Raw genomic sequence first — 111,724 nt, forward strand, 5'->3', positions numbered from 1 at the left:
CAAGCGCCGCAAGCCCGATATCAGCAAGGCGAGCGAGCTTCTCGGCTGGCGCCCTGAAGTGAGCCTCCGCGAGGGCCTGCTCAAGACCATCGAATATTTCGACGGCGAACTCAGACGGCAACCCGCCGCCGCCATCAGCGCTGCTGAATAACCTTCCGATCACATCATAGGTGAAACATGAAAGTCGTAATTGTTGGCTCCGGCTACGTGGGCCTGGTTTCCGGTGCGTGCTTTTCCGCCCTCGGTCATTCCGTCGTCTGCGTCGATAGCAACGCGCAGAAGATCAACCTCCTGAACTCCGGCGGCGTGCCGATCTTCGAGCCCGGTCTCGACGCCCTGATCAAGACCAATATCGATGAGAGCAGGCTGACCTTCTCGACCGATCTCAAGTCGTCGCTCAAGGGCGCCGATTTCGCCTTCATCGCCGTCGGCACGCCGACCCGCCAGGGCGGCAGCGAAGCGGATCTGACGAGCGTCTATGCCGTCGCCTCCGAAATCGCGCTCAGCGCCGAGGACGGTCTCGTCGTCGTCACCAAGTCCACTGTGCCGGTCGGAACCGGTGATGCCGTCGAGGCGATCATCCGCACGTCCCGTCCCGATCTCGTGTTCGCCGCCGTCTCCAACCCTGAGTTCCTCAAGGAAGGTAGCGCCATCGATGACTTCATGAACCCGGACCGCGTGGTCGTCGGCTGCGATGTCCCTTGGGCGACCGAGAAGATGAAGATGCTCTACGAGCCGCTGCGCGCCACGGGTGCTCCGATCCTCTATACCGGCCGCAATGCCGCTGAAGTCATCAAGTATGCAGCAAACGCCTTCCTCGCCATCAAGATCTCCTTCATCAACGAGATTGCCGACTTCTGCGAGGCGGTCTCCGCCGACGTCTCGGAAGTCGCAAACGGGATCGGCCAGGACACCCGTATCGGCCGCGCCTTCCTGAACCCCGGCCCCGGCTATGGCGGCTCCTGCTTCCCGAAGGACTCTCTGGCGCTTCTCGCCACGGCGCAGAGCCATTCCGTCAGCCTGCGCGTCGTCGAGAGCTCGATTGCCGCCAACGATGCCAGAAAGCGTGGCATCGGTCGGCGAGTCATCACGGCGCTCGGCAATCAGGTGCGCGGCAAGACGATCGCCATCCTTGGCCTGACCTTCAAGGCCAATACCGACGACATGCGCGAGGCGCCGTCGCTCAACATCATCGCCGCCCTGCAGAAGATGGGTGCCCGTGTCCGCGCCTACGATCCGGAGGGCATGGAGCAGGCGCGTCACTATCTGCAGAACGTCGATTATGCCGAGAACGCCTATGACTGCGTCGCCGGCGCCGATGGCATCGTTGTCGCGACCGAGTGGAAGGAATTCCAGGGACTCGATTTCGCCCGCCTCAGTTCGCTGGTCAGCCACCCTGTCATCGTCGACCTGCGCAACATCCTCGATAGCCGCAAGGTCGAGGCTGCCGGTTTCGAGCTTCACCGGATCGGCTCGCCGCGCCGCGCCGAGACCGCTTCGATCCAGGTCACCCCGCGCCTCTTGAAGCCCAAGAATACAGGCCGCGTCGAGCGGGAGCATCCGGCGGCCAATGGTTCGGTGCGCCCGGCGCCACAGCCTGCTGCAGTGTAATATCTATATCCAATCAAAGGTTTAGCGTACGATGGATATGATCTTGATTTCAGGCCAGTATGCCCTGCTCACGCTCTTCTTCGTGGTGCAGATCGCCTACAGCCTCAGCCTCGGGCTGAACTTCTTCTTCGCCAGCCTGCCGACGAACATGGTGACGCAGGCAGACATCGATGCGGTGACGGAGGAGGAATGCCCCTTCATCGTTCTCTTCTATCCGGTTCTGCGCGAGCTGGAAGGAACGATGCGCACGACCTTCACCTCGCTCTCGCAGCTTCGCTACCCGAAGCATCGCTACAAGGTCGTGGCGATCCCCAACGAGAACGACTACGAGACGGTGGCTTCGCTCCGCCGTCTCAAGCAGGAATTCTCCTTCCTCGAAATCGTCGAGGTGCCGCCGACCACGCATCCGAGCTGGCAGGCGGTCTGGGACGGCTGGGATTCCACGCGGAAAGCCTATTGGTGGCATGAGGGGCATCGCGCCTACAATCGCGACCTGCCGCCGAAGAAGACCCGCCAGCTGGTCTATGCCTTCTATAACGTCGCCAAAAAATTCGAGGGCCGCGAGGACTTCCTGGTCAACTATATCGATGCCGACAGCTGCCCGCCCGCCGATCACTTCCTGGCCGGTGCCGCCGGCATGAAGAAATACGATGTTCTGCAGGCGCAGAACATCGCCGGCAATCTCAACGAGAGCATGGCGGCGACCTGGCACGCAGCCGATCACATGTCGTGGGACGGGCTCACCTACCCGCACCTGACCGCGAACGGCCGTCAGCCCTATTGGGTGCTGGGCAAGGGTCTGTTCTTCCGCGCCTCGGACCTGATCGAACTCGGCGGCTTCCACCCGTGGATCACCATCGAGGATCCCGAGGTCGGCATGCGGTTCTGGACCAACGGCCGCAAGCTCGGCGTCATCGAAAATCCGCTGATCGAAGAAGTGCCCTCGACGCTGATGCACGGCATCACGCAGCGCAAGCGCTGGGTCTGCGGCTTCTTCCAGAGCCTGACGTCGCCGCTGACGTCGATGGGCATGACCCGCTGGCAGAAATTCCGCGCCTGGCTGAATTTCCTGCCGTGCCTGTCAATGTCGATCAACACGATTGGCATCCCGATCGGGATATGGGCGATGTGGCAGTATTTCAGCGGACAGGGCAATCTGCCGGCCGCGGCCGCCATCTTCCCAATCCTCAATCTCAGCATGTTCTCGCTGCTGCTGCTGCGTCTCTACATCAGCGTCTGGACGCGCAGCAAACTGGTCGCCGAGAGCGTCTGGACGAGGGTCTGGTACCTCGTGCGCATCAATCCGGTATCGCTGATGGTCTGGTGGCTGATCTGGCTCATCCCGCTCTACATCGGGCTGCGCATGTACATCAAGGATCAGGGCCTCGTCTGGGAGCGCACGGTCAAGACCAACGCAAACGAAGACCTCATCATGACGCAAATCGCGGCGGAATGACCCGCAATCAACCTCAATGTAAGGAGTAGGGAAAATGACGAAAGGGCATGTACTGGTAACAGGTGGCGCCGGCTTCATCGGATCGCACCTTGTCGATTATCTCCTCGGGCGCGGCTTCGAAGTCACCGTTCTCGATTGCCTGCTGGATCAGGTCCACGGCGATGCCGAAAAGGACGCACAGGGCTGGCCGGTTTACCTCAACAAGAAGGCCAAGCGCATCAAGGGCAACATCCTCGATGACGGCGTCTTCGAGGCGAGCCTGACGGGCATCACCCACCTCGCCCACCTTGCGGCCTCGGTCGGCGTCGGTCAGAGCATGACCAACATCGTCGAATATACCCGCAACAACACGATGGCAGCAGCCGTCATCCTCGAAGTTCTCTCGAGAATGCCGCTTGATGCCTCCGGCAACCATCCGATCAAGCGCATGGTCGTCGCCTCCTCGATGTCGATCTATGGCGAAGGCGAATACGAGATCGAAGGCACCGGTGACAGCACAGCGCCCGAGCTGCGCAGCCATGAGCAGCTGGCCGAACGCAGCTGGGAGCTCTTTACCGGCGATGGCGCCAAGCTCATCCCGATCCCCACGACTGAGAAGAAGCTGCTTCAGCCGGCCTCCATCTATGCCGTCAACAAGCGCGACCACGAGGAGATGTTCCTCTCCGTCGGTCGCGCGCTGAACATCCCTACCTCGGCGCTGCGTCTGTTCAACGCCTATGGCTCGCGCCAGGCGCTGAGCAACCCCTATACCGGCGTCGCCGCCATCTTCATCTCCCGCCTTCTCAACGACCAGCCTCCGCTGGTTTTCGAAGACGGCGAGCAGAAGCGCGACTTCGTCCATGTCATGGATGTTGCAAATGCATTCGCGACGATCCTCGAGAGCGACAAGCGCGTCTGGGACGTGTTCAACGTCGGCAGCGGCAAGTCGATCACCGTCAATGACATTGCCCGGACGCTCGCCCGCCTGCTGCAGAAGAATATCGCTCCCGATATCCTCCAGAAGTACCGCGTCGGCGACATCCGCCACTGCTTCGCAGACATCAGCAAAATCCGCGATGTCTTCGGTGTAACGCCGCAGCGCGACTTCGAGGAAGGGATGGCCGAATTGATCGAATGGGTCAAGACAGCCAAGAAGCCGGTAGACAAGACGGCGGTCAGCATGGCCGAACTCAGCAGCAGCAAGCTGATGGTCTGACGCCTGCGGGAGCCGGTCCGCCGGCTCCCCTTTCAGCCGATGCGCGCCGCGGAAAACGCGGTGTTCATCGCGTAATAGAGCTCCTTTGGCCGCATGTCGTTGTCGAAGGGCAGACCGCGATTGCTCGACGTCGCGGCACCCTTGACGTCACGGCGCTTGTATTCGTCCGAGTTGAGCCAGGAGAGACCGTCCGACAGCCCCCAGGAGGTAATGCCTTTGACCGCGGGGACTTCGAGCACGATGTCCAGATAGCGGCGAACCTCGTCCGACACCTTCCGGTCACGCACCGCCTTGGGCACGCTGAGATCAGCTTCCTGAACATCCAGCTCCGACACGAAGATCTCCAGCCCCAGATCGGCCGCCGCCTCCAGGAACGGCTTGATCGTGCTGCGCTTCACCCTGCCCTTGGTGAGATCGAGATGCGCCTGAACGCCGAGGCCATCGAAAGGCAACCCTGCCCGCTTCAGCCGCTCGAGAAGCCGCAGCACCGCGACGCGGCGCGCGGCATCGACGGGGTTGTCGTATTCGAGGCTGTATTCATTGATCAGGAATTTGGCCTGCGGCGCATGTTGCCGGGCCTCGGCCAGCACTCGCTCGACATAGTCGGGGCCGAAAGTCTTGTAGAAGATGTTGCGGCGAAGACTGTCGCTTTCGGCAGTGTCGACGACCTCGTTCAGCAGATCCCAACGGCCGATCCTGCCGCCGAAATGCGAGAGCACTGCCTGCATGTAAGTCGAGATGACGGACCAGTCGCCCGGGTTGGCGGCCATATGTTCCATCGCCCAGGGCGGTACGCTTTGGCCCCAGAGCAGCGTGTGGCCATGCACCGCGATGCCGCTTTCGCTTGCCATGCCGATCAGCTCGTCGACCGGCTGGAAATTATAGGCGCCGCGGTTCCATTCTAGCGCTGCCCATTTCAGATCGATCTCCGGCGTCACGGCGCCGCAATTCTGCAGCACCGCGTTGCGCAAAGCCGAACGCTCGCGCAGCTGGTCGATCCTGACGGCCGTGCCGAAATACCTGCCCTGCGGCGCGAGATGGGCGTTCAAACCGGACATAGCAGGGCTCCATGCCGTGGCTGCCGCACGCGGAAAGGCAGCGGCTGCGGCTACCGCCGCCAGCCCCGTCAGCATCGATCGCCTGCCAAACTGCCGTGTCATCGCAAGATGCTCCACCTGATCGCGGAGCATCTTCGGTTTCTTCCGTTATTTATTCGCTAATTTAGGCATGCCTTTATTCGCGGTATTCGGCGAAATACTTGCTATCAATACTGCCGAATCTTGCTGGCGACGCTCTGCAGTGTCTTGAACCCTTCATAGCGAGCCGTATGCGTGGCTGCATGGGCGCCACCGGCGGGAGCAAAAGTCGTATCGACGGCCGTCAGTCCGGTCATTGCCTCGCGGACATCGCTAAACAGCCCTGCCGCGACCGAACCCAGGATCGCCGCCCCCAGCAGCACCGGCTCGTCCGCCTTGGTGGCGATGACGGGCTTACCGCTGGCATCGGCGAGCAGCTGGCGCACGAAGTCATGTTGGCCCGCTCCGCCGCTGATGACGATGTTTTCGACGCTGACGCCTGCGGCGGCCTGCGTATCGACAATCTGCCTGAGGCCATAGCCGATGCCGCAGAGGCCGGCGATGTAGAGCGAGACGAGATTGTCGAGATCCCGTTCCATGCCGAGACCGGTGATGACGGCCCGCGCATGCGGATCGGCGAAGGGCGCGCGGTTGCCGAGGAATTCCGGCACGACGTGCAGCCCCTTGGCGAGCGCTACGGCGTCCGATGCGGAAGAAACCTTCCTCGCCGCCTGATCCGCCAGGAAGACGGGGAGCGGCACACCGGCGCTCTTGGCCCGCTCCTTCGCTTCGCCTGCAGCCGGGTGGAAGGAGAGAAGCTGGTCGATCGCAGCACCGGCAGCACTCTGGCCGCCTTCGTTGAGCCAGAGCCCCGGGACCATGGCGGAATAATACGGTCCCCAAACGCCTGGCACGAAAGCCGGCTCCGAGGTCGATGTCATGGTACAGGAGGAGGTGCCGAAGACATAGGCGAGATTGGCCTGCGGGCCGCTGCCGATCCCGACCGTGCCGATGCCGCCTGCGTGAGCGTCGATCAGGCCGGCGGCGACCGCCGTACCGACAGGCAATCCAAGCTCTTCCGCCGCTGCGGCCGTTAGTCCATCGCCAAGCGGCGAACCGGGCTCGACGATCGTCTGGCCGATGCGGAGGAAGTTCTCGTCCGCCAGAGCGCCGAGGCCGATCTCTTCGAAATAGCCAGCATCCCAGCGCTTCTCATGGGCCAGATAGGTCCATTTGCAGGTGACGGTGCAGGTCGAGCGCGACAGGTCGCCGGTCGCTCGCCACGTCAGGAAATCGGCGAGATCGAAGAACTGCCAGGCTTTGTCAAAAATCTCGGGACGGTTTTCCTTCAGCCAGAGCAGCTTCGGCGTTTCCATCTCAGGCGAAATCTTGCCGCCGACATAGCGCAGCACATCATGACCAAGCGCATTGATGCGCTCCGCCTGCGGAACGGCGCGGTGGTCCATCCAGACGATGATGTCCCGCTCGGGGTTTTCCGAGGGGCCGACGGGAAGCGGCTTGCCGCCCTCGCCGAGCACGACGAGCGAACAAGTGGCATCGAAGCCGAGGCCGACGACCGAGGCCGGATCGACACCGGCCAGCGACACCGCTTCGCGCACGGAGGCACAGACCGCCGTCCAGATCTCCGTGCTCGACTGCTCGACCATCGAGCCCGGCTCATGGAACAGCGTGATATCCCGCTTGGCGGAAGCCAGCATCCGGCCGGTGAGGTCGAACAGTCCGGCGCGGGCACTGCCGGTGCCGACATCGACGCCGATGACGTGTTTGGCACCCGCTTGCGGCGTGTGAGATGTTTCGCTCATGGTCTCTCGTTTCGGTCAGGCGGAACAGGGTCGATCGCGGCCCTTGAGCGGGCCTTGCGATGTTCAGAGATCGACGCTGTTCGGCAAAATCACCAGATCGCGGATCGTCACGTTGCGCGGACGCGACAGCATGAAGAGCACGGCGTCGGCCACTTCCTTCGGCTGCATCAGGCTGCCATTGGCAAGCGCCTCGTCGAGCTTGGCCTTCGGCCAGTCGTCGAGCAGAGCCGTCACCACCGGACCCGGCAGAACCGCGCCGACGCGCACGCCATGCGGCGCCACCTGGCGGCGGGTGGAGTGGACGAAGGCCTGTACCGCGAATTTCGAGGCCGTGTAGATCGGCTCCCATACGACGGGCACCATGCCGGCGATCGAGCTCGTAAACAGGATGTCGCCCGACTTCTGCTCGATCATGTGCGGCAGGACCGCATGAACCGAACGGAAGGCGGCGTTGATGTTGAGGTTCAGCATCCGGTCCCAGGCATCGGGATCACCCTCGGCCACCTGTCCGCCGATATAGGCGCCGGCGTTAGCATGGAAGATGTCGAGCCGCCCGGCAATCTCCAGGATGCGCGGCAGCATGCCGGAAACTTGCTTGCCGTCGAGCAGATCGACGACCAGCGGCAAAGCGCCCTCGCCGATCTCCTTGCAGAGCGCCTCGAGCTTGTCCTTGGCGCGGTCGACGAGCACAACGGTTGCGCCTTCCGCATGCAGGGTGCGGGCGCATTCCAGCCCGATACCCGATGCGGCACCCGTGATGGCGGCAACCTTGCCCTTCATCAATCCAGTCATGGCAAATACTCCTTCATAAAATGCGGATCAGGCGCGGCCGTGGCTCACACGTGAGCGGCGGGCAAGCGAGTCGACGATGACGGCGATTGCAAGAACGGCGCCGGTGATCATGTAGCGCAGCGACGAGCTGAGATTGAGAAGCGTCAGGCCGTTGGAAATGGCCTGGATGACGATGATGCCGAGCAGTGCGGAATAGGCGCTGCCGCGTCCGCCGAAGAGGCTGGTACCGCCGATGACGGCAGCCGCGATGGCGTTCAGGTTGACGTCGCCGGTGCCCGCCTGCTGGCTGGACGAGGCAAGACGCGAGGCGGACAGGATGCCGCCGATCGTTGCCAGCGTCGAGCAGAGCACGAAGGCGCTTAGATAGATCCGGCGGACGTTGATGCCGGCACGGCGCGCCGCCTCACGATTGCCGCCGACGGCAAACATCGAGCGGCCCCATTGCGTGCGCGTCAGCGCGTAGTTGAGGATGACGGCGATCGCGACGAACAGGCCGAACATCCACGGCACGCCGCGGCCGAGATTGAGATAATAGGCGGCGAATTCCAGCGCTGCGGTCAGGACCACAGCCTTGACGACCAGCGCGCCGAGCGGCGCCTGCGAAAGGTTGACGGACTGGCGCTGCTGGCGCTTGCGCAAGCCGTTGACGATCAAGATCAGACCGGGCAGCAGCGCGAGCAGATGCGAAAGCCATGCCGGCATGACGAGGATCTGGCCGAAGCGGACGAGCGACGAGGCGAAGGGCAGATTGATGCTGCCTGTCGGGCCGAGGATATAGAGCTGCATGCCGAGCAGTGCCAGCAGACCGGCCAGCGTCGCGACGAAGCTCGGCATTCCCAGCCTGTTATAAAGCACGGCGTAGAGCGAGCCGACGACGATGCCGGCGACGATGGCGACGGCGATCGCCAGCGGCAGCGGCCAGCCGGTATTGACCCAGAGGACGCCGAGAATTGCCGAGGAAAGACCGCTCATCGACCCGACCGAGAGGTCGATTTCGCCGAGCATCAGCACGCAGACGATGCCAAGCGAGATGACGCCGACCGTTGCACAGTCGAACAGCAGGTTGACGAGGTTGTTCGGGGCGAGGAAGACGGGATTGAGGATCGAGAATACCGTCGAGATGACGATCAGGCCGACGACAACCGGCAGCATGCCGAGATCGCCCGAACGGACACGATCGAAAAAGGCCTTGATCATGGCGCCGATGCTGTCGTCGTGACGGACGCGCTCGTCGCTGCGGTCGAGTGCGGCAGCCGGTGCTGCCGTGGATGGTTTCTGGCTCATGCCGGGCTCCCGCTGTTTTCCTGGGCCGTGCTGCTCTTGCGCTCGAGGCGCCGGGATACGGAGTTTTCCGTCGCGCCGGTGATGGAGGCGACGAGTTCCTGGTTGGATGCATCGGGCGTGAAGACGCCGTTGTTGCGGCCGAGACGGAGAACGACGATGCGGTCCGCGACCGCGCGCACGTCTTCCATGTTGTGGCTGATGATGATGACGCCGAGACCGCGTTCGCGCACCCGCTCGATCAGGTTCAGCACTTCGGCCGTCTGCGCCACGCCGAGTGCGGCAGTCGGCTCGTCGAGCATGATGATCTTCGGGTCGAGCAGCAGCGAGCGGGCGATCGCGACCGTCTGGCGCTGACCGCCGGAGAGCGAGGCGATCGGCTCACGTACCGAGGGGATGCGGGCGGCGAGTTCGCGGAGCAGCGTCCAGGCGCGCACTTCCATCGCCACCTCGTCGAGGCTCCACGGCGACAGTTCGTGGCCGAGGAACAGATTGGCGACGACATCGAGATTTTCGCAGAGCGCCAGATCCTGGAAAACCGTGGCGATACCGAGCTCGAGCGCTTTGCCGGGACTGTCGAGCGTGACGTTCTGGCCGCAGAATTCGATACTGCCCGACGACGGCTGATGCACGCCGGCGAGAACCTTGACGAGCGTCGATTTGCCGGCGCCGTTGTCGCCGACCAGCGCCACGACCTCGCCTGCCTTGACCTCAAGGTCGATATCGGTCAGCGCCGAAACCGCGCCGAAATTCTTGGAAACATTGCTGAGCCGGAGGATCGTCTGTCCCTTCTCCGGCATACCCTTAACGGTAACCATTGGCTGAAGCCCTTCTTGCCCGGGAAACGTCCGGCCGCGGCGATCGCGGCCGGACACTATAGGCAGATTTAGTTGGTGATGCCGAGCTTCTTGCAGCCGTCGGCATATTCGCCGGTGCAGATCTGATCAGCTGTCTGGATCTTCTTGTCGAAGATTTCAGCCTTGATGTTTTCCTGCGTCACGACGGCAGGAATGAACAGTTCGGACGGCGTCTTGTAGAGCGTCGTCTTCGCTTCCGGCGTCTCACCCTTCAGCATCTGCACGGCCACCTTGGCAGCCGCTGCCGCAACGATTTCGGAAGGCTTCGAGATCGTGTTGTACTGATCGCCTGAAATGATCAGCTGCAGCGCAGCGATCGTTGCGTCATTGCCGGTGATCGGCGGAACCGGCTTGACGCCAGCAGCCTTGAATGCGGCAATTGCGCCACCGCCGGTGCCGTCATTGGCGGCCACGACGCCCTTGATGTCGGCGCCGAAGCGGGTGATCTGGCCGGCAGCCCATTCCTGAGCCTTCGGCGGCGCCCATTCCGGCGTGTCATATTCGGCGAGCGTCTTGTAGGCGGATTCCTTCAGGCCGCGATGAATGCCGTCGCGGATGAGGCCGGCAGCCGCATCGGTCGGCGAGCCGTTGATCTGCAGAACGCCTGCGCCATCGGCAACGCCTTCCTTCTTCAGGTGCTCGACGAGCGACTTGGCGATCGCGTAGCCGATACCTTCGTTATCGAAGGAAACGTAGAAGTCGGCCGGCTTGTCGGGGATCGGGCGGTCGTAGGCGATGACCTTGACGCCCTGCGACTGGGCGATCTCGACGAGACCGGCAGCTGCGGCGGAATCGACCGGGTCAAGCACGATCACCTTGGCGCCCTGGGCGATCACGGAATTGAACTGCTGCTGCTGAAGCGAGGCATCGGCATTGGCGTTCTGATAGACGACGGTGCACTTGGCGCAGAGCTTTTCCATTTCGGCCTTGAAGCCCGGGAAGTCATGCTGCTCGTAGCGCGTCGATGCCTGGTCGGGCATCAGGAAGGCAACGGTGGACGCCTCCTGTGCGGAAGCCGCACCGGCAAAGCCCATGACGACGGTCGCCGAGGCCAAAAGCAAATTGCGATAGTTCATTTTCTCCTCCTTGGTGTGTTCGAAAACAGGCCCAGGCATTGCTGCCAGTCGCCACGGTTACCGCGCATTCGCCACCGTCCCCGCCGCCCCGTGAAAAGGCAAAGCGAAACACCCCTGCGAAAGGACCCGGAGTCCGCAGCTTCTTAGAAATACCTCCCTGCGCCGGCAACGAGGCCAGCTTGTAACATCGATTGCGCAAGCTTGCTCAATCGATGAAGCAAGAATTGCCACTTCTCTCGATTGGTGTCAAGTTACGTCGAAATGGAGAAGCAAATTTTGAATCACGTAAAGCAGGCCAAGAGGACGACGATCTACGATCTGGCGGAGCTCGCAGGGACCTCCGCCAGCGCCGTCAGCGCCGTTCTCAATGGCAATTGGAAGAAGCGCCGGATCAGCACTCAGCTTGCCGAAAAGATCATGAAAATCGCCGAGGAACAGGGCTATGCGCTGAACATGCAGGCAAGCCTTCTAAGGCGCGAAAAGTCCCACATCATCGGCATGCTCGTGCCGAAATACGATAACCGCTACTTCGGCTCGATCGTCGAACTGTTCGAAGACATGGCGCGCGCCCGCGGCCTTTTTCCGATCATCACCTGCACCCGCCGCGATCCCGAACTGGAGATCGAAGCAGCGCGTACGATGCTGTCCTACCAGGTCGAATGCCTGATCGCGACGGGCGCAACCGACCCCGATAAAATCACGGAGATGTGCGCGGCTGCCGGCGTTCGCAGCCTCAATCTCGACCTTCCCGGCGCCCTTGCTCCATCTGTCATCTCCGACAATTTCGCCGGCGCGCGCGAACTGACGCGCCGCATCCTGATGAATTGCGAGGAACGGCTCGGCAAGAAGGAGCCGCTGCTCTTCATCGGCGGCCGCGGCAGCGATCACAATACCGCTGAGCGTATCCGCGGCTTCCGCCAGGCGCATGCCGATCTTGGCGTCGCGGTCGAGGAGGATCACATCCTCGCCTGCGGCTATGCCCCTGAGAAAGCTGAGAAAGCGTTGGATGATCTCGCCATGAAGGGCAATGCGCTGGCCCGCGGCATGTTCGTCAATTCGACCATCTCGCTTGAAGGCGTCATCCGCTGGATCCGCCGCTCCGGCCATCTCGACGACCGCAATCTCGTGCTCGGCTGCTTCGACTGGGATCCCTTCGTCACCCTGCTCGGCAACGGCATCGAGATGGTACGCCAGGATGTGCCGGGTATGCTGACCAAGGTCTTCGAGCTCATCGAATCAGGCTCGAACAAGCCGGGAATCATCCAGGTTCCGCCGCTGATCCCCGAGCGGGCCTAGCGTCCCGCTACACCACCGTCTCGCCGCCATCGACGACGAGGATCTGGCCGGTCATGTAGGATGACCGGTCGGAGACGAGGAAGAGGATCGGCTCGGCGATCTCCGAGACATCGGCCCAGCGGCCGAGCGGCACCTTGTCGGCAATGTAGCTCTCGATGGCGCCGCGTCCACCCATCTGCGCGATGAAGGGCTCGTTGAACGGCGTATCGACCCAACCCGGGCAGAGCGCATTCACGCGGATGCCGAATTTGGCGTAGTCGCCGGCCATCTGCCGGGTCATGGCGATGACCGCGTGTTTCGTCGTCGTATAGGCGATCATCTCGCGGTCGTAGAGCACGCCCGAGGAGGATGAGGTGTTGAGGATGACGCCCTTGCCGGCCTTCTTCATGATCGGCATCACCAGCCGCGAAGCCATGAAATGCGCCCGCACATTCAGTCCCCAGGACCGGTCGAACCCGTCGATGGTCACCTGCTCCAGATCGCCTGCCACCTGCGCGCCGGCATGATTGTGGAGAATGTCGATGCGGCCGTGGCGCAGCACGACGGCGGCAATGCCGCTTTCCAGCGCCTTGTCATCCGTGACGTCGACCACCAGGCTTTCGGCGCTGCCGCCGGCCTCGGCGATCTGGCTGACCGTCTCCTCCGCATTCATGAAATCGATATCGGCGGCGATCACATGGGCGCCCTCGCGGGCCATGATCAGCGCCCCTGCCCGGCCGATGCCGGAGCCCGCCCCGGTGACGATTGCAACGCGATCCCTAAGTATCATGGCATTTCCCCGGTCAGTTTGTCGTTGTCTTTTCGCGCATCAGGAAGCGCGCGATGAGAATGAGGGCGAGCGAGGCGATCAGCACCATCGTCGCGATCGCATTGATCTCCGGCGTGACGCCGCGGCGGATCGAGGCGAAGACATAGATCGGCAATGTCGTGTTCGACCCGGCGACGAAGAAGGCGATGATGAAATCGTCGAAGGAGAAGGTGAAGGCGAGCAGGAAGCCGGCAAGGATCGACGGCATGATCTGCGGCAGCACGATTTGCCGGAACGTTGTGAGCGGCGTCGCATAAAGATCGCTCGACGCCTCGACGATATCCCGGCCAAGGCTGGCGATCCGGGCTTTGACGATCATCGTCACCAGCGCCATCGTGAAGAGGCCATGCGCGGCGATGATCGAGCCGTAGCCGAGCGCCAGCTTCGGCGGCTGGTCACCCGGCCAGATGGCGGCGATGACGGGATTGACGAAACCGAAGACCTCGACGAGTGCCACCAGCGTCGCGATGCCGATGACGACGCCGGGCACGACGATCGCCGCGGCAAACAGCCCGTCGAAAACCGCGCGCATCCGGGTGCCCAGCCGCTCCATGCCGATCGCCGCCATGGTTCCGAAGATTGCCGCAAGCCCGGCGCTGGTGAAGGCGATGATCAGGCTGTTCTGCAGCGCTTCCATCAGGAAGGTGTTCGAGAGCGCCCGCCCATACCACTCCGTCGAGAAGCCGACGAACTCGCTGGCATTGCGCCCGGAGTTGAACGAGAACAGCACGACCAGCGCGATCGGCGTGTAGAGGAACAGATAGACGAAGGTGACCAGCGCGCGCATCAGACGAGATCCACCTGACGGGTGCCGGCGACACGCCAGGCAATACGCATCGCAACCAGCAGAATGACGACGACGACGGCCACCAGTGTCACCGCAATCGCAGAACCGAACGGCCAGTTGCGCGACTGCAGGAAGAGATCGACGAGCGCATTGCCGATGAAGAACACCTTGCCGCCGCCGAGAAGCTGCGGAATGAGATATTCGCCAAGCAGCAGGATGGTCACCAGCGCCACGCCGGTCATCACGCCGGGTAGCGACAGGGGCAAGGTTATCCCGAAGAAGGTCGAGACGGGCTTAGCGCCGAGGTCGGCAGAAGCCTCCAGCAGGCGCCGGTCGAGCTTTTCGAGCGAAACATAGATCGGCATGATCATCAGCGGCAGGTAGCCGTAGACAATGCCGAGCAGCACGGCGCCCGGCGTATTGATCAGCCGGACGTTCTCGATGCCGACGAATTCAAGGAGGTGCGGAATGCCGCGGGCGCCGAGCAGGTACATCCACGCATAGGTGCGGACGAGAAGGCTGGTCCAGAACGGCACGACGACCAGCGATACCAGCAACAGGCGCCGCTTCGGGCTTGCTTTGACGGCAAGATAATAGGCGACGGGATAGGCAACGAGCAGGCACGCAGCAGCCCCGATCGGCGCCAGGATCAGCGTGTTGACGAAGGCCGCAGAGCGCGAGCCGAGATTGGCGAACTGCGCGAAGGTGAACGCCGCCTGATACCCGCCCTCCGGCGCCCGCTCGCCGAAAGCGAAGACGATGATGGCGATGAAGGGCAGGACGAGAAAGACGAACAGCCAGATGCTGGCCGGTCCGACAAGGGCAGCAGTAACAAGGCGCCGTTTCGTGGCAAGGGTCAGGGGCATACGTCTGTTTCCGCAGCGTCGGGCTCCGGTCCCCGCGAAGGGACCGGAGCTCTCAACGAAGATTAGGCCGACTTGAAGCGCGCCATCAGCTCGGCGCGGCCCGGATCGGTGAGCGTTACGGCGGCGCCGAATTCCAGCGGCGTCAGGGCCGCCTCGTCCGGATAGACGATCTTGTTCGAGGTGATGTCCTTCGGCAGCAGCGCGATGACGCGGCTGTCCGTCGTCGGCGCGCCGTTGGCGATATGCTCCTTCACCGCGTTCTGAGGATCCATGAGATAGTTGAGGAGCGCATAGCCGGCCGCCTTGTTCGGCGCGTCCTTGGGGATCGCGTAATAGTCAGTCCAGATTTCGCCGCCGTCGGTGCCGAGCACATAGGCGAGCTCCGGCATGTCGCGGTTCAGCTGCGCGCCGTCATTGGTCCAGCACATGGTCAGCCACGCATCGGTGGAGCGCATCGACGGCTGGTAGTCGGAATTGATGGCGAAGAGATGCGGCTTGACCTTGATCAGCAGCTCCTCGGCCTTGGCAAGCTCGTCAGCCTTGATCGAATTGAAGTCGTAACCAAGCGAAACCAGCGCACTGCCGATCGTCGTCAGCTGGTAGTCATGCACCATCGTGCGGCCGTCGCCTTCGGTCTGGGCGATCTCGAAGAAGTCCTTCCAGCTCGAAAGCTTGGTCTTGATCTTCGAGGTATTGACCGAGAAGCCAGTCGTGCCCCAGTTCTTCGGCACGGCATAGGTCTTGCCGTCGATCTGGCCTTCCTTGGTGAAGCGCGGGCTTTCGGTCGCCTGGCTGAAATTCGGGATCTTGGAGAGATCCAGCTCGTCGATCAGGCCGAGCTTGTGATGGGTCGAGATCGTGTAGTTGGTCGGCACAAACAGCGACCAGCCGGAGGCGCCCGCCTGCAGCTTCGCCAGCATTTCCTCGTTCGAGCCGAAGACGTTGACCTCGACGGCAACGCCGGTTGCGGCCTTGAAATTCTCGAAGGTTGCCGGGTCGTGGTAGTTCGGCCATGTGGCGATCGACATCTGCGTGCCGAGCTCGCCGGCGGCATAAGCGGGCGTCGACAGTGCGCCCGGGAAGCGCGACATGACGGCGGTCGCGAGACCGAGGCCGGTGACGCCGAGGAAGTGGCGGCGGCTGACGGAGCCACGCTTCAGGCGCATGAATTCGTCTATGAAGCCTTCGGCGGAGATCGGGAGATTGTCCTTATAATCCTTGCTCATGATGCTGTTCCCTTGTTTTGGTTTATGCATTCGATGCTGGAAAGACATGGATGGTGGATGGGTCGAAGCCGAGGAATACCTCCTCGCCCGGCTCCACGAGATCGCTCTCGTTCATGCTGCGGCGGTCGGCGGTGATCAGGAAATCGCCGAGGCCCGGAACGCTGACGGCATATTCCGCCGACGAGCCCAGAAAGATCCGGTGCGTGACCGTGCCCTTGAACGCGGCGCCGCCGATAGCCTGCCCGCGCGTCAGGCGGATCGCCTCGGGACGAAGGGCGGCAATCGCCTGGCCGGGCGCCAGCTGCTTGCCGGATGCGATCGCCGAGCCGTCAGCGAGCCGCAGCGTCGTGCCATCGGCCTCCATCGTCGCGGCGATCCGGTTGGTCTTGCCGACGAAATCGGCGACGAAGAGATCGGCCGGACGGTCGTAGACCTCCTGCGGCGAGCCGAGCTGGCGGATCTGCCCGGCGCTCATGACGCAGACGATATCGGCCATCGATAACGCTTCTTCCTGATCGTGGGTGACGAGCACGAAGGTGATGCCGAGTTCGCGCTGCAGCGTCTGCAGTTCGATCTGCATCGCCGAGCGCAGCTTCTTGTCGAGGGCCGCAAGCGGCTCGTCGAGCAGCAGAACGGACGGGCGGTTGACGATGGCGCGCGCCAGCGCCACGCGCTGCTGCTGGCCGCCGGACATTTCATGGATGCGGCGCTTCGCAAAGCCGCCGAGGCGCACCATTTCCAGCGCTTCCGCCACCCGGCGGTCGATCTCGCGCGCCTCGATCTTCGGGCGCATCTGCTTCAGCCCGTAGGCGACATTCTGCTCGACATTGAAATGCGGAAACAGCGCGTAGTGCTGGAACACCATATTCACGGGGCGGCGGTAGGCCGGGACGCCGTTCATCTCCCGCCCGTCGATCAGCACTGTGCCCTCGCTCGGCTGCTCGAAGCCGCCGATCATGCGCAGGCACGTCGTCTTGCCGCAGCCGGAAGGGCCAAGCAGAGCCAGGAAGGCACCCTTGGGCACATTAAAATTGATGTCCGTTACGGCGGTCACGGCGCCATAGTTCTTGGTGACCGAACGGAATTCGATATCGTTCGTCGAAGCGGATGCCACGTCTGTTCCCTGCGGTTGGTTTGGAATTGGCAGTCTTTGCTGCCTTATTGCCACCGTCGTTAAGGAAAGAGTAAGCCTGAGCTTCCGGCGCGGTATATACCCCGAGAGAGGTATTTAAGCGGATAAAGCTTCGTGGAAGGTGTATATGGGGATGCGCAGAATTTCGCGCCGGCGGCAGAGGGAGACCGTCACATGAGCACCGATCTGGAAGCCTTGTTCGGCGCCTTCAACGCTACGGTCGGCAGGCCTGCCATGGCTGATGCCGAGTTCGGCGAGACCTTCCGGCAGATGATGGCGGCGCTGGTGCGCTTCGATTACGTCGTGGTCTTCGCCTATCGCGGCAAGGAACGGCCGATCGACCTCTACTCCACCTTCGATGCCGAAGAGCATGTGGTCTTCGTCACGCTCTACCAGGCCGGTCCCTACCTGCTCGACCCCTTCTACCATACGGCCAGGGAGCGGCGCGAAGGCGTGCTCAGGATGCGCGAACTTGCGCCGGACCGCTTCTTCTCCAGTGAATATTACCGCACCTATTACGTTCAGACGGGGCTCGCCGAAGAGATCGGTTTTTTCATCAATGCCGACAAGGACATAACCATCGTCCTGTCGCTGATGCGGCGCGAGAAGACCGGCGCCTTTCCGCCGGCCGATTTCGCGACGCTGAAGAAAGCAGAACCGCTGATCGCCAATATGGTGCGGCACTACTGGGCGGGCCTTGCCCCGCGCTTCGACGCGCAACTTGCAGCCGGCGGAAAGAAACACCGCAAGACCGGCGGCAACCCGAACCTTGCCCCGGCCGATACCGTGTGGCGGGACCTCAATCTGACGAGCCGCGAGACCGCGATCGTCGATCTTGTGCTGCAGGGCCATTCATCCGAGTCTATCGGGTTGAAGCTCAATATCTCGACAGGCACGGTGAAGGTCCACCGCCGCAACGTCTACCGCAAGCTCGGGATTTCCTCGCAGACGCAGCTTCTGTCGATCTATTTCAAGAACCTGCTGCCTTCCGGCTGAGCCGCAATCGTCTGTGCGACGGCGACAAGTCCCGCAACCGGCGAAGGCTCGTCGGAGGCCGCGTCGTAGATGCAGGATGCGGCGAGAACATTGGCTGTCAGGATGCCGATGATGATGAATTTCATGGGATGCTCCAGGGACGAGGCAAAGGCCTCGTCCCGTTTGTTCGTACTGGCGATCAGACGATATTCAGTTCGACATTGATGTTGCCGCGCGTCGCCTTCGAATAGGGGCAGGTCTGGTGCGCTTCCTGAACAAGCTCGCGCGCCAGCTCGGCGTCGATACCGGGAAGACTGACATTCAGGCGAGCCTGGAGGAAATAGGCACCGTCGGTCTGGCCGAGATCGACTTCGGCGTCGACGGCAGTTTCCGCCGGAAGACGGATCTTACGCTTTCCGGCGGCAAGGCCGATCGCGCCGATGAAGCAGGCCGACCAGCCGGCAGCGAAGAGCTGCTCCGGATTGGTGCCCGGACGGCCGCTGCCGGGAGGCGAGAGCTTGACATCCAGTGCGCGGTCGCTGCTCTGCGCAGCACCCTCGCGGCCACCGGTGGTGTGGGTCTTGCCGGTATAGAGAACCTTTTCGATCGTGGTCATGTGACACTCCTTGGTTTCTGCCGCGCGACGCGGCTTCAGTTGACGGGGAGTGTTTTGACCCGGCGACGTATCCGGCATGTTTCCCGGATGTACGGGATTTGTAACGAAGCTTAGCAGGCGCCAGAAGTGATACGAGCCGCTACAACAAGCGGCTCGCTTTTCAGTGGATCACCAGCTCGGCCGCTAGGCCACCGCCGTCGCGGTTATAGAGGCGCATCGTCCCGCCGATTGCCGCCGTCAGCTGCTGCGCGATCGCAAGCCCGAGACCGGAACCGCCGGTCTCGCGGTTTCGCGATTGCTCGAGACGGAAGAAGGGCTGCATGGCCGCCTCGATCTGATCGCCGGGAATACCCGGGCCGCGATCCATGACGGTGATGGCGATCGCCCCCTCTTCTCTGCGCTCGACGCTCACCTCGGCCGCGCCGCCGAATTTCAGGGCATTATCGATGAAGTTCGACAGGATGCGGCGTAGCGCATGCGGCTTGGTGGAAGCGGTGCCGCTGACAAGCCCAAGGATCGACACGGGCTTTCCGGTATCCTGATAGTCGTAGCAAAGGCTCTCGATGAAGGACGCGAGGTCGATGCGCGAGAGTTTCTCGCCATTTCCGTGCGAGCTGCGGGCATAGGCGATCCCGTCCTGAACCAGCCGCTCGATCTCGCCGATATCGTGCAGAAGCTTGGTTCGTTCAGGGGATTCGTCCGCCATGTCGGCGCGCAGCCGCATGCGGGTGATCGGCGTCTGCAGATCATGGGAAATCGCTGCGAGGATCTGCACGCGCTCTTCGAGATAATGGGCGATACGGTCGCGCATCGCGTTGAAGGCCCGCGCGGCATGCGCCACCTCGCTCGGGCCGCTGTCGCTCATCACCTCGCCCTTCTTGTTCGGATCGAGCGCATCGGCGGCGGCGGCCAGATCGGCGAGCGGACGCGTCGCCTGGCGAACGGCAAGCCAGGTCAGGAGAACGATGAGCAGCATCTGCACGACGAAGACATAAGGCAGCCAGCCGGCAAGCGGCATGATGCCCCTCGGCGTGATGTCGATCGTCAGCGGCGTGCCGTCGGTTAACGTCAGATGCGCCTGCAGGCGCGTGACGTCGCCGGGGATCGCTTCCATGCGAATCGGAAAGCGATGGCCGATCGCATCGCTGATGGTCGCCGCAATCTCGCCGCCGCGTGTTGAATGATCGGGAACACCCGGCAGGCCCGGGCCGAGCACGAAACGATAGTTGCCGCGGCTCAGGGGATCGGTCAGATCCGCCCGCTGATCCGCCGGCAACCGGTCGAGCACGGCGATCGAGGTCGCTACGTCGCTCTCCAGCGTGCCGAGCATGACGGCCTTTGCCGACATCATGCGCTCGGCATAGAGCACGCTGAACGACAGACCATAGGCGATCGCGAGGCCGAGGAGCAGGATGATGGCAATGCGCGAGCGCAGCGTACTCGGCCAGACGCGCCCGAACGTTGCAAGGGTAGCCACGCTCATTGCCGCAACTCCGAAATCTCGATCGGCACGGAGAAAACGTAGCCCTCGCTGCGGACGGTCTTGATATAGATCGGCTCGCGTGCATCGTCGCCCAGCCGTTGCCGCAGGCGGCTGACGAGCAGGTCTATCGACCGGTCGAAGAGCTCGGCATCGCGTCCCTGGGTGAGGTTCAGCAGCTGATCGCGGTTGAGAACCCGCTGCGGGTGATCGATGAAAACGCGCAGGAGCCGGTACTCGGCGCCGCTCAGCGCAATCGTCGTGCCCTCCTTGTCCAGCAGGTGGCGCGCGACCGTGTCCAGACGCCAGTCGCCGAAGCTCAGCATCTGGCCGGCCTCGCTCACCTGGAAATTCGGCGGTAGCATCCGCGTCCGGCGCAGAACGGCCTTGATGCGCGCAAGCAGTTCGCGCGCCGCGAAAGGCTTCGGCAGATAATCGTCCGCGCCCATTTCGAGCCCGAGAATGCGGTCCATCTCGTCGCTGCGCGCCGTCAGCATCAGGATCGGCGTCGCCTTGTGTTTGCCGGCGCGCAGTTCGCGGCACAACACGAGGCCGTCGTCCCCCGGCATCATCACGTCGAGGATGATCAAGTCGACCGCATTGGCTTCGAGAAAGCTCCGCATCTGGCGCCCGTCGGCAACGGCGGTGGCGCGCAGCCCGTTCTTCTTCAGATAGCTCGAAACGAGCTCGCGGATTTCCCTGTCGTCATCGACGATCAGGATATGGTCGACATGCTCCATGGTGCTTTCAGCAACCTCCAATGCGGGCAGTCCGCACCGTCCGGCTGACATCTCAGGCAGCAGGATGGTGCGGGATTCGTGACAACCTATATTCGATCTAGAAACGATCAACATCCAGGATCGCCTGCGCGAAGGCTTCCGGCGCTTCCTGCGGCAGATTGTGACCGATACCGCCCGAGATCGTGCGGTGTTCGTAGCGTCCCGAGAACTTCGCGGCATAGGCCGAGGGTTCCGGATGCGGCGCACCATTGGCGTCGCCTTCCATGGTGATGGTCGGGATCGAGATGACCGGACCCTTGGCCAGCACGGCTTCATAGGCATCGTACTTTGCCTCGCCCTTCACCAGTCCGAGGCGCCAGCGGTAATTGTGGATAACGATCGCCACATGATCGGGATTGTCGAAAGCGTCGGCCGAGCGGTTGAAGGTTTCGTCGTCGAAATTCCAGGTCGGCGATGCGGTATGCCAGATCAGCTTCGAGAACTCGCGGCGGTTGGCGTCGTAGCCCTGACGGCCGCGCTCGGTGGCGAAATAGAACTGATACCACCAAGCAAGCTCGGCCTTCGGCGGAAGCGGCTTCTTGTTGGCTTCCTGGCTGCCGATCAGATAGCCGCTGACGGAGACCATCGCCTTGCAGCGCTCCGGCCAGAGGGCCGCCATGATATTGACGGTGCGGCCGCCCCAATCATAGCCGCCGACGATCGCCTTCTCGATATGAAGCGCATCCATCAGCGCGATCATGTCGGCGGCGAGTGCGGCCTGCTGGCCGTTGCGCTTGGTCTTTTCCGAGACGAAGCGCGTGGTGCCGTAGCCGCGTAGATAGGGAATGATCACCCGGTAGCCCTGGGCAGCAAGGCGGGGCGCCACATCGGCGAAACTGTAGATATCATAGGGCCAGCCATGCAGCAGGAGGACGGCCGGACCATCGGCGGGACCTTCCTCGGCATAGCCGATATCAAGCACGCCGGCGCGGATCTGCTTCAAGGCCGAAAAGCCGTTGCCGCTTGCCTTCACGGCGGCGGAAGCCGGCGCCGCGGCCTGCGCAGCACTTGCGACGCTGCCGATACCGAACTCGACGGCTGCGACGGTCATGGCGGCTACACCAAAGAAGCGGCGGCGCTGGTGGTTGATTTCTTCGGACATTGTTTTCTCTCCATCTCCTGAACTGTTGATGATGAGCAAGAGATAGTCCGGATGTATCCCCGATGTGTCGCGGACCACGGTTTTATGCATGCCTTTGTAGCTTGGAGGCCTGCAGATACATTCCGATACAATTCGCTGCAGCCCGCTACATTGCGGTACATTTCTGCCGGATATCAGACACACCCGGGATACGTCGCCCCTTCAGTTTCGCAGCATCGCTGGCAAAGGCCACGAGCAACCAAGCGGAAGGAACCGACCATGACGCTTCTCATCATTGCCTATCTCGGAGGCGCGCTGACGATCCTCAGCCCCTGCATCCTCCCCATCCTGCCCTTCGTCTTCGCCCGCGCGGGCCAGCCCTTCTTCAGAAGCACGCTGCCGATGCTGGCAGGCATGGCCAGTACTTTTGCGCTAGTCGCCACACTGGCGGCCGTCGGCGGCAGCTGGGCGATCAACGCCAATGAATATGGACGGCTTGCCGCTCTATTGCTGCTCGCCATCTTCGGCGTCAGCCTGCTCTCGCCGCGCGTTGCCGGCGGCATCACCCAGCCCGTCGTCGATTTCGGCAACAGGCTGCTCAATGCCTCGGGCAATGGCGCCACCGCCTCTCCGGCAAGCTCACTGCTTCTCGGTGTTGCGACAGGCCTGCTCTGGGCGCCCTGCGCCGGGCCGATCCTCGGCCTGGTACTGACGGGTGCTGCCCTCCAGGGCGCCAATCTGCAGACGACCTTTCTGTTGCTGGCCTATGCCGCCGGTGCGGCCAGCTCGCTTGCGACAGCGCTTCTCGTCGGTGGCCGTGTCTTTGCTGCCATGAAGCGGTCGCTCGGCGTCAGCGAACGGATCCGCCAGGCGCTGGGTGCTGCCGTTCTCGCCGGTGTCACCGTCATTGCGCTCGGCCTCGATACCAGCCTGCTGTCGCGCTTCTCCTATGCCAGCACCACCACTCTGGAACAGGCCGTCCTCGACCGTCTGCACGTCAAGCCGCAGGCCGGTCCCGAAATTGCCAGCAACGGCGCGATGATCGATACCGTCGCCGACACAGGGCAACCGTTCAAGAGCGATCTGCCGGTCGTAGGCCCTGCCCCGTCGCTCGATGGCGCCGTGCAGTGGCTGAATTCCGGGCCGCTCACCAAGGAGGCGCTTCGCGGCAAGGTCGTGCTCGTCGATTTCTGGACCTATTCCTGCATCAACTGCATCCGCACCACGCCTTATGTCCGCGCCTGGGCCGAGAAGTACGCAGACAAGGGCCTCGTCGTCATCGGCGTCCACGCTCCGGAATTCGCCTTCGAGAAGAACATCGACAATGTCCGCAAGGCGGTTGGCGATTTCGGCATCAAGTATCCCGTTGCCATCGATAACGACTACAAGATCTGGCGCGCCTTCCAGAACAACTACTGGCCAGCTCACTATCTGATCGATGCCAATGGGCAGATCCGCTACACCCATTTCGGCGAGGGCAACTACCGCCAGACCGAAAAGGCAATCCAGGACCTGCTGCACGAGGCCGGAAGCCAGATGGCTTCGAGCGCCGCCGTCACACCCGATGCCAAGGGCGCGGAGGCAAGCCCGGACCTGCGTCATGTCCGCTCCGGCGAGACCTATATCGGCTACCAGCAGGCCTCGAACTTCGCTTCCCCCGGCGGTCTAGCAGCGGACACCCCGCGCGACTACAGCGCAGGCTCCCTCGGCCTGAACCAATGGGGTCTTTCAGGGCGCTGGACCGTGGGTCCGGAAGCCGCCAGCCTCGATGCCGCCGATGGCGGCATCAGCTACCACTTCAGCGCCCGCGACCTGCATCTCGTTCTCGGACCCGGAGCTAACGGCAAGCCGGTTCGTTTCCAGGTGACGGTCGACGGCAAGGCGCCGGGCGCCAATCATGGCACCGATATCGACGAGAGCGGCAACGGCATCGTCACGTCGACAAAGCTCTACCAGCTGGTCCGGCAGAGCGGCGAGGTCGAGGCTCGCAACTTCGAAATCCGCTTCCTCGATCCCGGCGTCGCCGCCTACGCCTTCACCTTCGGCTGACCATCAATCCGCATTTCCCAACCCAAAAAAGGAGTTTCTTCCATGACCAACCGCACGCTTTCCACCGTCGCTCTCGCCTTCGCAATCAGCGCCGCCGCCTTCACCGCCCAGGCGGCCGAGATCAAGAATATCGTCATCGTCCACGGCGCTCTCGCTGACGGATCGGGCTGGCAGAAGGCCACCGAGATCCTCGAAAAGCGCGGCTTCAACGTCACCATCGTCCAGGAGCCGATCACCTCGCTCGCCGACGACGTCGCCGCCACCAACCGCGTCCTCGACCTGCAGAGCGGTCCATCCCTCCTCGTCGGCCACAGCTATGGCGGCATGGTCATCACCGAAGCAGGAAACCGGCCCGATGTCGCGGCCCTCGTCTATGTCGCGGCTTTCCAGCCGGACAAGGGCGAAAGTCTGATCGGCCTCGCAAGCTCGAAACCGGCGGGCGGCATGAACATCAGGGAGACCAAGGACGGCAAGTATCTCTACCTCGATCCCGCGGCCTTCGCCGCCGACTTTGCCGCCGACCTGCCGAAGGACGAGGCAGCCTTCATGGCAAAGTCGCAGGTCTTCGCCGCCAAGGAAGCCTTTGCCGCTAAGATCGCCGATCCCGCCTGGCGCGCGAAGAAGAGCTGGACCGTCGTCGCGACAGAAGATCGCTCCATCAATCCCGACCTGGAGCGGGATATGGCGAAGCGCGCCGGGAGCAAGGTGACGGAGATCAAGGCGAGCCACGCCGTCTTCGCATCGCAAGCGCAGAAAGTCGCGGAAGTGATTGAAGAGGCTGCGAAAGAGGCAGGTAAGTAAATGGTGGGGCGGCGGGTGAACAGCCCGCCGCTTCTCATTTCAGGGCAGGATTGCCGAGCACTTCGACGGCCTCGCCGGCGGACCGCATGCCGCTTTCCCATGCGCCATGCGCCGTCGAAAAATCCGTGCGGTGCGTCGCCTCGCCGGCAAAAAACAGCCGGTCGCCGACCGGCCGCGCCAGCACCTGCCTTTGGCTCGCCTGCCCGGGCAGGGCGTGGCTATAGGAGCCGCCGATCCAATCCGTCCGGCACCAGGACGATGCCGCAAGCGGCAGCAGATGTTTGCGGATGCCGCTTCCGAGCAGCGAAGAAAGCTGCTCCAGCGCGAAGGCGAAGGCATCGAGGAGACCGGCGCGCTCGATAACCACCGCACCCGTTCCGCCGAAGAAGCCTTCGAGCACCGGCCGCCCCAGCGGACGGATATAGTAGCTGCCGGTCTCCGGGTTCTGGGGATCACCAAGTAGATGCGTTTCCGCCTCAAAACCGTGATTTCCCTTGAGTTCGAAAAACAGCTTGTCGGCGAGACCAAGCGGCAGCTGGCTTGCGGCATGGAGGTGGTCGTCAGCTCCGGCGTCAAAGCCGATCGCCCCGCCCGCCAGCACATTGGTCGAAACCGTGACGATTGCCGCACGGGCTGCGATCGCACCTCGATCCGTTTCCAGCCTGACACCCTGTCCATCGAGGAGAATCCGCCGGACCGGCGTCGAGAGCCGAAGCTCGGCCTTCGGCATGGCCGCCGCAATCAGGCTTCCATAGCCTTCATGCACCCGCCAGTTCGCATTGGAGGCGGCATTGTCATAGGCGAGGAAATCGGTGATCGACAGCCGGTCGAGCGCCGCGCCGTTCATATAGCCACTGAGCGAATTGCAATAGGCATTCCATCGCCCGCCCGGCTCAAGAGCGTCGGAGGCCCGGTCACTCGCCGGAGGATCCGACTTCAAGCGCTCGTCCAGCGCATTCCAGGCGGCGTCCGCCGCCGCCTGATCGGCGGGCGGAAAACCGAGATCGCGCCATTGCGTCTTCCAGGCCGTCGGCCCCTGCTCGATGGTGAAATTGGCTTGCTTGCCGATCGTCACCAGCGGATTGCGCTCGGCGGAGTGCAGCCAGCCACAGCCCATGTCGAGCGGCATGCCGGCAAGCTCGATCGTCCAGGCACGCCCCCCGGCGCGGTCGCTCGCCTCCAGCAGCACCACGGAGCGGCCGGCGGCCACGAGCGTCCGCGCGGCAGCGATCCCTGCAGCCCCTGCACCGACAATCGCCACATCGTAATCCATCGCCGCTCCGCTTCTGCGAGATGCCATCGCCTTGATATGGTGCAAACTTTACATAGGAAGGCGACCGGCTTCAACGCAGCCAAAACGCTGCTACTATGCGCCATGACCTTCTTCGAAACGCTCGTCGCCCTGCTTGCGGTTGCCATCCTGCTCTTGCAGGTCACGCGGCGCATGCGCCTGCCCTATCCGGGCATCCTGGCCGCTGCCGGCGTCGGCGTCGCGATGCTGCCGGGCGCCCCGACGATCCCGATCGATCCGCCGACGGCGCTGGCATTGTTCATCGCCCCCGTGCTGATCGATTCCGCCTATGATTTCCCGCTCGGCGCGGCCAGGCGCATGCTGCTGCCGCTGTTTCTCTATGCCGTCGTCGCGATCTTGGTCACGACAGGCGTCGTCGTCACCATCAATGCCTTCACGATCGGCCTGCCGCTTGCAGTCGCCGTGACGCTCGGGGCGATCGTGGCACCGCCGGATGCGGCTGCCGCGACCGCCGTGCTCTCCAACCTGCCGGTGGCGCGGCGCGTCGATGCGCTGCTCAAGGGCGAGAGCCTGTTCAACGATGCGACGGCGCTCTTGCTGTTCGGCGCGGCGCTGACGGTTCAGGCGCGCGGCGGGCTCGATACGGAAACTGCCTTGCGGATCGGCTTTGCGGCACCGGGCGGCATCCTCTTCGGCATTGCCTTCGGCTTTCTCGTCTCGCGCCTCAGGCCGGTCACCGAAAACACCGTCGGCGGCACGCTTTTGCAATTCGTCTATGCCTTCGCGACATGGCTGATTGCCGAGCACCTGCATCTCTCCGCCGTGCTCGCCACAGTCGCCAGCGCCATGACGATCGCGACGCTGGCGACGGTCGAGGATTCGCCGCGGATGCGCGTCCATTCCTTCGCCGTCTGGACGACGGTCGTCTTTCTGCTCAACGTTGTCGCCTTCCTGCTGATGGGCCTGCAGGCGCGGCGCATCGTTGCGGCGATGTCGGCGGCGGATCTGGAGCGTGCGGTCAGCTTCGCCGCGATCGTCGTCGTCGCGATTATCGCGACACGGCTGGCGATGGCCTTCCTGTTCCATGCGCTCGTCGTCCACCGCCACCGGCGCGGCCATGTGCTGGCGCCCTTCAATCGCGGCGAGACGCTGCTGGTCGGCTGGGCCGGCATGCGCGGTCTGGTCACGCTCGCGACCGCCTTTGCCCTGCCCGCCGATTTTCCGGATCGCGATCTCGTCGTCCTCACCGCATTCTCGGTAGTGCTGGCGACGCTCGTCATCCAAGGTGCAACGCTGGCGCCAATGATCCACTTCCTGAAGCTCGGCCGTCAGGGCGAGGTGCAGGAAGAGCTGGAGGCCGCCCGCAAATCGCTGGCCGAGGCAGCACTTTCCCGGCTGGAACCGGAAACCGGCGCCGAGGCCGACGCCCTGCGCATCGTATACGAGGATCATCACGCCCGAGCATCCAGAATGCCTGACCGCCCGCCCTCCGACCGGCGCCGAAACCTGGCGATGGCGGTCGTCATCGCCCAGCGCCAACGTCTCGAAGAATTGCGCGATGCCGACCAGATCGGCCCGACGCAATATCTCGAGCTGCAGGAAGACCTCGACTGGAAGCAGCTCTCCGTCGGCACCGACGAAGAGCGGCGGATCACAGAGAGCTGACGCTCAGCCGGGTGACTGCACCTTGTAGCGCAATGCCACGACACCGTGCTCGCGCGCTTCGGCCGATTGCAGCGACAGCTGCGCCTTCCCTTTCAGCCCGCCTTCAAAGGCGATGATCGCCTGTCCGCCGGTGGCGTCGATAGCAGGCGCCACCAGCAGATAGATCTCGTCGACCAGACCTTCGGCAAGGAAGCTGCCATTGATGCCGGCCCCTCCCTCGAGCAGCAGGCGCTCGATGCCGAGCTCGCTATTCAGCGTCTGAAGCGCCGCCTTGAGATCGATCGCCGGACTATCGGAGACGATGTAGGAGATGCCGTCGCCCGCCAGTTCGGCCAGATGGCTGTCGCTGACGCCATTGCCGAGCAGCACGACGACATGGTCGCCGCCGATGTCAGGCGCCTTGAAATGCAGCTTCGCGCCGGGATCGACACCGATCGCATAGACCGGCGCATCCTTCCGGGCGAAATGGAACGGACGCTTGACGTCGCCGGCAACAGCCGGCGGATGAGGCGTGCCCTTCGCCATCTCCGCCATCGTGACGCGACCGACGAGCCAGGCATCGCCCCGCAGCGCCTCATGCGTCTCCTCATAGATCGACGACCACTCCTTGCGCCCGGCATCGGGATTGTCGGTCCAGGTGCTCGGGTGCAGGCCACCGTCTATGGAAGACATCATCAGGCAGGTCACATGCGGCTTCATCAGGTTTCCTCGATTCGAAAAGCGTTCGGGAAACGCCCGATAACGGCGAAAGTTCAGAGCCTTGGCGATCCCGGATATGATCCTAGCCGCTGGCGAGCTTGAACATCAAGGTGGTGCGCAGCTTCGCCGGATCGGGCTCATCGACGGGGTTGTTGTGATAGTGTTCCAGCCGGGCTGCGAAGCGATCTCCCTCCGACGTTTCCTCCATGTCCCAGGCAATGCCGCGCTCTTTTGCCCAACCGATCAGCATCGCCGTGACCTCATAGAGATCGTCATAGGGGCCGGTATAGGTCGTCTCGATATAGCGCCCACCCGGCAACTCGCCTTCCATCAACGCGCCGGACAGCGGGATGGCCGCATCCGTCGTCATTCCTATCTCGATCTCCAGGTCAGGCATGTCGATCAGGTCATATTTGATGAACTCCATTCCATCGGTGGCGACGCCGGCATTCGCGAATGCGGCGAACAATTCCCCGAAGGCGGGGCCGACGGCGTCTCCGAAAGGCATCGTAACCTTGCGGCGCACCGCGACATAGCGCTGCGGGTCGCGTTCAGTCTGGCGTGGCAGTGTGAGCATGACGTCCTCCTCTATTCCAGACAAGGACGACTGGTGCTGGCGCCATCCGACACGGGTGCCAGATTTTCTGCGCCGCTCACTCCTGCCCGTTTGCGAGCTTGCGGATCCGATCCGCGGTGGCGGGATCGACGGGATGATAGATCACCAGCCCGAGATCCGGCCGGCCATCGACGGAAAAGGCCGAATATTCGAGCTCGATCGGGCCGAGCTTCGGATGCTGCAGCCGCTTGACCCCGTCGCCATGGATGCGGACGTCGTTCTCCTTCCAGTGATGGGCGAAATCGGGGCTGGAGGCCGAAAGCTCTTCCACGAGACGGCTGACTTCCGAGCCCGCCCCGGCGCGCGCCACATCGGCGCGAAATGCCGCGACGACGAAGCCGGCGAGCGTCTGCCAATCGTGCTGCTTGGCGCGGATCGCCGGATTGGAGAAGATCAGCCGGAGGATATTGCGTTGATCCGGCGGGATTGTGCTGTAATCGGTCAGGACCACGGCGGCAGCCCGGTTCCAGGCGACCACATCCCACATCGCCGTCTTGATGAAGGCGGGGCTGGAATCGAGCGAGTCCAGCAGCCGCTGCAACCGCGGCGTCACACCTTCGACGGGCGTGTAGCGCACCTCCGGCGGGCGGCCGAGGCCTAGCATGAAGAGATGCTCGCGCTCCGGCTCGGTCAGCATCAGCCCGGCCGCAATCCGGTTCAGCACGTCGGCAGACGGCGCGCCGCCGCGCCCCTGCTCCAGCCAAGTGTACCATGTGGGGCTGATATTGGCGCGCTGCGCCACCTCCTCGCGGCGCAATCCCGGTGTGCGCCGGCGGCCGGAAAAGCCGAACGAGGCCGGGTCGAGCCGGGTGCGGCGATCCTTCAGAAAGGCCGCAAGCGAGCCTGCATTGTTGATCGGCATGGCGATCCTGTTAGCGATTATACTAGGATAACGTCACTACTTTAACAGGATGGATAGTAGCCGATAATGAGCGCAGATCAAACATGAGGAGACATGCTGTGCGCATTTTCTTGACAGGAGCAACCGGCTTCATCGGCTCGGCCATCGTGCCGGAACTCATCAGTGCCGGCCACGAGGTCGTCGGCCTGACGCGCTCCGATGACGGGGCGCGGGCGCTCGAAGCCGCGGGGGCAACCGCCTATTTCGGCACGCTGGAAGAACCCGACAGCCTGCGCCGCGGCGCGCTCGAAGCCGACGGCGTCATCCATACGGCCTTCGACCACGACTTCTCGCGCTTCGTCGCAAATTGCGAGAAGGACGGTCGTGTGATCGCGGCGCTCGGCGATGCCCTCGAAGGCTCCGACCGCCCGTTGCTGATCACATCAGGGACCGGCATGGGCAATGCCGAATTCGGCGAACTGGCGAGCGAAGACGTCTTCAACACCAGCCATCCCAACCCGCGCATTACCTCCGAGCTTGCCGGTCAAAAGCTGCTCGAAAAGGGCGTCAACGTCTCGGTGGTCCGGCTGCCGCAGGTGCATGATACGCGAAAGCAGGGCCTGATCACGCCACTGATCGAGATCGCCCGCGACAAAGGCTTTGCCGCCTATCTCGGCGAAGGCCGCAACCGCTGGCCGGCCGGCCATGTCTCGGATGTCGCGCGCCTCTATCGCCTCGCCGCAGAACGGGGCGAGCGCGGCGCACGCTATAATGCAGTCGCAGAGGAAGGCATCGATGCCCGCACCATCGCCGAAGCGCTCGGCCGCGGTCTCGGCATCCCGGTCAAATCGCTCACCGCAGAGGAGGCATCCGGCTATTTCGGATGGATGGCGATGTTCGCCGGCATGGACTTCCCGGCCTCGAGCGCCAGGACACGGGAAAAGCTTGACTGGCACCCATCCGGCCCCGGCCTGATCGCCGATCTCGATGCCATGAACTACAATTGAAGCTGATGCAGCCGGGCGTCAAAGCCCGGCTGCAGACTGCTATTGCGCGGGAACGCGCCAGACGGTGTTGCCGAAATCACTGGCAACCAGCAGCGCCCGGCGAATGGCGCGCAGCGACGCCTTGTAACGCTGAATTGGGATGCCTGAAGTTGAATATGTCATGGTCCTCGCCCGAGCGGGGCCCTGCCCGCCCGGATCAAACCTTACGCAATTCAATTTGTTCAGGCGTTCACGCGATTGAGACTAGAGCGCAGACGCCCGGGCCGGATGCCCGCGCCGCCAGTCTTCTGCCGCCTGCAGCGCGGTTGCGATCCGCTCGTCGCTGAACGGTTTGCCGACAACGGCGAAGGCGCCATCAAAACCTTGCGATACAGCCTGCGGCGCGCCCGTCACGAAGATGACGCTGATGCCGAAACGGTCGATCAGACGGCGCGCCAGTTGCGTTCCGCTCGTTCCATCGGACAAGCCCACATCCACAAGCGCCACATCCGCTCGCGGCGCAAAGGCCAGCGCCTGTTCGATGGTCGCCGCCGGACCAAGGGCGCGGTGGCCGCTTTCCGTGGTTATTCGTTCCAATTCGAGGGCGATGAAGCCCTCGTCTTCGACAATCAAAACGTTCATGTTCCTATCTCCTCGCGTCAGGAGGAGATTGCCCGCGCCGTCCGATTTTCAAGCGAGGCGATCGGGATTTTCGCGCAACATGAAATCTGATCGCATTTGCGCGATCAGGCCGTGCAATCCGGCCGCTGGCGTACCATATTAAAGGGTATGTCGATCCAGGTCACAAAACGCGAGAAGGAAATCCTCGAGCTGATGAGCGCCGGCAAGACCGCGCAGGAGATCGCCATGATTCTCGGCTGCTCCGTGCACACGGTGCGCACCCATATCGACGCGCTGAAGGACATTTTTGCTGTTTACAAGGACACCGCGCTCGTTGCGGCCGCCCTGCGCAAGGGCGTCATCGATTGACTTTCAGGCTGCCGCACTGAAAAGCATGCGGCTTCGTGCGTGGCCATCAGTTCGCCACGATGCGCTACTTTAGCTTCGCCTGTCTGCCCCAAAACGAGAATCATTGAATGAAAAATCTTACGAAAATCGGCCTCGGCCTGCTTCTGGCAGTGGCTGGCGTCGTCTCGACGTCGAGCATCGCTTCCGCGCAGTATTACGATCCCTATGACCGCCCGCCGCCGCCGCGTTTTGCGCCGCAGCCGGATTGGCGCCGCCCGCCGCCGCCCCCGCCGGGTTACGGCCGTCCGCCGCGCGGCTGCGATCCGCGCTGGGCTGAAGACAAGGCCCGTGATTTCGGCTTCCGCCGTGCACGCGTCGTCGACATCACGCCGCGCCGCGTCATCGTCCAGGGCTGGACGCGCCGCGGGCAGGATGAAATCAGCTTCGCCAATGTGCGCGGCTGCCCGGTTATCGGCCGTTAATTCTGAAATCGCTGACGTCCCACCGGGACGTCAGCCTCTCTTCAGGCCGAGGTGACGTCTTCGACGGCAAGACGTGCCAGTTCCAGAGCCGCCTCACGGGTCTTCGCCGCGGCGATGAACCGGCCCTTGTGGCAGAAGGTAGCGCCGACAACGCCGGACGCCTTTTCCAGCTCCGCATTCGAAAGTCCCGCCCATGCAGCCGGCAGATCGGCGCGCAGCTCGAAACCCTCGTCGGCACGGCGGATCCCGGTAACGCACCAGTCGTTTTCGCGGGGATGGACGACGAAGAGCAGATGCTCCGCGCCCGCCTTGATGATCGCCGGACGGAAGGGCATGCCCATCGGCAGTTCCAGAACGCGGTTGTCGCCCGTCGTCTTGATCGCTTCCAGCACCAGCGCCTCGGCGCGAAGCTTGGCATCCTGAACGCGGATGCCGCCTTCAACGAAGATCGCAGCAACGGCGAGCGCCGCATGGAACGCCCGCTCGTCGGCATCCTCGCCTCGCGCATCGAAAGACGGCTTCAGCGTGTCGAAAAGCGCAGGTAGCGTCAAACCGGCGAGTTCGCCGGCGATCGACGGGTCGATGGCGCCGTTATCGACGAGATCGATAGGCAGCACGAATTTCCGGTCGAAGGCCGCATGAACCGCAGCCGCCCGTTCGGCGGGAACGCCCAGTGCTGCAAGATAATCCATGCCGTACTGCCGCCAGATCAGGCCGAACGAGCTGAACGGCCGGCCATCTTCGCGCACCGGCGCGCCGCGCTGATGATGGTCGAAGATGCGAAGCTCGGGATCGAAGGCGCCGCCGACGTCATAGACGATGCGATCGGCTGCCGGTGCAATCCATTCCGGGCTGCGCGACCGCACGATCTTTGCTGCAGGAAACAGCTTCGTCAGCACGACGCTCGACATCAGCTCGTCGGCATGGAAGCCGCCGGAATGGGTGACCAGAAATTCAATGTTCACGTGAAGACCTTCGACAGGGAGATGTTGCCTGAGCCAATAGCCGCAGAGCGCCTGAAGCTCAATCGCTATCCGCCCACTCTCTGGCGGATCGGTACCGATTCCGGCATAGTCCTGATATCAGCAGTCGCCGGAGGCGCGTTTGGTCGAGAAAATATCGAAGATTTCCGCATCCGCGGCGCCGATCGCAACGCGCATCGAACACAGCATTTCGGTGGCAGAACCCGAAATCGCATGGGCAGCGCGCCGTCAGGCGGAAATCGATGAGGGACTTGAGGACCGCAGGAAGTCAGGCGAGCACCCGCATCCGGAAAGTAATGCCGAAGACGCCGGCAGCCGCCATCTCGATCTGCATCACTCCGAAAGCGCTGAGCAGACCAACGACGCCGAGAAGCTGTCGGGCGAGAGCGAGCGCATCGGCACCGGCAATCTTGATGAAGAAGACGTGCCATTCGGCGAGCATTCCGGCTACATCTGAAAGACTGGCCTGAGTCGCAGCGATGCGCGCCTCAGGCCCTGATATCACTTCGCCTCGGCGACGGCCTCGCCGGGCTCCTCTTCCACCGGCCGCGCCTTGAACACGCGACGGACGGTGACGAAGAGCAGCGGGATGAAGAAGACGCCGATGACGGTGGCCGAAATCATGCCGCCCATGACGCCGATACCGATCGAGTTCTGGCTGCCCGAGCCCGCACCGCTTGCCACCGCCAGCGGCAAGACGCCGAGGATGAAGGCGAGCGAGGTCATCAGGATCGGCCGCAGGCGCTGGCGCGCCGCCTCGACCGTGGCGGTAACCAGATCCTTGCCGGACTTCTGCTGATCGATCGCGAATTCGACGATCAGGATCGCATTCTTCGCCGCAAGGCCGATCGTCGTCAGCAGGCCCACCTTGAAGTAAACGTCGTTGTTCTGCCCGAAGAGCAGCGCCGCGGCGAGAGCGCCGAAGACGCCGATCGGAACGGAGAGCATGACCGCAAACGGGATCGCCCAGCTTTCATAGAGTGCGGCGAGCGCTAGGAAGACCACGAGGATCGAGATCGCGTAGAGCTGTGCTGCCTGGTTGCCGGAGAGACGTTCCTGCGCCGAAAGGCCGGTCCACTCATGGGTGAAGCCACCCGGCAGCTGGCCGACGATCGCGTCGATCTCGTTCATCGCGTCACCTGATGATACGCCCGGTGCCGCAGCCCCCTGGATTTCGACGGCGGACGAGCCGTTATAGCGCTCCAGGCGTGGCGAGCCGAACTTCCAGTGGCCGTCGGCGAAGGCCGAGAACGGCACCATCTCGCCATCGGAATTCTTCACATACCAGCGGTCGAAATCCTCCGGCTGCATGCGGAACGCCTTGTCGGCCTGGACATAGACCTTCTTGACGCGGCCGCGGTCGATGAAGTCGTTGACGTAATTGCCGCCCCAGGCGGTCGACAGCGTCGTGTCGATATCCGAGAGGTTGAGGTTGAGCGCACTCGCCTTTTCCTGGTCGATATCGACGGAATATTGCGGCGAATCCTCCTGGCCGTTCGGGCGCGTGCCGACAAGCTTGTTGCTCTTGCCCGCAGCAGCGAGAAGCTGGTTGCGCACCTGGATGAGCTGCTGGTGGCCGGCGCCGTTCATGTCCTTCAGATAGAAATCGAAGCCGGCATTGTTGCCGAAGCCAGGGATGGCCGGCGGCGACAGGGCGAAGACATTGGCGTCCTTGATCTTGGAGAATGCTCCCATCGCTCGCTGCGCAATGGCCTGAGCCTTCGCCTGCGGCGTCGTTCGCTGGTCGAAATCCTTGAGCTTGACGAAGGCGAGGCCGACATTCTGCCCCTGCCCGCCGAAGCCGAAGCCGACGACGGCCATGACGCCGGTGACGTAATCCTTCTCATCGTTGAGATAGTGGTCCGTCACCTGCTTTAGCACCTTCTGTGTGCGGTCGGCCGTGGCGCCGACAGGCAGCTGGACGCTGGTGATCAGGATGCCCTGGTCTTCATCCGGCAGGAACGAGCTCGGCAGTCGGGTGAAGAGATAGCCGGTTGCGACAGCAATCAGCAGGAACATGCCGATGAAGATGCCGGACCGGCGGATGATGCCACTGACGCTCCGCTGGTAGCCGCGGGTGCCGCGGTCAAAATTGCGGTTGAAGAAGCCGAAGACGCCGCGGCTCTTGGCGCCGTGCTTCGGCTTCTTGAGGATCGTTGCGCAAAGCGCCGGCGTCAGGATCAGGGCGACGACGACCGACAGCAGCATGGCCGACACGATCGTCACCGAGAACTGCCGGTAGATGACGCCGACCGAGCCCGAGAAGAAGGCCATCGGGATGAACACCGCCGAAAGCACGGTGGCGATGCCGATCAGCGCACCGGTGATTTCCTCCATCGACTTGATGGTCGCCTCGCGCGGCGAAAGTCCCTCTTCCTCCATCACGCGCTCGACATTCTCGACGACGACGATCGCGTCATCGACCAGAAGACCGATTGCCAGCACCATGCCGAACATCGTCAGCGTATTGATCGAGTAGCCGAAGAAGGCGAGCACGCCGAAGGTGCCGAGCAGGACGACCGGAACGGCAAGCGTCGGAATGAGCGTCGCGCGGAAACTCTGCAGGAAGACGAACATGACGATGAAGACGAGAACGATCGCTTCAACCAGCGTCTTCACCACGTCTTCGATCGACAGCTTGACGAAGGGCGTCGTGTCATAGGGATAAACGACCTCGACATTCGGCGGCAGCGTGCCGCGCAGCGTCTCGACCGTCGACTGAACCGCCTCAGCCGTATCGATGGCGTTGGCGCCGGAGGCGAGGTTGATCGCCAGGCCGGCGGCCGGATTGCCGTTATAGGTCGAAAAGCTCGAGTAGCTCTCGGCGCCGAGCTCGACGGTCGCGACGTCGTTCAGCCGCACCAGCGAACCGCTGCTGGCGCTCTTCAGGATGATGTTCTGAAACTGCTCGGGCGTCTGCAAGCGGCTCTTTGCCGTCACCGTCGCATTGAGCTGCTGGCCCTTGCGCTGCGGCAGCGCACCGAGCTGGCCGGCGGCGACCTGGGTATTCTGCGCCTCGATCGCGTTCGTCACATCGCTGACCATCAGCGAGTATTTCGCGAGCTTGTCCGGATCGACCCAGATGCGCATCGCGTAACCGGAGCCGAAGAGCTGCGTGTCGCCGACGCCGGGAACGCGCTTCAGCGTGTCGTTCAGCGAGCTGTTGACGTAGTCGGCCAGGTCGGTCGATGTCAGCTTGCCGTCCATCGAGACGAAGCCGATGACCATCAGGAAGTTCGAGGTCGACTTCGTTACCGTCAGGCCGGTGTTCTGAACGCTCTGCGGCAGCTGCGCCTCGACGAGCTGCAGCTTGTTCTGCACCTGCATCTGCGCAACGTCGGGGTTGGCGGCGCTGGTGAAGGTCAGCGAGATCGACGCCTGACCGGTCGATTGCGAGGTCGAGGTCATGTAGTCGAGATTGTCGATCCCGGTCATGCCCTGTTCGATGACCTTGGTGACGGAGTTTTCGACCGTTTCGGCGTCGGCGCCCGGATAGGTGCCGGAGATGCGCACGGTGGTCGGGGCGATCTGCGGATATTGCGAGATCGACAGTGTCGTGATCGACAGGATGCCGGCAAGCATGATGACGATGGCGATGACCCAGGCAAAGACCGGCCTGGCAATAAAGAACCGGGACACGGGCTTACCTCACTTCGTTACGGGCGTGTTCGCCGCTTCCTTGACCGGGGCAGCCTCGGCCGCATCGGCCTGCTTGATCTCGCCGGTCGCGTCGTCGAGCGTCACGTCGTCGACCTTGACGTCCTGGCCGTCCCTGACGCGCTGGATGCCCTCGACGATGACGCGGTCGCCATCATTGATGCCGCCGGCCACCAGCCAGCTATTGCCGATGCTGCGCTGAACGCTGAGCGTCCGCCGCTGCACCTTGCCGTCCGTGGAAACGAACATTGCCGTCGGATCGCCCTTGGTGTCGCGGGTGACCGCACGCTGCGGCACGAGGAAGCTGTTGGGCGCCACGCCCTCTTCGATCGTTGCGCGCACATACATGCCGGGCAGCAGCAGCCGGTCGGGATTGGGGAAGGTCGCGCGCGCCGTCACGGTTCCCAGCGTCTGCGAGACGGAGGATTCGAGGAATTCGAACTTGCCGGGCTTGTCGTATTTCGAGCCGTCCTCGAGCTTGACGTTGACAGAGACATTGTCGCCCGTCGTCTTGATCCGCCCATCCGCGATCGACTTGCGCAGGGCGAGAAGATTGGTGCTCGATTGCGTGACGTCGACATTGATCGGGTCGAGCTGGTTGATGGTCGCGAGCGCCGTCGTCTGCTCGGCGGTGACGAGTGCACCGACCGTGACAGCCGATGCGTCGATGCGGCCACCGATCGGCGCACGGATCTTCGTATAGCCAAGATTGATGCGCGCGGTCTCGAGGGCAGCGCGCGCCGAGGCGACATCGGCGAGAGCCTGCGCCAGCGTCGAGCGGGCGTCGTCGAGATCCTGCTTGCTGACCGCGGCCTGCGATGTCAGGCCCTGATAGCGATCGACCTTCGCCTGAGCGCTCGGAACCGCACCTTCGGCCTTCTGAAGCGTGGCGACGGAGCTGTCAAAGGCTGCCTGGTAGGGGCTCGGCTCGATTTCGTAGAGAACGTCGCCGGCATTGACCTCGCTGCCCTCCTTGAAATTACGGGCGCGGATGATGCCGCCGACCTGGGGGCGGACCTCGGCGATCAGCGATGCGGCGGTGCGGCCCGGCACTTCGGCGGTGATCGTCACCGATTGCGGACGCAGCGTCACGGCGCTGACCTGCGGCTTGGCATCGGCGGCGGCCTTCTGCTGCTGCGGCGCCTGCTCGTTGCAGGATGCGAGCGCAAGCGTGAGCGCGGTGGCATAACCAAGGTTCGCAAGCCATCTGGTCTTGGCGATAGGCATTCAAGGCTCCTGTGTCGCCTGACGATCGCTTGGGAGGCAATGCAGGCAGTTCGTGATTTGTAATGACGGCCGCCGCTATAACGGCGGACCGCGAAATCGGTTTCGTCCGCACCCCGCCGCAGCTCGTGAAAGCGCAGGCGGCATGGCAAGCTCTCAGCTCTGCTCGATCTTGCGGGCTGCCTCATCGAGAGCCTCGGCGACAGCGCTGATCGTCTCCTTGGTGACGGCGCCTTGCCGCAATTTCATCCGCAGGGCCATTTTGATGTTCTGCATGCCGCGCACCACTTCATCGGGCGCATCGCGCGGCGGACCGCGCTCACCGGCGATGACGGCGCGCGCCAGGATATCGTCGATCTGCTTCCTGTTGGCATCGACGAAGAGCCGCCCCTCCGCCGTCGGCCGGTAGAGCTTGCGGCCACCGTCTTCGAGCGTGATCGAGGCGTAGCCCATATCGTCGAGCCAGGAGAGCGTCGGATAGATGACGCCGGGGCTTGGCGAATAGCTGCCGCCGAGGCGCTCCTCGATCGCCTTGATCAGTTCATAGCCGTGCGCCGGACGCTCGACGATCATCGCCAGGATGAGAAGACGCAGATCCCCATAATCGAACAGCCGCCGCCCGCGCCCGCCACGCGGATGGCGCCCGGGGTGATCCTCCCGCTCGTCTTCAGGGCGGGCATCATCGGAGAAATGCAGGTCTCGGCCGGTCATGCGGCGGAACCTATCGTCCCGATATATCGGCAATCAAGATATATCGCGATATATGACGAAAATTTAATCTCGCGTGACGGTTCCGTGATGCGCGGGCGTCAGACCGGTGTCCCGACGCCCAGCAGCGCTTCCTTCTCGTTCACCGACAGGCTGGTCAGCCGGTAGAGAATGAAGCCTGCTTTTTCCGAGCGGATGGTGGCCAGCGTTTCGCCGAAGACGTTCCTGATTTCGCCAAGCACCTCGCCTTCGATCACTGGGTCGCCGAGATCCTTTGCCGGATACCAGAGACCTTTGACGGATGCGGTTGGCACCCACATGGTCACGACGTCAAGCTTGGTTACCTGCGCCGTGCCCGGGAGCATGCCGATATGCTGCATCACCCGGCGGATACCGTCGGTCATCTGCGTCACCGTCGCCTCGCCCCAGAGACCGTTGCCGCTGACCTCTGGCAGTATGCTGGGAATGCCGAGCTTGTGAGAGGCATCGACCGTATAGCCCGAACCGCCGGCTGCGACCGCGATCTTGATGCCGAATGCGGCAGCAAGCGCCTGCGATTTCTCGCAACCGGCCGGGAAGATCGTGAAGGGTTCGAGGCCCTCGTCGAGATCGCCGCCATGGCAATCGATATAGGCATCGGCCTTCGGGAAGACTTCTGTGACCAGCCAGTGGGCAAGCTGCTCGCTGGTCGTGCCGTCAGGCTTGCCGGGGAACATCCGGTTCAGGTTCTTCCCGTCCTGCGGCATGATGTAGATGTTTCGCCGGTGAAAGGCCTCGACATTGAGGACCGGCAAGACGAGCAGCGTGCCCCTGATCTCCTCCGGCCGCGTCTTCATCAGCCGCACGGCCGCCTCGATCGAGCAATATTCCGAGCCATGAACGCCCGCGGTGACCAGCAGGCATGGCCCCGCTTCGGCTCCTTCGATGATTGCATAGGGGATTTCGAGTTCCGCCGTCGGCTTGATATGGCCGAATTCGGATCGGGGCTTTCCGGTCCTCAAGGCTGGCAGGGCGGTCATCGCTTATCCTCCATCACTAGATCGTCTCAGGCGGCGGCGAGCCGCCGCAGCAGCATTGTCCAGGCGCGCATGCCCAGCTTGAAATTCGACAGCCGGAAGAATTCGTTCGGTGCGTGGTAATCCTCATCCGCCGTCGAAAATGAGAAGAAGATCGCCGCGCAGCCGAGATGCTTGCGAAAGGCGCTGCCGATCGGGATCGTCGCGCCCATGGCAACACGCAGCGGCTTCTGGCCGAGCAACTCGCCCAGCACCTCTTCCGAAATTTTCAGCGCCGGCAGATCAGGATCGACGAAATCGGCCTCGCTGCCCGGCCCATGGCGATGGATTTCGAGCTGGAAACCCTTCGGCAGGCGCTGCTGCAGGTGGCGAGTGATCGCAACGATAACCGTATCCGGCTTCTGTCCGGCAACGAGACGGCAGGTGATCTTGGCGCCAGCCGTATTCGGGATGACCGTCTTGGTGCCCTTGCCCTGATAGCCGCCCCAGATGCCGTTGAACTCCAGCGTCGGCTCCAGCCACTGGCGGATCAGCAGTTCGCGGCCGGTATCGATCGGATCGCCACCGGCAACGCCGATCTCGCGGTAATAGGCGGCACTGTCGAAATTCGAGGCGTCGATCGCCGTCAGGATGCGTGGATCGGGCGGTGGCGCACCATCGAGAAAACCTTCGACGCTCACCCGGCCATCCGGGCCATGCATTGAGGAAAGCAGTGCCGAAAGCGCAGAAATCGGGTTCGGCGCGCTGCCGCCATGGCGGCCGGAATGCAGATCCTTGGCCGCGCCCGTCACGGTGATATCGAGGGCAGCCAGACCACGGCTTGCGACGGTGATGGATGGCTTGTCCGGCCGCCACATGGCGCCATCGGCCGAGAGCACCAAATCGCAGCGGAGCTTCTCGCGATACTTTTCCAGCGTCGACGCAAAATGTGGGCTGCCGGATTCCTCCTCGCCCTCGATCAGCACCTTCAGATTGACCGGCAACTTGCCGTCGACGCGCATGAAGGCTTCGGCGACGAGGATCGGGATCAGCAACGGCCCCTTGTCGTCCGAGACGCCGCGGGCATAAAGCCTGCCATCGCGCTCGTCCGGCTCGAAGGGCGGGGTCTGCCATTTCTCCAGCGGGTCCGGTGGCTGGACATCGTAGTGGCCGTAGACAAGGAAGGTCGGCAGTTTGGGATCGGCGATGATCTCGCCATAGACGGCCGGATGGCCGCCGGTTGGCAGCGTCTCCACCGAAGCGAAGCCCGCTTTCCGCAGCCGCTCCACCACGAAGGCGGCCGCCTGATTTATCCCATCGATGAAGGCCGGATCGGTGCTGACGCTCGGGATCCGGCAGAAGGCCTTCAGGTCTTCGAGGGCTGCCGGATAATTCTCTTCAAGATGGGCCTCGACGCTCATTTGCCGCCATCCACGCTGATGACCTGGCCGGAAACCCAGCCGGCATAATCGGAGGCAAAGAACATCACCATGGCGGCAATATCTTCCGGTATGCCGAGGCGCTTCAGCGCAATGTTCTGCAACAACCGCGCCTGCCCCTCCTCGCCCATCGCATCCCACTGCCGCTCGGTCGTCGGGTTGGAGCGGACGAAGCCGGGCGCGACGTTGTTGACGGTAATGCCCCAGGGGCCGAGTTCATGGGCGAGCTGCCGCGTCAGGCCGATCTGCCCGGCTTTGGCGCTGGCATAGGCCTGGATGCCGGTCAGTGAAATACCGAGGCCGGCGCCGCTCGAAATATTGATGATGCGGCCGGACTTGCGCTTCTTCATGACAGGCGCGACGGCCTGCGACATGAAGAAGGCGCCGGACAGATTGACGTCGAAGATCCCCTGCCAGTCGCTCTCGGATATCTCCTCGATCGGCCGGCCGACCTGGCCACGCACGCCGCCGGCATTGTTGACGAGAATATCGACATCGCCGAACCCAGGCACCAGTGCCTGGACATCGGTGCGATTGCCGACATCGAGCACATGGGCGCTCGTCCTGTCACCGCAGAGCTTTACCGTCTCCGCCAGCCCCGCCGCATTGACGTCGCAGACATGGACCCGCGCACCGCGGCTTGCAAACCCCTCGGCAATCGAGCGGCCGAAGCCATGCGCCGCCCCGGTCACGACAACCGTCTTTCCTTGGAAGGAAATGTTCATGCCAGCCTCGCAAGCTCTTCGATATTCTCCATCGAAAGCGGCCGCTTGCCGTCCTCGATCTCGTGGATCATCTCGATGACCCGGGCCGCAAGCGGTGTCGGCACCCGCGATTCCTTGCCGATCTCGACCACCGGCAGCACCTGCGCATCGACCTCGGTCTTACGCTTGCGCACCGCGAGATCGCGCCAGATGCCGGAATGCGATTTCACCGATTTGCGGTTGTGCACCGACATGTCGTCGAAGGATTTGCTGGTCTGCTCTGGCGTCGCCAACGGCCCGAAGGCTGCCGGATCGAAACCGTCGAAGGCTTCCGGCCGGATATTGTTGATGGCCGCGACAGTCGCCACTTCGAGCGCCAGCTTGCGTAGCACCGGTCTCGCGACCGGATCGTCGAGCACATCGGCGATGCTGTCATTGGTGAGCGCCGTGCCGAAGAGCAGCGCGCCGTAGATCAGCTTGCCCCAGAGGAAACCCCAGATGTTGTTGGTGATCAGCGCCTTGGGCTCGAACTGCTTCATCAGGTCGTAGATATCTTCGGCCCGGTCCGTAAACCGCCCGTCGAGCTCGCCGATCACCACGGCGCCGTGACCGCTATATTGGACGACGCCGGGCTCCAGATAGTCGGCGCCGAAATTGACGAAGCAGCCGATGACCCGGTTTTCGCCGGTGATCCGCGCGATCACCCGCTCGTTGAGACCGTTCTGCGCCGAGACGACATAGCCGTCGGAGGCGAGATGCTCGACCAGCATCTTGGCTGCCGCTTCGGTGTGATGCGCCTTCACGCAGAGGAATGTCCGGCTGTAGGTGCCCTTGAGATCTTCGGGCAGACAGGCTCTCGCCTGCACCACATCCTCGAAGATCGGGCCGACGATCTTCAGCCCCTTCATATTAATGGCATCGACATGGTCCTTGACGTTGTCGACGAAGATCACCTCATGGCCGGCCCGGATGAAGGCTGCGCCGAGCGTGCCGCCAATGGCGCCCGCGCCCCAGATCAGGATCGGATCGCTCACGCCCAGCCTCCTTCGAGAAGCGCGCGCGTCTCTTCGACCGCCACATCCCAGATTGCCTGCATTTCCTCATCAGGCCGCTCGTAATAGCCGCCAAAATTGCCGTCGCCGAGATAGGCCTTCACGGCATCGGGTGACATCACCCGCATGCGGGCCAGATCGATCATCGGCTTCTGCTGCGTCGGCTGCTTGACACCTTCAAGACGCGTCCAGGGGAAGTTCTCCATCCAGGAGGCATGCGAGGCGACCGTATCGATTTCCTGCACCTTGGCGAAGGTCTTGGGCGAGTTCCACCAGTTGTGGAACTTGACGGCCGTGTCGGGATTGTCGGCCATCCACTCGATCGCCATGCTGCCCGCCGGCTGATTGCCGCCGTGACCGTTGACGATGAGGATGCGGCGGAAACCCTGCAGCCTCAGCCCATCGAGAATGTCACGCACCAGCCGGATATAGGTCTCCTGCCGGATGCTGATCGTGCCGGGATAGGCGAGAAAATACGGCGTGATGCCATAGGCGACGACCGGGAACACCGGAATGCCGAGCGGTGCCGCCGCATCGGCCGCCACCTTCTCGGACAGGATGGAATCGACCGAAAGCGACAGGCCGGCATGCTGCTCGGTGCTGCCGAGCGGCAGGATCGCCCGGTCATCGGTCTTCAGATAGGCTTCGATCTGCTGCCAGTTGGTTTCCGATAATCTCATCGCATCTGCCTTTCCTAGACCTTCGCGTCGGCTTCGTTCCGTTTCGGGCTTTCCTCGCCCTGCGCCTGCACGCCCGCAGCACGGATGATCGGCACGATCACCCGTTCGATATCGGCGGTATCAGGAGCATGACGGTATTCGATCGCCTGCACGCCCTCGGGCAGCAGGCCGGTGACGCTCTCAGCGCCGGATGCGTAGATGACCACCGAGACCTTCGAGAGCAGCTCTTCGAGGTCCTGGGCCTCCAGCGTCGTGGCGCTGATCTCGCTGACATGCGGGGCGAAGCGCTGCACGCCGCTCTTCATGATCGGCAGGAAATCCGGGAAACGGGAGACGACGGCGATCGAGGCCAACGAATCCAGTGAGGCCAGCGCCCGGCGCGTCTCCTCCGATGGCGTGAAGCTGATCGTCACCACCTTTGTATTGGCAACCAGCGTCGCCACTTCGCGATGCCGGTTCGCAAACGTCACGGCAAGGTCGGCGGAATTGGCCCGCGCCTTGGCGGCCGGATCGCGCTCGATCGAGGCGACCGTCAGCGGCTCCACCGTCACCTCGCGGCCGAGACGCGCGGCGATGAAGCGGGCGTAACTCGCCGTCGCATCCTGGAAGATGCCAATTATGACGATCCGCAGCCGCGGACCGATGCTGTCTCGGTAGAAGGCCCGCGCGTTGACGAGCGAGACGAGGTCGGCAGTGCGGATGCCGAGCCGCTGGCTCTCGTCGATCAACTGGTCGATATGGAGATGCAGATCGGTGGTATCAGCGCGCGCCGCAAGCCGCGCCTGGTGGCTGTCGCTGACGAAGGTGCCGGAACCGGGACGCGTATCGATCAGTCCCGCAGCCTTGAGATCGGCATAGACCTGGCTCACCGTCATCGGCGCCACTCCGACCTTTTCCGCCAGATCCCGGACTGATGGCAGCGCTTCGCCGGGCGCCAGTTCACCGCAGGCGATACCGTATTCGATAAGGCCCTGAAGCTGCGTGCGCAGCGGAACTGGCAAATCCCGGTCGATGAAGAAGTCCATGAAACCCGTTCGGCTAGCTGTTCTATTTATATATAACGGTTAGCTCGAAATCCGCTTGCAGGCAAGCGAAGCGTCTTAGGGTTGCTGGATAAAAACTGGTTGACAGTCATTTTTTGGCGTGAAATCGTTATAGCCAATAATAACAGTCAGACCAAATATAAAAGGGGAATGCCATGAGAATGATCGCTCGGGCGGCCATTGCCGCTGCAGTTCTATTGAGCACCGGTGTGTCTGCATTTGCCCTGGAGCGGGGCGGCACGCTGGTCTACGGCCGTTATGCCGACAGCCTGTTTCTCGATCCGGTGCTGAACGACGCCAATGTCGATATCTGGATCCTGTCCAACCTCTACGACACGCTGCTTCTGCCAACCGATGACGGCAAGGGCGTACAGCCGGGTCTCGCCAGCGCCTACAAGCTTGCTGACGACGGCATGAGCGTGACGCTGACGCTGCGCGACGGCATCAAGTTCTCCGACGGCTCCCCGATCACCCCGGGCGACGTCGCCTGGTCGCTGAAGCGCGCCTCCAAGAAGGACAACGGCATCTGGGGCTTCATGATCGAGTCCATCGATGACGTGACCACCGAAGGCGACAAGACCGTCATCATCAAGCTCAAGCATCCCGATCCAGCCATTCTGGCAGCTCTCACCGTCTTCAACACCGGCATCCTGCCCGAGAAGACATTCGAGGCATCGCCGGGTGCCACGGAGGAGGAAAAGGCCAAGGCCTTCGCCGAGCATCCCGTCGGCTCCGGCCCGTTCATGCTGAAATCATGGGATCGCGGCTCCAGCATGAAGCTGGTGCGCAACGAATATTACTGGGGCAAGGGTGAGGACGGCAAACCGCTGCCTTATCTCGATGGGATCGATTTCGAGCTCATTCCTGATGATGCCACCCGCATTCTCAAGCTGACCTCTGGCGAAATCGACGGCGCCGAATTCATTCCCTATTCGCGCGTCGAAGAGCTGAAGTCGGCCGGCAATCTCGACATGGCGCTCTTCCCGTCGACCCGCGTCGAATACATTACCCTGAACGTGCGCCCACAGCTTGGCGGCAAGGACAATCCGCTGTCCAACGTCAAGGTGCGCCAGGCGATGAACTATGCCGTCAACAAGGACGCGATCATCCAGATCGTCACCCATGGCGTCGGCACGCCGCAGACGTCCTACATGTCGACGGCAACGCCGCTGCATGTCGGCGACAAGCCGCTCTATCCCTATGACATCGAGAAGGCGAAGAGCCTGATGAAGGAAGCGGGCTTCGAAAACGGCTTCTCGACCAGCATTCTCGTGCTTGCGGGCAACCAGGACGAAGTCGGCATCTCCACGGCGCTGCAGCAGATGTGGGCGCAGATCGGCATCAAGCTCGAGCTGCAACAGGTCGACAACCCGACCCGCACCCAGCAGTATCGAGACGGCACGTTCGTGATGCGCAACGCGGCCTGGACCGACGATATCGCCGACCCGAACGAAATCACCTCCTACTTCGTCTATTCCAAGACGATCGACGCGCTGCATAGCGGCTGGAAGAACGACGAGGCCGACCAGCTCTTCGAAGCGTCGCAGAAGGAAATGGATCCGAAGAAGCGCGCCGATCAATATGCAAAGATGCAGGAGATCTACAACGATCAGGGTCCGATCGTGCCGCTCTACGAGACGCCCTATCCGGTCGCTCTAAGCAAGAAGGTTCACGGCTTCCTGCAGATCCCGCTTGGCAACAACATCTTCGCCAAGACCTGGAAGGACAAGTAACGCCTGACCCCAGCCTGCTGCGCGGGCCTCATAGCGAGGCCCGCGGCCTTTTTCGACCAGAGGAAGACCAGGAGCGGCTATTGCCCCTTTTCAGTTTTATTATCCGCCGCATACTGCAGATGATCCCGACGGTGATCTTCATTCTCATCGTCACTTTCGTTCTCGTGCGCCTGCTGCCCGGCGACCCCGCCAGCGCCATGCTCGGTGATCGCGCGCTCGATGCCGATGTCGAACGCATCAATCGCCAGCTCGGTCTCGACCAGCCGCTCCCCGTCCAGTTTCTCTATTATGTCGAACGCATCGTGACCGGCGATCTCGGCAATTCTATCGGCCTAAAGGTTTCGGTCATGTCGCTGATCCTGCAGCGCCTGCCGGTCACCCTGATGCTGACCTTAATGTCGGCAGTGATCGCGCTCGTCCTTTCCGTGCCGCTTGCCTTCGTTGCAGCGCTGAAGCGCGAGCAGCTGCCCGACAGCATCATTCGCGGCACATTCCAGGTCGGGCTTTCGATGCCGGTCTTTTATGTTGGCATCGTGCTTCTGACGGTGTTTGCCGCACAGCTGAAGCTCTTCCCGGTCGGCGGCTACGGCGACAGTTTCGGCGACAGGCTCTACCACCTTTTCCTGCCCGCCCTCACGCTAGCGCTGAGCTTCGCCGCCGTGCTGATGCGCAATCTGCGCGCCTCGATCATCGGCGTGATGAATGCCGAGTATGTCGATTTCGCCACCGCCAAAGGCCTCCGGTCGCGCGTCATCCTGATCCGCCACATCCTGCGCAATGCGCTGATCTCCACTGTGACGCTGTTCGGCCTGCAGATCGGCTCGCTGTTCGGCGGCGCCGTGATTACCGAGACGGTCTTTGCCGTTCCCGGCGCCGGACGCCTGCTGATCGACAGCATCTATGGCCGCGACTACCCGGTCCTTCAGGGCTTGACCATCGCGCTGGCCATCCTGGTTTCGCTCACGTTCCTGGTCACCGATATCGTCCAGGCCTGGCTTGACCCGAGGATTGCCCGATGAGCGCGCCCGCGGCCAAAGCCGCTCACAGCCTCGTCCAGTGGCGCAAGCCACCCCGCTCGCTGATCTGGGGCGGCATCATTCTCGGCCTCAGCCTGATCGTGGCGATCTGGCCGTCGCTCTTTGCCCCCTACGATCCTGTCGCCTTCGATTATAACGCGCTGCTGAAGCCGCCGAGCTGGGCCCATCCTTTCGGCACCGACAGTTTCGGCCGGGATGTGCTGTCGCGCGTCATCCATGCCTATACGCTGGACATGCAGATCGCCGTCTTCGCGACGATCGGGCCCTTCATCTTCGGCACCATCATCGGCGCCTTCATCGGCTATGCCGGTGGCATCTGGGAGGCGATCTTCGGGCGTATCGTCGATGCGACCATCACCTTCCCCTTCCTCGTGCTGGTGATCGCCATCGTCTCCGTGCTCGGCCCCGGCCTCGGCAACATGTATGTCGCCGTCGGCGTCGTCGGCTGGGTCTTCTATGCCCGGCTAGTCGCCGCCGAAATCAAGGTGCAGAAGCGGCTCGATTATGCCGATGCCGGCAAGGTGATGGGTTACGCGCCGCTGCGCATCGTCTTCCGCCATCTGCTGCCGAACGCCATCACACCGGCAATCGTCTATTGGATGACCGACATGGCGCTCGCCATCCTGCTCGGTTCCAGCCTCGGCTATCTCGGCCTCGGCGCCCAGCCGCCCGCGGCCGAATGGGGCGTGCAGATCGCCGACGGCAAGAACTTCATGAACACCGCCTGGTGGATTTCGGTCTTCCCGGGCGTTGCGATCGTTCTCACCGGTCTAGGCTTCAGCCTGGCCGGGGACGGTGTCGCCGAACTGTTGAGGGTCAGACGATGATGGGCGCAGCCAGCGAAAACAGCGGACTGATCGTGCGCGGCCTGACGACGACCTTCGATACGCCGCGCGGCCAGGCGATCGCTGCCGCCGATGTCGATTTCGACGTCGCGCCGGGCGAAGTCGTTGGTCTGGTCGGTGAATCCGGTTCCGGCAAGAGCGTAACATTGCGCTCCATCATGCGCCTGATCCGCGAGCCCGGCCATGTCAGCGGCCGTGTCGAGTGGCGTGGGCGCGATCTGGTCGCCATGCCGGCAGAGGAACTGCGCAAGGTGCGCGGCGGCGAGATCGCGATGATCTTCCAGGAGCCGATGACGGCGCTCAATCCGGTTCTGCCTGTCGGCGTGCAGATCGAGGAAAACCTCGTTGCCCACACCACATTGAGCGCCCGCGACCGCAAGGCGCGCGCCCTCGAACTCATGAACATCGTCGGCATTCCCGCCGCCGAGCGGCGTCTGCAGGAATATCCGCACCAGTTTTCCGGCGGCATGCGCCAGCGCGCCATGATCGCCATCGCGCTCGCCTGTTCGCCCAAGCTGCTGCTCGCCGACGAACCGACAACGGCGCTCGACGTCACCATCCAGGACCAGATCCTGAAACTGCTGCTGGACCTGCGCGACCGGCTGTCGATGAGCGTCGTGCTCGTCACCCACGATCTCGGCGTCGTTGCCGCCACCTGCGACCGGATGGCCGTGATGTATGCCGGAAGGATCGTCGAGACCGGGACGGTCGCCGATGTCTTCCGCCAGCCGCACCATCCCTACACGCGCGGGCTGCTCGGTTCCGTGCCGCGCTCGGGTGCGGCCCGCACTGTCCTCCAGTCCATCGAGGGAACGCCGCCAAGCCTGACCAACCTGCCCGAAGGATGCGCCTTTCATCCGCGTTGCAGCTTTGCGACCGAGCGCTGTTTGAAGGAACGGCCGCCGCTGGAAACGGTGGGCGCTCCAGGGCGGGCGGCCGCATGTTTCCATCACAGCCAGGTGGCCGCAGCGGAGGCGATCCTTTGAACGCGACCATCCCCATCCTCTCCATCGACGGCATCTCGAAGCGTTTTGCCGGCCCCTATTCGCTGACGCGGCGCCTGCAGGGCAAACCACCGCTCGCCGTCCAGGCGCTGCGTGACGTCACCCTGGAGATTCACCGCGGAGAAACGCTTGGCATCGTCGGCGAGTCCGGTTGCGGCAAGTCCACGCTCGCCCGCTGCCTGGTGCGGCTTCACGAACCGGATGGCGGGGCGATCCGCTTCGAGGGCGAAGACATCGCGCGCCTGCGCGGCGGCGAGCGCCGTGCCTTCAACCGGCGGGTCCAGATGATCTTTCAGGATCCCTACGGCTCGCTCAATCCGCGCATGACGGTGCAGCAGATCCTCGGCGAAGCGCTCTCCGTCCACAGAATGCGGCCAAAGGCCGAGATCCCGAACCGGATCGCCGAACTCCTGGAGCTGGTGCGGCTGCCGCAGGATGCCGCGGCGCGCTATCCGCACGAGTTCTCCGGCGGCCAGCGGCAGCGCATCGGCATTGCCCGAGCGCTTGCGGTCGAGCCCGATGTGATCGTGGCCGATGAACTGGTCTCGGCGCTCGATGTCTCGGTGCAGGCGCAGGTCGTCAACCTGTTGCTCCAACTACAGGAACAGCTGCATCTGACTGTCGTCTTCGTCGCCCATGATCTCAGACTGGTGCGGCACATCTCGCATCGCGTCGCGGTCATGTATCTTGGCCAGGTCGTCGAGGTCAGCACCTCGGAAGCCCTCTTCACCGCGCCGCGCCACCCCTATTCCAAGGCGCTGCTCGATGCCGCACCGGAACTCGACCCGTCGCGCCGCAGCCGAACGGTTGCCGCCCGCGGCGAGTTGCCGAGCCCGCTCGACGTTCCGCCCGGCTGCGCCTTCGCCAGCCGCTGTCCGCATGCTTTCGACCGCTGCCGGATCGAACGCCCGCTTCTGACGCCGCGCGGCCACGGCCAGCTCGCCGCTTGCCACATCGAGGATTTCGGCGCTCCTACGGCGCAATGAGGATTTGAGACAATGACCTACGCCAGTTTCGAAGCTGAGATCGCCAGGATCAACGACGTGCTCTGCGCCGTGAACCTGCTGACCTGGGATGCCCGCACGATGATGCCTCCGGGCGGTGTCGATGCCCGCGGCAAGCAGATCGCCACGCTGGTCGGCCTCGCCCGCGATCTCGCGACCGGCGACGGCCTTCAGCGCGCCATCGAGGACGCACGAGCCGAACTCAAGGGCACCGAACCCGGCGACCGCCGCAGGCTTGCCGTCGAGCAGGCCGCCGAAGCGATCGGCACGCTATCGCGCATTCCGGCAAAGCTGGTCAGCGACGCGGCCGAGCTGAAGACCGTTGCCCAGGCTGCCTGGAGCAAAGCGCGCGCCGCCAATGATTTCGCAGCCTTCGCGCCGATGCTGGAACGGACGATGGAGATGCAGCGCGATATCGCTGCAGCGATCGGCTATGCCGAGCATCCCTATGACGCGCTTGTCGGCACTTACGAGCCGGGTATGACCTGGTCGCGGCTACAGGCCATCTACGGAGAGCTGCGCGACGGCCTGCTTCCGCTGCTTGCACGGGCCAAGGACGCGAACGTTCGCTCCGAAATCCTTGATCGTGCCTATCCGGTCGAGAAACAGCGCGCCTTCTCCAGCCTGATCTCCAGCCGCTTTGGCTACGACTTCAACCGCGGCCGCCTCGACGACACCGTCCATCCTTTCGAGATTTCCTTCACCCGCTCGGATGTGCGCATCACCGGCCGCTTCCGCGAGACCTGGCTGCCGGGCGGCCTGTTTGCCGTTTGGCACGAGGCCGGTCACGGCATGTACGAGCAGGGTATATCGGAGGAATTCAGCCGCTCGGTCTTCACCACCGATTTCGTCAATCTCTACGCCGTCGGCGGCAGCAGCTTCGGCACCCATGAATCGCAATCGCGCCTCTGGGAGAACCGAGTCGGCCGGTCGCGCCGCTTCTGGGAACTGAACTTCGCCGACCTGCAGAAGGCCTTCCCCGACCAGCTCTCGGACGTCACGCCCGAGGATTTCTGGCGGGCCGTCAACGCCGCCCGCCCCGGCTTCATCCGCGTCGAGGCCGATGAACTGACCTACGACATGCACATCATGCTGCGCTCCGAAATCGAGGCAGGGCTGATGGCGGGCGACATCCGGGTGAGTGAGCTGCCGGCGATCTGGCGCGAGAAGATCAAGGCCTATCTCGGCCTCGACGTGCCGACGGACACACTCGGCGTGCTGCAGGACGTCCACTGGTCCTCCGGCATGGTCGGCTCTTTCCCGACCTATACGATCGGCAACATCATGTCCTCGCAGTTCTTCGCCGCCGCATCCAAGGAGCGCGCCATCACCGACGGGCTGGAAAGCGGCGATTATCTGCCGCTGAAGACCTGGCTGAACGACAATGTCCACCAGTTCGGCCGCTCGAAGAGCGCGAGCCAGCTGCTGATGGATGCGACGGGATCGGATCTGTCGACCACGGCCTATATCGCCGACCTCGCACGCAAAGTCGACGATCTCACCGCGTGATCGTCAATCGTATTTCGACAGGAAGCCGGAGACGGTGGCGAGGCAAAGCTCCTTTTCCTCGACATGCGGCATATGGCTGGAATGCTCGAAGAGCACCCACTCGCAGCCCTTGACCCGGTCGACATAGGGCTTGACCACGAGCGGTGTCGCCTCGTCGTGTTTGCCGGAGATCAGCAGCGTCGGCGCCTCGATCAGCGGCAGCCGGTCCTCGATTGTCCAGTCCTTCATCGTGCCGATGACGTGGAATTCCGTCGGGCCGTTCATGTTGCGGTAGACGGTATTGTCCTCGTCCATGGCCGCGAAAGTGCGCGCCACATCGTCCGGCCAGGGTGTGACGCGGCAGACATGCCGGTCGTAGAAGACACGCGAGGCGGTGATATATTCGGGATCGGTGATCGTTCCGGCTTCTTCGTGCTTCAGCAGCGTGTCCTGCACATCCTGCGGCAGCTCTTCACGCAGGCGATTGGCCTCCGCGACCCAGGTATGCATGTTGGCGGGCGAATTGGCGATGACGAGAGCCTTCAGGCCTTTCGGCTGGCGCACCGCATGTTCTGCGCCGAGCATCCCGCCCCAGGACTGGCCGAGAAAGGCATAGCGGTCCTGAATGCCGAGATGCTTCAGGAGCGTATCGAGTTCTTCGAGGAACAGCGCCGGCGTCCAGAAATCCGGTCCCTTCTCCGGCAGCCGCGTCGAATGACCATTGCCGAGCTGGTCGTAATGGATGACGGCACGGCCATCGAGCGCGGCGATACCCTTGAAGGAATCGACATAGTCGTGCGTGCAGCCGGGACCGCCATGAGCGACCACGAGCGGCAGCTTTCCCGAATCCAGTGAACCGGTGATGCGATACCAGGTGCGGTAATCGCGAAAGGGCAGATAGGCTTCTGTCGTCTGAACGGCGGCCACTGGCGTCTCCATCGTGGGGGCAATGATGGAAAAAGCATAGCGGCGGCGCAAAGCCGAAGGCAGCTATCAGAAGTTATAGGATGGACGATCGTCGAGAAGCCGGTAATGCGTGGCGCGCACGACCGCCTGCGTGCGGTTACGGGCGCCGAGCTTCTTGGCCGCGGCGTTCAGATGCATCACCACGGTCGGCACCGACCGGTCGATGATCCGCGATATCTCCTTGGCCGAAAGGCCTTCGGCGGAATAGCGCAGGCATTCGCGCTCGCGCTCCGTTAGACGGATCTTGCCGACGCTGCGGGCCTCGGCATCGAAAAGCGAGAAGGCGGCCTCGTGGAAGACATGCGCCAGGAGATTGAAATCGGCGATATAGCGAAGCGCATGCCGCTCGAAATCGCCATTGGCGCCAAAGCGGATACCAGTCACCGTCGCGTAGTCGCCGCCCGGCATATGGACCGGCACGGTCACACCCGTCGACATGTCGCGTTCGTTGAGAAAGCGGGTCACAGGCGCCGTATCGGCGCTCATGAAGCGGCTGATCGGCGTGTCGGCGTCTGCGTCATAGTTCCAGTAGAACGGCGCTGACGTCCGCAGCGCCACCTGCTGCACCGGGTCTATACGGAAATAGCCGCGGTCGAACCAATACTCCCGCATGTCCTCGGAAATGTTGCGCAGCTTCAGCAGCGACGGGATCATTACCTCGCCGTCGAGATCGTAAGGCACCGGCGTATAGTCGTAGATCAGGGCCTCGAAACCGAGTGCCTTCATGGCCTCGAAAACCTGGTCGATCCGCCCCTCCAGCGTCTGGTGGGCTGAGAATTGCCGTCTGATCGTGCCGATCTCGTCAAGCATGGCAGGCTCCATCGGTGGCTCACCACCTATCACTTCTTATAGCTGGCAAAGACTGCGGTTTAAGATAAAAATTTAGCCATGCCCAATTATTGAGCAAGCGAAATCTTCTGCCGGAGCGGTCAATGTGGCGTGAAATCGAGCCTGAGGCGCGACATGAAATCGAGGTCGACGGCCACAAGGTCGTAGCCTACAGCTTCGGCAACGGAAGCGAAACGGTTTTCTGCCTGAATGGCGGCCCCGGCCTGCCCTGCGATTATCTGCGCGAAGCCCATTCCTGTCTGATCGACAAGGGCTACCGCGTCGTCGCCTTCGACCAGCTCGGCACCGGCGCTTCGGACCGCCCGACCGACGTCTCGCTCTGGACGATCGGCCGCTATGTCGAGGAGACGGAGACCGTGCGCAAGGCGCTCGGCCTCGGCAAGGTCCATATGCTCGGCCATTCCTGGGGCGGCTGGCTGGCGATCGACTATGCGCTGACCTATCCCGAAAACCTCCAGACGCTCATCCTCGAAGATACCGTCGCCGACATGCCGCATCTGATCTCGGAGCTGGAGCGGCTGCGCGCCGCACTCGGTCCGGAAACGGTATCGATGATGCAGAAGCATGAGGCGCAGGGCACCTACAATCACCCGGAATATCTGGCGGCGGTGACGATCCTCAATTATCGCCACGTCTGCCGCCTGCCGGAGTGGCCCGCCCCCGTGCGCCGCTCGCTCGACGACTGGAACATGGGTCCCTACGAGACCATGCAGGGGCCGAACGAGTTTCTCTATATAGGCAATCTGAAGGACTGGAACCGCATTCCCGACCTGCCGCGCGTGACTGTCCCGGTACTGATTACCACCGGCGAACACGACGAACTGACGCCGGCCTGCGCGCTCAGGATGAAACTGGCTCTGCCGAATGCCGAACTCAAGGTCTTCGCCAATGCCAGCCACATGCCCTTCTACGAGAACCCGCAGGATTATTATCCGGCGCTGCTCGATTTCCTGTCGCGGCATGGGGCAAGCTGATGCAGTGTAGCGAGATCGAAGCCCGGCGAAGACAGGGGGGCCAGCGCCGCCATGCATCGTTATAAATTCATATTGACCCGTCCATTTCAGTTTCTGCCTGTTATTTTCGGCATTAGCGTTATCATTTTCATCCTCGTGCGCCTGATCCCCGGAGACCCGGCCCGCAATATTCTCGGCACCCGCGCCACACCGACCGCTCTTGCCAATATCCGCGCCCAATACGGCCTCGACCAGCCGATGTGGCTGCAATATTTCTACTTCCTGAAAAACCTCTCGAATGGCGAGATGGGCAAGTCGATCCTCTACAAGATCGATGTCCTGCCGCTGATCGCCACCCGCATCGAGCCGACCATCGCGCTGGTTCTCACAAGCGTCATCCTGTCGATCCTGATCGCCGTGCCGATGTCGGCGATTGCGGCGCGAAATGCCGGCCGCGCTCCCGACCATGCGGTGCGCGTCATCTCCACCTTCGGCATCGGCTTTCCGCCATTCTGGCTCGGCCTGATGCTGATCATCCTTTTCAGCGTCGAACTCGGCATTCTGCCGGTCTCCGGTTACGGGACCACGCTCGGCGACAAGCTCTCGCATCTGATCTTGCCGAGCCTCACCGTGGCGCTGTCGCTCTCGACGGTGCTGACCCGCAGCCTGCGCTCGGCGATGATCGAAGCGCTGAAATCCGATGTGGCGACGGCTGCCCGCGCCCGCGGCATGCCCGAAAGCATCGTCTTCTGGCGCCATGTGCTGCCTAATTCGCTGGTACCGACGATCAATCTGCTCGCCGTCAATATCGGCTGGCTGATCGGCGGCACCGTTGTGGTCGAAAGCGTCTTTGCCCTGCCCGGCATGGGCCAGCTTCTGGTGCGCGCCATCTTCTCGCGCGATTATATGGTGGTTCAGGGCGTCGCCATGACATTCGCCTGCGCCACCGTTCTCGTCAATTTCCTGGCTGACATCGTCACCGTCGCCGTCGATCCGCGGGTGAAACTATGAGTGTCGGCACCTTCTCCCCCGCACCAATTGCCTGGCGCCGCTTCTTCGGCCGCCGCCTGACGCTGGTCATCGGCGCCGGCATGCTGCTATTCTTCCTGCTGCTGGCGATCGGCGCCCCCATCATCGCGCCCTATGACCCGATCCTGCAAAATGCCGACGCCCGGCTGCAGGCCCCGTCACTGGCGCATCTGTTCGGCACGGACAATTTCGGCCGTGACATCCTCTCGCGCGTCATCTGGGGCACCCGCATCGACCTGCAGATCGCCGTCATCGGCGTGCTCTTCCCATTCCTTATCGGCACGACGGTCGGCACCGTCGCCGGCTTCTTCGGCGGCATCGTCGATGCCACCTTCATGCGCATCGTCGATATCATTCTGGCCTTCCCGTTCCTGGTGCTGATGCTGTCGATCATCGCCATCCTCGGACCGGGACTGAGCAGCTTCTATATCGCCATGGCGCTGGTCGGCTGGGTCTCCTATGCCCGCCTGATCCGCGCGCAGATGCTGGTCCTGAAAAGCTCCGACTATGCCGTCGCCGCCGTCAGCCTCGGCTTCAGCCGCACGCGCATCATGTTCCGCCATCTGCTGCCGAACGCCATTGCCGGTTCGATCGTCTTCTCGATGTCGGACGCCACGCTGGTGTTGCTGAGCGGTGCAGCGGTCAGCTATCTCGGCCTCGGCGTGCAACCGCCCCTCGCCGAATGGGGCGTCATGGTCGCGGAAGGCCAGAGCTTCATCACCACGGCATGGTGGATCACCCTCTTCCCGGGCCTTTCGATCGTCTGCCTCGCCTTTGGTTTCAGCATGCTGGGTGATGCGCTCGGCGAACTTCTTGGGGTTCACGAATGAGCGCGTCCGTGCTTTCCGTCCGCGACCTGACGGTCAAGGTCCATCTCGACGGCGGGACGCGAACGCTGATCGACAACGTCGCGCTCGATCTCGCCAAGGGCGAAATCCTTGGCCTCGTCGGCGAGAGCGGCTCGGGCAAGAGCCTGCTCTGCCGCTCGCTGGTGCGGCTGATGCCGTCGTCGCTGATCAAGATCGAGCAGGGCACGGTCCTTCTCGAAGGCCGCGATCTGACCGCCGTCAGCGATGCCGAAATGCTTCAGGTGCGCGGCGGCGAGATCGGCATGATCTTCCAGAACCCGACCAGCCATCTCGACCCCGTCATGCGGATCGGCGACCAGATCGCCGAGGGCATCCGCTATCATCAGGGACTGGGCGCAAGAGAGGCGCGGGCCGCCGCCGTCGAAATCCTGACGCAGGTCGGCTTTCCCCATCCCGCCAGGCAATATGACAGCTATCCGCACGAGTTTTCCGGCGGCATGCGCCAGCGCGCCATGATTGGTGTGGCACTCTCGTGTAACCCAAAAATTCTGATCGCCGACGAACCGACGACGGCCCTCGACGTCACGATCCAGGCGCAGATCCTGAAGCTCCTGATGGATATCCGCGACAAGCGCGGCCTGTCGATCATCCTCATCACCCACGATCTCGGTATCGTCGCCCAGACCTGCGACCGCATCGCGGTGATGCGCAACGGCAAGCTCCTGGAACAGGGGCCGAAGCGGACGATCCTGTCGCGCCCGCAGGATCCCTACACGATCAACCTGATCAACAGCCACCCCTCGATGCCCGATGAGGCGGCACCGCCCGTAGCCGTGATCGCGCCAGCCGAGACAGCCGTTCGCCCGCTGCTCGAAATCGACGATCTCCATGTTCGCTTCAAGACCGGCGGCAGCCTGTTCAAGGCGAGCACCAAGACCGTGAGTGCGGTAGCCGGTGTCAGCCTGCGCGTCATGCCCGGCGAGACGATCGGCATCGTCGGCGAGTCCGGCAGCGGCAAGAGCACACTGGCGCGGGCCATCTTGGGCCTGACCCCGATTTCCGCAGGCCACGTCTCCTTCGACGGCATCGATCTGGCGCAGCAACGAACCGCCGGCCTTGCGAAGCTGCGACGCGAAGCGGCCATGGTCTTCCAGGATCCCTATAATGCGCTGAACCCGCGGCTCACCATCGGCCAGATGCTCGGCGAAGTGCTGAAGGTTCAAGGCAAGGTGCCTGTCGCCGGCATTCCGGCACGGATCGGCGAACTGCTCGATCTTGTCGGGCTGGAGCGTGAATTCGCCAACCGCAAGCCGCGCAGCATGAGCGGCGGCCAGTGCCAGCGCGCTGGCATCGCCCGGGCGCTGGCCGTCGATCCGAAGCTGGTGATTGCCGACGAGTGCGTCGCCGCGCTCGATGTGACGATCCAGGCGCAGATCATCGCGCTGTTCCGCGAACTGACGGCGAAGATGAACCTGACGCTGATGTTCATCGCCCACGATCTGGCGATCGTTCGCAATCTCTGCGAACGCGTCGTCGTCATGTATCACGGCGAAATCGTCGAGGAGGGGCTCTCCGAAGAGGTCTTCTCGCGGCCGAAACATCCCTATACCGCGGCGCTCATCGCCGCCATTCCCGACATCGATCCCGACCGGCCGCTTCTCGGCGGCTCCAGCATCGGGGAAGACATGCCGTCGATGCCGGCTCAGCCTGCCAAACGCATACCATAACAAAGAAGGGAACAGCACATGACCAACAGGTGGAAATCAATCGGACTTGCCGCATTCATCGCCGGCCTCTCGCTGACGGCAAGCTATGCCGAAGCAGCGGGCGTCCTCACCATCGGCCGCCGCGAGGACTCGACGACTTTCGATCCGATCAAGACGGCTCAGAACATCGACAACTGGGTATTCTCCAACGTCTATGACGTGCTGGTGCGCGTCGACAAGACTGGCACCAAGCTGGAGCCCGGCCTTGCCGAAAGCTGGACCGCCTCGGAAGACGGCCTCACCTATGTCTTCAAGATCCGCGACGCGAAATTCTCCGACGGCTCGCCGCTGACGGCCGAAGACGCCGCCTTCAGCCTGCTGCGCATCCGCGACGACGCGGGCTCGCTCTGGAGCGACAGCTACAAGGTGATCGACACCGCCGTCGCTACCGATCCGCACACGCTGACGATCAAGCTCAAAAACCCATCGGCGCCGTTCCTGTCGACGCTGGCACTGCCGAACGCCTCGGTCATCTCCAAGGCAGGCATGGAATCGCTGGGGCCTGACGCCTATGCCGAAAAGCCGATCGGATCCGGTGCCTTCACCGTCGACGAATGGCGCCGCGGCGACCGTATTATCTTGAAGAAGAACCCGAACTTCTGGCAGGCCGACCGCGTCAAGCTCGACGGCGTCGAGTGGATCTCGGTTCCCGACGACAACACCCGCATGCTGAACGTCCAGGCTGGCCAGCTCGATGCGGCGATCTTCGTGCCCTTCTCGCGCGTCGAGGAAATGAAGAAGGATGCCAACCTCAACGTCCTCATCGATCCGTCGACCCGCGAAGATCACCTGCTGATCAACCATGCCCATGGAGATCTCGGCAAGAAGGAGGTTCGCCAGGCGCTCGATCTCGCCATCGACAAGAAGGCGATCGTCGATGCCGTGACCTTCGGCCAGGGTACCGTTGCCAATTCCTATATCCCGAAGGGCGCCCTCTACTATTACGCCGACAACCTGCAGCGCCCCTATGATCCTGAAAAGGCAAAGAAGATGCTGGCCGACGCCGGCGTTTCCAACCTGACGCTGAACTATCTCATCCGCGCCGGCGACGAAGTGGACGAGCAGACCGCGGTTCTCGTGCAGCAGCAGCTCGCCAAGGCCGGCATCACCGCCAACCTGCAGAAGGTTGATCCGAGCCAGGAATGGGACATGACGGTTGCCGGTGATTACGACATCTCGGTCAATTACTGGACCAACGACATCCTCGACCCGGACCAGAAGACCACCTTCGTGCTCGGCCATGACTCCAACAACAACTACTCGACCAACTACAAGAACGAGGCTGTGAAGGAACTGGTCGCCAAGGCCCGCCTTGAACTCGACCCGAAGAAGCGCGAGCAGATGTATGTCGACCTGCAGAAGACGGCGAAGGACGACGTCAACTGGATCGACCTCTACTACAGCCCCTACATCAACGTGGCGCGCAAGAACGTCGAGAATTTCTACCAGAACCCGCTCGGCCGCTTCTTCCTGGAAGACACGGTCAAGAACTGAGGCATAGAGCTGAACACCGCGTTCCGCCGCTGACGGGCGGCGGAACGTCTTTCCTGGAGGAGCGGGCGATGGCTACCGATGAAACCGCCTTTTTGAGCGTGAGCGAACTCGGGCGCGCCTATCGCGCCGGCACGCTGTCGCCAGTCGATGTCGTCACCGCCGCGCTTCAGCGGCTCGAGGCGCTCGAACCCAGCCTCAACGCCGTCGCCCACCGGCTGGACGCATCGGCACTGGCAGAAGCCAAGCGGGCAGCGGAAGAGCTGCGCGCCGGTAACGATCGCGGTCCGCTGCATGGCATTCCTGTTGCGATCAAGGACCTGATCGAGGTCGAAGGCGCGCCGACCGGCTATGGCAGCAAGGTACGGGCACCTGTTATCGCAGACGCAGACGCTCTGCTGGTACAGCGGCTGAGGCAGGCCGGCACGATCATCTTCTGCAAGGCGAACCTGCTCGAATATGCCTATGGCATTGCCCATCCCGATATCGGACAGACCAACAATCCGCATGATACCGGACGCACCTCCGGCGGCTCCAGCGGCGGGTCGGCGGCGCTGGTTGCCGCGGGCATCGTGCCGTTGGCGATCGGCACGGATACCGGCGGCTCGATCCGCATCCCGGCCTCCTATTGCGGCATTGCCGGACTGAAGCCGAGCTTCGGCCTCGTACCGCTCGACGGCGTCTTCCCGCTGTCCTGGACGCTCGACCATGCAGGGCCGCTCGCCCGCGATGTCGCCGATACGGCGCTGCTGCTCGAAGCGCTGAGCGCCACTCCCCTGCCGCTGACCCCGCCATCGGTATCAGGCATCCGGATCGGCGCGGTGCGCTTTCACTGCGAAAGCCCGGAACTGACACCGGCGGTCGCCGCCAATCTTGCCTGGGCGCTCGATCGTCTCGCCGCGGCTGGCGCCATCGTCAAGCAGATCGACATTCCGGAACTCGCCCGCGCCAATTCCGAACTGCGCCGCATCATCCTGCCCGAGGCTTCCGTCATCCACGCACCACTCCACGCCGAAAATCCGGCGGGCTATGCACCGCGCACCCGGGCACAGGTCGAAGCCGGCTTCGAGGCGAAAGCCGTCGATTATCTCAGCGCCCAGGGTTTCCGTGCCGAACTGCGCAATGCCGTCGAAGCCGCTTTCGGTGATGTGGATGTGCTGATCGGCCCAAGCGTCCCCTTTCCGTCCCCGGTCGAGGATCCTGAATTCACCGAGGATGGCGAGGAAGGCGAAATGCTCTCCAGCGGCTTCGCCAACATGACCGGCCAGCCCTCGATCAGCATTCCCTCCGGCATGGACGGCCACCTGCCGCTCGGCCTGCAACTGACCGGACCGCTCGGCGCCGACCACCGCCTGCTGCAGATCGCCTTCGGCGTAGAGACGGCGCTCGCAGCATGGCGAAAGCCGTCCCGCGCTTAGAGGCTGGTGCTAGTCACCTACACATAAAACTCCACCGCCGGTTCCGGCGGCACCGTGCTGTCGGTCAGTTCATAGGCTCGGATATAATCGATATTCATCTCCGAGCCTCCCGCTAGGCCATCGGCGGGTGAACCTGCGGCGCCGCCAACGGCGAGGTTGACGAGCATGTACATCGGGTCGTGCATGTCGTCGGGGGTATCTGCCTGGGCGACGGCGACGTCGTCGAAATACCAGGTGATGTGGTCCTCGTCCCAGAGGACGCCGTAGTTGTGAAAGCCCTCGGTGCTTGCGACTTTCACCGGCGTTGAATCGATGATGTGCGATCCGCCGTCGTCGCTATGGACCGTCACGTTGACCGTGTTCGGATCCTGGCCGCGCATTTCCACGACATCGAGCTCCGGCGGCCATGAGCCGTCTTCCGGCAGCAGCCAGAAGGCTGGCCAGACACCCTGATTATCCGGCATATCGGCGCGGATTTCGAAATAGCCGTAGGTCTGCGAGAAGGAGGAATGGGTGTTGAGCAGACCCGATGTGTAGTCATAACCGTCGATCTGCTGCTGCAATGCCGCCGATGCCGGGTTGGCGGAAATCGTCAGGATGCCGTCGTTCACGCTGAAGGGATTGGCGGATGCCGTCGGTTCGTAGGACGGGTTGATGTACCATTGCTGCTCGCCGTTGCCGCTCAGGGTGCCGCCGCGCTCCGGCGCCCACCAGAACTTGGCGTCCCAAGTGCCCTGATCGCCATCTCTCAGCGACAGGCTGTTGAAATCGTCGTTGAACGAGAGCGAAAGATGCGAGCGGTCGAGCGTCAGCTGGAATTGAGCGGCGCTCAGCTGATCGATATCGGCATTGGCGAGAACCAGGCTCTCGCCGTTGCCGGTGTCGATGCGCACATCGGCTCCTTCCTGCGTCGAATGCGCGACGAGATCGGCAAAGGACGAGAAGCTGTCCATTCGGATCACGTCGTCGGCGCGGAAATCGGTGATCAGGTCGCTACCGCTGCCGTGGTTGAAGACGAAGGTATCCGCCCCACCGCCGCCGATCAGCACATCGTTGCCCGCGCCGCCATCGATCGTCTGGCTGCCTGAGGCGCCGGAGATGATATTGTCGCCGTCATTGCCGAAGGCATAGCGGCCGTTGCCCGTCACCGTCAAGTTCTCGAAGTTTTCGGGCAGCGTGTAGTCCATCCAGGTGTTGATCGTGTCCGTGCCGGAATCGGCTTGCTCCACCGCGGTGTTCTTGGCGGAATAGAGGTAATAGATGTCATCGCCGGTGCCGCCCTGCATGGAGACTTTCACGGCGCTGTCGCCCCACATGGAGTCATTGCCCGCCGTGCCCGTCTGGACCGGGCCGGCCTTGGTTGCGGAGAACCATGCGGTCGATGAGCCGCTGTAATAGAGGGGTCTGCCGACGGCGTTCACGATAGAAGTGGTCATCTCAGCTCCTTCGGTGGATTCTGGCTGGCCGCTTGAGATCGGCTTTCAGCCGCTTTTCGCGCAATCCGGCGCGACTACAAACGAAGGTTGAGGCATTGACTGCAGAAAGGCGAGCGCCAATGGATGGCGCGAGACGAGCGCGACATTGTCTTGCCAACGTGCCGTTAACGGCGCAGCGCCCCGAAATGAAAGCGAGCGGCGGCACTGTGCCGATACCGCACCGCAGTACGCGCTACTGAGGCTTTCCATGCCGGTTTGAAGCAACGCAGCGCGCGATACTGTGGCGGCCGTTCAGGCGTCAGCTCAGAAGACCGCTGAGCTTCAGGTTCTTGCGCACCGTCGCCGGCGGCATGTCGAAGCGCTGGCGGAACTTCTTGATGAAATGCGAGGAGTTCTGGAACCCGGCGAGAATCGCGACCTCGGCGAGTGGAATCTTGGTGGTCTTGACGAGGCGCATCGCCTCATCGAGCCTCACCGTCAGATAGGCCGACGCCGGGGAGACGCCGAGCGCGGTGCGGAAGGAACGCTCCAGCTGGCGCCGCGACAAGCCGCTCTGCGCGGCGATATCCTCGATATCCAGCAGGTCTTCGACATGCTGCTCCATGGTCAGCAACGCTTTCTCGACCCGTGCATCGTCGATCGTGCCGCGCCCGAGCGGATTGCGCGGCTGCATTTCCTTGGCATCGCGGCGGCGGGCGATCTGCAGGATTTCGAGCGCGTTCTTCTCTGCGAATTCGCCGACATGCCGATTGAGCAGGAAGGCAGCAAGATCGGCGGCACTGCTGCCACCGGCGCAGGTGATTACCTTGCCGTCTTCGACGAAGAGCTCGTGCGAGGTCACCGAAATCTCCGGGAAGCGCTCGCGGAAATCGCCATGATGCAGCCAGCTGACACAGGCCCGCTTGCCCTCCAGAAGCCCGGCCTCGGCAAGGATGAAGCTTCCGGTGCAGAGGCCGATGATCGGTACGCCCGCATGCGAGGCGTTGACGACATAGGCGACGGCCTGGCTGTCGAGCACCTCGACCTTCTCGTTGATCCGCCCGCCGACCACGACGATGTAGTCGAAATCCGTCGGCGGCTTGAGCGGCGCATTCGGCGGCACCTGCACGCCAGAGCTCGAGGTCACGAAATGCTTGTCGGCGCTCATGACCAGCCAGTCGCAGGCGATCCGCCCGGAATTGTCGCGCTGGTCGCTGCCGAGCCGCAGCGTATCGACGAAGAGCGAGAAGGCGCTGAGCGTAAAATTCTTTGCAAGCAGGAAGCCGATTTTCAGCTTCAGGGAATTCGCTCTGTTTTCACGCATGGGAAAGTCCGTCCGGCAGCTTGGTGGGCCAATTATAGGATGGAAGATGAACCGGGCGCGAGATCGTTTGCGACTGCGGGCGGCGCTGGCGGCATCGTTCGAAGCAGGCTAGCGGGTGCCTCGAAGAGGCGACATTTGTACGCAGCCATACACGCCAAAAAGGACGGATTTCCTTCATGGTTGCATAAGAGGTTGTCTTTATCGTCCGGTCGAAATCAGTGAGACCCCGGCAATGACAAAGCAAGCGGCACCCTCTCCAGCACCGGCATTCGACCCCGCCGGCGACCTCGAAAACATGATTGCCGCGCTGCGCGGCCAGCATGCCGAGCTCGTCGAACGTTATGAATGGCTGGAGGCGATGATCAATCATGTGCCCGACTTCATCTATGCGAAGGACAGGCAGGGGCGTTTCCTCTTCGCCAACCGCGCGGTGGTGCTGAACAACGGCTTCGAGACCGTCGGCCAGCTGATCGGAATGACGGATGGCGAGATCCATCCGCACACCCATGCCGAGGATATCGATGCGGTCGAGCAGCGCGTCATCGAGACCGGAAGCTCCGATCTCGGTGTCGAGGAACGCCGCATGAAGGGCGAAGGCTGGCTGATGATGTCGCGCGTGCCGCTGCGCGACCGCACTGGCGCGATCATCGGCGTCGTCGGCGCCTCGCGCGATATCACGGCGCGCAAACGTGCCGAAGAGCTGATGGCAGCTCAGACGCGGCTGCTGCAGGATGTGGCGCGCGGCGTCGAGCTCAATTCCTTCCTGAAGGACGCGCAACTGCTGCTGGAGCGGCTGCTTCCCGGGCGATCGGTCAGCATCGTTCTGGACGAGGTCGAGGAGGCCGGTATCGACGTCCCGCGAATGGAATTTCCGATTGCCTGCCGCGACGGCAGCAGTCACGGAAGCCTGTTGGTATCGGAGAGAGAATGCCTGGGCGAAGCCGGGCTCTCGGAGTTTCTGGCCGGCGTCGCCCAGACCATCGGCATTGCGATCGACCGCCATCGCGACACCGCCCGGATCGCCTTTCTCGCAGAACACGATGCGCTTACCGGCCTGCCGAACCGAACACTGCTCGACCGCAAGCTCGGAGATCTCCTCGCGGTTGACGAGAATGCGGTCTCCGTCGCCTTCATCGATCTCGACAATTTCAAGCTGGTCAACGACAGCCTCGGCCACGCGGCAGGCGATGAGCTTCTGAAGATCGTTGCTGCGCGCATCACGGCGGAAATCTGCGGCAAGGGGCTGGTATCGCGGATCGGCGGCGACGAGTTCATCGTCGTGATCGAAGCGAGCGGCAACGATCCGTTGCCGCGGCTGCGCAAGATTGCCGATGCGATCGCCCGTCCCTGCAACATCGACGGCGTCGAGATCAGGGTGACCTGCAGCATCGGCGTCGCCTCTTCCAGGGAACATGGACGGGCGGCGAGCGAGCTTGTCGCCAATGCCGACATGGCGCTCTACCGCGCCAAGGATGCCGGCCGCAATGCAATCCAGCTCTTCACGCCTGAAATGGCCGAGGCGGCCCGCCACAAGCTGCTGCGCATCGACGATCTCCGCCGCGCCGTTGCCGAAGATCAGTTCCTGCTGCATTTCCAGCCGCAGAAGCATATCGCCAGCGGCGAGATTTCAGGCATCGAGGCGCTGCTGCGCTGGCAGCATCCGCAGGCGGGGCTGATTTCCCCGGCTGAGTTCATTCCGCTTGCCGAAGAAACTGGGCTGATCGTCGAACTCGGCGAAATCGTTCTCGACAAGGCCTGCCGCCAGCTGCGGGCGTGGCTGGATAGCGGCCTGCCCGCGGTGCGCATGGCGGTGAACGTGTCGGCGCGGCAGTTCCGCGAGCCGTCGCTTCCCGCGAAAGTCGCCGCAGCGCTTTCCGCCTCGGGCCTCGACCCGGCGCTTCTCGAGCTCGAACTGACCGAAAGCCTGATCATGGAAGACGTCGACGGAGCGATCGCCCGCATGCGCGAGCTGAAGCGGCTCGGCGTCAGCCTGTCGATCGATGATTTCGGAACCGGCTATTCGAGCCTCAGCACCCTGAAGCTCTTTCCGCTGTCGCGTATCAAGATCGACCGCTCGTTCATCACGGACATTCCCGGCGATCCTGGGGATATGGCGATCACCTCGGCAATCGTTGCGCTCGGACATACGCTCGATCTGGAAGTGATCGCCGAAGGCGTCGAGACGGAGGCGCAGGCGGCGTTTCTGGCGGAGACGGGTTGCGACGCATTCCAGGGCTTTCTCTTCGCCCGACCGCTGCCCGCCGCCGATATCGGCAAACTGCTGGCAGGGTCCGTCGTGGTGGAGAAACGCAGAAAGAAACGACCGGCCTGACGCTCGGTTACAATGGGTCGCATTTGTTGACGGAACGGCGGCCGTGCCTTGGCGGTTCTCTCCTTCGAAGGAGTACACAAATGACCAAGGCAATGACCGAACCCTATTCCATCCGCACGCTGGGCCTCCAATATGGAATCGAGCCCGCCGAGGCAGAGCGGCTGCTCGCCCGGTTTGCTTGCTCGAAGGTGGAAATGGACCGGTTGCTGACCGCCCGCGGCAGAACGGCAAAACATCGCCGCCGCGAAATGAACACGCCGGTATCACAGGCAGCATTCGGCATTGGATAGGCATGCCGGCGCTTGACGGCGAAGGCTTCAGTTCCAAATGAGATCATGACCTTAAGGCATTTCGGCCCTAGGGTCGCAAAACTGTCATGTCCCTCTGCAATGGGTCGGCATGCAAATGGAATAGAATCCTTCCCCACAGGTTCCCATGACATCTCCCAGTGCCGAACATCGCCTCCCATCAGGCGCCTCCGAACGCCTTCAGCTGCTCGCAAGCGCCGTCCTCAAGGCGGGTGAGCTCGCCAGATCCTCGCTCAAACGCCGCCGCATCACCGAGATGCTCGCCAAGGCGCCGCGTGACTACCAGACCGAAATCGATGTCGTCGTCGAGCGCATCATCGTCGATGAGATGGTGAAGGCCTTTCCCGGTTATGCGATCCAGGGCGAGGAAGCCGTTGGCAACCGTCAGGCGGGGCCGGATACGCCCATCATCTACATCGACCCGATCGACGGCACCACGAACTATGCCTGGGGCATTCCGCATTTCGGCATGACGATCTCGATTGCCGAACATGGCAAGGTCGTCGCCGGCGTGGTCTATGACGCGATGCTCGACGAACTCTTCAGCGCCGAAGCGGGCCGCGGCGCCTATCTCAACGGCGAGAAGATCAGCTGCATCGACAATGGAGACATCGAGAACGTCCTGATCGGCGCCGGTCTTCCTGTTCCCGGCCAGGTCAAGGCGGTGAAGAAGGAAACCTATCTGTCGGCCCTGCAGCGTCTGATGGATCAGACGGCCGGTGTGAGGCGGCTCGGCTCGGCAGCACTCTCCATCGCCTATGTCGCCTGCGGCCGCCTGGACGGCTTCTTCGAAGATGGCCTGTCACTGCATGACTATGGCGCATCGGCCTTGCTTGTCGAAGAAGCGGGCGGCAAGGTTTCCGCCTTCTCGGGCGGCCCGGTAACGCCGAATGGCGATATCCTCGCCGCAAACACCGCGGTCCATTCCTGGCTCGTGGACGGCTTCCGCGAAGGCTAGTGACTGGACGCGATCAATGCCTCGAGGCCAACCGGGTCATCGGTGGTGATCTGGTCGGCCTTCAGCGCCAGCAGGCGGCGAACATCCGGCAGGACATCGGGAATGGCGCGATTGATCGTATAGGCGTCGATCGTCCGGCCCGCCTGGTGGAAGGCGCCGATCATGTCGAAGCCCGCCGCATCGGCAAATAGCACCAGCTTGTGATGCAGATAGATCATCGTTGCCTTCGGCGATGCTTCAATTGCGCCGGCGACGAAGCCCGCGAAATCGCGGCTTTCCATGAGACGCTCGATGGCGCCGTCATGGCAGGGATCGTAGCCGACGGGCATGGCCGGGACGGCGCGCGACAAACGCTCGACAGCCACCGCATCACCTCCTGAAAGAATGACCGATTTCGCCACCGGCGCGATCGCCTTGGCAAACGCGGCGACATCAGCTTCGCTGATGCGGACGGAATACTCCTTGAGATCGAGCTGCAGCACCGCCTCCGGATGGCAATCGATCTCCTCGAGCAAGCGTCCGAGATCGTCGATCAGCATGACCGGATTGCCGGTCGGCTGGCCTTCGTGGTCGCGAAGATAGAGGCTGCGGAGATAGTCGGGCGAGGCATCGGCGACAGCGCCCTCCCCCGTCGTCGCTGGATGCAGCACGTCGTCATGCAGGACGGCAAAGCCGTCGCCCGCAAAGCAGACGAGATCGATCTCGACGCTCGCGCCAAGCGCCATGCCCTCAGCGATCCTTTGGCGCGTGAAGGAGATATCACCGGCCTGCCGGTGGCCGCGGTGCCACTTCAGCCAGGTGAGATGCCCGTCCGTCTTGATTGCTACGCCCTTGGTGTCAGACATGACCGAATACTCGCCTCTGTCCCTGATGGCCGGCTTGCGGCGATTGATAGACGAGGCCGTTATCGCGGAATGCGAAGTAAGCTGCAACTTTCGGCTCGACGAAACTGCCCTTCGACCAATTGGTATCGGGCGCGGTCATCGATTTCAGGCGGCTGCCGTCGGCGAGATCGATATCGACAAGCTTGTGGGTGCCGAAATCGATCGTGCGATGCACCGATGCAGCCTTCTTCTCCGAAGGCGAAAGCGACAGCGCCTCGGGCCGGAAGGCAATCTCCACCTCACCGTCGCTGACAGGAACAGTGAGCGGAAAGGCCGGATGCTCGCTGATCCCGTTCCTGATGGTCGTGCGGACGAAATTCATCGAGCCGATGAAACCGGCAACGAAGGCAGTCCGCGGCTCGCGATAGATGATATCGGGTGGCGCGATCTGCTCCGTGCCGCCATCGCGCATGACGACGATGCGGTCGGCGAGCGCCAGCGCCTCATCCTGCCCGTGGGTGACGAAGAGGGTGGTGATGCCGAGGCGCTGCTGGATATCCTTGACCTCTTCGCGCAACCGCTCGCGCAGATGCTGGTCGAGGCTGGCGAAGGGTTCGTCGAGCAGTAGGATCTTCGGCTCCAGCACGAGCGAACGCGCCAGCGCGACGCGCTGCTGCTGCCCGCCGGAGAGCTGCGTCGTCAGTCGCTTGCCATAGTTGGAAAGGCCGACCAGTTCGAGTGCGCCTTCGACGCGGTCGCGGATTTCCGCCTTCGGCAAATGCCGCAGCTTCAGGCCGAAGGCGATATTGTTGAACACGTCCATATGCGTCCAGAGCGCATGGCTCTGGAACACCATGCCGGTCGGGCGCTTCTCCGGCGGCAGCCCGGTGACATCCCTGGCGTCGATCAGGATCGAACCGCCGGTCGGGCGCTCGAAGCCGCCGATCATGCGCAGCAACGTCGACTTGCCGGAGCCGGAAGGGCCGAGAAGGCAGACCAGCTCGCCATCCTCGACATCAAGCGAGAAATCGCGCACGGCGAAAGACGTGCCGAAGCTCTTCGAAACGCCGTTGATCGTCAAACGTGCCATTTGCAGCCTCTTTTCGGGCAGAACCCAATCATATTATGCACCGAAGCCCCGGGCGAATGCACCTGTTCCGACGACGCGGCGGGCAAACATCAGGGCAATGAAGGACGGCACCCAGAGCATCACCGAAAGTACGGCGCCATATTGGACGACGATCTGGTTGTTGATGAAGGTGATCATCAGGACGGGCATGGTGCGGATTTCGGGCGCGCCGATCAGCCAGGCGCCCTCGGTCTCATAGAAGGTGCCGACGAAGGTCAGAAGCAGCGCGGCGGCGATCGTCGGTCCCGCCTGTGGCAGGGTGATCGACCAGAAGACCCGAAGCGGCGTGGCGCCCGCATCCCGCGCTGCCTCTTCCATCCGGCGATCGACATTCTGAAAGGCCGCGACGGGAATCCAGATCATCAGCATCAACGTGCCGACCAGCTGGATCAGCACGACGCCCCAGAAGGTGCTGATCAGCCCGAGCTGCAGGAAAATCCCGGCGATCGCGACCAAGAGGCCGAATTTCGGGAAGGCGTGCGACGCCAGGAAGGACAGGAAGAGAATATTGCGGCCCGGAAACTTCATCCGCGCGAAGGCATAGGCCGCCGGGAGGCAGATGATCGCCGAAAGGACGGTGACCGTCGCCGTCAGCCGCAGGCTGAGCGTCAGCGCATCCCAGACATCGGCGCGCGACAGGGTCTGGTGCCAGAAGCGCAGGCCGAATTGCTGCGGGATGACCGAAGGATAGCGCCAGACCTCGGTAAAGGCCCAGGTGCCGACGACGACCAGCGGCAGGGCGATGAAGAGCGTCAGCAGGACCGCGAAGCAGATGCCGGTCCAGTCGATCCCGGCGCGTGAAGCGGTGTTTTCGACCGGCGTCATTGGCGGCCCTCCCGGTTCCTGGCGATCGAGCGCACATAGAAGATGCCGAAGACGAGGCAGAAGGCGAAGGAGATGACGGCCTGCGTCAGCGCGTTCAGCGGATCGTTCATGTCGGAGAAGGTGCGCTGCATGAACGGACCCATCATCTCGGGCGAAGCAGGACCGAGCACGTATGGCAGCGTGAAGGACGAGAAGATGCCGAGAACGGCGAAGGATGCGGTCACCAGCAGCGAATTGCCCATGCGCGGCATGATGATCGAGATGAAGACGCGGAAAGGCTTGGCGCCGACGTCGCGTGCGGCTTCGATCGAGCTTTTCGAGATGCTGCTGAGCCCGGCCGTCAGCATCAGCACGGTCAGCGGCAGGTTGTCCCAGACGAGGCCGATCACCGGTCCCCAGGGCGTCAGATAAGGCGACGGCAGCTTCGGCAGGCCGACGGCATTCAACAGGATGTCGACGGTGCCGTTCGGACCGATGGTGCGGATAAGCGCGTAGGAAAGGATGATCGACGGCACGAACATCGGAAAGATCGCCAGCCCCTGCACATAGCCGGCAAGCCGTCCCTGCGAGAAACGCAGGTAGAGAGCGATCGGCAAGCCGATGACGACGAGCAGCAGGCCGCAGACGAAGGTCGTCCAGAGCGTGACCCAGAGATTGGCGAGGCTGTAGCTATCGGTAAAGAAGAACTGGTAGGAGGCGAGCGAAAACTGAGAGCTTCCATCCGCCTGACGCACGAAGATCGTGCCCATGACCGCCGAGATGATCGGATAGACGATCAGCCAGCCGAGAAGCAGAACCGGCAGGGCGACCAGAAGCAGCCCCGCCGAGGCACTCCTGGCCGGCGCGCCTTCACGCGCCGGCGATTGTACCGGTATCCGTCTGCGCATCAGGTACGGCTGATGTTCGGAGCGACGTTGCGGTACCAGCCGTCATTGATGTTGGTTTCCCAATCGCCGCTCGGGAAGACCGGAATGGTCGTCGGGATGACGTCAGCATACTTCTTGCGCAGTTCGTCCGAGATGTGATCCCAGGAAACGCCCGGGAAGCCGCCGATCTCGGTGATGATCGCTTCCTGCATCTCCTTGGTGAGCAGGAAGGCCGCGAGCTTCAGCGCGGCATCCTTGTGAGCACCGTTCGAGAAGACGGTCATGCGCGAGAAGCCGCCGCAGAGCGCGAGGTCGCTCAGCTGAACGAGGCCCGTCGTCTCAGGCAGAACGCCCTGCGCGATCGCCTGCAGGATCTGGTCGGACCATACCGGGGTCATGGTGACGACGCCCTGTGCCAGAAGCTGGATCGACTGGGTATTGCCGGCGGTGTAAGCGCCCTTTTCATAGAGCGACGGGGCGAGATCGGTCAGGATCTTCCAGGCCGGCGTCAGCGTCTGGTTGGCATAGTCGGCGGTGAAGTTGTCGACGGTGAACTTCTTCGGGTCGCGGCCATTGGCTTCATGGATGGCGCGGCGAACGAAATTGCCGCCGGAACCGCCCTTGTCAGGACGGTTATAGATGAACTGGCCCGGGTTCGCCTTGATCCAGGCCGTCAGCTGTTCCCAGGTCTTTGGCGCGTTCTTCGGGTCGAGTTTGGTCGTGTCGTAAGCGAGCAGAACCTGCGAGCCGCGATAGGGAAGCGAGTATTCGCTATCGACGCTCAGCGGGTTGACGTGATCGAAGCCCTCGATGTTCTCGGCCGAGAACTTGACCCAGAGGCCGGCATCGATGCCGCCAGCCGGAAGGCGCGGGTCGAAATGTTCGAAGATGTCGGCCTGCGGATCGGTCTTGCTCTTCAGAGCAGCGAGGCCGCGGTCGGCGATGGCGCGAAGACCGGTATTGTCGCCGGCGTCGGTGACCTTGATCGCCAGCTCGGGGTGAGCCTTCGAAAAGGCCGGGACCACGATGTTCGACCAGAAATCGATGATGTTGGCATCGGAGCCGCTATAGAGATCGATCGTCTCTCCGGCTGCAGAAGCAAAGCGCGGCATTGCCAGGAGGCCCGCTGCGGCCGACGAAGTGATAAGAAATTCGCGTCTGTTCATGACCTTTTTCCTCTTCTGCAGGCTGCTCCCCGGCGAGCCTTTCGGGAGGTAGCTATCGCTGCCGCGTGACACGGCAATGACAAAAATGCACTTTTTGCACGCCTGTGCATTTATTGGCCGGAATGCGGGGCTCTGAAGGTCATTATCTGGATCGCTTACTGAACAAATCCAGCGATCGGCCCATATCCGCCGTGCCAGGAATAGTCATTGCGGCCGAGCGCCGGATTGAAGAGGCCGCTGCCATTGCCGCCATCGAGGAAGAGAGCGTTCGGGCAATGCAGGCCATCGCGGAAAAAGCGGGCGAAATCGTGGAAGTTCACGCTGTCTTCGCTGATCGCAAAGCGGACCTTGCCGCCGTCACAGACACCCACGCCGCTCCGGCGCGTGCGGTCGGACGAACCGGGGATCAGTGCGGGGTGCAGCCTATTGTTGATCACCAGCATCGGACCGGATTGCGTCGCGAACTCCGCAGCCGGCTTCTGCTTGATGAACTCGTCAGTCGAAAGGATGCCAGCCCCGGCTGAGCCCCAATAGAGAACGCCGTTCGGCTGCTTGTAGAAATTCGGGATCTTGCCCGGCTCGCCCGTCCTGGTGCCCGTCTCGGCCGGGCGAAGTTCCTGCCCGTTCTCGACATAGAGACCGAGCGGCGTGAAATCCGGCTGATACATGCCGGCATTGATCGCGAAGACCAGCGTCTTGCCTTTCGCCGTCAAACTGTCCGCCAGCTGCGAGAATGTCCGGTAGGGCTGACCATCGGCGCCTTTCCAGAAGAGCTGTAAACTGCCCTTGGCGGCGTCCGGCGAGCAGACGATATAGGACTGCTGCTCGAACGGCTTTCTGTCGCAGATCTGTGCGCTCTCCTGCGCAACCGCGGTGCGGATGCCGATGACGGGCGTGAAGAACGACAGGAGAGCGATGACTGCAGCGCCGAAGACCGTAGCATGAAAGCAACACGGATTTTCAAATTTTAGCAATATGTTAGCGGCCTTCCACCGATCCGGTTTCCTGTGCTACTGACGACTTCTCTTTGTACGCGCTGAAGCAGGCGCAACCATCAGCCGAAGACCGCGAGGCATCATGTCAATCCAGCCGCAGCAGCGGATCTACATCTGCTTCTTTCTGTTCGCCGTCTCCATGGGCGCGATGCTATCACGCCTGCCCGATCTGCAGGAGAGCCTGCAGGTCGATAAATCGGAACTCGGGCTGACGCTGATTGGCGCGGCGATCGGCGCGCTGGTGTCGTTGACCTTCTCCTCGCCGCTGATCGCCCGCTTCGGCGCCCGCAAGACCGCATTACTGACCGTTCTCGGGACCTCCGCTTTGTTGGCGCTCGTTCCCTGGGCGGGCAGCGCGCCCCTCGTTTTCGCGATCCTCTTCTGCGAAGGCCTGCTCGCCGGTGCGCTGGAGATCAATCTCAATGTCGAGATCGACCGCGTCGAGGCAAGGCTCGGCAAGGGCGTGATGAACCGCGCCCACGGCTTCTGGAGCCTGGGCTTCTTCGTCACCGCGCTGGTATCTGCGGCTCTTCGCCAGGCCGAAGTCTCGGTCCATATGCATCTCGGCCTGACCTTCGCCTTCGTCCTCGTGGTCGGCACCATCGCCATTTCAGGCATGCAGAACGCGCCGGTGCGCCAGACGGCGGAACATGCGGACGCCGGCCACATCGCGCTGCCGACGCGTGGGCTGCTGCCGCTCTGCGCCATCGGTATCGCCGCCTTCCTCGTCGAGGGAGCCGGTATCGACTGGTCGGCGATCTACATGCGCGACGTCTTCCAGTCCGTGCCCTTCGTCGGTGGGCTCGGCCTGACGCTCTTCACCTTCTTCATGGCCGTCACTCGCCTTTTCGCCGACCCGTTTGTCGATCGCTTCGGCTCGCGAAACGTCGCTTTCGTGCTGCTTCTGGTGTCGGCCGCAGGCCTCGCCGCCGTCTGGCTGGCGCCGCATGAATATGTGGCACTCCTCGGCTTCGCCCTCATGGGCTCAGGCTGCAGCGCGGTCTATCCGCTTGCAGTCTCGGCGGCTGCCCAGCGCCGCGACCGCGCCTCGCATCTCAACGTCGCGGCCCTCGCGCAGATGTCCTTCGTGGTGTTCTTCCTCGCCCCGCCACTCCTCGGCTTCGTCGCCGAACATTTCGGCATCCGCTCCTCCTACCTCGTCTGCCTGCCGGTGATCATCCTGGCACTGACCTGCATCCGGGCGCTTTCCGCACAGCGGAAGCTGGCGGTGGCTTGAGGCTAGTCGGCAATGCCCCAAGGGCTCTCATCCACCACCTTCGCCAGCCATGAGCGAAACGACACGAGTGGCGGGTAGCTGGCGCGCGATTGGGGCCAGGCGAGCCAATAGGTTCCGGTGCCGGTGATGGACGGCTTGAGGAGCGGCAGGAGCCGGCCGGCCTGGATTTCGTCCTTCGCCAGATAATCCGGCAGTAGCGCCACGCCGAGGCCGGCGATGGCGGCCTGGGTCATGGTGGCGAACTGGTCGAAGAGCATGCCGGTGACGCCGCGCGGCTTGATGCCCTGCGCTGCGAACCAGATCGCCCAGGCGCTAGTGCGGGTCTCCAGCTGGAGGAGCGGCAGGTCGAGCACGTCTTCAGGCCTGCCGACCGGCCTTTCCTGCAGCAGCGCTGGTGAGATGCACGCCGTCAGGCGCTCGTCGAAGAGCTTGAGATGATCGGCTTCGCGCCAGTCGGCAGTGCCGAAATGGATTGCGGCGTCAAAGCCTTCGGCGGCGAAATTGAAGCGCTTGAGGCGGGTCGCCAGATTGACGTTGATCCCAGGGTGATCTTTCAGAAAGCCGCCGAGCCGCGGCGCCAGCCAGCGGGTGCCGAAAGCCGGCAGGATCGCCAGCGTCAGCGTGCCGCCGCCAGGATTGGCCGAGAATTCCATGCTGCCGCGCTGGATCAGGTCGAGTGCGCGGGTAATGTCGCGGCCATAGGCCTGCGCCGCCTCGGTCGGCACGAGACGCTGCTTGTGGCGTTCGAACAACGCCCGGCCGAGCTGCTGTTCCAGCGTCTGGATCAGCCGGCTGACGGTGCTCTGCGTCAGGTTCAGCTCCCGGGCCGCCGCGGCCGTAGAGCCGTTCCGCAACACCGCCTCGAAGGCCGAGAGATGGCTGATATGGGGAAGAAATCGTCTCTGGCGCATCTCTAACCTATGCATGCCATACATCAACTTATGTGTAATTATGGTTTTCGTGGCTAGCGCGCAATTGATAAATGCATAAACTCGAATGGTATCACGTCGTTTGCCGCGAGGATCGCTTTTGTCCAGTTCTCCCAATACCGCCCGCAAGTCCTCCAGCGCTTTCGTCTGGAGCGATCCCTTCCTGCTCGACGAACAGCTCTCCGAAGATGAGCGGATGATCCGCGACTCGGCGGCCGCCTTCGCCAAGGCCGAGCTGCTGCCGCGCGTCCAGGAAGCCTATCTCGACGAACAGACCGATGCCGACCTCTTCAAGCTGATGGGCCAGACCGGCCTGCTCGGCGTCACGCTGCCGGAGGAATACGGTGCGGCCAACGCCTCCTACGTCGCCTACGGCCTCGTCGCTCGCGAGATCGAGCGCATCGATAGCGGGTATCGTTCGATGATGAGCGTCCAGTCCTCGCTGGTCATCTACCCGATCTATGCCTATGGCTCCGACGAACAGAAGAAGAAGTATCTGCCGGGCCTCGTCTCGGGCGATCTGATCGGCTGCTTCGGCCTGACCGAGCCGGATGCCGGCTCCGATCCGGGCGGCATGAAGACCCGCGCCGAAAAGATCGAGGGCGGCTATCGCCTGCGCGGTTCCAAGATGTGGATTTCAAATGCGCCGATCGCCGACGTCTTCGTCGTCTGGGCAAAGTCGGAAGCCCATAACAACGAGATCCGCGGTTTCGTGCTCGAAAAGGGCATGAAGGGTCTTTCGGCTCCGAAGATCGGCGGCAAGCTGTCGCTGCGCGCCTCGATCACCGGTGAAATCGTGCTCGACGGCGTCGAGGTCGGCGAAGATGCACTCCTGCCGAACGTTTCCGGTCTCAAGGGCCCGTTCGGCTGCCTCAACCGCGCCCGCTATGGCATTTCCTGGGGCGTCATGGGCGCGGCCGAAGATTGCTGGTTCCGCGCCCGCCAGTATGGCCTCGACCGCAAGCAGTTCGGCAAGCCGCTCGCCGGCATGCAGCTTTACCAGAAGAAGCTCGCCGACATGCAGACGGAAATCGCGCTCGGCCTGCAGGGGTCGCTCCGCGTCGGCCAGCTGATGGACCAACACAAGATGGCGCCGGAAATGATCTCCATCGTCAAGCGCAACAATTGCGGCAAGGCGCTCGACATCGCCCGCCAGGCCCGCGACATGCACGGCGGCAACGGCATCCAGATCGAATTCCACGTCATGCGCCATTCGCAGAACCTGGAGACGGTCAACACCTACGAGGGCACGCATGACGTCCATGCGCTGATCCTCGGCCGCGCCCAGACGGACATCCAGGCCTTCTTCTGAGCCGCATCGACATGGCAACGCCCCTCAGCGGAATACGAGTGGTCGAACTCGCGCGCATTCTGGCCGGCCCCTGGGCCGGACAGACGCTTGCCGATCTCGGCGCCAGCGTCATCAAGATCGAATCCCCCGAGGGCGACGACACCAGACGCTGGGGGCCCCCCTTCGTCGAAGCCGGCCAGGAAACGACGGCCGCCTACTTCCACGCCTGCAATCGCGGCAAGCTCAGCGTCACCGCCGATTTCAATGCACCCGGCGATCTCGAACATATCAAAGAGCTGATCCGCGGCGCCGATGTGCTGATCGAGAACTTCAAGGTCGGCGGCCTTGCCAGGTTCGGGCTGGATTATGCGGCGTTGAAGGAGATCAATCCGCGGCTGATCTACTGCTCGATCACCGGCTTCGGCCAGTCCGGCCCCTATGCCTCGCGCGCCGGCTACGATTTCATCGTCCAGGGCATGGCCGGGATCATGCATCTGACCGGCGAGCCGGAGGGGCAGCCGCAGAAGATCGGCGTCGCCTTTGCCGATATCTTTACCGGCCTCTATTCCGTCATCGCCATCCAGGCGGCGCTTGCGCTGCGTGAGAAGACCGGTGTGGGGCAGCATATCGACATGGCGCTGTTCGACAGCACGGTCGGGGTGCTCGCCAACCAGGGCATGAACTATCTTGCCTCCGGCATCTCGCCGAAGCGTCTCGGCAATGCCCATCCGAATATCGCCCCCTACCAGGTCTTTCCGGTTGCCGATGGCGACGTCATCATCGCCTGCGGGAACGACAGCCAGTTTGCCAAGCTCGCAGCGATCCTGGGCGTTCCCGAGCTCGCCGCCGATCCGCGCTTCACATCCAATCCGAGCCGCGTTCACAACCGCGCCGCCCTGACCGAGATTCTGGAGCTGCAGACGAAGCGCATCACCCGCGATCAGTTGCTTTCCGGTCTGGAACGCGCAGGCGTACCCGCCGGTCCGATCAACGACCTCACCGATGTCTTCACCGATCCCCAGATCCTACATCGCGGCATGGTGGTCGAAAACGACGGCGCGCCCGGCATCCGCACGCCGATCGTCTTCTCGGACGCCTCGCTCGACACATCACGCCGCTCCCCGGGTCTTGGCGAACATAGCGACCTTCTGTCCGGCGGCTGGGAGATGCTGGAGAGCGAAGAGCGTCAGTAGAGATTGCGGCCGTACATTGCCGAGCGGTTCTTGGCGAAATCGCCGCGATATTCCTGCGGGCTCTTCTGATAAACGGCGTGGAAGGCACGGTAATAGGCTGACGGCGTCGCAAAGCCGCTGGCGAGCCCGGTCTCGCGGATGCTCATCGAGCTATAGAGCAACAGCTCCTTCGCGTGCTGCAGACGGAAGGCCATATACATCTTCTTCGGGTTGGTATTGAGATAGCGCTTGAAGAGATATTGAAGTTCCCGCGCCGAAACCCCGCAGCGCTCTGCCACACCATCCATATCGAGCGGATCCTCGACCGTTTCCTGCATAATGCGCTGTGCCTTCAGCAGGATCGGATTGGCAAGCCAGGACTGGCCGTTGACGATCTCGCGCTGGCGCGTCTCGGCAGCGCGCGGCGCGGTATAAACGAGCTCGTTGCAGACGAGATGATAGAGCGTGTCGCCGCACATTCGCCGGAGCAGCGCCATCGAGCAATCGAGGCTCGATGCCTGTCCGGCACAGGTCGAGCGGTTGCGGTCTATGACATAGAGCTGCTCGACGATGGTGCCGCCGGGCGCCAGCTCCTTCAGCGACGCCATGCCGGTCCAGTGTCCCGTAGCGGTGTAGCCGTTCAGCAATCCGGCCTCGGCAAGCACCAGCGGCCCGGTATCCATGCCGCAGAGATGCGCGCCGCCCGCCGCCTGCCGCCGCAGCCAGCGAAACAGTTTTCCCTTGGCCTCATCTGCCACCGTATAGGTGAACATCAGCAGGATCAGATCGTATTTCTTGGGATCGTCGAAGGTCGCCGTTCGCGGCACGGCGATGTCCATGCTGCTCGGCGTATCGCGCGGATCGCCGGGCATGAAATCGATGCTGAAGAGCTGCGCCTTGCCCACCCGGTTGGCAGCGCGGAACGGCTCGACAGCCACAAGAATACTATGGAGCGAAGGCTCTCTACCCACGATTACGGCAATCGATCTCCGGCGTTCGGCACCATCCGGAAGCGTGCTCACAAGGCTGCTGGTAGCGTCCATTTTCCCAACCGCAGGCATCACAGAAACATGATGAATAAAGCGACATTTGTATTCGTTTATTGCACGATATGGTTCGCGATTGTCAATTTGGTCCGAAAAGATCGGTGCCATTATCCACCTGCGCAGACCACAAAACGCAACAAAGATCGGCGCGCACAAGGCCTCAGTGGTGGAACGGGAGTATATTCAATGTTACTCAAAATGCCGGAATTTCATTTTACCAACAAGCGCCGATATGCGGGCGCGACGGCGATTGCGGCCGCGCTTTTTGCGTCGGTTCTCGCCGCCCCCGCCGCAGGTCTTGCGCAGGATGCAGGCAAGCCCGTCGTGATTGCCCGCGACATGGACCTCAACTCGCTCGACCCCTCCAGGGCCTTCTGCGACACCTGTCAGATCTACCTGAGCTCGGTCTATGACCGCCTCGTCGATCTCTCGCCCGACAACAAGCTCGTGCCGTCGCTCGCCAAGGAGTGGAGCACGAGCGCCGACCAGAAGGTCATCACCTTCAAGCTCGATCCGGCCGCGAAATTTTCCGACGGTTCCGCCGTCGAGGCCAAGGACGTCAAGTGGACGCTCGAGCGCCTGAAGAACATGAAGGGCGGCATGGCCTACCTTCTCGACAACGTCACCTCGATCGAAGCCCCGGACGCCGCAACCGTCGTCGTGACGCTCTCGGCGGCAAACTCCGAATTCGTGGGATCGCTGACGGCCCCCTATGCCGGCATCATCAATTCCGATCTCGTCATGCAGCATGGCGGCGATGCTGGAGCCGATGCGAGCGCCAAGGACACCGCCGAACAGTGGCTGCTCGCCAATTCGGCAGGCGCCGGCCCCTACGTTCTGTCGAACTACAGCCCAGACCACGAACTGCGCCTGAAGCGCAACGAAAACTACTGGGCCAAGAAGCCTGCCGTCGGCGAATTCGTCTTCCTGCAGACCAAGGATGCCGTCAGCCAGACGCAGCTCCTCGAAAGCGGCAGTGCCGATATCGCCACGCAGGTCGACCCGACCACGGCGAAGAACATCACCAATCCTGATATCGTCGTCGATACCAAGCCGTCCTTCAACATGGTCTATATTGCCATCAGCCCCGGTGCCAAGAACCTGCCGCACCCGCTGAATGCCAAAATCCGCGAAGCGATTGCCAGCGCCATCGACTATGACGGCATCATCGACCTGACCGTCGACGGCAAGGGCAAGCGCCTGAGCTCACCGATCCCGACCGGCTTCCCCGGCAGCGGCACTGGCGAGGCGCCGAAATATGACGTCGAGAAGGCCAAGAAGCTGATGGCCGAAGAAGGCGTGACCGACGGCTTCACGCTCGACGCGACCTACCCGAACGTCAATCAGTACGGCGTCGACTACTCGCTGATGATGCAGAAGATCCAGCAGGATCTGGCCGAGATCAATATCAAGCTCGAGCTGAAACCGGTCGAATTCTCGGTCTGGCGCGAGAAGATCAACAGCGACGGCATTCCGCTGACCGCCGTTTTCTTCGCCCCTGACTATTACGGCTCTTCGCAATACGCCCAGTATTTCGCGATGATGGACGGCACCGTCTGGTACAAGCGCGCCGGCGGCAAGGCCGACCCGGCACTTGCCAACCCGGAAACACCGAAGATCCTGGCGGAAGCCCTATCTGCCGGTGGCGACAAGAGCGCCGAACTGTTCGGCAAGCTCGGCGAGACCATGGCCAACGACCATGTGATCGTGCCGATCGTCGCTCCCGATGCGGTGCTGGTTTCCCGCAAGGGCGTCTCCGGCCTGCGCTTCTCGGCCTGCTGCAACATCGTCCTCTCGGACATCAAGGCCGAATAAGCAACGGCTGGCCATCTGCTGCCGCTTTGCCGGAGGCCATCAGCCTCCGGCAACCAGAGCCGTCTGGCCCGGATCGAACCCTTCGCGGAAGCGCATCTTGCGCAGCCGATTGGGCAGGCGCGGCTGTAGCAGTAGAATGCCGCTTGCAGAGAAACGGTACGGCCGCCGCAGGCCCAACCCGCGGCGGATAGTAACAGGAAAGTTTCCGTCAGATGACCCGGTATGTTCTTCGAAGGCTGATCTCCATTCCCCTCTTGCTGCTCGGCGTGGCAACGGTCGCCTTCCTGCTGTCGCACTTCACCCAGGCAGACCCGCTCTCGGCTCTCGTCAGCGAGCGGCAGATGAACAATCCTGAAGTCGTCGCCGCCGCCAAGCAGCGATGGGGCCTCGACCGGAGCGTGCCCGAGCAATATGCCGTCTATATCAAGAACCTCGTTTCCGGTGATCTCGGCATCTCGTTCCGCACGCGCCGCCCGGTTCTGACCGATATCGCCGAGCGCCTGCCCGCAACGCTCGAGCTCGTCATCTTCGCCATGCTGTTCGGCACCCTCAGCGGTATCGCGCTCGGCGTCGTCGCCTCCCGGTTCCGCGACCGGCCAGCGGATTATCTGGCGCGCTTTTTCGCGCTGTTCGGCTCGACGGTCCCGGTGTTCTGGTCCGGACTGCTCTTCCTCTATCTTTTCACCGTCAAGTTCGGCGTCATTCCAGGACCGGGACGCCTCGATGCCCGCGCCGTCGCACCGGAATTCGTCACCGGCATGTACACGATCGACGCGCTGATCGCCGGCCAGTTCGCCACCTTCTTCAATGCGCTGGAACATCTCGTCCTGCCCGCCTTCGTGCTCGGCTGGTCGGTCACCGGCATCATCTCCCGCCTGGTGCGCGCCAGCATGCTCGATGCGCTCGGGCAGGACTACATTCTCGCCGCCCGGGCCAAGGGCGCTGGCGAAGCGCGCACGCTGCTGCGCCACGCGCTTCCCAACGCGATGATCCCGACGCTGACGATCATCGGTTATTCCTTCGCCTACCTGATCACCGGTGCGGTGCTCACCGAAGCGGTCTTCGCCTGGCCGGGCATCGGCTCCTATGCCGTCGATTCCGCCCGGACGCTCGATTACCCGGCGATCATCGGCGTCTCCCTCATCGGCGCATCCGCCTTCCTGCTGACGAACCTGGTCACCGACGTGGCCTATGCCTTCGCTAATCCTCGCCTGAAGTTGGGATGATCCGATGTCTCTGTCGATAAGCACCTCAACACAGCGGTTCTCGGTCATCACGACACGCCCGGTCCTGACGATCGGCCTCGCCATCGTCTTCTTCTGGGTCTTCGTCGCGCTGACGATCGATATCTGGAGCGTCTACGATCCGCTGAAGATCGTCGGCCGCAAGCTTCTGGAACCGTCTCTGCAGCATTGGCTGGGCACCGACGCGCTCGGCCGCGACGTGCTGACGCGCACGCTCTACGGTGCGCGCTATTCGATCGCCATCTCTGTCGTCGTCGTGGTCTGTTCCGTGGCCATCGGCTCGGTACTCGGCGCCATCGCCGGCTTCTTCGGCGGCTGGGTCGACGGGTTGATCATGCGTCTTGTCGACGTGACGCTCGCCTTCCCGCCGGTTCTGCTCGCCATGGCCGTCGCAGCCTCGCTTGGCCCCGGGCTGCAGAATGCCGCGATCGCGGTGATCGCCGTGTGGTGGCCGGTCTATGCCCGGCTGATGCGCGGACAGGTGCTCGATGTCATCTCGCGCGACCATATCGAGGCGGCACGCGCCGGCGGCGCCACATCCTTCCGGCTGCTCACCAAGCACATCCTGCCGCTCTCCTGGACGCCGACGATCATCAGCGCCACGATGGATTTTGGCCAAGTCGTGCTGCTCGCGGCATCGCTGAGCTTCATCGGCCTCGGCGCCCAACCGCCGAGCCCCGAATGGGGGGCGATGATCTCCGATGGCGCGGCGCATTTCTATTCCTGGTGGGTCGCCTTCGGTCCAGGCATCGCGATCCTGTCGCTCGGCCTCGGTTTCAATTTCATCGGTGACGCCCTGCGCGACATCCTCGATCCCAGGGAGCACTGATCGATGGCCAACACCGAACCATTGCTTGAAGTCAACGATCTCAAGGTAACGCTGCGCAACGGCGTCGAGATCGTCCGCGGTGTCGATTTCGTCGCCGAAGCCGGCAAGGTCGTCGGCATCGTCGGCGAGTCCGGCTCCGGCAAGTCGATCACCATGCGCGCCGTCATGGGCCTCGCCCCGGCGCAGTCGAAGGTCTCGGGCTCGATCAAGCTGCGCGGCGAGGAACTCATCGGCGCTCCCGAGCGCCGCATGCAGCGGCTGCGCGGCAGCAAGATCGGCCTCGTCTTCCAGGATCCCATGACGGCGCTGAACCCCGTCATCACCGTTGGCAAGCTGATCGCCGAGGCGGTGCGCCTCCACAATCCCGGCATGTCGGCGTCGGCCGCCAGGCAGAAGGCGATCGAGCTCCTGACGCTCGTCTCCGTCCCGCAGCCGGAGGTGCGCGCCAACCAGTATGTTCACGAGTTTTCGGGTGGCATGCGCCAGCGCGTGATGATCGCCATGGCGGTCGCCAACAATCCCGAAGTGCTGATCGCCGACGAACCGACGACGGCGCTCGACGTCACCGTGCAGGCGCAGATCCTCGAAGTCCTCAAGGACCTGCAGAAGCAATTCTCGATGGGGCTGGTGCTGATCACCCACGATCTCGGCGTCGTTGCCGGGGCGGCGGATACCGTCATCGTCATGTATGCCGGCAAGGTGATGGAGAAGGGACCGGTTCGCGAGATTTTCTACAACTCGCGCCATCCCTATACGCGCGGGCTTCTCTCCTGTCTGCCGACCATCAGCGGCAAGGAAGGCGCGCTCCAGCCGATCCCAGGCAGCCCGCCGCTGCTCAGCACCCGTCCGCAGGGCTGTCCGTTCCATCCGCGCTGTTCGATGGCAAAGGACATCTGCCGGTCGCAGGAGCCGGCGCTCCGGCAAGCCGATGGCGTCATGAGCGCCTGCCATTTCGCCGCCGAGCTTCAGACCATCGCCCCCGAGCAACCGATCCCAAGCGTGAGGCACTCATGAAGCCCGCCAGCAAACCAGAATCCGGCGCGCCCGAAACGGTCCTGACCGTTCGCGCCGTCACCAAGAACTTCCCGGTCAAGGGCGGCCTCTTCGGCTGGCAGTCCGTTCGCGAAGTCAAGGCCGTCGGCGGCGTCTCCTTCGATCTCCTGAAGGGCGAAACGCTCGGGCTCGTCGGCGAATCCGGCTGCGGGAAATCGACGCTCGGCCGTTGCCTGCTGAGGCTTGTCGAGCCCACTTCGGGCGAAGTCCGCTTCAAGGGCACCGACCTCTCGACGCTCTCGGCCGACGAGATGCGGCAGTTCCGCCGCCACCTGCAGATCGTCTTCCAGGACCCGCTCGCCTCGCTTCATCCCCGTATGCGCATCCGTGACATCATCGCCGAGCCGCTGCGCCTAATCGGCATGACCGGCAAGCCGGCACTGGAGCGGGCTGCCGAGTTGCTGGACCTTGTGCGCCTGGCGCCGGAGCACGGCGACCGTTTCCCGCATGAGCTTTCGGGCGGCCAGCGACAGCGCGTCGGGATCGCCCGTGCGCTCGCCCTCAACCCGGAAATCCTGGTGCTCGACGAACCGGTCTCGGCGCTCGACGTTTCGGTTCAGGCAGGCGTTCTCAACCTGCTCGACGAATTGCAGCAGAAGCTCGGCATTTCCTACGTGTTCATCGCCCACGATCTCGCGGTCGTTCGCCACGTCTCGGACCGCGTCGCCGTCATGTATCTCGGCCGGGTCGTCGAGATCGGCGAGGCCGCGAATATTTACGAGCGGCCGGCTCACCCCTATTCCAAGGCGCTGCTGTCAGCCGTGCCGCTGCCCGATCCCGATGTCGAGCGCGAACGCCAGCGGATCACCCTGAAGGGCGATGTGCCGAGCCCGCTGAATGTTCCCTCGGGCTGCCCGTTCAGGACGCGGTGCTGGAAGGCGCAGGACGTCTGTGCGACCGCCGTTCCCGAGCTCGCCGACATCGAGCAGGGCCATCAGGTCGCGTGCCACTTCCCCGATATCGAAGCAGACAAGGCGGTGGCGTGATGGCTGCAGGAGAAAATACGCACCCGCTGCTCCTCGGCGTCATCGCCGACGATCTGACCGGCGGCCTGGAACTTGCCTCCATGCTGGTCGCACGCGGCATCCCCACGTCGCTCTCCGTCGGCACCGGCCGGCCGGCGAAGGTGGAGATGGCGCATATCATCGCGCTCAAGTCGCGGGTCATTCCGGCCGATCAGGCCGTCCAGTCGGCCATGAGCGCCCTGGATATCCTTCTCGATCACGGTGCCCGGCAGATATTCTTCAAATATTGCGCCACCTTCGACTCCACGCCGGCAGGCAATATCGGCCCCTGCGCCGAGGCGATCATGGAGCGGCTCGGGATCGACAAGGCGCTCTTTGTTCCCGCCCTTTGCGAGACGCGCAGAACCGTCTTCCAGGGTCACATGTTCGGCGGCGCCGAGCTTCTCGGAGAATCCCCCAAGCGTTTCGATCCGCTGACGCCGATGACGGATTCGAACCTTGCCCGCGTCCTGCAGACGCAGAGCCGCCGCTCCGTCGGGCTTGTCGATTACACGGTGGTCGACAAGGGGCCGGAAGCGATCCGCGCCAGTATCCATGACCAGGCGGAACGGTCTGGGAAATCGCTGTTCATCGCCGATACGCTCTACGAGCATCATCTGGCCGCACTCGCCCGTGCCGCCGCCGACATGCGCCTGCTGACCGGCAATTCCTCGGTCGCTGCGCATCTGCCTCCGGTCTGGTTGGAACAGGGATTGGCGAGCGAGCCCTCGACGATCCGGCTCGCTGGTGTCGATGGGCCGGGCGCAGTGCTCGTCGGCAGTGTCGCGCCGCAAAGCGCTGCCCAGCTGACGGAGTTCGCGCGCAGCAATCCGGCCTGCACACTCGATATCGCCCGCGCCTATACGGGCCATGACCTCATCGCAGAGGCCCGCCAGTTCGCAGCCGCTGCGATCGCCGATGGACGCAGCTTCGCGATCAGTACCGCGCTGCCGCAGGAACGCATCGACGCTCTGCAGGCGGAGCACGGCCGCCTTGAAATCGCCGCCCGCGCCGAGGAAATCCTCTCGGAGATCGCCAAGGCGATTGTTCTGGACCTCGGCGTGCGCCGTCTTGTCGTCGCCGGCGGCGAGACATCGGGCGCCATCGTCAGGGCGCTCGGGATCAGCGACGTGCAGCCCGGCCCCTATCGCGAGCCCGGGTTCTCCCGCGCCGTCGCCACCCAGCCCTTCCCGATCGCGCTGATGCTGAAGTCCGGCAAGCTCGGCAGCCTCGACCTCTTCGCTTCGGCGCTGGACGATATGCGCCGCCCAATCGTCGAGGAACCCATTCTAACCCGCTGGCCCCCGAAAGGCTGACCCATGACTGAAACGTCCGAACACCTTCGCCAGTCGCTCGTCGACGCATCGAGAGAAGCAGAAGCGCTTCGCCTGAATGCAGGCACCTCCGGCAATATAAGCGTCAGGACGGATAAGGGCATGCTGATCACGCCGACCGGCGTTCCCTCGAAGTCGCTACGCACCGAGATGATCGTCGAGATGGATCTCGACGGCGCCTGGTCCGGCGAAATGACGCCCTCGAGCGAATGGGCGTTGCATGCCGCGGTCTACAAGGCCCGCCCGGAAGTGCAGGCGATCGTCCATGCGCATCCGGATAATTGCGTCGCGCTTTCCTGCGCCCGCGAGCCGCTTCCGGCGTTTCACTACATGATCGCCGGCTTCGGCGGCGACGATATCCGCTGCTCGAAATATGCGGCCTTCGGCTCGCCGGAGCTCGCCGGCGTCACGGTGGAGGCGATCGAGGGACGGACGGCCTGCCTGCTTGCCAACCACGGCATGGTCGCGGTCGGCGCAACGGTTGCGGAAGCCTTCGGGCGCACGGTGAAGCTGGAGACGCTGGCGCGCCAGTACATCCTCTGCCGCTCCTTCTCGCAGCCGGTGGTGCTGACGCCGGACGATCTCGTGGAGGTCAAGGAGCGCTACAAGACTTACGGCCGCCAACCCGTGCGCGCCTCGTGACCAGCCTCTTCACCAACACCCGCCCGCCAGAACTCAATCACGTCATCAAAGCGATCCGCGCCCCCGGCGCCATGACAATGCAGGGAGAATGAAATGGAGCATAGCTTGAACAACAGCCGCGACAGCGAGCTGCTTGCGCGCGCAAGCAAGGTCGTCCCGAACGGCATGTGGGGCCATATGGCAACCCGCGCGATCGGCCCCGGCTATCCGCAGTTCTTCTCGAAATCCGACGGCTGCCGCGTCTGGGACGCGGAAGGCAATGAATATATCGACTTCATGTGCGCCTGGGGTCCGAACCTCCTCGGCTACAAGAACGCCGAAGTCGATGCGGCCGCGCTCGCCGAAATCGCCAATGGCGACATCAATAACGGGCCGACGGAAAAGATGGTCGAGCTCGCCGAGCTCTTCGTCGATACGATCGATTATGCCGACTGGGCGCTCTTCCAGAAGAACGGCACCGACGCCACGACCACCTGCGTCACGATCGCCCGTGCCACGACCGGCAAGCGCAAGATCCTGGTCGCACGCGGCTCCTATCACGGAGCGGTGCCGTGGTGCTCGCCTTCGGTCGTCGGCGTCACCACCGAAGACCGCGCCCATGTCATTCTCTTCGATTACAATGATGCCACGAGCCTGGACGAAGCGGTCGCTGCAGCCGGAGACGATCTCGCCGCCATCCTGCTCACCGCCTTCCGCCACGACCTGAACCGCGATCAGGAAATGCCTGATCCGGCCTTCCTCAGGCATGCGCGCAGCATCTGCGACAAGACGGGTGCTGCCCTGATCCTCGACGACGTCCGCGCCGGCTTCCGCCTCGATGTCAGGGGCAGCTGGGCCAAGCACCGCGTCAAGCCGGATCTCGGCGCCTATTCGAAGGCGATCGCCAACGGCTGGCCGCTCGCCGCCGTCGCTGGAAGCCGCCGGATGCTGGACGGCGCCTCGAAGATCTTCACGACGGGCTCCTTCTGGTATGGCTCCGCCTCGATGGCGGCCAGCATCAAGACCATCGGCATCCTGAAGGAAACCGATGCGCTTGCTCATATCGAAGCCATGGGCGCCCGCTTCCGCGACGGGTTTGCCTCGATCGCCAAGGGACACGGCTTCGTTCTGCACCAGACGGGACCCGTCCAGATGCCGATGCTGCGCTTCCAGGACGACCCGGACCTGCGGATCGCCAACGCCTTCTGCGCCGCCGCGCTCCGCTATGGCATCTACCTGCATCCGAAGCACAACATGTTCCTTTGCAGCGCCCACCAGGCCGATGATATCGACCAGGCGCTCGAAGCCGCGGACAAGGCGATGAAGGATATTGCCCACCTGCGCGGGGCATGACGGAATCGAAACGGAGCTTGCGGCGATTGGCGCCGCAAACTCCGCTGAAATAGGCAGCGTTTAGCTAGACCGCTTGCGCTTGAGATAGGCGCCCTGCCCCCGCGTGCCGGTCGAGGATGGGCCGTCGACGATCGTCTTGCCGCGCAGGAGCACCCGGACCGGCCAGCCGCGGACATAGAGACCATCATAGGGCGTATAGTCCGCCCCATGGTGCAGGATATCGTTGGTTATCGTCACCTGCTTCTGCGGATCCCATAGCGCGATATCGGCGTCGGAGCCGATCGCGATCGTGCCCTTCTGCGGATAGAGGCCATATTGCTTCGCATGGTTGGTCGATGACAGAGCGACGAAGCGGTTGATGTCGATGCGGCCCTTGCTGACACCTTCGGAAAACAGGATGGGGAGCCGCGTTTCGACGCCTGGGATACCGTTCGGGATCCAGCGGAAATGGCGTTTGCCTTTCTCGTTCAGCTTGCCGCTCTCATCGTCATAGCGGAACGGGCAGTGGTCGGAGGAAAAGAGCTCGAACGTGCCGCTCTGCAGCCCTTCCCAGCAGGCCTCCTGGCTTTCCTTGTCGCGCGGCGGCGGCGAGCAGACGAATTTCGCGCCTTCAAGTTCGGCGGCATCGAGATCATCGGCAGTCAGAAGCAGATATTGCGGGCAGGTCTCGCCCGCCACCTTGCTGCCCCGCTTGCGGGCACGCTCGATCTCCTCCATCGCCTGCCGGTTCGAGACATGGACGATAACGATCGGCGTTCCGACGATTTCGGCGAGCGACAGGGCGCGATGCGTCGCCTCGCGCTCGGCCGCGGCCGGCCTGCTCAGTGCGTGGAATTTCGGCGCGAGCTCGCCGTTCTGCTCGTGTTTTCCGATGAGATAGCGGATCGCATCCTCATTCTCGCAGTGAACCATGACCAGCGCGCCGGATTGCCTGGCGCTATCCAGCGTATCGAGGATCTGGTCGTCCCGCAGGCGGAGGTTCTCATAGGTCATGAAAACCTTGAGCGAGGTATAGCCATCCTCGACGAGCGCCGGCAGCTCCTGGCCGAGCACGTAGGATGTCGGGTCGGTCACGACGAGATGAAACGACACGTCGATATAGCACTCGCCCTCGGCCTTCGCATGATAGGCCTTCAGCGATTCACGCAGCGTCGTGCCCTTCTCCTGCATGCAGAAGGTCAGAACCGTGGTGTTGCCGCCGAAAGCTGCCGAGAGCGTTCCGCTCGCGAAGTCGTCGGCCATGACGATGCCGTCGCCGGATGGCTGGGCGAGATGGACATGGCTGTCGATCCCGCCCGGCATCACATAGAGGCCTGAGGCATCGATGATTTCGTCCGCGCCATCAAGAGAGGCCGCAAGTACCGCGACTTTCCCGTCGCGAATGCCGACATCGCTTTGAAACGTATCGCTGGCAGTAACGACGGTGCCGTTCTTGATGATCGTGTCGAAATGCATTCAGGCAGCGCCCCTCTTCTGATCGGCGAGGATCTCGTCGAGCGCGGCAATCAGCCGGTCGACCTCACCGATGGTGTTGTAGTGAACCATGGAAACGCGCACGGCGCCGTTATATTGCGGCAGGCCGACATGATCGCCGAGGCGGCGCGCATGAAAATCGCCAAAGCGGATGGCGATCTTGTAGGCGTCCATCGCCTTGCAGATATCTTCCGAATTCCGGCCTTCGAAAACGAAGCTGATCGTCGGAATGCGCCTGCCGTTGCGGTTGGCGGTCTCGCCAATGATGCGGCAGTCGTTGCGGCTGCGCAGATAGGATAGCAGACGTTCGGTCAGCGCGTTTTCCTGCACGGTGATCGCTTCGAAGGCGGCCAGGATCTGTTCGCGCGGCGAGCCCTTCGAACCGGCTTTCGTGCCGAGTTCGCAGAGATAGTCGACAATGCCGGTCACCGCATAGGCAAGCTCATAGTTCGGATTGCCCGGCTCCAGCTTGCCCGGCACTTTGTCGCGGCCATAGAAGAAGTGGTAAAGCGGATCGAGCTCCAAGAGATGCTCGTACTTTCCGTACATCATCGCGTAATGCGGACCATAGGTCTTGTAGAAGCTGAAGACGTAGTAATCGACATCCATGGCCTGCACGTCGACGGCGCGATGCGGCGCATAGGCGACCGCGTCGACGCAGATGCGCGCCCCATGGGCGTGGACGACCTCGGCGATTTCGGCGATCGGGTTGATCGCGCCCAGAATGTTCGAGACGTGCGTCACGCAGACGAGCTTGGTCTTCTCGGTCAGCAGCGGCTTGAGCTCGGCAATATCGAGTTCGTAGGTCGTGGTATCGAGCGGCCAGAACTTGATGACGACGCCCATGTCGCGCAGCCCGTCCCAGGGGCCGATATTCGACTCGTGATCGGAGATCGTCACGATGATCTCGTCGCCTGCCGAAAGCTGGCTGCGCATCGAGCGCGCCAGATTCTGCAGAAGGACGGTCGTCGAGCTGCCGAAGACGATCTCTTCCGGCCGCGCGGCATTGACCAGATGGGTCGCCGCGATGCGGCTGTCCATCAGCGCCTTGGCCGCCTGCTGCGAAACATCGTAGCTGCCGCCGATCTGGACGTTCTTGTCGTAGAGGAACGTGTTGATCCGCTCGACGGCACGCTTGAGGATCTGCGAGCCGCCGGCATTGTCGAAAAACACCCAGCCATGATCGAGGCCGGGAAACTGGCTCCGGACGAAATCGATGTCGAGTTGGGGTTGCGTTTCCATTGGGTCCTCCGGAACCTTGTCTTTTCTTGTCAGTGGTTGAGAACGGCGCGCAGGAAGCTTCTCGTGCGTTCCTCGCGCGGATTGTCGAAAATCTCGGCGGGCGTGCCGGCCTCGACGATGCGGCCGCCATCCATGAAGATCACGCGGTCGGCGACCTGCCGGGCAAAGCCCATCTCGTGGGTGACGACGATCATGGTCACACCTGTGCCGGCAAGCTTGCGCATGACATCAAGCACTTCGCCGACCATTTCCGGGTCGAGCGCCGATGTCGGCTCGTCGAACAGCAGCACGCGCGGCTCCATGGCAAGCGCCCGGGCAATCGCTACGCGCTGCTGCTGGCCGCCGGACAGCTGCTCCGGATATTTATCGGCCTGCTCGGTGATACCGACGCGGGCAAGCAAGTCCCTTGCCTTGCGGGCCGCTTCGTCGGGCGGCGTGCCGCGCACGCGCATCGGCGCGATCATGATGTTCTTCAGGACGCTCAGATGCGGGAAGAGGTTGAACGACTGGAAGACCATGCCGACCTCGGCACGCACCCGGGCAAGGTTGCGGCCGCGCTCGACCTTGATGCCGTCGACCTCGATGCGGCTTTCGCTGGAGAAGCTTTCCAGATGATTGATGCAGCGGATCAGGGTGGATTTGCCCGAGCCCGATGGGCCAATGACGCAGACCACCTCGCCTTCGGCAATCGACAGGTCGATGCCGTGCAGCACCTGGAAGTCGCCGTAGGATTTGTCGAGCTTCTGGATGTTGACGATGGTTTTCATCTGCGCCTCCCTGCACTGAAGCGTCTTTCGAGGCGGGCGACGATGCTGACCATCGGCCAGAGGAAGGCGATATAGATGACGGCGGCGCCGATCAGCGGCGAAGGATTGGCCGTCAGCGCCTGGGCCTGGGTTGCCTGCTTGAGAAGATCCGGCATCGCCACCACGGAGGCGAGCGCAGTATCCTTCATGACGTTGATGCAGTTGTTGGTGAGCGGCGGTATGACGATCTTGACCGCCTGCGGCAGAATGATCTCGGCCATCATGTGCCGGTAGGAAAGGCCGAGCGCCTCCGATGCCTCGAACTGGCCGCGTGGAATGGCCTCGATGCCGGCGCGGAAGATCTCGGCCGTGTAAGCCGTCGAGACCAGTGTCAGCGCGCTGACTGCCGAGACGAAGGGCGAGAGCCGGATGCCGACGAATGGCAGGGCATAGTAGATGACGATCAGCAGAACGAGCAGCGGGATCGAGCGAAAGATGTCGATATAGATCTTGGCGAGCGCCTGGATCACCGGATGCCCGTAAAGACGCAGCAATGCCAGGATCAGACCGCCGATGAGGCCGCCGACGATGCTGACGAGGCCAAGCTCGAGTGTGATCCACAGGCCGGAGAGGAGCAGCGGAAAGGAACGCTCCAGCACCGCCAGATTGAAGAAGGTCGTGAAAATATCCATTGAAAAACCGATCAGCCGTTTCGGGGCGGATGACGGGCGAACCCGTCATCCGTATCCTTGACCATCCGGCCTTATTTTGCGGTAGGCATGTCTTCGACCTTCACGGTCGAGGTCGTGTCTTCGGCCTTGGCGCCGAACCAGGTTTCATGCAGCTTGGCGATGAAGCCCTCGCCCTTCAGCGTCGTGATCACGTCGTTGACCTGCTTGGCAAGCGGGTCGCCCTTGTTGAACATGATCGAATACTTTTCGCCGGTCGGAATGCGCTCGACGACTTTGATCTCCGGCTTGTCCTTGACGTAATACTGAAGCGCCGGGATATCGCTGATATAGCCGTCGATACGGCCGGCGGCGAGATCGAGCATCGCCGGCTGCAGGCCGTCGAAGCGGCGGATTTCGCCGAGGCTATACTTGGCGGTGTTGTTGGTTGCCCACATGTCGCCGGTCGAGCCGGTATCGACGCCGACGACCTTGCCGCTCATGCCCTTCAGATCCTTGATGCCGCTCGCGGCCATGACCGTCAGCGACTGGTCGCTGTCATAATAGGGCTGGGCGAAGCTGACCGATTCCAGGCGCTTCTCGGTGATGGTGATCGACGACACCGCCATGTTGATGCGGCCCGACTGAACGGCCGAGAACAGCCCGTTGAAAGGAATGTTGACGAACTCGACCGACTTGTTGAGGCGCTTGGCGACCTCGGTGACGAGATCGACCTCGAAGCCGACGGTCTTGCCGGTTTCGTCCTGGAACTCCCAAGGGACGTTACCGATATTGGCGCCGACCGAGAGATCGGCGGCATGGGCGGCGGCTCCGGCGAACGCCAGGACGCCGGAGAGCATGACAGTCTTCAAAATCGAAAAACGACGCATTTAGGTTCCCCTTGTTTTGTATTGCGCATTTTTGCTATTGGTCTAACCGGTCTGACCAGTCAGGCCAAATCAAGCACGCTCTCTTGTCATTTGCAAGCGACTGATGGATTTAAATGCTGGGACAATCCGGGTGGCCTCACCCGACACGCCGAGAGAATGGAAAGAATGCTCAACAGGACATTGGTACCGCAATCGGCGGCACGCCTGATACAGGACATGATCCAAAGTGGAGAGCTCGCCGCCGGCGAGAAGATCCCCTCCCAGCGCGAGTTTTCCACCAAGCTCGGCATCAGCCGCGCATCGCTGCGCGAGGCGCTGCTGACGCTTGAAACGCTCGGCCTCATCAAGACGGAAGCCGGCCGGGGAACCTTCGTCGCCGAGCGCGGAGGCGCCGCAAACAGCGGCATGGCGCCCTGGCGCTACTCCGACAGCTACTCGGTCTTCGATGTCTTCCAGACCCGCATCATGCTCGAAGGTAATATCGCGGCGTTGGCCGCTGGGCGGCTGACCGGCAACCAACTGCAGGCGATGGAAGCGGCGACCAAGCAGATGGAGGATTGCTGGGCGAAGCAGGATCTGCTCGCCAATGTCGAGGCCGATCTCGAATTCCACGCGATCATCGCATCGGCCTGCAGCAACGCCATGATGCGCGCCCTCTACCAGGTGGTTCGCGAACAACTGACGGAGACGCAGCGCCAGCCGATCCCGATCACCGAGCCCGCCCGCATGAAGGCCTCGATCGCCGAACACCGGCGGATCATTGCGGCCCTGCGCGACAACGATGCCGTGCGCGCCCGCCAGGAAATGGAAAACCACGTGCTCAACACTGCACGCTGCGCCGGTCTCAATCCGTAAAGCGCGCGGATACGGTTGTCTCCGCCGGGATTTCTCACTAGCATCCGGCGCGACCTCGGCTGCCGGTCCTCGGCGGCCGACATTTCCTGTTATCTGACAACGGCATACGAGCATGTCCCTCCCGCAGAACATCGGCTTTATCGGAACAGGCGCCATCACCGACGCGATGGTGCGCGGTCTTCTGATCGAGCCTGCCGCCGCGGTGCAAGCCGTAGTGTCCTCTCGCAGCACGGCGATTTCCGCCAAGCTTGCCGCCGATTTTCCGGCTGTCCGTGTCAGCGATGACAATCAGGATATCGTCGATAGCTGCGATGCTGTCGTCCTGGCCATCCGCCCACAGGTCGCCGAGGAAGTCGTACGCCCGCTTCGCTTCCGGGACGGCCAGACGGTCATCAGCGTTATCGCCGCGACAGGGCGCGACGCGCTTCTGGATTGGATCGGTGCCGATGTACGACTGACCCAGGCGATCCCCCTGCCCTTCGTCGCCAGGCGCAGCGGCGTCACCGCCGTCTACCCGCCGGATCCGCGGACGGCCGCGATCTTCAACCTGACGGGAAATGCCGTCGAGTGCGAGACCAAGCAGGAATATGATCTGCTTGCCGCAGCAAGTGCGCTGATGGCGACCTATTTCGGCATCATGCAGCAGACGACGGAATGGCTGGAGACCAAGGGACTGCCCGCCGAAAAAGGCCGCGCCTATCTCGCGCCACTCTTTGCGGGCTTGTCTGAAACGGCTGTAATTGCCGGAAGCCACGTCGACTTTCAGGAGATGAGCCGCGAATTCGCAACCGCGGGCGGGCTGAACGAGCAGGTCCTGCGCGACTTCAAGGACAAGGGTGGAGCCGCGGCGCTGACGCAGGCGCTCGATCGCGTGCTCGGCCGTATCACCGGGTGATATCCCCCGGACCCTCTACGCAATTCAAGGAGCCAAGATGTTTCCCGAACCCGGCAAGAAGTTTGCGGCATTCCTGTTCGATATGGATGGCACGATCCTGAGTTCGACGGCGGCCGCCGAGCGCGTCTGGGGCGCATGGGCGGAGCGCCATGGGCTCGATCCGGTGAAGTTTCTTCCGACGATGCACGGAAAGCGCGGCGTCGACACCATCCGTCAGCTCGGCCTGCCGGGTGTTGATCCCGAGGCGGAAGCCGAGAAGATCACGCAGGCCGAGATCGTGGATGTCGAGGGCGTCGTCGCAATCCCCGGTGCCGCCGCTTTTCTCGCCGCACTGCCGCCGGAGCGCTGGGCGATCGTCACGTCTTCGACCAAGGCGCTGGCTCTGCGCCGCCTTGCCGCTGCGGGCCTCACCGTCCCGCGCTACATGGTGACCGGCGAGGATGTTTCGGTCGGCAAGCCCAATCCGCAGGCCTATATTCTCGGCGCGGAGAAAGTCGGTGTCGCCGCCTCGCAATGCCTGGTTTTCGAAGATGTCGAAGCCGGCGTTCAGGCGGGTGCCGCGGCCGGCGCATCCGTCATGGTGATCACGGCGGCCGGCCACGATCTGCACCTCCCTGATTATCCGTCGATCAATGACTATATGTCCGTCGAACCTTCGATAGACGGCGATGGCCTGATATCGATCGTCCAAAAGAAATGACTGCCCCCGGCGGCGGCCTGCGCTATGGTCCGTGCCGATAAATCAAGAGGATAGCGAGAATGAGCGACAAGAATCCAGCCGACAATTTTCCCGCCGGATACCAGGTTCCCAAGGTCTGGACGTGGGAAAAGGGCAATGGCGGCCAGTTTGCCAATATCAACCGGCCGATCGCCGGTCCTACCCATGACAAAGAGCTTCCGGTCGGCAAGCATCCGCTGCAGCTCTATTCGCTGGCAACGCCGAACGGCGTCAAGGTGACCATCATGCTCGAAGAGCTGCTGGCGGCCGGCCACAAGGGCGCCGAGTATGACGCATGGCTGATCAAGATCGGTGACGGCGACCAGTTCGGCTCCGGCTTTGTCGAGGTCAATCCGAACTCCAAGATCCCGGCACTTCTCGACCGCTCGACGGCCGAACCGACCCGCGTCTTCGAAAGCGGCTCGATCCTGCTCTATCTCGCCCACAAGTTCGGCGCCTTCCTGCCGCAGGAACACAAGGCCCATACCGAGACAATGAACTGGCTCTTCTGGCAGATGGCCTCGGCGCCCTATCTCGGCGGCGGCTTCGGCCATTTCTATGCCTATGCGCCGATCCACATCCAGTATGCGATCGACCGCTTCTCGATGGAGGTCAAGCGCCAGCTCGACGTACTCGACCGGCATCTCGGCACCCACCGCTACATGTCGGGCGACGAATACTCAATCGCCGATATCGCCATCTGGCCGTGGTACGGCAACCTTGCCCAGGGCAAGGCCTATGGCGAAGCCGGCACCTTCCTCGAAGTCGAAAGCTACAAGAACGTGCAGCGCTGGACGGCCGAAATCGCTGCCCGCCCCGCCGTGAAGCGCGGTCGCATGGTCAACCGCGTCTTCGGAGAGCCTTCAGAGCAGCTTCGCGAGCGCCATGACGCCTCCGACTTCGAGACCAAGACCGGCGACAAGATCTCGTCCTGATTGAAGACATAACCGGCCGGAGAGGAACGTGGCAGACGCCACAGCCTCTCCGGCCGGCATCAAACCGGGTACTATTGCGGCCCGAGCCGCTCCATCTGCGGGCGCATGATGGCGCGGAAGATATCCGGATCGGCAAAGGCGCGCGCCGACAGCAAGGCGCCGTGAACCGCCGCCATCAGAATTTGCGCCTCTTCTTCTGGCGACCCCTTGAGGCGGAGCACGCCCTTCTCGACACCGGACTGTAGCACCGACGCCAGCCACTCCGAGAGGTTTGCGAAGTGCCGGCGGACCTGCGCCGCGACTTCATCCGGCAGCATCTGCATTTCGCTCGCCAGCATGGCGCAGACGCAGAAGGGCTGAGCACCATCCGTCACGCATTGCTGCCAGTAATCGAGATAGGCGCCGATCTGCGCTGCGGGATCGTCGACATGCGTTTTGATCGATTGCAGCCCCTCGCGGGCCTGGCCGACATAGCGCTCGACGAGCACCGAGACCAGATGTGCCTTGGTCGGGAAATGGTGGTGGATGCTCGCCCTGCGGATGCCTATGGCATCTGAAATATCGCCGTAGCTGAAGCCGTTATAGCCGCCTGCCACGATCAGTTTCTGCGCGTGATCGAGGATCGCGTCTGCTGTCGTCATCTGGTTCATCCCGATTACCTACCTGCTAGTAGGATGGCCAGTCAACGCTGCCATCACCCACCTGCTGAAACGATGTGTTGACATCCATAATAGGCCTACCTATTAGTAGGGAGGCGTCAACATAAGGATTTTATCATGCAAGTTCAATCGTCGGCACAGTCGAGCTGGCTGCGGTCCTATTATTACGCCCGTGCGGCCTTCTCGGTTGTCTGGGTGGGTGCAGCGATCCTGGCGGCAGGCCAGCCGGCCATCGCCGCCTTGCTGCTCGTCATCTATCCGGCCTGGGATGCGCTCGCCAATCTGATCGATGCCCGCGCCAATGGCGGCCTGGTGGCAAACAGGTCGCAGAGCCTGAACATCGCGACCAGCACGATCATGACCATCGTGGTCATCGTCGCAGTCATGAAGGACAGCTACGCGGTCCTCGCCGTCTTCGGCGTCTGGGCGATCCTGTCGGGCCTGCTGCAGCTCTATACGGGTGTCCGCCGCTGGCGTTCATACGGCGCCCAGTGGGCGATGATCCTCAGCGGCGCCCAATCGGCGCTCGCGGGTGGATTCATGATCGGCAAGTCGCTGGGCTCCATGCCGCCATCGATCCTCGACATCGCCCCCTACGCCGCCTTCGGCGCCTTCTACTTCCTCGTCTCGGCCATCTGGCTCACCGTTTCGGCCTACCGGCAGAAGGCAAGCGCTTGAGGCTGATGATGGTGCCGGCTGGAGCGCGGCACCATCATCCCTTCGGAAAATGCCGTTCGAACGAGAAGAGCGACGTCGGCAGTTTGGTGCCGCCGTCGAGGGCGAGGTCCGAAAGGATTTCGCCGATGACGCTGGTGAATTTGAAGCCGTGGCCGGAGCAGGCGGAGGAGACCACGACGTTGCGATTGCCGGGGACGAAATCGATGAGGAAGTCTTCGCTCGGCAGCATCGTGTAGCGGCAGGTCGTGGCGCGGATGCGATGCGAGGCAGCCTTGGGAAGGCGCTTTCGGGCGAAAGTGTCGAGCAGCTCGGTATCGGCGCCGTTGACGGGCGGATTGGGCAGCGTGGGGTCGATCGGCTCGCGGAAATGCGCGTGGCGGCCGATCTTCACGCCGTCGGCGCCGATCGCCGGAAAGCCGAAGAAGGAGCCGTTCTCGCCGTCGTCGCGCAGGAAGCAGGTCATCCGGCCCGGCTGGGCGATGAAGCCGTCTTCCGGCTGATACCAGGCGACGACCTGACGGATCGGCTGCGCTTTCGAGACGAGTTCCGGAACGAGTTCGGCAATCCACGCTCCCGTCGCGACGATCACCTTTCTAGCGCGGTAGCGGCCATTGGCCGAGACGACGGTGACGCCGTCCGCATCCGGCGAAATGGCCTCGACCCGTTCGCCGAAATGCAGTTCGGCGCCATCACCAGCCGCAAGCTTGAGAAAGCCCATGATCGCCGCTTCCGGGCGGATATAGCCACCCTGCGGATCGAGCAGGCCGATCTCGTCATCATCGAGCGCAAAGGCCGGATAGCGCCGTGCCATTTCGTGCTTGTCGAGCAGCTCATGCGTCAGGCCGTGCATCTTGCAGGAGGCGAGCGTGCCGCTGACGATCTTGCTGTCGGGACGGCCGATCTGGAGAACGCCCGTCACCGTCAGGATCTCTTCCCTGAGCCGCGCCTCCAGCGCCCGCCAGTTCTCATAGGCGCGCTTCAGCAGCGGCACATAGGACGGGTCCTCGAAATAGCCGAGCCGGATCAACCGGCTGTCGCCATGCGAAGAGCTTAGCGCATGCGCCGGGTAATGTGCCTCGATGCCGATCACCTTGGCGCCGCGCGAGGCGGCGAAGGCCGCGGCAGCACTGCCCATTGCGCCGAGGCCAATGATGGCAACATCGAATTCTGCGGGCATCGCTCTCGTCTCTCGCATTATTGCGCCGGCATCTGCGCGGCGATCAGGGATTTCAGTGTCTCGATATCCGCGCCGAGCGGGCGGTCATCTTCGTAATGGGCAATCACCGAACGTATGGCCGAATGGATGGCCTCGGTTCCCTTGGCGCGCGTTCCGTTCGCCGTCAGGAAATCATGTGCCTGGGCTGCCGCCATCAACTCGATCGCCAGGATATGCTCGGCATTGTCGATGATGGCCAGCAGCTTGTTTGCCGCCGCCGTCGGGTGCGCCAGAAAATCCTCCTGCAGAGCCGAGGTGATGCCGCCATCCGTTGCGGCGGGCGCGGCCAGGCGGCGGTTCTCGTTGCTGAGCGCCGCTGCGGTATATTGAGCGATCATGAAGCCGGAATGGCTGCCGGCGTCGCTGGCGAGAAAGGCCGGCAGACCGCTGACCAGCGGATTGACGAGGCGATCTGCCCGGCGTTCGCTCATTGCCGAAAGCTGGGCGAGCGCGATTGCGAGGCTGTCCGCTGCGAGAGCAAGAGCCGGAGCGACGGCATGTGCCTCGGAAGAAACGACAGGATTTTCCGGCGTCCCCGACACGGCGGGATTATCGGTAACCGAAGCCAGTTCTTGATCGGCGACCGCGCCGGTCTGCTCGAAGACATCCCAGGCAGCGCCATGGGCATGCGGCACGGCACGCAGGCTGAGTGCATCCTGCGTGCGCTTCCCGGCGGCCTTGGCGATCAAGCCGCTACCAGCAAGGCGAGTCCGCAGCCCAGCGCCGACCTTGGCGATGCCCTTGGATGGCCGCAGCGCCAGAACGGCCTCATCGAAAGCCGCCATCTGGCAGCCAACGGCCTCGAGCGTCAGACCGGCCGCTGCATCGGCCCAGGAAAGCAGACGCTCGGCGCGGCCGAGAGCGACAGAGAGCAGGCCAGTCGCACAGGCCGTTCCGTTGACGAGGCTCAGGCCTTCCTTGGCGCGTAGCACCAGGGGCTGAAGCCCGATCGCGGCAAGCGCCTCGCGTCCGGTCTTGCGCTCACCCGCGACCGTCGCATGGCCCTCGCCGATCAGCACCAGCGCGGTATGGGCATTATGGGTCAGATAGCCCGCCGATCCCTTCGAGGGCACTTCGGGGATGCAATCATGCTCGAGAAACGCGGCCAGCGTAGCGACGATCTCCGGACGGACACCCGAATGCCCATGGGCGAAATTGGCGATCTGCGCGGTGATGATGGCGCGGACTTCGCGTGGTGCCAGCAGCGGGCCAACACCGCAGGCGTGGCTCAGGATGATGTTTCTGGACAAACGGCTCTGCGATTGCCGGTCGACGACCGTATCGGAAAGCGCGCCGACGCCGGTATTGATGCCATAGGCGCGGGTTCCCGCCGCAACGATGCTTTCGACGATCGCGCTGGCATTGGCAAGCCGCGCTGCGGCTTCCTTCGAGACGGACAGCGTCTCCCCGTCCCCGACCCTGGCGACGTCCCGCCATGAAAGGCGGTCTGCAACGACGATGCTCATTGCCCGGTTCCGAAGTGACCGATGAACTGGCGGAAGGCGGGTGTTGCGCCGCTGCCGAACATATCCTCCGGCGAACCGCTGCTTTCCACCAGCCCCTCGCGCATGAAGACGACGCGGTTGGAAACGTTGCGGGCAAAGCTCATTTCATGGGTGACGACCAGCATCGTCATCCCCTCTTCGGCGAGCGCGCGCATGACGCGGAGAACTTCGCCGACCAGTTCCGGGTCGAGCGCCGAGGTCGGCTCGTCGAAGAGCATGACCTTCGGCTTCATGGCAAGCGCCCGTGCAATCGCGGCGCGCTGCTGCTGGCCACCCGAAAGATGGGCCGGATAGGCATGGCGCTTGTCGGCGATGCCGACCTTTTCCAGCAGCGCTTCGGCCTCGGCGATGCACTCCGCCCTGGGGCGCTTGAGAACGTGAACAGGTCCTTCGATGACATTCTGCAGGATGGTCATGTGGGACCAGAGATTGAAGCTCTGGAACACCATGCCGAGTTCCGAGCGGATATGATCGACCTGCTTCTGGCTCGCCGGACGCGCGCGGCCATTCTTGTGCACCATGCGGATCTGCTCGCCATCCACCCAGATCTCGCCATCGCTGGCGGTCTCCAGAAGATTGATGCAGCGCAGGAAGGTCGACTTGCCGGATCCCGAAGCGCCGAGCAGCGAGATCACATCGCCATCCTGCGCCTCCAGCGAGATACCGCGCAGAACCTCATGCGTGCCGAAGCTCTTGCGAATGTTGCGAACGGAAAGACGGGTCACACCGGGCATGGTGATTTGCTCCTTAAGCCTTGAGTGCCGGCGGCACAGCGCGGCGGTGTTTGGAGAGCGAATATTCGAGCAGGGCCATGGCCTGCAGGATGAGGAAATTCAGGACGAGATAGATCAGCGCGGCGCAGAGGAAGACCTCCATCGTCCGGTAGGTCTGCGAGATCAGGCGTTGTGCGACGCCCGTCACTTCCCAGACCGTCACGAGGCTCGCCAGCGCCGTCGATTTCATCATCAGCACGATCTCGGTCGAATAGGCCGGCAGCGCGTGGCGGAAGGCGATCGGCGCGATGATGCGGCGAACCATCAGGAAGCCGGACATGCCGATGGCGCGCGCTGCCTCGATCTCCTTCGGCGAGACGGCGCGGATGCCGCTGCGGAAGATTTCCGCGGAATATCCGGCAGTGCAGAGCGCCAGCGACAGCACCGCGCAGACGACCGGCTCGCGCAGGAACGGCCAGAGGAAGGAATAGCGGATGAAGCCGAACTGACCCAGCCCGTAGAACACCAGGAACATCTGGATCAGCAGCGGCGAGCCGCGGAACACGAAGATGTAGCCCTTGGCAAAACCGGAAAGGATCGGATTGCCGCTGACGCGCATCGAGACGATGACGAGGGCCAGCAGACCGCCGAAAAAGATCGACAGTGAAAACAGCATGAGGGTCGTCGGAACGGCCTTCAGCAGCGTGACCATCGTGGATGTGAGAAATTCGATATCCATCACGCCTGCCCCATGGCAGCCGGCGCCAGGCTGCGGTTGGCGCGCCGCTCGGCGCCGTTGAAGATCCGGTCGGACAGGCTGGTCAGCAGCAGGTAAAGCAAGCCGCCGGCGATGAAGAACAGGAAATACTGACGCGTGGAGCCGGCCGCGACCTGGCTGGTGCGCATCAGCTCCGCGAGACCGGTCACCGAAATCAGCGCCGAGTCCTTCAGGCTCAGCTGCCAGACATTGCCGAGCCCGGGAATGGCAAAGCGCAGAACCTGCGGCATGATGATCCGGCGAAGCCGCATCATGCGGTGCATGCCGATTGCCGAGGCGGCCTCGAGCTCTCCCTTGGAGATCGCCAGATATGCGCCGCGATAGACCTCGGCCTGATAGGCGCCGGAAATGATGCCGACGGCAAGGGCACCGGCTGCGAAGGACGGCAGGCCGAGAAAGCCCTCATAGCCCAGCGACCGACCGATCGCGGTGACCGCCGACGAGCCGCCGAAATAGATCAGGTAGATGATCAGAAGCTCGGGAACACCTCGGAAGACGGTCGTATAGATATTGCCGATGGTGACCAGCAGGAAATTGCCGGACAATTTCGCCGAAGCGATGATCGTGCCGAGCACTGCCCCGATCAACAGCGCCGTCGCGGTGACGGCGAGTGTCATCAGCGTCGCGACGAGGAGCAGCGCGCCCCATCCATTTTCACCAAAGCCCAGGAGTCCCAGGGTTGCCATAGGTCCGATCCCCCGTCCGTTACGGCAGCAAGACAGCAATGATGACCTCCGGCTTGCGCCGGAGGCCGCGTAGCGGCGGCGTCAGCCGCCGGCGATCATTGCGGGCTGACGTCGACCTTGAACCACTTCATCGAGAGGTTCTTGACGGTGCCGTCGGCAAGCGCCGACTTGATGGCTTCGCTGAGCTTGTCGCGCAGGTCGGTATCTTCCTTGCGCACGCCAAGTCCTTCGCCTTCGCCCCAGATGGAGCCGGCGATCTCAGGGCCGGTGAAGGCCAGCGTGTCGTTTGCGGATGCAAAGGCATTGTTGAAATAGACGGCATCGTCGAAGCCGAGGTCGATACGGCCGTTCTGCAGGTCGAGATCGCGATCGGCGCCGGTCTTGTATTCACGGACTTCGGCGATCGAACCGAAATTGTCATAGACGAACTTGGCATAGACGGTTGCCGCCTGGATGCCGATCGTCTTGCCCTTGAAGGCTTCCTTGAGGGCTTCGATTTCCTTCACGCCGGTCTGGCCGGGCGTCATCTTGATCACGGCGCCGGTTCCGGCCGCGTTGGCAAGGGGGCTGTCCTTGGCCGTTGCGAAGGCTGCGGGCGTCGCAGCATAGGGAACGGTGAAATCAATGATCTTCTTGCGCTCGTCGGTGATCGAGAGGGCATCCATGATCACGTCGAACTTGCCGGCGTTCAGCGCCGGGATCATGCCGTCCCAATCGGAAGCAACCAGCTTGCACTCGATTTTGGCGCGTTCGCAAAGCACCTTGGCAAGCTCCGGCTCGAAGCCGCCGAGCGTGCCGTCTGCATTGGTCATGTTCCAGGGGGCGTAAGCGCCCTCAAGCGTAATGGTCGCCGTCTTCCAGTCCTTTGCCATGACCGGAGCGGAGAGCGCTGCCGCGATGGCCGCACCCGCAAGAATGGTATGATGGAATTTCATTGTGTTACTCCTCTGAAGCTCGCTTTGACTTGTCGTCACCCACCGATCTTCGCCGGCTTGCCTCCGTCAGCATCAGCAGCGGAAGTTGTATATGGTACCATATGAAAAAATTTGTGTTATGCAAGAATTAAGTTTAGATTTTTGGCGATTGATCATCGTGCCCGGGGATTAGGCAATGAAACGCAGCGGCGAGATGAAAAAAGAGCTGGCAGCCAATGACGCTACGCCGCTCTACGCAGGCGTCAAACAGATCATTCTGGACAGAATCCATAGTGGAGAATGGCCGCCGAAATATCGCGTGCCCTCAGAAAACGAGCTGGTACTGGAACTCGGCGTAAGCAAGATGACCGCCAACCGGGCGCTGCGCGAGCTTGCCAATGAGGGCGAGCTGATCCGCATCCAGGGCGTCGGCTCGTTCGTTGCCGAACGCAAGGGCGTATCGGCGCTTTTCGAAGTCCGCAACATCGCCGAAGAGATCGCCGAACGCGGCCATTTGCACGAGGCGACAGTGGTTTCCCTGGCCAGAGCCTCCGCTTCGCCTGATGTCGCTGATGCGCTCGGACTGGAAATCGGCTCGGCCGTTTTCCACTCGCTGATCGTTCACAGCGAGGACGGCGTGCCGGTCCAGATCGAGGATCGCTACGTTCATCCCGAGGTCGCGCCCGACTATCTGGACCAGGATTTTTCGGTGATCACGCCGAACGCCTATCTATCGGCGATCGCGCCCTTGAGCGGGTCCGAACATGTCGTCGAAGCGACAGTTCCGCTTCCCTGGGAATGCAAGCTGCTGATGATCCTGAAGACCGAACCGTGCCTGACGATCCGTCGCCGCACATGGTCGGGCCGGCGAGTCGTATCGACGGCCCGCATCGTCTATCCCGGTCATCGCTACCGCCTGGAAAGCCGCAGCGGCATCTTGCCGACCGGCTAGTTGTATATGGAACATTCAAATGCCAAGAGCGGCCAGCGGCAGTCCGAGTGCTGAGCCCATGCGGCGAATATGCTGCCGGTCCTGATCCTTGCCGCTTTCCAGCGCCACGATCTCGCTGACGGTCAGACCGGATGTTTCGGCCATGTCGTCTAGGGAATAGCCCTTGCTGCGGCGCGCTTCGGCAAGCAGCACCGGGACAGCTGTTACACTCTTAAATTCGCTGATATTGGCGGCCATGTTCATTGATGGATCTCCTGTCGGCTGCGGAGAAACGCGGACGATGGCCTGCGGTTCCCAAGCGCTGGCGCTGGTCACAAGAACATGACCGCCACGCCGGTCTGGATGCCGGATTGTCCCTCTTCGGCACGCACCCTCGCCGAAGATCGCAAAGACGTGTACGCTCCTGCCGGCGGGAGGAGCCGCCGAAGAGTTGGGGGATGCGATGGCGTTGATGCATATTCGGCGGCGGGATCTTCCAACAGGGCTGCCGTCATGACCAACAGTCTGGCCGTCCCCTCTTTCGGCATCGCGCGGCTCGTGCGCGAGGAATGGTTTCTGGGCATCGGGCTCGTCACCAGCGCCATCATCCTGCTCTTCGAAGACGCGCTGTTCGACCATTTGACAAACCCGGCCTGGTTTGCCGTCATCTTTCTCTGGATCTTTGCCGCAGTGCTCGGCTCGGCGCTTTCGGTCGTCCGCCATGCCGATCATCTCGCCGAACAGCTTGGCGAACCCTACGGCACGCTGATCCTGACGCTGGCGATCACCTCGATCGAGGTCATGGCGATTTCCGCGGTGATGATCCACGGCGCCAACAACCCGACGCTTGCCCGCGACACGCTCTTTGCCGTGGTCATGATCATCCTGAACGGCATGGTCGGTCTGTCGCTGCTGGTCGGCGGGTGGCGGCGGCCGGAGCAGCAGCACAACATGCAGGGCGCCAACGCCTATCTCGGCCTGATCGTGCCGCTGGCAGCACTCAGCCTGATCCTGCCGAGCTTTATCCATGCCGACGGCAGCCAGGCGTCGACACCGCGGCAGATGATCCTGGTGGTCATTTCGGTCGGCCTCTACAGCATCTTCCTAATGCTGCAGGCAGGTCGCCATCACCGCTATTTCAGCGAAGAGGGCGAAGCGGGGCAGCCGAAGCATCGCGCACCACTGCGGAAGGGCGCGATCCTGCTCCATGCCCTGCTGCTCTTCGCCTATATGGTGCCCGTCGTCTTCCTGGTCGAACAGCTGGCCCGGCCGATCGACTACATCATCGAGACGGTGCATGCGCCCGCAGCCATCGGCGGCATCATCATGGCCGTGCTTGTCGCAACGCCCGAGGCGCTGAGCGCCGTCCGCGCCTCGATCGCCAACAACCTGCAGCGCTCGGTCAACATATTCCTGGGCTCGGTGCTCTCGACCATCGGCCTGACGGTACCGGCCATGCTGCTGGTTGCCCATATTTCCAGCCATCCGATCAGGCTTGGCCTGGAAGGCACCGATCTGGTGATGCTGACTTTGACATTGGCCGTCAGCATGATCACCTTCGCCAGCGGCCGCACGCATATGATGCAGGGCGCCGTTCATCTGGTGCTTTTCCTTGCCTATGTTCTGCTGATCTTCCAGCCGTGACCGGAGCCAGCGACCATGACCCTTGAGCTTCTGATTGCGAAATACGGCCTGCTGGCCGTCTTTCTCGGTGCCGGCATCGAGGGGGAAACCATGGTCATTCTCGGCGGCGTCTTCGCCCATCGCCACCTGATGACCTATTGGGAAGCGGCAGCAGCCGCGGCCGCCGGGTCCTTCATCGCCGACCAGCTGTTCTTCTTCACCGGCCGCCACGCGCGGCGCTGGTCGCGCATCCGCAAGTTCGTCGATCAACCGGCCTTCCAGCGCGCCAACAGGCTTCTCGAGCGCTATCCCGCCGGCTTCATCTTCGCCTTCCGCTTCGTCTATGGCCTGCGCACGATCAGCCCGGTTGCGATCGGCATGTCGAATGTCCCGACCGCCACCTTCATGGCCGTCAACGCGGTCGCCGCCATCATCTGGGGGACGCTGTTCACCGCCATCGGTTATCTCTTCGGACAGGGCATCGAGCAGATCTTCGGCCACCTGCCGCTGCACCGGCACGTTCTCGTTGCCATCGTGGCAGCGGCGGCCCTGCTGATCGGCGGCGCATTCACCTATCGGAGGCTCCGCGCCGCCTAGCCCATTCGCCTTAGCCCGCCATGTTAGCAGCATCGATAGCGGGCTATTGCAATTCTGAAAAATACGGCTTCATATTGTGATAGCTTTGAACCTTGCAACCCTTAGGTTGCCGGGGACGCGCATAGGGACTGCAGCTCGTTGATTATGAGGTGACAGGGTGCGTGAGGGAGGGTCTCAGGGTTTTCATCTGCTTGCCGCGCTCCTGTGTGCGGCCGGGCTTACCGCCTGTGACGGCAACGGCAACACCTATGTCGAGCCACCGCCCGCCAAGGTGCGCATGGCGCAGCCGCTGCAGCAGAACGTCACCAAATATTTCGAGCTGACCGGCAATACCGCCGCTTTCAAGTCGGTCGATATCGAGGCGCGTGTCCAGGGCTTCGTCGAAACGATCGACTATCGCGACGGCACGGCGGTCAAAGCCGGCGACAAGCTCTTCGGCATCCAGAGCAACACCTATCAGGCGCAGCTCGATCAGGCGCAGGCGACGCTGACCTCGGCCCAGGCCGCACAGGTCGGCGCCAATCAGGAATATACGCGCCAGGTCAATCTGAGCGCCCAGAAAGTCGGCACGCAGACAGCGCTCGACAACGCCAAGGCGACGCTCGACCAGGCGAATGCCACCATCCTGAACGCCCAGGCGAGCCTCGAACTGGCAAAGATCAATCTCGGCTACACGACCGTCACCGCCCCGTTCGACGGCACGGTCACCGCGCATCTCGTCGAGATCGGCACGCTGGTCGGCGTCTCCGGGCCGACGACGCTCGCGACCATCGTCCAGCTCGATCCGCTCTATGCCAATTTCAATGTCAGCGAGAGCCAGGTGCTGATGATCAAGCGCGAGCTTGCGGCGCAGGGCCATACCTTCAAGCAGACCGATCTTCCCAACATCCCGATCGAAATGGGCCTGCAGGGCGAGACCGATTATCCCTTCAAGGGCCACCTCGATTATGCCGCCCCACAGGTTGACGCCTCGACCGGGACACTGGCGGTTCGCGGCGTCGTGGAGAACAAGGATCGGGCGCTGCTGCCCGGGCTGTTCGTGCGCGTGCGCGTACCCGTCGGGCATGAGGACAAGGCGCTTCTGGTGCGTGACGACGCGATCGGCATCAACCAGCAGGGCAATTACGTGCTCGTCGTCGGCAAGGACGAAACTGTCGAGCAGCGGCTAGTGAAGACAGGCCAGAGCGAGGGACGCCTGCGCGTCATCGAATCCGGACTCAGCGCCGAGGATTGGGTCGTCACCGAGGGTTTCCAGCAGGCCGTTCCAGGCAACAAGGTGGCGCCCGAGAAGGCGACGATGGAGATACCGGCAACGGCTGACGCCTCCGGGGCAGCGGCGCCCCAGGCCGGTGCCCAATGAGCCCCCGCCCTCCTTCGGCTGATATTCCCGGGAGGCGCGCATGATCTCCCGCTTCTTCATCGAGCGGCCGGTTCTCGCCAATGTCCTGGCGCTGGTCTTCGTGCTGATCGGCGCCGTTGCGCTCTTCCAGCTGCCGGTCGCGCAATATCCGAATGTCGTGCCGCCGACGGTGCAGGTGACGACGCGCTATCCGGGCGCCAGCGCCAAGACGCTCGTCGATACCGTGGCGCTGCCGATCGAGCAGCAGGTCAACGGCGTGCAGAACATGCTCTACATGCAGTCGACCAGCGCCAGCGACGGCACCTATTCGCTGACGGTGACCTTCGCGATCGGCACCGATCCGGATCAGGCGCAGGTTCTGGTGCAGAACCGCGTGGCGATCGCCATGTCTTCGCTGCCCGACGCCGTTCAGCTCCAGGGCGTCACGACGCAGAAGAAATCGACCTCGATCCTCGAATTCGTCAGCCTCACCTCCCCTGACAGCCGTTACGACAGCCTGTTCCTGTCCAACTACGCCGTCATCAACCTGCAGAACGAACTCGCCCGCTTGCCCGGCGTCGGCAATGTCTCGGTGTTCGGCGCCGGCCAGTATGCGATGCGCATCTGGATGAATCCCGAGCTCCTGAAAGCGCGGGGGATGACGCCGCAGGACGTGATCAATGTCGTGCAGCAGCAGAGCCAGGAGGTGACGGCTGGCCAGATCGGCATTCCACCGGTGCCCGCGGGGCAGGATTTCCAATATACATTGAACGTCAACGGACGGCTCAACGAGGCGGCCGATTACGAGAACATCATCGTCAAGGTGGACGACCAGAATGGCGGACGGATCACCCGCGTCCGCGATATCGGCCGCGTCGAACTCGGCGCCCAGACCTACAGCCAGTCCTTTATGCAGAACGGCCGTCCGGCCGCCGGCATCGGCGTTTTCCAATTGCCGGAAGCCAATGCGATCACCGTTGCCAAGGACGTCGCGGCCAAGATGGCCGAGCTCTCCAAGAGCTTTCCGCCGGGCCTTGCCTATGACGTCCCCTTCGACACGACGAAATTCGTGACCGCCTCGATCGACGAAGTCTACGTGACGCTGATCGAGGCCGGTGTGCTCGTGCTGATCGTCATCCTCGTCTTCCTGCAGGACTGGCGGGCGATGCTGGTTCCGGCAACCACGGTTCCGGTCACCATCATCGGCGCCTTCGCGGCGATGGCTGCACTCGGCTTCACGGTCAATCTCTCCACCCTCTTCGCCATCGTGCTGGCGATCGGCATCGTCGTCGACGACGCGATCGTCATCGTCGAGGGCGTGGCGCGCCATATCGAGCAGGGAATGTCCGGCAGGAAGGCGGCCGAGAAGGCGATGGACGAGCTGTTCGGCCCGGTCATCGGCATCACGCTGGTGCTGATGGCGGTCTTCATTCCCGCCGCCTTCCTTCCCGGCCTCACCGGTCAGCTCTACAAGCAATTCGCGCTCGTCATCGCCGCCACGGCGCTGATCAGCGCCATCAATGCCATGACGCTGAAGCCGACGCAGTGCGCCCTCTGGCTGCGCCCGCCGGTACCGCCGGAAAAGCGCAATGTCTTCTATCGCGGCTTCAACAAGGTCTATGACAAGGCCGAACACGGCTATACCCGGCTGATCGGCGGCATGGTCCATCGCAGCGGCCTTGCCGTTCTCGCCGCCCTCGTCCTGATGGGCGTCGCCATCTGGGGCCTCACCAGGCTGCCGACGGCATTCCTGCCGCTCGAGGACCAGGGTTACGTGCTGATCAGCGCCCAGCTGCCCGATGGCGCTTCGAAGGAGCGCACCGACGAGGTGATGGCCGAAGTTGGCAAGATCGCGCAGCAGACGCCGGGCGTCGATCAGGTGCTGACGATCAGCGGCATTTCCATTCTCGACAACAGCGCCAGCCTGCCGAATGCCGGTGTCGCCTATGTCGTCCTCAAGGATTGGGACGTCAGGGGCAAGGAAAAGGGCCAGGACCTTTTCTCGATCTACGAGCACCTGAACGGCGCGCTGTCCGATGTCCTGAAGGCGAAGACGCTGGTCGTCGTGCCGCCGCCGATCCAGGGCATCGGCAATGCCAATGGCTTCACCATGCAAGTCGAGATCCGCAACGGCAATTTCGACTTTCCACTGCTACAGGCCACAGCCGATGCGATCGTCAAGAACGGCAATGCGCAATCCTCGCTGCAGCGGCTCAGCACCTCGTTCCGCGCCGGCGTGCCGCAGCTTTCGGTCTCGGTCGACCGCATCAAGGCGGAAACGCTTGGCATCACCACCGGCCAGGTTTTCTCGGCGCTCTCAGGTTATGTCGGCTCGAGCTACATCACCCAGTTCAACAAGTTCGGTCGCACCTTCCAGGTCTATGCGCAGGCGGCACCCGAATTCCGCATTCGTCCCGAGGATATCCGCAACCTCAGCGTCAGGGCGGGCGACGGCACGATGGTGCCGCTCGGCACCGTCGTCGACGTGAAGAGCGTTCAGGGGCCGTCGCTGATCAGCCTTTACAATCTCTACCCGACAGCAACGATCGTCGGCGGCTCTGCAGCTGGCTTCAGCTCCGGCCAGGCGCTCGACGTCATGGAACAGATTGCCGATCGCACCCTGCCGCCAGGAGCGGGTTTCGAATGGACGGCGCTCTCCTATCAGGAGAAGGCCGTCGGCACGCAGATCTATTTCGTTTTTGGTCTCGCCATGCTGCTCGTCTATTTCGTGCTGGCCGGGCAATATGAAAGCTGGATCCTGCCGCTCGCCGTCCTGCTTGCCGTGCCGCTGGCGCTGCTTGGCACCGTCGGGGCCTTGAGTGCTGCCGGCGTCGCCAACAACCTCTACACCCAGATCGGCCTCATCCTGCTGATCGCGCTTGCCTCGAAGAATGCGATCCTGATCGTCGAATATGCGCGTGAGAAGCGCGCCGAGGGCATGGAAATCCTGGAGGCGGCGGTGGAGGCTGCCCGACTGCGCTTCCGCCCGATCCTGATGACATCCTTCGCCTTCATCCTCGGCGTCGTGCCGCTGGTGCTGGCAAGCGGCGCCGGCGCATCTGCCCGCAAGTCGATCGGCATCTCGGTCTTCAGCGGCATGATTGCCTCGACCTGCCTCGCCGTCCTCTTCGTGCCGTCCTTCT

At 63.0% G+C, this 111,724-nt stretch carries 106 protein-coding genes (2 of these 106 only partly in view); 49 read left to right on the forward strand and 57 right to left on the reverse strand.

Annotated elements, in window-relative coordinates; all coding sequences use genetic code 11:
- The 4 genes in view from ACQZ5H_RS14665 to ACQZ5H_RS14680 are tightly spaced (at most 34 nt apart) and all read left to right on the forward strand, a layout consistent with a single transcriptional unit that may run on beyond the window.
- Positions 1 to 151 carry the end of a UDP-glucuronic acid decarboxylase family protein gene (locus tag ACQZ5H_RS14665; protein ID WP_449098136.1) on the forward strand. The gene continues 872 nt to the left of window position 1, outside the view, so the window shows 151 of its 1,023 coding nt (coding positions 873–1,023); its start codon lies beyond the left edge, outside the window; the stop codon is at positions 149 to 151.
- A 26-nt stretch (positions 152 to 177) separates the two neighbouring features.
- Positions 178 to 1,611, forward strand: coding sequence for a UDP-glucose dehydrogenase family protein (locus ACQZ5H_RS14670; RefSeq protein ID WP_449098137.1), 1,434 nt, complete (start codon positions 178 to 180; stop codon positions 1,609 to 1,611).
- A 31-nt stretch (positions 1,612 to 1,642) separates the two neighbouring features.
- Complete coding sequence (locus tag ACQZ5H_RS14675; RefSeq protein WP_449098138.1) at positions 1,643 to 3,067, forward strand: glycosyltransferase family 2 protein; 1,425 nt, start codon at positions 1,643 to 1,645, stop codon at positions 3,065 to 3,067.
- Positions 3,068 to 3,101: 34 nt separating this feature from the next.
- Positions 3,102 to 4,262, forward strand: coding sequence for an NAD-dependent epimerase/dehydratase family protein (locus ACQZ5H_RS14680; RefSeq protein WP_449098139.1), 1,161 nt, complete (start codon positions 3,102 to 3,104; stop codon positions 4,260 to 4,262).
- A gap of 32 nt (positions 4,263 to 4,294) precedes the next feature.
- Here ACQZ5H_RS14680 and ACQZ5H_RS14685 read toward each other — a convergent pair whose 3' ends face one another.
- The 6 genes from ACQZ5H_RS14685 to ACQZ5H_RS14710 form a co-directional block, all read right to left on the reverse strand.
- Positions 4,295 to 5,422, reverse strand: coding sequence for an endo-1,4-beta-xylanase (locus tag ACQZ5H_RS14685; RefSeq protein ID WP_449098140.1), 1,128 nt, complete (start codon positions 5,420 to 5,422; stop codon positions 4,295 to 4,297).
- 104 nt (positions 5,423 to 5,526) lie between these two features.
- Positions 5,527 to 7,161, reverse strand: a complete 1,635-nt coding sequence (locus ACQZ5H_RS14690) for an FGGY-family carbohydrate kinase (RefSeq protein ID WP_449098141.1) — start codon at positions 7,159 to 7,161, stop codon at positions 5,527 to 5,529.
- A gap of 63 nt (positions 7,162 to 7,224) precedes the next feature.
- Complete coding sequence (locus ACQZ5H_RS14695) at positions 7,225 to 7,953, reverse strand: SDR family oxidoreductase (RefSeq protein WP_199628156.1); 729 nt, start codon at positions 7,951 to 7,953, stop codon at positions 7,225 to 7,227.
- 27 nt (positions 7,954 to 7,980) lie between these two features.
- Positions 7,981 to 9,237 carry a sugar ABC transporter permease gene (locus ACQZ5H_RS14700; RefSeq protein WP_130281355.1) on the reverse strand — a complete coding sequence of 419 codons (1,257 nt, stop codon included), beginning with the start codon at positions 9,235 to 9,237 and terminating at the stop codon, positions 7,981 to 7,983.
- Entirely contained in the window at positions 9,234 to 10,052 is an 819-nt protein-coding gene (locus ACQZ5H_RS14705; protein ID WP_449098142.1) for an ATP-binding cassette domain-containing protein, read from the reverse strand. Before ACQZ5H_RS14705 ends, ACQZ5H_RS14700 begins: the two co-directional genes overlap by 4 nt.
- A 68-nt stretch (positions 10,053 to 10,120) precedes the next feature.
- Positions 10,121 to 11,167 (reverse strand): ABC transporter substrate-binding protein, encoded by a 1,047-nt coding sequence (locus tag ACQZ5H_RS14710; RefSeq protein ID WP_112711050.1) that lies wholly within the window; start codon positions 11,165 to 11,167, stop codon positions 10,121 to 10,123.
- A 276-nt stretch (positions 11,168 to 11,443) separates the two neighbouring features.
- On the opposite strand from ACQZ5H_RS14710, the gene ACQZ5H_RS14715 reads away from it, so the two are divergent.
- On the forward strand, positions 11,444 to 12,463 hold the full coding sequence (locus ACQZ5H_RS14715; RefSeq protein ID WP_203430776.1) for a LacI family DNA-binding transcriptional regulator: 1,020 nt from the start codon (positions 11,444 to 11,446) through the stop codon (positions 12,461 to 12,463).
- 7 nt (positions 12,464 to 12,470) lie between these two features.
- Here the strand turns inward: ACQZ5H_RS14715 and ACQZ5H_RS14720 are convergent, their stop codons facing one another.
- The 5 genes from ACQZ5H_RS14720 to ACQZ5H_RS14740 form a co-directional block, all read right to left on the reverse strand.
- Positions 12,471 to 13,232, reverse strand: coding sequence for an SDR family NAD(P)-dependent oxidoreductase (locus ACQZ5H_RS14720; protein ID WP_130281359.1), 762 nt, complete (start codon positions 13,230 to 13,232; stop codon positions 12,471 to 12,473).
- Positions 13,233 to 13,245: 13 nt separating this feature from the next.
- Positions 13,246 to 14,058: an ABC transporter permease gene (locus ACQZ5H_RS14725; protein ID WP_449098143.1), complete on the reverse strand. Its 813-nt coding sequence runs from the start codon at positions 14,056 to 14,058 to the stop codon at positions 13,246 to 13,248.
- Positions 14,058 to 14,924: an ABC transporter permease gene (locus ACQZ5H_RS14730; RefSeq protein WP_112711054.1), complete on the reverse strand. Its 867-nt coding sequence runs from the start codon at positions 14,922 to 14,924 to the stop codon at positions 14,058 to 14,060. The genes ACQZ5H_RS14725 and ACQZ5H_RS14730 overlap by 1 nt, the downstream gene beginning before the upstream one ends.
- Before the next feature lie 62 nt (positions 14,925 to 14,986).
- Positions 14,987 to 16,150: a polyamine ABC transporter substrate-binding protein gene (locus tag ACQZ5H_RS14735; protein WP_449098144.1), complete on the reverse strand. Its 1,164-nt coding sequence runs from the start codon at positions 16,148 to 16,150 to the stop codon at positions 14,987 to 14,989.
- A gap of 22 nt (positions 16,151 to 16,172) precedes the next feature.
- Positions 16,173 to 17,264 carry an ABC transporter ATP-binding protein gene (locus ACQZ5H_RS14740; protein WP_449098145.1) on the reverse strand — a complete coding sequence of 364 codons (1,092 nt, stop codon included), beginning with the start codon at positions 17,262 to 17,264 and terminating at the stop codon, positions 16,173 to 16,175.
- 192 nt (positions 17,265 to 17,456) lie between these two features.
- On the opposite strand from ACQZ5H_RS14740, the gene ACQZ5H_RS14745 reads away from it, so the two are divergent.
- Positions 17,457 to 18,278 carry a LuxR C-terminal-related transcriptional regulator gene (locus ACQZ5H_RS14745; protein WP_449098146.1) on the forward strand — a complete coding sequence of 274 codons (822 nt, stop codon included), beginning with the start codon at positions 17,457 to 17,459 and terminating at the stop codon, positions 18,276 to 18,278.
- Here ACQZ5H_RS14745 and ACQZ5H_RS14750 read toward each other — a convergent pair.
- The 5 genes from ACQZ5H_RS14750 to ACQZ5H_RS14770 all read right to left on the reverse strand — a co-directional run bounded on the left by ACQZ5H_RS14750 (position 18,248) and on the right by ACQZ5H_RS14770 (position 22,234).
- On the reverse strand, positions 18,248 to 18,403 hold the full coding sequence (locus ACQZ5H_RS14750) for a hypothetical protein (protein WP_165402702.1): 156 nt from the start codon (positions 18,401 to 18,403) through the stop codon (positions 18,248 to 18,250). The two genes, ACQZ5H_RS14745 and ACQZ5H_RS14750, sit on opposite strands and share 31 nt — an antisense overlap.
- Before the next feature lie 53 nt (positions 18,404 to 18,456).
- A complete protein-coding gene (locus tag ACQZ5H_RS14755; RefSeq protein ID WP_449098147.1) occupies positions 18,457 to 18,873 on the reverse strand; it encodes an organic hydroperoxide resistance protein in 417 nt (138 codons plus the stop codon).
- A 160-nt stretch (positions 18,874 to 19,033) separates the two neighbouring features.
- Positions 19,034 to 20,356, reverse strand: coding sequence for a sensor histidine kinase (locus ACQZ5H_RS14760; RefSeq protein WP_449098148.1), 1,323 nt, complete (start codon positions 20,354 to 20,356; stop codon positions 19,034 to 19,036).
- On the reverse strand, positions 20,353 to 21,093 hold the full coding sequence (locus tag ACQZ5H_RS14765) for a response regulator (protein WP_112711060.1): 741 nt from the start codon (positions 21,091 to 21,093) through the stop codon (positions 20,353 to 20,355). The genes ACQZ5H_RS14760 and ACQZ5H_RS14765 overlap by 4 nt, the downstream gene beginning before the upstream one ends.
- A 97-nt stretch (positions 21,094 to 21,190) precedes the next feature.
- A complete protein-coding gene (locus tag ACQZ5H_RS14770; RefSeq protein ID WP_449098149.1) occupies positions 21,191 to 22,234 on the reverse strand; it encodes an alpha/beta fold hydrolase in 1,044 nt (347 codons plus the stop codon).
- Between the two features lie 258 nt (positions 22,235 to 22,492).
- Between ACQZ5H_RS14770 and ACQZ5H_RS14775 the strand changes: the two genes are divergently transcribed.
- The gene (locus tag ACQZ5H_RS14775; protein WP_449098150.1) at positions 22,493 to 24,262 is read left to right on the forward strand and encodes a cytochrome c biogenesis protein DipZ; all 1,770 of its coding nucleotides are present in this window, start codon (positions 22,493 to 22,495) and stop codon (positions 24,260 to 24,262) included.
- Positions 24,263 to 24,304: 42 nt separating this feature from the next.
- On the forward strand, positions 24,305 to 25,063 hold the full coding sequence (locus tag ACQZ5H_RS14780; RefSeq protein ID WP_449098151.1) for an alpha/beta hydrolase: 759 nt from the start codon (positions 24,305 to 24,307) through the stop codon (positions 25,061 to 25,063).
- A 34-nt stretch (positions 25,064 to 25,097) separates the two neighbouring features.
- Here ACQZ5H_RS14780 and ACQZ5H_RS14785 read toward each other — a convergent pair whose 3' ends face one another.
- Complete coding sequence (locus ACQZ5H_RS14785) at positions 25,098 to 26,336, reverse strand: flavin monoamine oxidase family protein (protein WP_449098152.1); 1,239 nt, start codon at positions 26,334 to 26,336, stop codon at positions 25,098 to 25,100.
- A 102-nt stretch (positions 26,337 to 26,438) separates the two neighbouring features.
- Here ACQZ5H_RS14785 and ACQZ5H_RS14790 point away from each other — a divergent pair, with 102 nt between their 5' ends.
- Complete coding sequence (locus tag ACQZ5H_RS14790) at positions 26,439 to 27,980, forward strand: cation:proton antiporter (RefSeq protein WP_449098153.1); 1,542 nt, start codon at positions 26,439 to 26,441, stop codon at positions 27,978 to 27,980.
- A gap of 3 nt (positions 27,981 to 27,983) precedes the next feature.
- Here the strand turns inward: ACQZ5H_RS14790 and ACQZ5H_RS14795 are convergent, their stop codons facing one another.
- The 3 genes from ACQZ5H_RS14795 to ACQZ5H_RS14805 form a co-directional block, all read right to left on the reverse strand.
- On the reverse strand, positions 27,984 to 28,679 hold the full coding sequence (locus ACQZ5H_RS14795; RefSeq protein WP_449098154.1) for a RibD family protein: 696 nt from the start codon (positions 28,677 to 28,679) through the stop codon (positions 27,984 to 27,986).
- 82 nt (positions 28,680 to 28,761) lie between these two features.
- Positions 28,762 to 29,256, reverse strand: a complete 495-nt coding sequence (locus ACQZ5H_RS14800; protein WP_449098155.1) for a GyrI-like domain-containing protein — start codon at positions 29,254 to 29,256, stop codon at positions 28,762 to 28,764.
- 76 nt (positions 29,257 to 29,332) lie between these two features.
- Positions 29,333 to 30,157 carry a helix-turn-helix transcriptional regulator gene (locus tag ACQZ5H_RS14805; RefSeq protein WP_449098156.1) on the reverse strand — a complete coding sequence of 275 codons (825 nt, stop codon included), beginning with the start codon at positions 30,155 to 30,157 and terminating at the stop codon, positions 29,333 to 29,335.
- Positions 30,158 to 30,255: 98 nt separating this feature from the next.
- Between ACQZ5H_RS14805 and ACQZ5H_RS14810 the strand changes: the two genes are divergently transcribed.
- Positions 30,256 to 31,143 (forward strand): SDR family oxidoreductase, encoded by an 888-nt coding sequence (locus tag ACQZ5H_RS14810; RefSeq protein WP_449098157.1) that lies wholly within the window; start codon positions 30,256 to 30,258, stop codon positions 31,141 to 31,143.
- A gap of 39 nt (positions 31,144 to 31,182) precedes the next feature.
- Here the strand turns inward: ACQZ5H_RS14810 and ACQZ5H_RS14815 are convergent, their stop codons facing one another.
- The gene (locus ACQZ5H_RS14815) at positions 31,183 to 31,305 is read right to left on the reverse strand and encodes a hypothetical protein (protein WP_449098158.1); all 123 of its coding nucleotides are present in this window, start codon (positions 31,303 to 31,305) and stop codon (positions 31,183 to 31,185) included.
- 81 nt (positions 31,306 to 31,386) lie between these two features.
- Entirely contained in the window at positions 31,387 to 31,764 is a 378-nt protein-coding gene (locus ACQZ5H_RS14820) for a response regulator (RefSeq protein WP_112711070.1), read from the reverse strand.
- 147 nt (positions 31,765 to 31,911) lie between these two features.
- On the opposite strand from ACQZ5H_RS14820, the gene ACQZ5H_RS14825 reads away from it, so the two are divergent.
- Both ACQZ5H_RS14825 and ACQZ5H_RS14830 read left to right on the forward strand, forming a co-directional pair.
- Positions 31,912 to 32,112 carry a response regulator transcription factor gene (locus ACQZ5H_RS14825; RefSeq protein WP_112711071.1) on the forward strand — a complete coding sequence of 67 codons (201 nt, stop codon included), beginning with the start codon at positions 31,912 to 31,914 and terminating at the stop codon, positions 32,110 to 32,112.
- 107 nt (positions 32,113 to 32,219) lie between these two features.
- Complete coding sequence (locus tag ACQZ5H_RS14830; protein ID WP_449098159.1) at positions 32,220 to 32,573, forward strand: hypothetical protein; 354 nt, start codon at positions 32,220 to 32,222, stop codon at positions 32,571 to 32,573.
- A gap of 41 nt (positions 32,574 to 32,614) precedes the next feature.
- Here ACQZ5H_RS14830 and ACQZ5H_RS14835 read toward each other — a convergent pair whose 3' ends face one another.
- Entirely contained in the window at positions 32,615 to 33,538 is a 924-nt protein-coding gene (locus tag ACQZ5H_RS14835; protein ID WP_449098160.1) for an MYG1 family protein, read from the reverse strand.
- Positions 33,539 to 33,677: 139 nt separating this feature from the next.
- Between ACQZ5H_RS14835 and ACQZ5H_RS14840 the strand changes: the two genes are divergently transcribed.
- Positions 33,678 to 34,013, forward strand: a complete 336-nt coding sequence (locus ACQZ5H_RS14840) for a hypothetical protein (protein ID WP_449098161.1) — start codon at positions 33,678 to 33,680, stop codon at positions 34,011 to 34,013.
- A 44-nt stretch (positions 34,014 to 34,057) separates the two neighbouring features.
- Here ACQZ5H_RS14840 and ACQZ5H_RS14845 read toward each other — a convergent pair whose 3' ends face one another.
- From ACQZ5H_RS14845 to ACQZ5H_RS14885, 9 genes are all read right to left on the reverse strand, one after another.
- Positions 34,058 to 37,195: an efflux RND transporter permease subunit gene (locus ACQZ5H_RS14845; protein ID WP_449098162.1), complete on the reverse strand. Its 3,138-nt coding sequence runs from the start codon at positions 37,193 to 37,195 to the stop codon at positions 34,058 to 34,060.
- A gap of 9 nt (positions 37,196 to 37,204) precedes the next feature.
- Positions 37,205 to 38,440, reverse strand: coding sequence for an efflux RND transporter periplasmic adaptor subunit (locus tag ACQZ5H_RS14850; RefSeq protein ID WP_203430756.1), 1,236 nt, complete (start codon positions 38,438 to 38,440; stop codon positions 37,205 to 37,207).
- A 153-nt stretch (positions 38,441 to 38,593) separates the two neighbouring features.
- Entirely contained in the window at positions 38,594 to 39,148 is a 555-nt protein-coding gene (locus ACQZ5H_RS14855) for a PadR family transcriptional regulator (protein WP_199628176.1), read from the reverse strand.
- A 98-nt stretch (positions 39,149 to 39,246) separates the two neighbouring features.
- A complete protein-coding gene (locus tag ACQZ5H_RS14860; protein WP_449098163.1) occupies positions 39,247 to 40,164 on the reverse strand; it encodes a succinylglutamate desuccinylase/aspartoacylase family protein in 918 nt (305 codons plus the stop codon).
- 26 nt (positions 40,165 to 40,190) lie between these two features.
- Positions 40,191 to 41,561, reverse strand: a complete 1,371-nt coding sequence (locus ACQZ5H_RS14865; RefSeq protein WP_449098164.1) for a dipeptidase — start codon at positions 41,559 to 41,561, stop codon at positions 40,191 to 40,193.
- Positions 41,558 to 42,304 carry an SDR family NAD(P)-dependent oxidoreductase gene (locus tag ACQZ5H_RS14870; protein ID WP_449098165.1) on the reverse strand — a complete coding sequence of 249 codons (747 nt, stop codon included), beginning with the start codon at positions 42,302 to 42,304 and terminating at the stop codon, positions 41,558 to 41,560. The genes ACQZ5H_RS14865 and ACQZ5H_RS14870 overlap by 4 nt, the downstream gene beginning before the upstream one ends.
- Positions 42,301 to 43,317 carry a ketopantoate reductase family protein gene (locus tag ACQZ5H_RS14875; RefSeq protein WP_449098166.1) on the reverse strand — a complete coding sequence of 339 codons (1,017 nt, stop codon included), beginning with the start codon at positions 43,315 to 43,317 and terminating at the stop codon, positions 42,301 to 42,303. Before ACQZ5H_RS14875 ends, ACQZ5H_RS14870 begins: the two co-directional genes overlap by 4 nt.
- Positions 43,314 to 44,015 (reverse strand): creatininase family protein, encoded by a 702-nt coding sequence (locus ACQZ5H_RS14880; protein WP_449098167.1) that lies wholly within the window; start codon positions 44,013 to 44,015, stop codon positions 43,314 to 43,316. The genes ACQZ5H_RS14875 and ACQZ5H_RS14880 overlap by 4 nt, the downstream gene beginning before the upstream one ends.
- 14 nt (positions 44,016 to 44,029) lie before the next feature.
- Positions 44,030 to 45,040 (reverse strand): GntR family transcriptional regulator, encoded by a 1,011-nt coding sequence (locus tag ACQZ5H_RS14885; protein ID WP_449098168.1) that lies wholly within the window; start codon positions 45,038 to 45,040, stop codon positions 44,030 to 44,032.
- Between the two features lie 173 nt (positions 45,041 to 45,213).
- On the opposite strand from ACQZ5H_RS14885, the gene ACQZ5H_RS14890 reads away from it, so the two are divergent.
- The 6 genes from ACQZ5H_RS14890 to ACQZ5H_RS14915 all read left to right on the forward strand — a co-directional run bounded on the left by ACQZ5H_RS14890 (position 45,214) and on the right by ACQZ5H_RS14915 (position 52,190).
- On the forward strand, positions 45,214 to 46,791 hold the full coding sequence (locus ACQZ5H_RS14890) for an ABC transporter substrate-binding protein (protein ID WP_449098169.1): 1,578 nt from the start codon (positions 45,214 to 45,216) through the stop codon (positions 46,789 to 46,791).
- An 80-nt stretch (positions 46,792 to 46,871) separates the two neighbouring features.
- Complete coding sequence (locus tag ACQZ5H_RS14895) at positions 46,872 to 47,810, forward strand: ABC transporter permease (RefSeq protein ID WP_449098170.1); 939 nt, start codon at positions 46,872 to 46,874, stop codon at positions 47,808 to 47,810.
- Positions 47,807 to 48,655 carry an ABC transporter permease gene (locus tag ACQZ5H_RS14900; RefSeq protein WP_449098171.1) on the forward strand — a complete coding sequence of 283 codons (849 nt, stop codon included), beginning with the start codon at positions 47,807 to 47,809 and terminating at the stop codon, positions 48,653 to 48,655. Before ACQZ5H_RS14895 ends, ACQZ5H_RS14900 begins: the two co-directional genes overlap by 4 nt.
- On the forward strand, positions 48,652 to 49,659 hold the full coding sequence (locus ACQZ5H_RS14905) for an ABC transporter ATP-binding protein (protein ID WP_130281408.1): 1,008 nt from the start codon (positions 48,652 to 48,654) through the stop codon (positions 49,657 to 49,659). The genes ACQZ5H_RS14900 and ACQZ5H_RS14905 overlap by 4 nt, the downstream gene beginning before the upstream one ends.
- Positions 49,656 to 50,663, forward strand: a complete 1,008-nt coding sequence (locus ACQZ5H_RS14910; RefSeq protein ID WP_449098172.1) for an ABC transporter ATP-binding protein — start codon at positions 49,656 to 49,658, stop codon at positions 50,661 to 50,663. Before ACQZ5H_RS14905 ends, ACQZ5H_RS14910 begins: the two co-directional genes overlap by 4 nt.
- Before the next feature lie 12 nt (positions 50,664 to 50,675).
- A complete protein-coding gene (locus tag ACQZ5H_RS14915) occupies positions 50,676 to 52,190 on the forward strand; it encodes a carboxypeptidase M32 (RefSeq protein ID WP_449098173.1) in 1,515 nt (504 codons plus the stop codon).
- Positions 52,191 to 52,193: 3 nt separating this feature from the next.
- Here ACQZ5H_RS14915 and ACQZ5H_RS14920 read toward each other — a convergent pair whose 3' ends face one another.
- Both ACQZ5H_RS14920 and ACQZ5H_RS14925 read right to left on the reverse strand, forming a co-directional pair.
- Positions 52,194 to 53,108, reverse strand: coding sequence for a proline iminopeptidase-family hydrolase (locus ACQZ5H_RS14920; protein WP_449098174.1), 915 nt, complete (start codon positions 53,106 to 53,108; stop codon positions 52,194 to 52,196).
- 54 nt (positions 53,109 to 53,162) lie between these two features.
- Positions 53,163 to 53,945, reverse strand: coding sequence for a LuxR family transcriptional regulator (locus ACQZ5H_RS14925; protein ID WP_449098175.1), 783 nt, complete (start codon positions 53,943 to 53,945; stop codon positions 53,163 to 53,165).
- Positions 53,946 to 54,067: 122 nt separating this feature from the next.
- On the opposite strand from ACQZ5H_RS14925, the gene ACQZ5H_RS14930 reads away from it, so the two are divergent.
- From ACQZ5H_RS14930 to ACQZ5H_RS14955, 6 genes are all read left to right on the forward strand, one after another.
- Positions 54,068 to 54,958, forward strand: a complete 891-nt coding sequence (locus tag ACQZ5H_RS14930) for a proline iminopeptidase-family hydrolase (RefSeq protein ID WP_449098176.1) — start codon at positions 54,068 to 54,070, stop codon at positions 54,956 to 54,958.
- Positions 54,959 to 55,009: 51 nt separating this feature from the next.
- Entirely contained in the window at positions 55,010 to 55,948 is a 939-nt protein-coding gene (locus tag ACQZ5H_RS14935) for an ABC transporter permease (RefSeq protein WP_449098177.1), read from the forward strand.
- Positions 55,945 to 56,796 (forward strand): ABC transporter permease, encoded by an 852-nt coding sequence (locus ACQZ5H_RS14940; RefSeq protein ID WP_449098178.1) that lies wholly within the window; start codon positions 55,945 to 55,947, stop codon positions 56,794 to 56,796. Before ACQZ5H_RS14935 ends, ACQZ5H_RS14940 begins: the two co-directional genes overlap by 4 nt.
- Positions 56,793 to 58,502, forward strand: coding sequence for a dipeptide ABC transporter ATP-binding protein (locus tag ACQZ5H_RS14945; protein WP_449098179.1), 1,710 nt, complete (start codon positions 56,793 to 56,795; stop codon positions 58,500 to 58,502). Before ACQZ5H_RS14940 ends, ACQZ5H_RS14945 begins: the two co-directional genes overlap by 4 nt.
- 18 nt (positions 58,503 to 58,520) lie before the next feature.
- Positions 58,521 to 60,035: an ABC transporter substrate-binding protein gene (locus ACQZ5H_RS14950; protein ID WP_449098180.1), complete on the forward strand. Its 1,515-nt coding sequence runs from the start codon at positions 58,521 to 58,523 to the stop codon at positions 60,033 to 60,035.
- Positions 60,036 to 60,103: 68 nt separating this feature from the next.
- Positions 60,104 to 61,450, forward strand: coding sequence for an amidase (locus tag ACQZ5H_RS14955; RefSeq protein WP_449098181.1), 1,347 nt, complete (start codon positions 60,104 to 60,106; stop codon positions 61,448 to 61,450).
- A gap of 17 nt (positions 61,451 to 61,467) precedes the next feature.
- On the opposite strand, the gene eglC is transcribed toward ACQZ5H_RS14955, so the two are convergent.
- Both eglC and ACQZ5H_RS14965 read right to left on the reverse strand, forming a co-directional pair.
- Positions 61,468 to 62,886, reverse strand: coding sequence for an endo-1,3-1,4-beta-glycanase EglC (gene eglC / locus ACQZ5H_RS14960; protein ID WP_449098182.1), 1,419 nt, complete (start codon positions 62,884 to 62,886; stop codon positions 61,468 to 61,470).
- A gap of 298 nt (positions 62,887 to 63,184) precedes the next feature.
- Entirely contained in the window at positions 63,185 to 64,189 is a 1,005-nt protein-coding gene (locus ACQZ5H_RS14965) for a GlxA family transcriptional regulator (RefSeq protein ID WP_449098183.1), read from the reverse strand.
- 232 nt (positions 64,190 to 64,421) lie between these two features.
- Here ACQZ5H_RS14965 and ACQZ5H_RS14970 point away from each other — a divergent pair, with 232 nt between their 5' ends.
- The 3 genes from ACQZ5H_RS14970 to ACQZ5H_RS14980 all read left to right on the forward strand — a co-directional run bounded on the left by ACQZ5H_RS14970 (position 64,422) and on the right by ACQZ5H_RS14980 (position 67,787).
- Complete coding sequence (locus ACQZ5H_RS14970) at positions 64,422 to 66,521, forward strand: putative bifunctional diguanylate cyclase/phosphodiesterase (RefSeq protein WP_449098184.1); 2,100 nt, start codon at positions 64,422 to 64,424, stop codon at positions 66,519 to 66,521.
- An 80-nt stretch (positions 66,522 to 66,601) separates the two neighbouring features.
- Positions 66,602 to 66,811, forward strand: a complete 210-nt coding sequence (locus ACQZ5H_RS14975) for a hypothetical protein (protein ID WP_112711098.1) — start codon at positions 66,602 to 66,604, stop codon at positions 66,809 to 66,811.
- A 145-nt stretch (positions 66,812 to 66,956) separates the two neighbouring features.
- Entirely contained in the window at positions 66,957 to 67,787 is an 831-nt protein-coding gene (locus tag ACQZ5H_RS14980) for an inositol monophosphatase family protein (RefSeq protein ID WP_449098185.1), read from the forward strand.
- On the opposite strand, the gene ACQZ5H_RS14985 is transcribed toward ACQZ5H_RS14980, so the two are convergent.
- From ACQZ5H_RS14985 to ACQZ5H_RS15010, 6 genes are all read right to left on the reverse strand, one after another.
- Positions 67,784 to 68,632: a glycerophosphodiester phosphodiesterase gene (locus tag ACQZ5H_RS14985; protein WP_449098186.1), complete on the reverse strand. Its 849-nt coding sequence runs from the start codon at positions 68,630 to 68,632 to the stop codon at positions 67,784 to 67,786. The genes ACQZ5H_RS14980 and ACQZ5H_RS14985 overlap by 4 nt on opposite strands.
- Positions 68,625 to 69,701, reverse strand: coding sequence for an ABC transporter ATP-binding protein (locus tag ACQZ5H_RS14990; protein ID WP_449098187.1), 1,077 nt, complete (start codon positions 69,699 to 69,701; stop codon positions 68,625 to 68,627). Before ACQZ5H_RS14990 ends, ACQZ5H_RS14985 begins: the two co-directional genes overlap by 8 nt.
- A gap of 33 nt (positions 69,702 to 69,734) precedes the next feature.
- The gene (locus ACQZ5H_RS14995) at positions 69,735 to 70,565 is read right to left on the reverse strand and encodes an ABC transporter permease (protein WP_413712401.1); all 831 of its coding nucleotides are present in this window, start codon (positions 70,563 to 70,565) and stop codon (positions 69,735 to 69,737) included.
- Positions 70,562 to 71,452: an ABC transporter permease gene (locus ACQZ5H_RS15000; RefSeq protein ID WP_449098188.1), complete on the reverse strand. Its 891-nt coding sequence runs from the start codon at positions 71,450 to 71,452 to the stop codon at positions 70,562 to 70,564. The genes ACQZ5H_RS14995 and ACQZ5H_RS15000 overlap by 4 nt, the downstream gene beginning before the upstream one ends.
- A complete protein-coding gene (locus tag ACQZ5H_RS15005) occupies positions 71,452 to 72,597 on the reverse strand; it encodes an extracellular solute-binding protein (RefSeq protein ID WP_203430734.1) in 1,146 nt (381 codons plus the stop codon). The genes ACQZ5H_RS15000 and ACQZ5H_RS15005 overlap by 1 nt, the downstream gene beginning before the upstream one ends.
- A 155-nt stretch (positions 72,598 to 72,752) precedes the next feature.
- Entirely contained in the window at positions 72,753 to 73,505 is a 753-nt protein-coding gene (locus tag ACQZ5H_RS15010; protein ID WP_449098368.1) for a phosphodiester glycosidase family protein, read from the reverse strand.
- Between the two features lie 169 nt (positions 73,506 to 73,674).
- Here ACQZ5H_RS15010 and ACQZ5H_RS15015 point away from each other — a divergent pair, with 169 nt between their 5' ends.
- A complete protein-coding gene (locus ACQZ5H_RS15015) occupies positions 73,675 to 74,829 on the forward strand; it encodes an MFS transporter (RefSeq protein ID WP_449098189.1) in 1,155 nt (384 codons plus the stop codon).
- Positions 74,830 to 74,831: 2 nt separating this feature from the next.
- On the opposite strand, the gene ACQZ5H_RS15020 is transcribed toward ACQZ5H_RS15015, so the two are convergent.
- Positions 74,832 to 75,740, reverse strand: coding sequence for a LysR family transcriptional regulator (locus ACQZ5H_RS15020; RefSeq protein WP_449098190.1), 909 nt, complete (start codon positions 75,738 to 75,740; stop codon positions 74,832 to 74,834).
- A gap of 118 nt (positions 75,741 to 75,858) precedes the next feature.
- Here ACQZ5H_RS15020 and ACQZ5H_RS15025 point away from each other — a divergent pair, with 118 nt between their 5' ends.
- A complete protein-coding gene (locus ACQZ5H_RS15025; protein WP_449098191.1) occupies positions 75,859 to 77,070 on the forward strand; it encodes an acyl-CoA dehydrogenase in 1,212 nt (403 codons plus the stop codon).
- An 11-nt stretch (positions 77,071 to 77,081) separates the two neighbouring features.
- Positions 77,082 to 78,242: a CaiB/BaiF CoA transferase family protein gene (locus ACQZ5H_RS15030; RefSeq protein WP_449098192.1), complete on the forward strand. Its 1,161-nt coding sequence runs from the start codon at positions 77,082 to 77,084 to the stop codon at positions 78,240 to 78,242.
- Here the strand turns inward: ACQZ5H_RS15030 and ACQZ5H_RS15035 are convergent.
- On the reverse strand, positions 78,236 to 79,159 hold the full coding sequence (locus ACQZ5H_RS15035; RefSeq protein ID WP_449098193.1) for a GlxA family transcriptional regulator: 924 nt from the start codon (positions 79,157 to 79,159) through the stop codon (positions 78,236 to 78,238). The genes ACQZ5H_RS15030 and ACQZ5H_RS15035 overlap by 7 nt on opposite strands.
- 294 nt (positions 79,160 to 79,453) lie before the next feature.
- Between ACQZ5H_RS15035 and ACQZ5H_RS15040 the strand changes: the two genes are divergently transcribed.
- From ACQZ5H_RS15040 to ACQZ5H_RS15075, 8 genes are all read left to right on the forward strand, one after another.
- Entirely contained in the window at positions 79,454 to 81,082 is a 1,629-nt protein-coding gene (locus ACQZ5H_RS15040; RefSeq protein ID WP_449098194.1) for an ABC transporter substrate-binding protein, read from the forward strand.
- 212 nt (positions 81,083 to 81,294) lie between these two features.
- Positions 81,295 to 82,308 (forward strand): ABC transporter permease, encoded by a 1,014-nt coding sequence (locus ACQZ5H_RS15045; RefSeq protein WP_112711111.1) that lies wholly within the window; start codon positions 81,295 to 81,297, stop codon positions 82,306 to 82,308.
- A gap of 4 nt (positions 82,309 to 82,312) precedes the next feature.
- Positions 82,313 to 83,155 (forward strand): ABC transporter permease, encoded by an 843-nt coding sequence (locus ACQZ5H_RS15050; RefSeq protein ID WP_112711112.1) that lies wholly within the window; start codon positions 82,313 to 82,315, stop codon positions 83,153 to 83,155.
- Between the two features lie 3 nt (positions 83,156 to 83,158).
- Positions 83,159 to 84,169, forward strand: coding sequence for an ABC transporter ATP-binding protein (locus ACQZ5H_RS15055; protein ID WP_449098195.1), 1,011 nt, complete (start codon positions 83,159 to 83,161; stop codon positions 84,167 to 84,169).
- Positions 84,166 to 85,194, forward strand: coding sequence for an ABC transporter ATP-binding protein (locus ACQZ5H_RS15060; RefSeq protein ID WP_449098196.1), 1,029 nt, complete (start codon positions 84,166 to 84,168; stop codon positions 85,192 to 85,194). Before ACQZ5H_RS15055 ends, ACQZ5H_RS15060 begins: the two co-directional genes overlap by 4 nt.
- The gene (gene otnK, locus ACQZ5H_RS15065) at positions 85,194 to 86,528 is read left to right on the forward strand and encodes a 3-oxo-tetronate kinase (protein ID WP_449098197.1); all 1,335 of its coding nucleotides are present in this window, start codon (positions 85,194 to 85,196) and stop codon (positions 86,526 to 86,528) included. The genes ACQZ5H_RS15060 and otnK overlap by 1 nt, the downstream gene beginning before the upstream one ends.
- Before the next feature lie 3 nt (positions 86,529 to 86,531).
- Positions 86,532 to 87,188 (forward strand): class II aldolase/adducin family protein, encoded by a 657-nt coding sequence (locus ACQZ5H_RS15070; RefSeq protein WP_449098198.1) that lies wholly within the window; start codon positions 86,532 to 86,534, stop codon positions 87,186 to 87,188.
- Positions 87,189 to 87,281: 93 nt separating this feature from the next.
- Positions 87,282 to 88,520, forward strand: a complete 1,239-nt coding sequence (locus ACQZ5H_RS15075; RefSeq protein WP_449098199.1) for an aminotransferase class III-fold pyridoxal phosphate-dependent enzyme — start codon at positions 87,282 to 87,284, stop codon at positions 88,518 to 88,520.
- Between the two features lie 60 nt (positions 88,521 to 88,580).
- Here the strand turns inward: ACQZ5H_RS15075 and hydA are convergent, their stop codons facing one another.
- From hydA to ACQZ5H_RS15100, 5 genes are all read right to left on the reverse strand, one after another.
- Entirely contained in the window at positions 88,581 to 89,975 is a 1,395-nt protein-coding gene (gene hydA, locus ACQZ5H_RS15080) for a dihydropyrimidinase (RefSeq protein ID WP_449098200.1), read from the reverse strand.
- Positions 89,976 to 91,235: a cysteine desulfurase-like protein gene (locus ACQZ5H_RS15085; RefSeq protein ID WP_449098201.1), complete on the reverse strand. Its 1,260-nt coding sequence runs from the start codon at positions 91,233 to 91,235 to the stop codon at positions 89,976 to 89,978.
- Between the two features lie 29 nt (positions 91,236 to 91,264).
- Entirely contained in the window at positions 91,265 to 92,002 is a 738-nt protein-coding gene (locus ACQZ5H_RS15090) for an amino acid ABC transporter ATP-binding protein (RefSeq protein WP_210341133.1), read from the reverse strand.
- Positions 91,999 to 92,673, reverse strand: a complete 675-nt coding sequence (locus ACQZ5H_RS15095) for an amino acid ABC transporter permease (protein WP_449098202.1) — start codon at positions 92,671 to 92,673, stop codon at positions 91,999 to 92,001. The genes ACQZ5H_RS15090 and ACQZ5H_RS15095 overlap by 4 nt, the downstream gene beginning before the upstream one ends.
- Positions 92,674 to 92,744: 71 nt before the next feature.
- A complete protein-coding gene (locus tag ACQZ5H_RS15100; RefSeq protein ID WP_449098203.1) occupies positions 92,745 to 93,539 on the reverse strand; it encodes a transporter substrate-binding domain-containing protein in 795 nt (264 codons plus the stop codon).
- 165 nt (positions 93,540 to 93,704) lie between these two features.
- Here ACQZ5H_RS15100 and ACQZ5H_RS15105 point away from each other — a divergent pair, with 165 nt between their 5' ends.
- The 4 genes from ACQZ5H_RS15105 (at position 93,705) to yghU (ending at position 96,942) form a co-directional block, all read left to right on the forward strand.
- Entirely contained in the window at positions 93,705 to 94,394 is a 690-nt protein-coding gene (locus ACQZ5H_RS15105) for a FadR/GntR family transcriptional regulator (RefSeq protein WP_112711123.1), read from the forward strand.
- Positions 94,395 to 94,506: 112 nt separating this feature from the next.
- Positions 94,507 to 95,289: a pyrroline-5-carboxylate reductase gene (locus tag ACQZ5H_RS15110; RefSeq protein ID WP_449098204.1), complete on the forward strand. Its 783-nt coding sequence runs from the start codon at positions 94,507 to 94,509 to the stop codon at positions 95,287 to 95,289.
- Between the two features lie 37 nt (positions 95,290 to 95,326).
- Complete coding sequence (locus ACQZ5H_RS15115) at positions 95,327 to 95,989, forward strand: HAD-IA family hydrolase (protein WP_449098205.1); 663 nt, start codon at positions 95,327 to 95,329, stop codon at positions 95,987 to 95,989.
- A gap of 59 nt (positions 95,990 to 96,048) precedes the next feature.
- On the forward strand, positions 96,049 to 96,942 hold the full coding sequence (yghU, locus tag ACQZ5H_RS15120) for a glutathione-dependent disulfide-bond oxidoreductase (protein WP_449098206.1): 894 nt from the start codon (positions 96,049 to 96,051) through the stop codon (positions 96,940 to 96,942).
- 71 nt (positions 96,943 to 97,013) lie between these two features.
- Here yghU and ACQZ5H_RS15125 read toward each other — a convergent pair whose 3' ends face one another.
- The gene (locus ACQZ5H_RS15125; RefSeq protein ID WP_449098207.1) at positions 97,014 to 97,592 is read right to left on the reverse strand and encodes a TetR/AcrR family transcriptional regulator; all 579 of its coding nucleotides are present in this window, start codon (positions 97,590 to 97,592) and stop codon (positions 97,014 to 97,016) included.
- Positions 97,593 to 97,718: 126 nt separating this feature from the next.
- Between ACQZ5H_RS15125 and ACQZ5H_RS15130 the strand changes: the two genes are divergently transcribed.
- Positions 97,719 to 98,279 (forward strand): DUF308 domain-containing protein, encoded by a 561-nt coding sequence (locus ACQZ5H_RS15130; RefSeq protein WP_449098208.1) that lies wholly within the window; start codon positions 97,719 to 97,721, stop codon positions 98,277 to 98,279.
- 34 nt (positions 98,280 to 98,313) lie between these two features.
- Here the strand turns inward: ACQZ5H_RS15130 and solA are convergent, their stop codons facing one another.
- The 6 genes from solA to ACQZ5H_RS15160 all read right to left on the reverse strand — a co-directional run bounded on the left by solA (position 98,314) and on the right by ACQZ5H_RS15160 (position 104,112).
- Positions 98,314 to 99,456 carry an N-methyl-L-tryptophan oxidase gene (gene solA, locus ACQZ5H_RS15135; RefSeq protein WP_449098209.1) on the reverse strand — a complete coding sequence of 381 codons (1,143 nt, stop codon included), beginning with the start codon at positions 99,454 to 99,456 and terminating at the stop codon, positions 98,314 to 98,316.
- A gap of 17 nt (positions 99,457 to 99,473) precedes the next feature.
- Positions 99,474 to 100,961, reverse strand: a complete 1,488-nt coding sequence (locus ACQZ5H_RS15140; protein ID WP_449098210.1) for an HAL/PAL/TAL family ammonia-lyase — start codon at positions 100,959 to 100,961, stop codon at positions 99,474 to 99,476.
- Complete coding sequence (locus tag ACQZ5H_RS15145; protein WP_449098211.1) at positions 100,958 to 101,734, reverse strand: ABC transporter ATP-binding protein; 777 nt, start codon at positions 101,732 to 101,734, stop codon at positions 100,958 to 100,960. Before ACQZ5H_RS15145 ends, ACQZ5H_RS15140 begins: the two co-directional genes overlap by 4 nt.
- A 13-nt stretch (positions 101,735 to 101,747) precedes the next feature.
- Positions 101,748 to 102,452 carry an ABC transporter permease gene (locus ACQZ5H_RS15150; protein WP_449098212.1) on the reverse strand — a complete coding sequence of 235 codons (705 nt, stop codon included), beginning with the start codon at positions 102,450 to 102,452 and terminating at the stop codon, positions 101,748 to 101,750.
- Positions 102,452 to 103,177, reverse strand: coding sequence for an ABC transporter permease (locus ACQZ5H_RS15155; protein WP_112711133.1), 726 nt, complete (start codon positions 103,175 to 103,177; stop codon positions 102,452 to 102,454). The genes ACQZ5H_RS15150 and ACQZ5H_RS15155 overlap by 1 nt, the downstream gene beginning before the upstream one ends.
- Before the next feature lie 95 nt (positions 103,178 to 103,272).
- Positions 103,273 to 104,112, reverse strand: a complete 840-nt coding sequence (locus ACQZ5H_RS15160) for a transporter substrate-binding domain-containing protein (protein ID WP_112711134.1) — start codon at positions 104,110 to 104,112, stop codon at positions 103,273 to 103,275.
- Positions 104,113 to 104,287: 175 nt separating this feature from the next.
- Between ACQZ5H_RS15160 and hutC the strand changes: the two genes are divergently transcribed.
- Positions 104,288 to 105,043: a histidine utilization repressor gene (gene hutC, locus ACQZ5H_RS15165; protein WP_130281490.1), complete on the forward strand. Its 756-nt coding sequence runs from the start codon at positions 104,288 to 104,290 to the stop codon at positions 105,041 to 105,043.
- A gap of 15 nt (positions 105,044 to 105,058) precedes the next feature.
- Here the strand turns inward: hutC and ACQZ5H_RS15170 are convergent, their stop codons facing one another.
- Positions 105,059 to 105,286, reverse strand: coding sequence for a helix-turn-helix domain-containing protein (locus tag ACQZ5H_RS15170; RefSeq protein WP_112711136.1), 228 nt, complete (start codon positions 105,284 to 105,286; stop codon positions 105,059 to 105,061).
- A 249-nt stretch (positions 105,287 to 105,535) separates the two neighbouring features.
- On the opposite strand from ACQZ5H_RS15170, the gene ACQZ5H_RS15175 reads away from it, so the two are divergent.
- The 4 genes from ACQZ5H_RS15175 to ACQZ5H_RS15190 form a co-directional block, all read left to right on the forward strand.
- Positions 105,536 to 106,666, forward strand: coding sequence for a calcium:cation antiporter (locus ACQZ5H_RS15175; protein WP_112711137.1), 1,131 nt, complete (start codon positions 105,536 to 105,538; stop codon positions 106,664 to 106,666).
- 15 nt (positions 106,667 to 106,681) lie between these two features.
- Complete coding sequence (locus ACQZ5H_RS15180; protein ID WP_449098213.1) at positions 106,682 to 107,242, forward strand: DedA family protein; 561 nt, start codon at positions 106,682 to 106,684, stop codon at positions 107,240 to 107,242.
- Between the two features lie 157 nt (positions 107,243 to 107,399).
- Positions 107,400 to 108,602 carry an efflux RND transporter periplasmic adaptor subunit gene (locus tag ACQZ5H_RS15185; RefSeq protein WP_449098214.1) on the forward strand — a complete coding sequence of 401 codons (1,203 nt, stop codon included), beginning with the start codon at positions 107,400 to 107,402 and terminating at the stop codon, positions 108,600 to 108,602.
- Between the two features lie 40 nt (positions 108,603 to 108,642).
- Positions 108,643 to 111,724: the 5' portion of an efflux RND transporter permease subunit gene (locus ACQZ5H_RS15190; RefSeq protein WP_449098215.1), read on the forward strand. It continues 71 nt past the right edge of the window; the window shows 3,082 of its 3,153 coding nt (coding positions 1–3,082); the start codon lies at positions 108,643 to 108,645; its stop codon lies off the right edge, out of view.

The organism is Rhizobium sp. 21-4511-3d, assembly GCF_053522545.1.

What these genes read in the sequence shown, in the direction of transcription:
- ACQZ5H_RS14670 (WP_449098137.1), top strand. Translation starts at nt 178, where the DNA reads ATGAAAGTCGTAATTGTTGGCTCCGGCTACGTGGGCCTGGTTTCCGGT.
- ACQZ5H_RS14675 (WP_449098138.1), top strand. Translation starts at nt 1,643, where the DNA reads ATGGATATGATCTTGATTTCAGGCCAGTATGCCCTGCTCACGCTCTTC.
- ACQZ5H_RS14680 (WP_449098139.1), top strand. Translation starts at nt 3,102, where the DNA reads ATGACGAAAGGGCATGTACTGGTAACAGGTGGCGCCGGCTTCATCGGA.
- ACQZ5H_RS14685 (WP_449098140.1), bottom strand. Translation starts at nt 5,422, where the DNA reads ATGACACGGCAGTTTGGCAGGCGATCGATGCTGACGGGGCTGGCGGCG.
- ACQZ5H_RS14690 (WP_449098141.1), bottom strand. Translation starts at nt 7,161, where the DNA reads ATGAGCGAAACATCTCACACGCCGCAAGCGGGTGCCAAACACGTCATC.
- ACQZ5H_RS14695 (WP_199628156.1), bottom strand. Translation starts at nt 7,953, where the DNA reads ATGACTGGATTGATGAAGGGCAAGGTTGCCGCCATCACGGGTGCCGCA.
- ACQZ5H_RS14700 (WP_130281355.1), bottom strand. Translation starts at nt 9,237, where the DNA reads ATGAGCCAGAAACCATCCACGGCAGCACCGGCTGCCGCACTCGACCGC.
- ACQZ5H_RS14705 (WP_449098142.1), bottom strand. Translation starts at nt 10,052, where the DNA reads ATGGTTACCGTTAAGGGTATGCCGGAGAAGGGACAGACGATCCTCCGG.
- ACQZ5H_RS14710 (WP_112711050.1), bottom strand. Translation starts at nt 11,167, where the DNA reads ATGAACTATCGCAATTTGCTTTTGGCCTCGGCGACCGTCGTCATGGGC.
- ACQZ5H_RS14720 (WP_130281359.1), bottom strand. Translation starts at nt 13,232, where the DNA reads ATGATACTTAGGGATCGCGTTGCAATCGTCACCGGGGCGGGCTCCGGC.
- ACQZ5H_RS14725 (WP_449098143.1), bottom strand. Translation starts at nt 14,058, where the DNA reads ATGCGCGCGCTGGTCACCTTCGTCTATCTGTTCCTCTACACGCCGATC.
- ACQZ5H_RS14730 (WP_112711054.1), bottom strand. Translation starts at nt 14,924, where the DNA reads ATGCCCCTGACCCTTGCCACGAAACGGCGCCTTGTTACTGCTGCCCTT.
- ACQZ5H_RS14735 (WP_449098144.1), bottom strand. Translation starts at nt 16,150, where the DNA reads ATGAGCAAGGATTATAAGGACAATCTCCCGATCTCCGCCGAAGGCTTC.
- ACQZ5H_RS14745 (WP_449098146.1), top strand. Translation starts at nt 17,457, where the DNA reads ATGAGCACCGATCTGGAAGCCTTGTTCGGCGCCTTCAACGCTACGGTC.
- ACQZ5H_RS14750 (WP_165402702.1), bottom strand. Translation starts at nt 18,403, where the DNA reads ATGAAATTCATCATCATCGGCATCCTGACAGCCAATGTTCTCGCCGCA.
- ACQZ5H_RS14755 (WP_449098147.1), bottom strand. Translation starts at nt 18,873, where the DNA reads ATGACCACGATCGAAAAGGTTCTCTATACCGGCAAGACCCACACCACC.
- ACQZ5H_RS14760 (WP_449098148.1), bottom strand. Translation starts at nt 20,356, where the DNA reads ATGAGCGTGGCTACCCTTGCAACGTTCGGGCGCGTCTGGCCGAGTACG.
- ACQZ5H_RS14765 (WP_112711060.1), bottom strand. Translation starts at nt 21,093, where the DNA reads ATGGAGCATGTCGACCATATCCTGATCGTCGATGACGACAGGGAAATC.
- ACQZ5H_RS14770 (WP_449098149.1), bottom strand. Translation starts at nt 22,234, where the DNA reads ATGTCCGAAGAAATCAACCACCAGCGCCGCCGCTTCTTTGGTGTAGCC.
- ACQZ5H_RS14775 (WP_449098150.1), top strand. Translation starts at nt 22,493, where the DNA reads ATGACGCTTCTCATCATTGCCTATCTCGGAGGCGCGCTGACGATCCTC.
- ACQZ5H_RS14780 (WP_449098151.1), top strand. Translation starts at nt 24,305, where the DNA reads ATGACCAACCGCACGCTTTCCACCGTCGCTCTCGCCTTCGCAATCAGC.
- ACQZ5H_RS14785 (WP_449098152.1), bottom strand. Translation starts at nt 26,336, where the DNA reads ATGGATTACGATGTGGCGATTGTCGGTGCAGGGGCTGCAGGGATCGCT.
- ACQZ5H_RS14790 (WP_449098153.1), top strand. Translation starts at nt 26,439, where the DNA reads ATGACCTTCTTCGAAACGCTCGTCGCCCTGCTTGCGGTTGCCATCCTG.
- ACQZ5H_RS14795 (WP_449098154.1), bottom strand. Translation starts at nt 28,679, where the DNA reads ATGAAGCCGCATGTGACCTGCCTGATGATGTCTTCCATAGACGGTGGC.
- ACQZ5H_RS14800 (WP_449098155.1), bottom strand. Translation starts at nt 29,256, where the DNA reads ATGCTCACACTGCCACGCCAGACTGAACGCGACCCGCAGCGCTATGTC.
- ACQZ5H_RS14805 (WP_449098156.1), bottom strand. Translation starts at nt 30,157, where the DNA reads ATGCCGATCAACAATGCAGGCTCGCTTGCGGCCTTTCTGAAGGATCGC.
- ACQZ5H_RS14815 (WP_449098158.1), bottom strand. Translation starts at nt 31,305, where the DNA reads ATGACATATTCAACTTCAGGCATCCCAATTCAGCGTTACAAGGCGTCG.
- ACQZ5H_RS14820 (WP_112711070.1), bottom strand. Translation starts at nt 31,764, where the DNA reads ATGAACGTTTTGATTGTCGAAGACGAGGGCTTCATCGCCCTCGAATTG.
- ACQZ5H_RS14825 (WP_112711071.1), top strand. Translation starts at nt 31,912, where the DNA reads ATGTCGATCCAGGTCACAAAACGCGAGAAGGAAATCCTCGAGCTGATG.
- ACQZ5H_RS14830 (WP_449098159.1), top strand. Translation starts at nt 32,220, where the DNA reads ATGAAAAATCTTACGAAAATCGGCCTCGGCCTGCTTCTGGCAGTGGCT.
- ACQZ5H_RS14850 (WP_203430756.1), bottom strand. Translation starts at nt 38,440, where the DNA reads ATGCCTATCGCCAAGACCAGATGGCTTGCGAACCTTGGTTATGCCACC.
- ACQZ5H_RS14855 (WP_199628176.1), bottom strand. Translation starts at nt 39,148, where the DNA reads ATGACCGGCCGAGACCTGCATTTCTCCGATGATGCCCGCCCTGAAGAC.
- ACQZ5H_RS14860 (WP_449098163.1), bottom strand. Translation starts at nt 40,164, where the DNA reads ATGACCGCCCTGCCAGCCTTGAGGACCGGAAAGCCCCGATCCGAATTC.
- ACQZ5H_RS14865 (WP_449098164.1), bottom strand. Translation starts at nt 41,561, where the DNA reads ATGAGCGTCGAGGCCCATCTTGAAGAGAATTATCCGGCAGCCCTCGAA.
- ACQZ5H_RS14870 (WP_449098165.1), bottom strand. Translation starts at nt 42,304, where the DNA reads ATGAACATTTCCTTCCAAGGAAAGACGGTTGTCGTGACCGGGGCGGCG.
- ACQZ5H_RS14880 (WP_449098167.1), bottom strand. Translation starts at nt 44,015, where the DNA reads ATGAGATTATCGGAAACCAACTGGCAGCAGATCGAAGCCTATCTGAAG.
- ACQZ5H_RS14885 (WP_449098168.1), bottom strand. Translation starts at nt 45,040, where the DNA reads ATGGACTTCTTCATCGACCGGGATTTGCCAGTTCCGCTGCGCACGCAG.
- ACQZ5H_RS14890 (WP_449098169.1), top strand. Translation starts at nt 45,214, where the DNA reads ATGAGAATGATCGCTCGGGCGGCCATTGCCGCTGCAGTTCTATTGAGC.
- ACQZ5H_RS14900 (WP_449098171.1), top strand. Translation starts at nt 47,807, where the DNA reads ATGAGCGCGCCCGCGGCCAAAGCCGCTCACAGCCTCGTCCAGTGGCGC.
- ACQZ5H_RS14905 (WP_130281408.1), top strand. Translation starts at nt 48,652, where the DNA reads ATGATGGGCGCAGCCAGCGAAAACAGCGGACTGATCGTGCGCGGCCTG.
- ACQZ5H_RS14915 (WP_449098173.1), top strand. Translation starts at nt 50,676, where the DNA reads ATGACCTACGCCAGTTTCGAAGCTGAGATCGCCAGGATCAACGACGTG.
- ACQZ5H_RS14920 (WP_449098174.1), bottom strand. Translation starts at nt 53,108, where the DNA reads ATGGAGACGCCAGTGGCCGCCGTTCAGACGACAGAAGCCTATCTGCCC.
- ACQZ5H_RS14925 (WP_449098175.1), bottom strand. Translation starts at nt 53,945, where the DNA reads ATGCTTGACGAGATCGGCACGATCAGACGGCAATTCTCAGCCCACCAG.
- ACQZ5H_RS14930 (WP_449098176.1), top strand. Translation starts at nt 54,068, where the DNA reads ATGTGGCGTGAAATCGAGCCTGAGGCGCGACATGAAATCGAGGTCGAC.
- ACQZ5H_RS14935 (WP_449098177.1), top strand. Translation starts at nt 55,010, where the DNA reads ATGCATCGTTATAAATTCATATTGACCCGTCCATTTCAGTTTCTGCCT.
- ACQZ5H_RS14940 (WP_449098178.1), top strand. Translation starts at nt 55,945, where the DNA reads ATGAGTGTCGGCACCTTCTCCCCCGCACCAATTGCCTGGCGCCGCTTC.
- ACQZ5H_RS14945 (WP_449098179.1), top strand. Translation starts at nt 56,793, where the DNA reads ATGAGCGCGTCCGTGCTTTCCGTCCGCGACCTGACGGTCAAGGTCCAT.
- ACQZ5H_RS14950 (WP_449098180.1), top strand. Translation starts at nt 58,521, where the DNA reads ATGACCAACAGGTGGAAATCAATCGGACTTGCCGCATTCATCGCCGGC.
- ACQZ5H_RS14955 (WP_449098181.1), top strand. Translation starts at nt 60,104, where the DNA reads ATGGCTACCGATGAAACCGCCTTTTTGAGCGTGAGCGAACTCGGGCGC.
- eglC (WP_449098182.1), bottom strand. Translation starts at nt 62,886, where the DNA reads ATGACCACTTCTATCGTGAACGCCGTCGGCAGACCCCTCTATTACAGC.
- ACQZ5H_RS14965 (WP_449098183.1), bottom strand. Translation starts at nt 64,189, where the DNA reads ATGCGTGAAAACAGAGCGAATTCCCTGAAGCTGAAAATCGGCTTCCTG.
- ACQZ5H_RS14970 (WP_449098184.1), top strand. Translation starts at nt 64,422, where the DNA reads ATGACAAAGCAAGCGGCACCCTCTCCAGCACCGGCATTCGACCCCGCC.
- ACQZ5H_RS14975 (WP_112711098.1), top strand. Translation starts at nt 66,602, where the DNA reads ATGACCAAGGCAATGACCGAACCCTATTCCATCCGCACGCTGGGCCTC.
- ACQZ5H_RS14980 (WP_449098185.1), top strand. Translation starts at nt 66,957, where the DNA reads ATGACATCTCCCAGTGCCGAACATCGCCTCCCATCAGGCGCCTCCGAA.
- ACQZ5H_RS14985 (WP_449098186.1), bottom strand. Translation starts at nt 68,632, where the DNA reads ATGTCTGACACCAAGGGCGTAGCAATCAAGACGGACGGGCATCTCACC.
- ACQZ5H_RS14990 (WP_449098187.1), bottom strand. Translation starts at nt 69,701, where the DNA reads ATGGCACGTTTGACGATCAACGGCGTTTCGAAGAGCTTCGGCACGTCT.
- ACQZ5H_RS14995 (WP_413712401.1), bottom strand. Translation starts at nt 70,565, where the DNA reads ATGACGCCGGTCGAAAACACCGCTTCACGCGCCGGGATCGACTGGACC.
- ACQZ5H_RS15000 (WP_449098188.1), bottom strand. Translation starts at nt 71,452, where the DNA reads ATGCGCAGACGGATACCGGTACAATCGCCGGCGCGTGAAGGCGCGCCG.
- ACQZ5H_RS15005 (WP_203430734.1), bottom strand. Translation starts at nt 72,597, where the DNA reads ATGAACAGACGCGAATTTCTTATCACTTCGTCGGCCGCAGCGGGCCTC.
- ACQZ5H_RS15015 (WP_449098189.1), top strand. Translation starts at nt 73,675, where the DNA reads ATGTCAATCCAGCCGCAGCAGCGGATCTACATCTGCTTCTTTCTGTTC.
- ACQZ5H_RS15020 (WP_449098190.1), bottom strand. Translation starts at nt 75,740, where the DNA reads ATGCGCCAGAGACGATTTCTTCCCCATATCAGCCATCTCTCGGCCTTC.
- ACQZ5H_RS15030 (WP_449098192.1), top strand. Translation starts at nt 77,082, where the DNA reads ATGGCAACGCCCCTCAGCGGAATACGAGTGGTCGAACTCGCGCGCATT.
- ACQZ5H_RS15040 (WP_449098194.1), top strand. Translation starts at nt 79,454, where the DNA reads ATGTTACTCAAAATGCCGGAATTTCATTTTACCAACAAGCGCCGATAT.
- ACQZ5H_RS15045 (WP_112711111.1), top strand. Translation starts at nt 81,295, where the DNA reads ATGACCCGGTATGTTCTTCGAAGGCTGATCTCCATTCCCCTCTTGCTG.
- ACQZ5H_RS15050 (WP_112711112.1), top strand. Translation starts at nt 82,313, where the DNA reads ATGTCTCTGTCGATAAGCACCTCAACACAGCGGTTCTCGGTCATCACG.
- ACQZ5H_RS15055 (WP_449098195.1), top strand. Translation starts at nt 83,159, where the DNA reads ATGGCCAACACCGAACCATTGCTTGAAGTCAACGATCTCAAGGTAACG.
- ACQZ5H_RS15060 (WP_449098196.1), top strand. Translation starts at nt 84,166, where the DNA reads ATGAAGCCCGCCAGCAAACCAGAATCCGGCGCGCCCGAAACGGTCCTG.
- otnK (WP_449098197.1), top strand. Translation starts at nt 85,194, where the DNA reads ATGGCTGCAGGAGAAAATACGCACCCGCTGCTCCTCGGCGTCATCGCC.
- ACQZ5H_RS15070 (WP_449098198.1), top strand. Translation starts at nt 86,532, where the DNA reads ATGACTGAAACGTCCGAACACCTTCGCCAGTCGCTCGTCGACGCATCG.
- ACQZ5H_RS15075 (WP_449098199.1), top strand. Translation starts at nt 87,282, where the DNA reads ATGGAGCATAGCTTGAACAACAGCCGCGACAGCGAGCTGCTTGCGCGC.
- hydA (WP_449098200.1), bottom strand. Translation starts at nt 89,975, where the DNA reads ATGCATTTCGACACGATCATCAAGAACGGCACCGTCGTTACTGCCAGC.
- ACQZ5H_RS15085 (WP_449098201.1), bottom strand. Translation starts at nt 91,235, where the DNA reads ATGGAAACGCAACCCCAACTCGACATCGATTTCGTCCGGAGCCAGTTT.
- ACQZ5H_RS15090 (WP_210341133.1), bottom strand. Translation starts at nt 92,002, where the DNA reads ATGAAAACCATCGTCAACATCCAGAAGCTCGACAAATCCTACGGCGAC.
- ACQZ5H_RS15095 (WP_449098202.1), bottom strand. Translation starts at nt 92,673, where the DNA reads ATGGATATTTTCACGACCTTCTTCAATCTGGCGGTGCTGGAGCGTTCC.
- ACQZ5H_RS15100 (WP_449098203.1), bottom strand. Translation starts at nt 93,539, where the DNA reads ATGCGTCGTTTTTCGATTTTGAAGACTGTCATGCTCTCCGGCGTCCTG.
- ACQZ5H_RS15105 (WP_112711123.1), top strand. Translation starts at nt 93,705, where the DNA reads ATGCTCAACAGGACATTGGTACCGCAATCGGCGGCACGCCTGATACAG.
- ACQZ5H_RS15110 (WP_449098204.1), top strand. Translation starts at nt 94,507, where the DNA reads ATGTCCCTCCCGCAGAACATCGGCTTTATCGGAACAGGCGCCATCACC.
- ACQZ5H_RS15115 (WP_449098205.1), top strand. Translation starts at nt 95,327, where the DNA reads ATGTTTCCCGAACCCGGCAAGAAGTTTGCGGCATTCCTGTTCGATATG.
- yghU (WP_449098206.1), top strand. Translation starts at nt 96,049, where the DNA reads ATGAGCGACAAGAATCCAGCCGACAATTTTCCCGCCGGATACCAGGTT.
- ACQZ5H_RS15125 (WP_449098207.1), bottom strand. Translation starts at nt 97,592, where the DNA reads ATGAACCAGATGACGACAGCAGACGCGATCCTCGATCACGCGCAGAAA.
- ACQZ5H_RS15130 (WP_449098208.1), top strand. Translation starts at nt 97,719, where the DNA reads ATGCAAGTTCAATCGTCGGCACAGTCGAGCTGGCTGCGGTCCTATTAT.
- solA (WP_449098209.1), bottom strand. Translation starts at nt 99,456, where the DNA reads ATGCCCGCAGAATTCGATGTTGCCATCATTGGCCTCGGCGCAATGGGC.
- ACQZ5H_RS15140 (WP_449098210.1), bottom strand. Translation starts at nt 100,961, where the DNA reads ATGAGCATCGTCGTTGCAGACCGCCTTTCATGGCGGGACGTCGCCAGG.
- ACQZ5H_RS15145 (WP_449098211.1), bottom strand. Translation starts at nt 101,734, where the DNA reads ATGCCCGGTGTGACCCGTCTTTCCGTTCGCAACATTCGCAAGAGCTTC.
- ACQZ5H_RS15150 (WP_449098212.1), bottom strand. Translation starts at nt 102,452, where the DNA reads ATGGATATCGAATTTCTCACATCCACGATGGTCACGCTGCTGAAGGCC.
- ACQZ5H_RS15155 (WP_112711133.1), bottom strand. Translation starts at nt 103,177, where the DNA reads ATGGCAACCCTGGGACTCCTGGGCTTTGGTGAAAATGGATGGGGCGCG.
- ACQZ5H_RS15160 (WP_112711134.1), bottom strand. Translation starts at nt 104,112, where the DNA reads ATGAAATTCCATCATACCATTCTTGCGGGTGCGGCCATCGCGGCAGCG.
- hutC (WP_130281490.1), top strand. Translation starts at nt 104,288, where the DNA reads ATGAAACGCAGCGGCGAGATGAAAAAAGAGCTGGCAGCCAATGACGCT.
- ACQZ5H_RS15170 (WP_112711136.1), bottom strand. Translation starts at nt 105,286, where the DNA reads ATGAACATGGCCGCCAATATCAGCGAATTTAAGAGTGTAACAGCTGTC.
- ACQZ5H_RS15175 (WP_112711137.1), top strand. Translation starts at nt 105,536, where the DNA reads ATGACCAACAGTCTGGCCGTCCCCTCTTTCGGCATCGCGCGGCTCGTG.
- ACQZ5H_RS15180 (WP_449098213.1), top strand. Translation starts at nt 106,682, where the DNA reads ATGACCCTTGAGCTTCTGATTGCGAAATACGGCCTGCTGGCCGTCTTT.